The organism is Streptomyces sp. GS7 (genome assembly GCF_009834125.1).
Classification (GTDB): Bacteria; Actinomycetota; Actinomycetes; order Streptomycetales; family Streptomycetaceae; genus Streptomyces.
In genome coordinates this window covers 7,162,501-7,277,843 of sequence record NZ_CP047146.1, presented here as the reverse complement: position 1 = coordinate 7,277,843, position 115,343 = coordinate 7,162,501, and the positions used below count along the sequence as shown (strand labels likewise).

The window sequence follows — 115,343 nt, the reverse complement described above, 5'->3', positions numbered from 1 at the left end:
GCACGGGGGGTGGCGTGATGGGATTCGCCCGCACCTGCTCCGTCGCCCTGGTCGGCGTCGAAGGAGTCGTCGTCGAGGTCCAGGCCGACCTGGAGCCCGGCGTCGCCGCCTTCACCCTCGTCGGACTCCCCGACAAGAGCCTGGTCGAATCCCGCGACCGGGTGCGCGCCGCCGTCGTGAACTCCGGCGCCGAGTGGCCGCAGAAGAAGCTCACCGTCGGCCTCAGCCCCGCCTCCGTGCCCAAAAGCGGCAGCGGATTCGACCTCGCCGTGGCCTGCGCGGTCCTCGGCGCCGCCGAGCGCCTGGACCCCCGTGAACTCACCGACCTGATGATGATCGGCGAACTGGGCCTCGACGGCCGCGTCCGGCCCGTACGCGGCGTGCTGCCCGCCGTCCTCGCCGCCGCCGACGCCGGATTCCGCCAGGTCGTCGTACCGGAACAGACCGTCGCCGAGGCATCCCTCGTCCCCGGCGTCTCCGTCCTCGGCATCCGCAGCCTGCGCCAGCTCATCGCCGTCCTCGCCGACGAACCCGTGCCGGACGAGGAGAACCCCCTCGAAGAAGGCCGGCCCGACCCCCTCCTCGCCGGGCTCACCACGCCCGGCACCGGCGTCGGCGCGGGCCTGCCACCCGGCGACCACACCCCCGACCTCGCGGACGTCGCAGGCCAGCACGGCGCCCGCCGCGCCCTGGAGGTAGCCGCCGCCGGCCGCCACCACATCTTCTTCAAAGGCCCGCCGGGCGCCGGCAAAACCATGCTCGCCGAACGCCTCCCCGGACTCCTGCCGGCCCTGACACCCAAGGAATCCCTGGAGGTCACCGCCGTCCACTCGGTCGCTGGCACCCTCCCACCAGGACAGCCACTGGTCCACCGCCCGCCCTACTGCGCCCCGCACCACTCCGCGACCATGGCATCCCTCGTCGGGGGCGGCGCCGGCCTGCCCAGACCGGGGGCCGTATCGCTCGCCCACCACGGCGTGCTCTTCGTGGACGAGGCCGCCGAATGCAGCCCACGCGTCCTGGACGCATTACGCCAGCCACTGGAATCCGGACACGTCGTCGTCGCCCGGGCCGCGGGGATGATGCGCATGCCCGCCCGTTTCCTCCTCGCCCTCGCGGCAAACCCCTGCCCCTGCGGCCGGCACGGCACCACCGGCGGCGGCTGCGAATGCCGGCCCTCCTCGATCCGCCGCTACCGAGCCCGGCTCTCCGGGCCGCTGATGGACCGCGTGGACCTGCGGATCGCCGTGGAACCGGTCGCCCGCTCAGAACTCCTCGCACTCGGCCGCGGCGCCGAATCCACCGCCGACGTCGCCGAACGCGTCCGCGCCGCGCGCGAACGCGCCGCGGCCCGCTACGCCGGCACCCCCTGGCACACCAACAGCGAGGTACCGGGCCACGAACTGCGAACCCGCTGGCAGGTACACCCCGGCGCGCTGGCCCACGCCGAACGCGACCTGGAATGCGGCCTCCTGACCGCCCGCGGCCTCGACCGCGTCCTCCGCGTCGCCTGGACCGCCGCCGACCTCGCAGGCCGCGACCGCCCCACACGGAAGGACGTCGACTGGGCCCTGGAACTCCGCACCGGCGTACGCCGCGGCACCGTGACGACCGCAGCAGGCGCGCAGACGCCGACCGCACGCACGAAGGGGCGGACCGGCGGACGAGCGGAGGTGAGCGATGCCCGCAACGGATGAATGGGGCTTCGCCACCAGCGGGGCCACGGCAAACCCCCCGAGCACCCCCGCTCCCGGCATGCCCTCCGCACCGGACCGCGCCACCAGCGCGCCCACCAGGCCGACTCACGAAGCGAACGGAGCAAGGACGGCAGCCGGCAGCGGCACAGCCCGGCGCGAAACCTGCGAACCGCAGCGGACCGCCCGCGCGGCCCTCACCCGCATCCTCGAACCAGGCGACGAAACAGCCGGCCGCTGGCTGCGCGAGATGGGCCCGGTGGCCCTCTGGCACGCACTGTCGGAGGACGACACGAGCCTTCCTCCGGGCGTGAGCCCCACCAAGGTCGCGGGCCTCAGACTGCGCGCCGCGCGCGCCCGCCCCGCCGCGGACCTCGCGGCCGTCGCCGCGCTCGGCGGCCGCTTCATCTGCCCCGGCGACGAGGAATGGCCACGCCAACTCGACGACCTCGGCGACGGCCGCCCCATCGGCCTCTGGGTACGTGGTGCGGGCGGCCTGCGACTGTGGGCGCTGCGCTCGGTCGCCGTGGTCGGCGCGCGGTCCTGCACCGAATACGGCGCCCACCTCGCCACCACCCTCGGCGCCGGACTCGCCGAGCGCGGCTGGACGGTCGTCTCCGGGGCGGCGTACGGCGTCGACGGCGCCGCGCACCGCGGCGCACTGGCCGCGGACGGCCCGACCGTCGCCGTCCTCGCCTCCGGCGTCGACTACGCCTATCCGCGCGGCCACACCGAGTTGCTCGGCCGGATCGCCGAACAGGGCCTGATCGTGGCCGAGTTGCCACCATGCGACCACCCCACCCGCAGTCGCTTCGTGCTGCGCAACCGCGTGATCGCCGCGCTCACCCGGGGCACCGTTGTCGTGGAAGCCGAACTCCGCAGCGGCTCACTGGTCACCGCCCGGCGCGCGCTGTCCCTCGGGAGGTTCACGATGGGTGTGCCGGGGCCGGTCACCAGCGGCCTGTCCGCCGGTGTGCATCAACTCCTGCGCGGCGAAGCCACGGTGGTCACCGACGCCGACGAGGTCATCGAACTCGTCGGCAGCATCGGCGACCTCGCACCCGAGCGGCGCGGTCCGATCCTCGCACGCGACCTTCTGGACCCGGTCGCCGCCCGCGTACTGGAAGCACTGCCGGCCCGCGGCCCCGCGGACACCGCTCAACTGGCACGGGAGTCGGGTACACCCCACGACACCACTCAGGGAAAGCTCTTCGAGCTGCAATCCCTGGGATTCGTTCAAAGGTGCGGTGAGCGCTGGGAGTTGGTGCGACGCGCCAACTCCGCCGACGGTTCCCGGCGAGGCGGTACTTGACCTTGCGCGAACGGGTGAAAGGGTGAGGGGAATGACCGCAGAATCCAGGTTTGCCTCGCTTCGGTGCGCGAGGCCGACCCGTTGGGAGACGGTGATGTGGCGCAACGGACGCACGGGGTCCTGCCTGCCGCTTCACCGCGTCCGTCCGCACGGCCCTCCGGGAACGCGCCCCCGGCACCCCGTCCGGGTGTCGCCACGCCGTACGAGGTAACCCTGAGGTGCGGGCAGCGGAACGTATCTGCGCACACCCAACCCGCTTTCCTCGCACACCGCGATGCTGCGGTCACGCTACGCTCACAACAATTCAACCCTCATCCATCCACCTACCCGTGTCTCGGCAGAACGGCTCAAGGCGACGAATGCCCCAGCACACCTCCGGGTCTGACCGTGCGGCAGTGCCACCCGCCGCGCGCGGCAGCGTGCGCCCCAATCCGCCCACCTCGCTCGACGAGCTGTGGCGCTCCTACAAGGCGTCGGGCGACGGACGCTTGCGGGAACAGCTGATCCTGCACTACTCACCGCTGGTCAAGTACGTCGCCGGCCGCGTCAGCGTCGGACTGCCGCCCAACGTCGAGCAGGCCGACTTCGTCTCCTCGGGGGTCTTCGGACTGATCGACGCCATCGAGAAGTTCGAACCCGAACGCTCCATCAAGTTCGAGACGTACGCCATCACCCGCATCCGCGGCGCGATGATCGACGAACTGCGCGCCCTGGACTGGATCCCACGATCCGTACGGCAGAAGGCCCGAGCCGTGGAACGGGCGTATGCCACGCTCGAAGCGCAACTCCGCCGTACCCCCACCGAGGCGGAGGTCGCCGGCGAGATGGGTATCGCACTGGAAGAACTCCACGGTGTCTTCAGCCAGCTGTCGCTGGCGAACGTCGTGGCGCTGGAAGAACTCCTCCACGTCGGCGGCGAGGGCGGTGAACGCCTGAGCCTGATGGACACACTGGAGGACACCGCCGCCGAGAACCCCGTGGAAATCGCCGAGGACCGCGAACTGCGGCGGCTGCTCGCCCGGGCCATCAACACACTCCCCGAACGCGAGAAGACCGTGGTCACCCTCTACTACTACGAGGGCCTCACCCTCGCCGAGATCGGCAACGTCCTCGGCGTAACGGAGAGCCGGGTCAGCCAGATCCACACCAAATCCGTACTCCAGCTCCGGGCGAAACTGGCGGATGTCGGACGCTGAGCGGGCCGCGACGCTCCGGTCGATGTCGCCCTCTGCCGCCTCGTGTCGTAACGCGGAGTGCCACAACGCGGGGGCCATCCGTACAGTGGTGGCGTGCCCAGGATTCGAGCGGCCTCGGTGGCCGAGCACCGGACGATGCAGCGCGGCGCCCTCTTGGACGCCGCCCGCACCCTGCTGTCCGAAGGCGGAACGGAGGCGCTGACCTTCCCCGCCCTCGCCGAGCGCACGGGCCTCGCGCGCTCCTCCGTATACGAGTACTTCCGCTCCCGTGCGGCCGTCGTCGAGGAACTGTGCGCCGCCGACTTCCCCGTATGGGCGGCGGAGGTCGAGGCAGCGATGGAAGGCGCCGAAACGCCCGAGAGGAAGGTCGAGGCGTATGTGCGCCGGCAGCTGGCCCTGGTCGGCGACCGCCGCCACCGCGCCGTCGTCGCCATCTCGGCCGGCGAACTGGACGCCGGGGCGAGAGAGAAGATCCGCGCGGCGCACGGCGGCCTGATCGCCATGATCGTCGAGGCGCTCGCCGCCCTCGGCCATGAACACCCCCGCCTCGCCGCCATGCTCCTCCAGGGCGTCGTCGACGCCGCCGTCCGCCGCGTCGAACTCGGCGCCGCGGAAAACCCGGAAGAGATCACGGAGGCGGCAGTGGCCATGGTCTTGCGAGGGGTCGGCGGCTGACGCCGCCGGAGCTTCCTGAGGGGCTCCCCCCCCGGGCCCCGCCCCCACCCCTCCCGCCCCCCTCCATCACCACCTCCGCTCGTTGCAGCCCGCAGCCCGCAGCCCGCAGCCCGCAGCCCGCAGCCCGCAGCCCGCAGCCCGCAGCCCGCAGCCCGCAGCCCGCAGCCCGCAGCCCGCAGCCCGCAGCCCGCAGCCCGCAGCCCGCAGCCCGCAGCCCGCAGCCCGCAGCCCGCAGCCCGCAGCCGGCGTGCGCTCACCTGGTCACCGAGGCTGGCTGTGCCGTGTCGCAGGCGTGATCCTCGTTGCTCCTCTCGCGGCTTGCTCCGCGTCAGCGTCACCGCCCGCCCGTCACCTCATCCTTCGCCCCTCCGTACTTTCCTCCGTCTCTCCCTCCGCGCGGTCATTTCTTCGCGCCGTGGCCATTCCCCACCGGCAGTACGGCACTCGGAGTCGTCCCACCCCATTGGCCCCGCCTCGGCCGCCCGACGCATGGCGGCCCAGCGCCCACAGCGCGGCGGTCGCGAGCGCGATCGCTCCTACGAGGGCCGCGCTCGTCGGTGCGTCCGTCGTCTTGTGCGCCGTGGGGGCAGGCCGCCCCGGAACCGGCCGCTTCGATTCCGTTCGCCCAGGAGTGGCAGGGATCGTGGGTTCGGGGATGCCGAAGACGGGGAGCAGCCGGGACGGGCCGCCATGGAGCATGGCCGGTGGCAGCAGCGAGAGTGGGTCCAGGTAGGACTTCCCGCGGAGCAGGCCCCAGTGGAGACACGGGGCGCGGCAGTGGAACGGGCCGCGTTGCAGCTCGCCGACCGGCTGGCCTGCCGTGACGTGCTGCCCTGGGCGGGCGGTGGCGCGGACTGGTTCGTAGGTGGTGCGTAAGGGCGGGTGCCCCGAGTCGGACAGCTCGATGGTGAGCACCCCGCGGCCGGCGACGGTGCCGGCGAACGCGACCTGGCCGGGCGCGGCTGCCCGTACGACCGCGCCGGGGGACGCTGCGAGGTCGACGCCGCGGTGGCCCGCCGCCCAGGGCGAAGGGGGCGGCTCCCAGCCGCGTAGCACGGTGGGTCGCAGTCCTGCCGGGCCGTCCACCGGCCACGACCGGTCGGCAGCCGCCGAGGCTGCCCGGTCTTCCGGGCCGGTTCGCGTGGCGCGGACCGTGGCGCTTGCCGCTGCGAGGCCCAGGGGATCAGCCTTGAACGCATCCCACGCACCTGCTGCCATCGGCACGCACACTGCAGTTGCCACCGCCACCGTCCTCGGGAGCGAGAGGGGCTGCCGCTTGGTTGAGCTGGGGTGTCGTCTCATGCCCTGACCATGACGGAGTCCGGACGGGCATGGGGATCTTGGTCGAAAGCTGTGGACGGCGAGCCGATTGTGGACAACGGCGTCACTCGCCCGGGGCACGAAATGGTGCGTGTCGCCCGGTGCATCGCCAGTCCCGTACACTTCTGGTGGCGATCCGGGTCACCGGGTCGACTTCGCACGCCCCGCCATCAGTGCACCAGTCCCTTTCGGGCAGCACGACGGCCGCGCTCCTCGGTCCTCGGAAGGTTCCGCCCGGTTCCTCCCCTGGCAGGCGCGTCGGGGCGTCAGGCATCGCGGCCGACCGGCCGTGGTGGAACCGAGAGACAACAAGGAGTACGGCCATGGCCGTCGTCACGATGCGGGAGCTGCTGGAGAGCGGCGTCCACTTCGGGCACCAGACCCGCCGCTGGAACCCGAAGATGAAGCGCTTCATCTTCACCGAGCGCAACGGCATCTACATCATCGACCTGCTCCAGTCGCTGTCGTACATCGACCGCGCCTACGAGTTCGTCAAGGAGACCGTTGCCCACGGCGGCTCGGTCATGTTCGTCGGCACCAAGAAGCAGGCCCAGGAGGCCATTGCCGAGCAGGCGACCCGCGTGGGCATGCCCTACGTGAACCAGCGCTGGCTCGGCGGCATGCTGACCAACTTCTCCACGGTCTACAAGCGCCTGCAGCGTCTGAAGGAGCTTGAGCAGATCGACTTCGAGGATGTGGCCGCCTCCGGCCTCACCAAGAAGGAGCTCCTCGTCCTCTCCCGCGAGAAGGCCAAGCTGGAGAAGACCCTCGGTGGTATCCGCGAGATGCAGAAGGTGCCCAGCGCCGTCTGGATCGTGGACACCAAGAAGGAGCACATCGCCGTCGGTGAGGCGCGCAAGCTCAACATCCCGGTTGTCGCGATCCTCGACACCAACTGCGACCCCGACGAGGTCGACTACAAGATCCCGGGCAACGACGACGCGATCCGCTCCGTCACCCTGCTCACCCGCGTGATCGCCGACGCCGTCGCCGAGGGCCTCATCGCCCGTTCCGGTGCCGCCACCGGCGACCAGAAGCCCGGCGACAAGGCTGCCGCCGAGCCGCTGGCCGAGTGGGAGCGCGACCTGCTCGAAGGCGACAAGAAGTCCGACGACGAGGCCGCCAAGGCCGAGGCCCCGGCCGCCGAGGCCGAGAAGCCGGCCGAGCAGGGCTGACCTCAAGACCGGTTGATGACGGCGGGGGAGGGTGCCACAAGCGCCGCCCCCGCCGTCCACCCGTAGATCTTTCGACTTCCGCGATTCCGAGAAGAGATTCACAGACCATGGCGAACTACACCGCCGCTGACGTCAAGAAGCTCCGCGAGCTCACCGGCGCCGGCATGATGGACTGCAAGAAGGCCCTGGAAGAGGCCGAGGGCAACGTCGACAAGGCCGTCGAGGTGCTCCGCGTCAAGGGCCAGAAGGGCGTCGCCAAGCGCGAGGGCCGCTCCGCCGAGAACGGCGCTGTGGTCTCCGTGATCGCCGACGACAACGCCTCCGGCCTCATCCTCGAGCTGAAGTGCGAGACGGACTTCGTCGCCAAGGGCGAGAAGTTCCAGTCCGTCGCCAGCGCCCTGGCCGCGCACGTCGCCAAGACCAAGCCGGCCGACGTCGAGGCCCTGCTCGCCTCCGAGATCGAGGCCGGCAAGACCGTCCAGGCGTTCGTCGACGAGGCCAACGCGAACCTCGGCGAGAAGATCGTCCTGGACCGCTTCGCGCAGTTCTCCGACGGCTACGTGACGGCGTACATGCACCGCACCATGCCTGACCTGCCGCCGCAGATCGGTGTCCTCATCGAGCTCGACAAGGACAACGCCGAGGTCGCCAGGGGCATTGCGCAGCACATCGCCGCCTTCGCCCCGCAGTACCTCTCCAAGGAGGACGTCCCGGCCGAGGTCGTCGAGGCCGAGCGTCGCGTCGCCGAGGAGACCACCCGCGCCGAGGGCAAGCCCGAGGCCGCACTGCCGAAGATCGTCGAGGGTCGCCTCAACGGCTTCTTCAAGGAGGCGACGCTGCTCGGCCAGCCGTACGCCCTCGACAACAAGAAGTCCGTCGAGAAGGTCCTCCAGGAGGCCGGTGTCACCCTGAAGCGCTTCTCGCGCATCAAGGTCGGCATCTGAGCCTGCCGCGAAGGCAGCGAATGACTTACGACCCCGCTAGGGTCGTACGCAGTCGGCCGCTCAACGGCCGGCCGCAGATGTGACGAGGAGGCCATTGCCGCACAGGGATCTGGACCAGACCCACGGCAGTGGCCTTCTTCGTATGTGCACGAGGAGAGCTCAATGAATCACGGTGCCGACGGCGCGGACACACACAAAGCCGGCAACGGCGGCAGGCGGCGCTTCCTTCTGAAGCTGTCGGGCGAGGCGTTCGCCGGTGGCGGAGGACTGGGTGTCGACCCCGATGTCGTGCACGCCATCGCCCGGGAGATCGCCGCGGTGGTCCGCGACGGCTATGAGATCGCCATCGTGATCGGCGGCGGCAACTTCTTCCGCGGCGCCGAACTCCAGCAGCGCGGTATGGACCGGGCCCGATCCGACTACATGGGCATGCTCGGTACGGTCATGAACTGCCTGGCCCTCCAGGACTTCCTGGAGAAGGAGGGCATCGACTCCCGCGTCCAGACCGCGATCACGATGGGCCAGGTCGCGGAGCCGTACATTCCGCTGCGCGCGGTGCGCCACCTGGAGAAGGGCCGGGTCGTCATCTTCGGCGCCGGTATGGGCATGCCGTACTTCTCCACCGACACCACCGCCGCCCAGCGCGCTCTGGAGATCGACGCCGAGGCCATGCTGATGGGCAAGAACGGTGTGGACGGTGTCTACGACTCCGATCCGAAGCAGAACCCGGACGCGGTCAAGTTCGACGCCCTCGAATACGGCGAGGTGATCACCCGCGATCTGAAGGTCGCCGATGCCACCGCCATCACGCTGTGCCGGGACAACAAGCTCCCGATTCTCGTGTTCGAGCTGCTCGCCGAGGGCAACATCGCGCGTGCGGTGAAGGGTGAGAAGATCGGCACGCTCGTCAGCGATCAGAACACCCGGGCCTGACGGCCCCAACTGCCGTGATTCCGTACGGGCATCGGCCCGTACGGGCGGCAACTCCCGGCCGTGGGAAGACCTCGGTACGGGGATGGACAACCGCCTGCCGGTCGGACACCGTGCAGGAGAAGACGCGCGGCAGGGGCGAGGCTCTGCTTCTTACCGAAAAGACCAGGAGCAAGTGGTGATCGAAGAGATCCTCCTCGAAGCCGAGGAGAAGATGGAGAAGGCCGTCGTGGTCGCCAAGGAGGACTTCGCCGCGATCCGCACCGGGCGTGCGCACCCGGCGATGTTCAACAAGATCGTGGCGGACTACTACGGTGCCATGACGCCGATCAACCAGCTGGCGTCGTTCTCGGTGCCGGAGCCGCGGATGGCCGTGGTGACCCCGTTCGACAAGAGCGCGCTGCGCAACATCGAGCAGGCGATCCGCGACTCGGACCTCGGTGTCAACCCGAGCAACGACGGCAACATCATCCGTGTGACGTTCCCGGAGCTCACCGAGGAGCGCCGCCGCGAGTTCATCAAGGTCGCCAAGAACAAGGCCGAGGACTCGAAGATCTCGATCCGCAGCGTGCGTCGCAAGGCCAAGGAAGCGCTCGACAAGCTGGTCAAGGACAAGGAGTCGGGCGAGGACGAGGTCCGCCGCGCGGAGAAGGAGCTCGACGACGTCACCGCGAAGTACGTCGCGCAGGTGGACGAGCTCCTCAAGCACAAGGAATCCGAGCTCCTAGAGGTCTGATGAACGAGTCATCCTGGGGGACCCCGCCCGGCGCCGGTCGATGGGGACCGCCCGACCACGGACCGGCTGCCTCGCTGCGCGGGGTGGCGCCCCCCGTCCCGGCGGGTCCCGTGCACGACCGGGGCGACGCGGCGCAGACTCGGCCCATGCCCATCGTGCCCGAGCCGGGCGGACACCAGGACGACCATCGGGACATCCGGGACGACCGGGGGGCTGCTCGACTGAGCGGCCCCCTGTTCCGCGACGACAGGCCGCAGGAGCCCATGCCCACCTCTCTCCCCGGGGCCGGTAGCACGTCGGACCCAGAGAAACCGAAGAAGAAGAGCGCGGGGCGCAATCTTCGCGCCGCCATAGGGGTCGGTGTCGGCCTCGGCGCGGTCATCCTCGCCTCGCTCTTCGTCTACAAGCCGGTGTTCATCGGTGTGATAGCGATCGCTGTCGTCGTGGGGCTGTGGGAGCTGACCTCGCGGCTGGCGGAGCGCAAGGACATCCGGGTGCCGTTGGTGCCGCTTGCGGTCGGCGGCACCTCCATGGTGGTCGCCGGATACGTCCGCGGGGCCGAGGGGGCGTGGGTGGCGATGGCGCTCACCGCGCTGGCCGTCCTCGTGTGGCGGATGACCGAGGCGCCCGAGAACTATCTGCGGGATGTCACGGCGGGCGTCTTCGCGGCGTTCTACGTGCCGTTCCTGGCGACGTTCGTGGCCCTGATGCTCGCGGCCGGGGACGACGGGCCGCAGCGGGTGCTGACGTTCCTGCTGCTGACGGTCGTCAGCGACACCGGCGCGTACGCGGTCGGCTGGCGGTTCGGCAGGAAGAAGCTCGCGCCGCGGATCAGCCCCGGCAAGACCCGTGAAGGGCTCGTCGGCGCGGTGCTGTTCGCGATGGTGGCGGGCGCGCTGTGCATGGAGTTCCTGATCAAGGGCGGCACCTGGTGGCAGGGGCTGCTGCTCGGTCTCGCGGTTGCGGCCAGCGCGACCCTCGGTGACCTCGGCGAATCCATGATCAAGCGCGATCTCGGGATCAAGGACATGGGCACCCTGCTGCCCGGCCACGGCGGCATCATGGACCGCCTGGACTCCCTGCTGCCGACGGCGCCGGTGGTCTGGTTGCTGTTCGTGATCTTTGTGGGATCGGGCTGACCGGCGCCGGTTACCCTTGAAGGGCGCGTCGCTCGTGGGCGATGCGCCCTTTCCGCCCCGCGACCGCGGGGGGTGATCCGTGAGGTCTTCTGGCTCCGGCCCCGTCCGGCACCTGGCTCCGCGACAGCGGAGGACGCCCGGCCTCGTCGTACAGAGGAGTTTCCACTCATGGCACGCCCGGCCCCGGGAGAACTGACATTCGTCGCCCCCCGTGGGGCCAAGAAGCCTCCTCGGCACCTCGCTGACCTCAGCCCCGTCGAGCGCCGCGAAGCGGTGGCCGCGATCGGCGAGAAGCCGTTTCGCGCGAAGCAGCTGTCTCAGCATTACTTCGCCCGCTACGCGCACGACCCGGCCGAGTGGACCGACATCCCGGCGGCGGCGCGCGAGAAGCTGGCGGCGGAGCTGCTGCCGGATCTCATGAACGTGGTGCGGCACATCTCGTGCGACAACGACACCACCCGCAAGACCCTGTGGCGGCTGCACGACGGCACGCTCGTCGAGTCGGTGCTGATGCGCTACCCGGACCGGGTCACCATGTGCATCTCCTCGCAGGCCGGCTGCGGAATGAACTGCCCGTTCTGCGCCACCGGGCAGGCGGGGCTGGACCGCAACCTCTCCACCGCCGAGATCGTGCACCAGATCGTCGATGGGATGCGGGCGTTGCGTGACGGCGAGGTGCCGGGTGGCTCGGCGCGGCTCTCCAACATCGTCTTCATGGGGATGGGCGAGCCGCTCGCCAACTACAAGCGGGTGGTCGGCGCGATCCGGCGGCTGACCGACCCCGAGCCGGACGGGCTGGGGCTGTCCCAGCGCGGCATCACGGTCTCGACGGTCGGGCTGGTCCCGGCGATGCTGAGGTTCGCCGACGAGGGCTTCAAGTGCCGGCTCGCGGTGTCGTTGCACGCGCCCGACGACGAGCTGCGCGACACCCTTGTGCCCGTCAACACCCGCTGGAAGGTCCGCGAGGTGCTGGACGCGGCGTGGGAGTACGCCGAGAAGTCCGGCCGCCGCATCTCGATCGAGTACGCGCTGATCCGCGACATCAACGACCAGGCATGGCGCGGTGACCTGCTGGGACGACTGCTCAAGGGCAAGCGTGTCCATGTGAACCTCATTCCGCTCAATCCGACGCCGGGCTCGAAGTGGACCGCCTCGCGGCCCGAGGACGAGCTGGCGTTCGTCCGGGCCATCGAGGCGCATGGTGTGCCCGTGACCGTTCGGGACACCCGCGGCCAGGAGATCGACGGCGCCTGCGGGCAGCTCGCCGCCTCGGAGCGCTGAACGCCCGCTGGTACGGTGTGCTCGAACAAATGCACATTCCGACAGGGGAGCGCCACAGCGCTGAGAGTGCGGAAGCGTCGAAACCACACGGCGCCCGCAGACCCTTGAACCTCGCCCGGGTCATTCCGGGTAGGAAGTTCGGTCGTCACTCATGCTGTTGCGCCCTGCCCACGGTGCGTTGCCGCACGTCACGCGACGTCGCGAGCGGCGGGCACCGGGCGGGGCCGCGTCTCTTCCTGGCCAGCCAGGAGGAAATCAGTGAGCACCACCAGCAGGATCACCGCGGCAGCGCTCGCCGCCGCGGCCGGCATGACCGCCCTCTCCGCATGCGGCACCACGGGGGGCGGCGGCGGGAGCGCGGATGCCAAGACCGTCACGCTCGTCAGCCATGACTCGTTCAACGCCTCCAAGTCCGTACTGGCCGCTTTCGAGAAGGCGAGCGGCTACAAGGTCAAGGTGCTCAAGGGCGGGGATGCTGGCAAGGCCGTCAACCAGGCGATCCTGTCCAAGGACAACCCGCAGGGCGATGTCTTCTTCGGCATCGACAACACCCTGCTCTCGCGCGGGCTGAAGGCGGGCATCTTCAGCCCGTACCAGGCCAAGGGGCTGGACAGCGTCCCGGCCGACCTGCAGCTCGACAAGGACGCGCACCGCGTCACGCCTCTCGACTACGGCGACATCTGCGTCAACTACGACCGCGCCTACTTCACCCAGCACAAGATCGCGCCGCCGCAGACCTTCGACGATCTGCTCAAGCCCCAGTACAAGGGGCTGCTCGTCACGGAGAATTCCGCGGCCTCCTCTCCGGGGCTCGCCTTCCAGCTCGGAACGGTCGCGAAGTACGGCGATGCCGGCTGGCAGGACTACTGGAAGAAGCTCAAGGCCAATGGGGTCGAGGTCGTCGACAGCTGGGAACAGGCGTACAACGAGCGCTTCTCGGGCTCCGCGGCCGGCAAGGGCAAGGGCGACAAGCCGCTGGTCGTCTCCTACGCGTCCAGCCCGCCCGCCGAGGTGATGGGCAAGAACCCGGCACCCAAGGAGGCGCCCACTGGTGTCGCGACCGGCACCTGCTTCCGGCAGATCGAATTCGGCGGTCTGCTCAAGGGCGCGAAGAACGAGAAGGGCGGCAAGGAGCTGCTGGACTTCCTGCTGTCGAAGCAGTTCCAGGAGGACATGCCGCTCCAGATGTTCGTCAACCCCGCGCGCAAGGACGCCAAGGTGCCGGAGCTGTTTACCAAGTACGGCGCGACGATCGACAAGCCGACGACGCTGGCACCGGAGACGATCTCCAAGAACCTTGAACAGTGGATCAAGCAGTGGTCCTCGCTCGTTCTGAAGTAGCCCGCGCCCGCCTCGGGAGGCCCGCGCGGGGAACGGCGGTGCGGCTCGGCCTGATGGCTGTGCCGCTCGCCTTCTTCGCGCTGTTCTTCGCCTACCCCGTCGTCGCGATCGTCGGGCGGGGGCTGAAGGACGGCGGACGGTGGCAGCTCGGCCGGCTCGGCGCCGTACTGAGTGACCCGGACATCCTTCATGTGCTGTGGTTCACGCTCTGGCAGGCAGCTGCCTCGACCGGTCTGACCCTGCTGATCGCCCTGCCCGGCGCCTATGTCTTCGCGCGCTTCGACTTCCCCGGCAAACAGCTGCTCCGGGCGGTGGTGGCAGTGCCGTTCGTGCTGCCGACCGTGGTCGTCGGCTCGGCGTTCCTCGCTCTGGTCGGCAGGGGCGGACTGCTGGACGACCTGTGGGGCGTTCGGCTGGACACTTCGGTGTGGGCGATCCTGCTGGCGCACGTCTTCTTCAACTACGCGGTGGTCGTCCGCACCGTCGGCGGGCTCTGGAGCCAGCTCGATCCGCGGCAGGAAGAGGCGGCGCGGGTGCTCGGCGCCGGACGGTTCGCGGCCTGGCGGCGGGTGACACTGCCCGCGCTGGCGCCGGCCGTCGCGGCGGCTGCGCTGATGGTGTTCCTCTTCACCTTCACCTCCTTCGGCGTGGTGCAGATTCTGGGCGGGCCCACCTTCTCGACGCTGGAGGTGGAGATCTACCGGCAGACCGCAGAATTCCTGGATCTGCCGACAGCCGCCGTCCTGACGCTGATTCAGTTCGCCGCGGTGCTGGGACTGCTGGCGGTGCATGCCTGGACCGTGCGCCGGCGGGAATCCACGCTGCGTCTGGTGGACGCAACGCACACCGCACGCCGACCGCGCGGCGGCGTCCAGTGGGCTCTGCTGTGGGGCACGCTCGCAGTCATCGCGGTGCTGCTCGTCCTGCCGCTGGCCGTGCTCGTCGAGCGGTCCTTCGCCGGGCCGGACGGCTACGGGCTGGTCTTCTACAGGGCGCTTCGCTCCGCGGCGGCCGCCGACAGCACCTTCGCGGTCGCTCCGCTCGACGCCGTGTGGAACTCCCTTGCCTACGGCGCGGCGGCGACCGTGATCGCCGTGCTGGTGGGAGGGCTGGCGGCAGTGGCCCTCACACGTCCCCAGCTCCGCACCGGCCCGTCCCGGCGGACGTCGATGGCCGGCAGGTTCGTCAGCGGCTTCGACGCGCTGCTGATGCTGCCGCTGGGCGTCTCCGCCGTGACCGTCGGCTTCGGCTTTCTGATCACCCTCGACAAGCCTCCGCTGGATCTGCGCGGTTCCTGGTGGCTGGTGCCGCTCGCACAGGCTCTGGTCGGTGTGCCGTTCGTGGTCCGGACGATGCTGCCGGTACTGCGGGCGGTCGACGGGCGGCTGCGGGAGGCGGCGGCCGTTCTCGGAGCGTCGCCATGGCGGGTCTGGCGCGAGGTGGACCTGCCGATGGTGCGGCGGGCGCTGCTGATCGCGGCGGGCTTCGCCTTCGCCGTTTCGCTGGGGGAGTTCGGCGCGACCGTCTTCATCGCGCGGCCGGACCACCCCACGCTGCCGGTGGCCGTGGCACGGCTGCTGGGGCGTGCCGGGGAGCTCAACTACGGGCAGGCGATGGCTCTGTCGACCATCCTGATGGTGGTGTGCGCCGGTGCCCTGCTGGCTCTGGAGCGCATCCGCACCGACCACTCCGGGGAGTTCTAGATGACGGCGCAGGCCGGAAGCACGGCACGGGAACTGCTGCGGCTGGGCGGGGTGACCGTCCGCTTCGGCGCACCCGGCGGGCGCCCGGCGCTCGACGCGGTGGACCTGGATGTCGCCGCGCAGGAAATCGTGTGCGTCCTCGGGCCCAGCGGCAGCGGCAAGTCGACACTGCTGCGGGTGGTGGCCGGTCTGCAGCATGCCGATGCGGGCGAGGTGCTGCTGGAGGGGCGGGACCAGGCGGGCGTGCCGACGCACCGGCGCGGGGTCGGGCTGATGTTCCAGGACCACCAGCTCTTCCCGCAGCGCGATGTCGCGGGGAACGTCGCCTTCGGGCTGCGGATGCGGCGCTCCTCGCGCGCCGAGCAGGAGCGTACGGTCGCCGAACTGCTCGACCTCGTCGGGCTCCCCGGCGCCCAGCGGCGGGCCGTTGCCTCGCTGTCCGGTGGTGAACAGCAGCGGGTCGCACTGGCCCGTGCGCTTGCCCCACGCCCCCGGCTGCTGATGCTCGACGAGCCGCTCGGTCAGCTGGACCGCGGGCTGCGCGAACGCCTTGTCGTAGAACTGCGGCGGCTCTTCGGAGAGTTGGGTACCACCGTGCTCGCCGTCACCCACGACCAGGGCGAGGCTTTTGCACTCGCCGACCGGGTCGTGGTGATGCAGGACGGCAGGATCGCGCAGAGCGGCACCCCTCTGGAGGTCTGGCAGCGGCCGGCCACGGAATTCGTCGCCCGCTTCCTCGGCTTCGACAACGTGGTCGAGGCGACGGTGCAGGGCGAAGCCGCCGCCACGCCCTGGGGCAAGGTGCCGGTGCCGGAGGGTACTTCGGACGGCCCCTGCCGTCTGCTCGTACGGCCCGCCGGCGTTCGGCTGACCTCCCCGGCGGACGGATTGCCCTGCACGGTCGCCGCCCGGACGTTCCGTGGCACCCATGTCGCGCTGTTGCTTGAGCCGGCGGGCGGACCGCAACTGGAGGCAGCCTGCCCACTTCGCGATGCGCCGGAGGCGGGAGCGCGGGTGGGAGTTTCGTTCGCCGCAGAGGACGTGGTGGTGCTGGACGCCTCGACGGAATAACCGCGTGAAGTACCGCTGTTGTGCCATGGATTGCTCCTGAAGGACGGCTCGCTGCTAGGTGCGAGGGGGAGGGTGGGGACGCCGGCCCTGCGGGACGACCAGGCCCAGCTCATAGGCGAGAATCACCGCCTGGGCACGGTCACGCAGGCCCATCTTGGTGAAGAGCCGGTTGATATGGGTCTTGACGGTGTGATCGGTGATCGTCAGTCGCGTGGCGATCTCTCCGTTGGACAGTCCTTGGGCGATGTGCACGAGTACCTCCACCTCGCGGGCGGTCAGCTCCTCGACTGTGCGGACCGGCACCGGTGCCGACCGCTGCTTGACGAATTCCGCGATGAGCCGCTTGGTCAGCTCGGGTGCGAGCAGCGCATTGCCCTCGGCCACGACCCTGACGGCATGCAGGAGTTCGGGGAACGTGGTGTCCTTGAGGAGGAAACCGCTGGCCCCTGCCGCGAGCGCGTCGTAGACGTACTCGTCGAGGCCGAACGTCGTCAGCATCAGCGCCTTGGTCGTGCCTCCCGACGCCCGGGTGATCTCACGTGCGGCCTCGATGCCGTTCTTGTGCGGCATACGGATGTCCAGCAGCGCCAGGTCGGGGCGTTGCTCCGCGGCGAGACGGACCGCCTGCACACCGTCCTCCGCCTCGCCCACCACATCGATGTCGTCCTGTGTGCCCAGCAGATTGACGAAGCCGGTGCGGACGATCGCCTGGTCGTCGGCGACGATTGCTCTGATCACCACGGGAGCTCCGCTTCCACGAGAAAGCCGCCTTGCGGGCCGCGGCCGGCGGTGAGCTTTCCGCCGAGCAGTGCCGCCCGCTCCTGCATGCCGACCAAGCCGTGGCCGGAGTGGGTCACACCCGGAGGACCCGGCCCGTCGTCCGCGATCCGCACCGCCAGCCGGTCGGACGCGTAGTCGATCTCCACCACCGCATGGGCACCCGGGGCGTGCCTCCGTACGTTGGTTAGCCCCTCCTGCACGATGCGGTAGGCGGACAGCTCCCAGGACGTGGGCAACTCGACCCGATCTCCACTGACCCGCAGGTCGACCGCACCGCCGACCGAACGGTGCTGCGTGATGAGCTCGTCCAGCGCATCGAGGGTCGGCTGGGGAGCCGTACCGGCCTTGTCATCGGGCCCCGTGCGCAGCACGCCCAGCAGCCTGCGCAGCTCCGCCATCGACGACCTGGCCGAAGCGGCGATCTGCTGGAACCCTTCGCGGGCCTGCGGCGAGAGATCAAGGGTGGTGTAGGTGGCGCTCTCCGCCTGCACGGCGATCACCGAAACCGAGTGCGAGACGACATCGTGCAGCTCGCGCGCTATCGCCGCCCGTTCGGACTCGGCGGCCTGCCGGCGCTCCATCGCGATCACCCGCGCCTGCGCGTTTGCCCGCTCGCGCTGTGTCTCTTCGCGCGCGCGTACCGCGTCACCCATCGATACCGCGGCCAGGATCGCCACGGTCAGTACGAACCATTCGGAGAAGAGATCGATGCGGTACGCCTGCGGATGCCACGTCGCGATGTGCCACAGGTTCACCACGAGAGCGAGCGCAGAGCCGCCGCCGACAAGAATCGCCGGATGCGCCATGCGGTGGCGCCCGAGGGTGTAGCAGCCCATGAGACCGCTCACGGTCGCCGCGATATAGAGGTCTGTTCCGGCAGCGAAGCTCACGAGGGTCGCCGCAACGGAAAGGACCGCGGTGGCCGGATGCGCGCGACGCCACGGCAGCGCCGCTGCGGACACCAGCACGCCGAACGCGATCACCGGAGAATGCCGCGGTACCACCACCAGCTCCACGGCCGCGAACGCCGTGAGTGCTCCGCCGGAGACCCAGGGATAAGCGGACGACGCGACCCATGCGCGTAGCCACTGCCGGAGAGATTTGTTCATGCCTTTATCTTTCGGGATCTCCGCAGCTCATGCGTCGCCGCACGGGTTGATCCATTGCAGGGATGTCATGCCACGGGTTGACTCCGAAGTTCGGTTGCTCGTTTGACGCTTCACCGTTCCGCCGTCCATAGCCTCGTGATCAACGCGAGGACGGGAGTCTCATGAACGGGCAACTTACTTATGGATCCGGGGAGTTGAAGCGATGGCGTGGAGCGATGCGGGCAGTGCGGCGGCGGTGGCGCACATTCCGCAGGTCTGGAAACCACGAGGTCTTGGGGTGGAGCGCGTGCGCGCTCACCGCACTTGGACTGGGGATCGCCACCACGCTCGCCCCGCACCGGACATGGGCTCTCATCGCCACGGTCGGATACGGCTGTGCGGCGGCGGTCGCGGCGTTCCGCGCGCGGGGACGGAACAAGCCGCGTGCTCCGGCAGCCTCCGCTCATCTGCCCGCCGTGGTGGCCGTGACGGGCTCGGTGGTACTGCCCCTTGCCGTCCTCGCGCTGAGCGGCAGGGCGCAACTGGAGGTCTCGGTAGTCGAGCGCGCGGGCGGCCTGCTGCTGTCGTCGGGCAGCCCCTACGTTCCCACTCCGTCCGTAGTGCCGGACTACAACCCCTATCTGCCGGGCATGGCGGTCTTCGGTCTGCCCCATGCGCTCTTCGGGGCCCGGCCGTTGGCGGACGCCCGATGGTGGATGGCAGGAGCCTTCCTCCTCTCCATGACCGGCGCGGCGCTCACGCTGGTTCGCGGCGTGCCGGCGGGCCTCCGTGCCCCGCGGAGGAGCCGGGTCACCGCCCGCAGGAACAGCACTCTCGCACTGGCCTGGCTCGCTGCCTGCCCCATGGTGGCCCTGCCGCTGGCCGTTGGGGGCATAGACCTGCCGGTGATCGGCCTCATGTGCTGGGGACTGGCGGCGGCCGGCCGCGGAATGCCAGGGCGTACGGGGCTGTTGCTGGGCGCCGCGGCAGCGCTGAAGTGGACGGCCTGGCCGGCGATACCGGTGGCCATCGTCCTGTTGGTGATGCGTAACGGGTGGCGCCGTGGGTTGACATGCGGCGCCGTCACGGCGGTGACGGTATCGGCGACGGTGTTGCCCTTCGCCCTCACCACTCCACGCTCCTTCGCCGAGAACGTCGTGGCGTTCCCTCTGGGACTCGGCGCGACGGCATCACCCGCCGAGAGCCCCCTTCCCGGGCACCTCTTGGCCGCGTATGTGCCCGGCGGCAGGCTGACCGCCATGGCCCTCCTGGCGGTCGCAGCCCTCACTGTCGTCGCCTCCCTGCTGGTACGGCCACCGTGCACGGTCCGCACGGCGGCCGACCGCCTGGCGATCGGCCTCGCGCTGGCCATGGCACTGATGCCGGCCACCCGCTTCGGATACCTCGTCTATCCGCTGGTGCTGTGTGTATGGCCCCGCCTCTGCCGTCCCGCGGTGGAGACACGCACCGCGAGCCGACTCCGGATGCCAGAGCCACCCCCGCTGGAGAACACGCTGCCCGCCGACCCGGCGACGGAGCCGGAGCACCACATCGCCGAACCGCGAGAGAAGGCAGCCTGATGCCCCGCACCCTCAGCGTCACCAACGCCTTCCCACCCCGTCAGGGAGGGATCGAGACCTCCGTGCATGCCACGACGAACCGCTTCCCGCGCGACGCGATGGTCAGCTACACCTCGGCCGAGCCGGGGTCGGCCGGGCACGATGCCGCCCTGCCGTTCCCGGTGACGGCGGGTGATCCTTCGTGCGGCCCGGCTCGTGCCCTGGAAGTGCCAGGGCCCACGGAAGTGCCAGGGCCCACGGAAGTGCCAGGACACGCTGATCCGCGCGCCGCCGCTGATCCGCCGCCGGGTGCCCGATGCCGTGGTGCTGCTCGTGGGCGGCGGCCTCAACGAACGCAGTCTGTGCGGGCTCGTGACGGCCGAAGGCGTCGACGCTGCCGTGGTCTTCGCCGGTCCTCATCCGCACCGGGGTCCCTGCCGTCGCTCCACGCCGCGGTCGATGTCTTCGCCATGACCTGCCGCACGCGCCGGGGCGGACTGGAGATCGAGGGGCTGGGGATCATCTTCCTGGAGGCGGCCGCGGCCGGCCTTCCGTGTTGGTCGGTGACTCGGGTGGTGCGCCCGACGCGGTGCGTGGCGGCGCGACAGGTCATGTGGTGGACGGAGGCAGTCCGTTCGCCGTGGCGGAACGGTTGACACCGATGCTCGCGGACCCTGGCGCCGCCCGGGCGATGGGGGAGAAGGGGCGGTCCCGGGGCACCGCGGATTTGGGGTGGGACCCTTCCTACGGGCAACGGGCGCGCTTGCTTGCCGGTTGATGGGCCAGGGTGGGCGACCGGCTCGCCCTCGCCCTCACCCTGGCCGTCGACAGCGGCGTCAGGCAGCCGCTCGATGCGCGCTGTCCGCTGGAGTGGCGGCCGTTTCCGGGGCCGAGCCGTCAGCGTCGGTCGCACCGGGCTCCGGTTCCGGCTCGCCGAACCACGCGACCGCGACGGCTCCGGCCACGGCGACCAGAAAACCGAGGACGGCGACCCAGGCGAAGCCCGGACGGGAGGAGTCACCGAGCCACAGCACTCCGAGGATGCCGGGGACCACGGTCTCGCCCACCACCAGTGCCGCCGTGGCGCCGTTCACCGAACCGATCTGCAGCGCGACGGTGTGCAGGTACATCCCGCCGATGCCCGCGACGAGGATCGCGTACAGCGCGGGGTCGCCGAGGAGGGAGGGCAGATGGAACGGATCGATACCGTTCAGCACCCGCACGCCGACACCGAGGGCGCCGAAGCCCAGGCCGGAGAGCAGACCCGCGAGGATCGCTGCCCGCCCGCCGAGCAGTCGCACGATCAGGGTGCCGCCGCCGATGATCACGACGGACGCGACGAGCAGCCACCAGTGCGTCGTGATCGGGGTGTCGCCGCCGCCCTCCGGCCCTGCGGAGGTGGCCAGCAGCACCAGTGCCGAGCAGACCACGGCGATGGAGGTCCATTCGGGGCGGGTGAGCCGGATGTTGAGGAGTTTGATGCTCAGCACGGCCGTGATCACGAGATTCGCGCTGATCACGGTCTGCGAGAGGAACAGGGGCAGCAGTCGGGCGGCGAGCGCGCCGAGCCCGAAGCCTATGAAGTCCAGCACCGTGCCGACCATGAACTCCCAGGTCACGGCGGCCTTCGCGGTGGACGACAGGCTGGGGCCGCCGTGCTGGGTGACGCCGGTGGTGGACGCCTTGGCCGCTTCCCGGCGGGCGGACTTACGCGACCCCACCGCCTGCAGGACCGAACCCGTGCCGTAGCAGGCAGATGCCGCCACGGCCGTCAGAAGGCCGATGATCACCAAGAGCTCCGTTCGCGCACTGCATTACCTGTTCATTACCTGGCCTGCCAGACGCGCATTTCGGGACGGGAGTTGCCTCGGCGGGCAAACGGATCTCTCGATGGTCAAAGGATCAGGAACAGGTCCCGGTCAGGAGCCGGACTCTGAGCCGAGGCGTGCCAGCGCCTCCGGGACGTCGTCCACCGAGTCGACCAGGGCGACCCGGGCCGCCATGGGGCGGTCGGTTGCCAGCGCCTGGAGCAGCGGCCAGGTCGGCAGTTCCTCGGTCCAGTGCTCGCGGTTCACCAGCACCATCGGCGTCGGTTCGCCGCGCGACCGGTAGTAGTTCGGGGTCGCGTTGTCGAAGATCTCCTGAACGGTCCCCGCCGCACCGGGAAGGAACACCACGCCGGCGTCGGACCGGGCCAGCAGGCCGTCCTCACGCAGCGCATTGACGAAGTACTTCGCGATATGGGACGCGAAGGGGTTCGGGGGTTCGTGGCCGTAGAACCAGGTGGGGATGCCGACGGAAGGGCCGCCCCCGGGCCGGGTGCGGCGCACGTCGAAGGCGGCTCTCGCCCAGTCGGTGACGGAGGGCCTGAAATGCGGTGCCTTGGAGAGGATCTCCAGTGCCGAGTCGAGCATGCCGTCCTCGAACGGCGCGGCGTAGGCTCCGAGGTTCGCCGCCTCCATCGCGCCCGGTCCGCCGCCGGTCGCGACGGTCAGGCCCTCACGGGTGAGCCGGCGGCCGAGCCGGGCCGCGCCGGCATAGGAGGCGGAGCCGCGCTCCAGGGAGTGGCCGCCCATGATCCCGACCATGCGCGAACCGGCGAGATGCTCGTCCAGGGCGTCCGACACGGCATCGTCGTGGATGCTCCGCAGCATGGACGCGAACACATCCCCGCTCGCCCTGGTCTCCTGGTACCAGCGGTATGTGCGGGCGTCCGGGGTCGCGTCGTAACCGGCGTCGACCAGCCCCTCGAAGAGTTCGTCCGGGGCATACAGGCTGCCGCGATACGGATCGACCGGAAGGCCCGGTACCGGCGGGAAGACCAGCGCGCCGCCGGCGCGCACCTTCGCGGCGGCGTCCGGCTCCATGGCGCAGCCGAGGAAGACGGACTCCGCGGTATCCGTACTGAGCAACGCGAAGGTACGGTCCGTCAGATCGAGGCACTGGACGCGGTATCCGGCGAGGCTGCCCGATGCGGCGACCCGGTCGAACTCCGTGATGGAGCCGATCTCCTGGCCTCGCTCGCGGGGGCTGTGGGACACCGGGGGCTCTGAATTCGACTGCACGCCGGCCATGTTAGGTCCGCAGTGACTGCACCAGGGGTGCGAGCAGTCCGTCTTCGGCCGCGGCATCGAGTGCGGAGCGCAATGCGCTGTCGTACGTCGGGCGTGCTCTGTTCTGTACGTCCCGGCCCTCGTCAGTGATCACGCTGTAGACGCCGCGCCGGTCGTCGGGGCACAGGTCCCGGCGGGTCAGGCCGGTCGACTCCAGACGCGAAGCCAGCCGGCTGACCGAGCTCTGATTGAGGCCGATGAGATCGGCGAGCTCCTGCATGCGCAGCTCGCCCTCGTCGGCCTCCGCGAGCCGGGCCAGTGCGCGGTACTCGGAGAGCCCGAGGCTGTGGTGTTGCTGCAGGGCCTTCGCCAGCTCCTGCTCGACACGCGTGTGCAGTGCGCCGAACCGGTCCCAGTGCTCCGCGTCCATCGTCTTCCGCTTTCTTCCGTCCTCGGGCAGCTGTGCGTTCTTCCACCGAGCTCTTGACAGCAGCGTACATGCAGCAGAAAATTATGTATGTGCATGCAAGAGATTCGACATGGATCCAGGAAAGGGGGGCGTTATGTCGACGACCGGTGTCGCAGTGACCGGGAGTGCGCAGGAGATCGAGCGGATCGCCACCACGCCGGATTGGTATGAGCCGTACAAGATCTCCCAGGCCGTCAAGGCGGGCGGACTGATCCATGTCTCGGGGCAGGCGGGGATCGACGAGCAGGGGCGGACCGTCTCGGACGACTTCCTCACGCAGGGGCGGCAGGCGTTCGCGAACGTCGAGCGGGTTCTCGCGGCGGCCGGCGCCTCGTTCACCGATGTGGTGAAGGTGGGCATCTTCGTGACGGACATGGCCGCCTGCCTCGACCAAGTCATCGCCCTGCGCGAGGAGTTCCTGTCCGATCCCTATCCCGCGGACACGCTCCTGGAAGTGCCGTCGTTGGCCCGGCCGGACTGGCGAATAGAGGTCGAGGTCACCGCTCTCGCCCGCTGAGACCGGCGCTTCCCGCTGCGTCACCGCTCACCGGAGGCCATCCCGCACCGCACCGTCCTGCGACACACCATGCGGCGGCGCGCACCGCACCGATGTGCGTCCACCACCCCGACCAGGCCGCCGCGTCACCACCCGGACCGGATCACCACGCCACCATCCCAGCCGAATCGTCGCCCCGCCGGCCCGGGCGATCCGTCACCAACTCGGCCCGACCGCCCCCATACCTCCACCGTGCCCTCAATGCACCAGCGGAAGCGTGGCCATCTCGGCGACGGTCCATGTCAGAGGGCCCAGTACAAGAGTCAGCGCGACGGCGCGCAGTGCCGTGGCGCGCTGGAGGACGGAAGCGGGGGCGCCGAGGCGGCGCAGGGCGGCGGTGGTGCGGGCGCGGGCCGACCGGGACTCCAGAGCGGCGGCCAGGGCACTGGCGGTGACACAGGCGAAGATGACCGATGTTCCGATGGCGGTGAGCGGTCCGACAGAACGGGAGGGAGCGTTTCCGTACACGGTGACGGCGGCGTAGGCCCCGGAGGCCACCGCGCACAGGACGCCGAGCGGGCGGCCCAGGCGGTGCGACTCCTCTTGGAGTACGCGCCCGGACAGCAGCCGCTGTGCGCCGGGGCGCCCCGCGCACAGCAACTGACCGGACAGATACACCAGACCGGGGCCGGCCAGGACGAGCCCCAAGGCGGCGAGGGCCCAGCCGGCCAGGACGCCCGGGGCGCTGCCGATCAGCCGGCCCGGGAGCGGCAGCACTCCGCCGTGGGCATCGGTGACGGGGCTGGTGTACGCCTCGACGGCCAGACCCGCCGCCGTGAGGGCGACGCCCCATGGGAGGCCGGTGGGGGCGGTGATGGAGTGCGGCTCGGCGTCGCGGTAGCCCGGCTCGGTGCGGGGGCGCAGCGAGAGGGCGGTCGCCGCGGCGGCGGCGAGCGGGACGGCCGCCAGCAGCATGAGGGCGCCGGGCAGCGGCAAGGGGTGGCCGGCGCCCAGCAGGTCGGGGTCGGAGTCGACGACGGCGGGGCCGCCGAGGTCGCCGCGGAGACGGAGGAAGACGAGCAGGGAGAGGAGGACGCCGAGGACACAGGACAGCGCGGTGGAGGCCGCCGCGAGCAGGGTGAGACGCAACGGGCCCAGGCCAGCGGCCGTCATGCCGCGCTGGAGGCGGGCAGCCGGATCCGTGCGGGCGACCGAGACCGCGAGCTGCGTGGTGGCGGCGAGCGGGGCGGCGCACCACAGCAGGCGGGCCAGGGAATCGCCGGCGGCGGTGGGGTGGCCGGCGGCGTGGCCGAGAGCGGACAGCAGCAGGAAACCGGTGCCGGCGGAGGCGGCGGCGACGAAAAGACGGCGCAGCAGGACGAGGGGGTGAGAGCCGCGGGCTAGACGGAGAGCGAGCACGCTGCCCTGCTTTCCTCATCGGAGGAGTCGGGGGTGGCGGGCACGGCGCCCGAGAGGCGTCCGTCGAGGAGCGAGACGGTGCGGTCGGCGAGGGCGGCGACCTGGGGATCGTAGGTCGCCAGGATCACGGTGATCTGGTGCGAGCGGGCCGCGGTGGTCAGGGTGCGCAGCACCTGGGTGCCGTCGGCGCTGTGCAGCGGTGCGGTCGGCTCGTCGGCGAAGAGCACCTGGGGGGTGGTGGCGAGGGCGCGGGCGATGGCGACCCGTTGGCGCTGGGACTGGTCGAGCCGCGCGGGGCGGCGGCGGGCGCACATGCCGACGTCGAGGCGGTCCAGCCATTCGACGGCGGTGTTCTTGGCCGAGCGGTGGCCGGTGCCGCGCAGCAGGAGGGGGAGGGCGGCGTTCTCCCAGGCGGTGAGTTCGGGGACGAGGTGGGGTTCGGTGTCGATCCAGCCGAACCGGTCGAGACGCAGTCGTTCGCGGCTGGGGCCGGAGAGTGTGTGGACGGAGGCGCCGTTGAACCAGACTTCGCCCTCGGTGGGGACGATCTGCCCGGACAGGCAGTGCAGGAGGGTGGTCTTGCCGCTGCCGCGGGGGCCGGTGACGGCGATGATCTCTCCCTCGCGGACGCCGAGGGAGACTCCGGTGAGGGCGGCGGTGCCACCGTGCATGTGGTGCAGGTCGCGAGCCCAGAGCACGTCGTTGTCAGGCGGGGCCACCATCTGCGCACCTCTTGCTTGTTCGCTGGTCCTTCCCCCGACCGGGTGAACGACCACGGAGGGTATCGGTCACTAGCACGGTAAGGACTCGTGGCCCTCGGCATTCGGCGCTCGGCAGGCACAACGGCCCAGATTCACTCGTGTGGCTGGAAGTGAGTGAATCTGAGCCGCTGGATGTTCAGTTGTGTACCAGCGAACCAGGAGGTGACGCGTAGGTCAGAGCTTGGTCCACGCCTCGGTGAGGACGGAGCGCAGGATCTGCTCGATCTCGTCGAAGACGCTCTGGTCGGCGATCAGCGGCGGGGCCAGCTGGATGACCGGGTCGCCACGGTCGTCGGCGCGGCAGTAGAGGCCGTTGTCGTAGAGGGCCTTCGAGAGGAAGCCGTAGAGGACGCGCTCGGTCTCCTCGTCGTTGAAGGACTCCTTGGTGGCCTTGTCCTTGACGAGCTCGATGCCGTAGAAGAAGCCGTTGCCGCGGACGTCGCCGACGATCGGCAGGTCGTGCAGCTTCTGCAGCGTGCTGAGGAAGTTGCCCTCGTTGTCGAGGACGTGCTGGTTGAGGCCCTCGCGCTCGAAGATGTCGAGGTTGGCGACGCCGACGGCCGCGGAGACCGGGTGACCACCGAAGGTGTAGCCGTGCAGGAAGGTGTTGTCGCCCTTGTAGAACGGCTCGGCCAGGCGGTCGGAGACGATGCAGGCGCCGATCGGGGAGTAGCCCGAGGTCATGCCCTTGGCGCAGGTGATCATGTCCGGGACGTAGCCGAACTTGTCGCAGGCGAAGATCGTGCCGAGGCGGCCGAAGGCGCAGATGACCTCGTCGGAGACGAGCAGCACGTCGTACTGGTCGCAGATCTCGCGGACCCGCTGGAAGTAGCCGGGGGGCGGCGGGAAGCAGCCGCCGGCGTTCTGGACCGGCTCCAGGAAGACGGCGGCGACGGTGTCCGGGCCCTCGAAGAGGATCTGCTGCTCGATCTGGTCGGCGGCCCAGCGGCCGAACGCCTCGGGGTCGTCGCCGTGGATCGGGGCGCGGTAGATGTTGGTGTTCGGGACCTTGTGCGCGCCGGGGACCAGCGGCTCGAAGGGGGCCTTCAGGGCCGGGAGACCGGTGATCGACAGGGCGCCCTGCGGGGTGCCGTGGTAGGCCACCGCGCGGGATATGACCTTGTGCTTGGTGGGCTTGCCGACGAGCTTGAAGTACTGCTTGGCCAGCTTCCAGGCGGTCTCGACGGCCTCGCCGCCGCCGGTGGTGAAGAAGACCTTGTTCAGGTCGCCGGGGGCGTAGTGGGCCAGGCGCTCGGCCAGCTCCACGGCCTTGGGGTGCGCGTACGACCACACCGGGAAGAAGGCCAGCTCCTGGGCCTGCTTGTAGGCGGTCTCGGCGAGCTCGACCCGGCCGTGGCCGGCGTTGACAACGAAGAGGCCGGCGAGGCCGTCGATGTAGCGCTTGCCCTTGTCGTCGTAGATGTTGGTGCCCTCACCGCGCACGATCGTGGGCACGGGGGCGTTCTCGTACGACGACATGCGGGTGAAGTGCATCCACAGGTGGTCGTACGCCGTCTTGGAGAGGTCGGCGCTCATGCGCAAGCCTCGCTTCGCTCGGCGGGCTGGCATTCGCGCAGCGCGCACCTCTTCATGATTCGCTCGCTGTGCTCGCTCATGTGCTATCTCGTTCCCCAGGTGTAGGTCTGCTTCCGGAGCTTGAGGTAGACGAAGCTCTCGGTGGATCGAACGCCGGGAAGCGTGCGGATCCTCTTGTTGATCATTTCCAGCAGGTGATCGTCGTCCTCGCAGACGATCTCGATGATGAGGTCGAAGGAGCCCGCCGTCATGACGACGTACTCGACTTCCTCCATGGTCGTCAGGGCGTCGGCCACGGGGTCGAGGTCGCCCTCGACGTTGATGCCGACCATGGCCTGCCGGCGGAAACCGACCGTGAGGGGGTCGGTGACCGCGACGATCTGCATCACGCCCTGGTCGAGCAGTTTCTGTACGCGCTGGCGTACCGCCGCCTCGGACAGGCCCACGGCCTTGCCGATCGCGGCGTACGGACGGCGTCCGTCCTCCTGGAGCTGCTCGATGATCGCCAGGGAGACGGAGTCGATCGACGGAGTGCCGGTTCTGTCAGGACTGTTACGAGAAGGCGCCACGTCATTCACTGTGCACGAGGTTCGACGGTATGGCAACCCTGATTCGATGAAATCAGTTGTTGATCGAGGATGATTTCACTGATTTCGTTGTTCGAACGGTGTGGGTGTGTTGAAAACGTGGTCGCCGCGGCTAGTGTGGGATCTCAACCACCGGACATCTGACACTGAAGGGGGCGCACAGTGACCACCGCACTGCGTCGTCTGCGCAACTACATCGACGGGGAGTTCCGGGACGCCGCCGACGGCCGGACCACGGAGGTGGTCAACCCCGCGACGGGCGAGCCCTACGCCACCGCCCCGCTGTCGGGTGCCGCGGACGTGGACGCGGCCATGGCGGCCGCCGAAGCGGCCTTCCCCGCGTGGCGCGACCTGATCCCGGCCGAGCGCCAGAAGGTCCTCCTCAAGATCGCCGACCGCTTCGAGGAGCGCGCCGAGGAGCTGATCGCCGCCGAGTCCGAGAACTGCGGCAAGCCGATCGCCCTCGTGCGCTCCGAGGAGATCCCGCCGATGGTGGACCAGATCCGCTTCTTCGCGGGGGCCGCCCGGATGCTCGAAGGCCGCTCGGCCGGCGAGTACATGGACGGCTTCACCTCCATCATCCGGCGGGAGCCGGTCGGCGTCTGCGCCCAGGTCGCGCCGTGGAACTACCCGATGATGATGGCCGTGTGGAAGTTCGCCCCGGCGCTCGCCGCGGGCAACACCGTGGTCATCAAGCCCTCCGACACCACCCCCGCCTCGACGGTGCTGATCGCGGAGATCATCGGCGGCGTGCTGGACGAACTGGGCCACTCCCGCGGTGTGTTCAACGTGATCTGCGGCGACCGGGAGACCGGCCGCCTGATGGTCGAGCACAAGGTGCCGGCGATGGCCTCGATCACCGGCTCGGTGCGCGCCGGCATGCAGGTCGCCGAGTCCGCCTCCAAGGACCTCAAGCGGGTCCACCTGGAGCTGGGCGGCAAGGCGCCGGTCGTGGTCTTCGAGGACACCGACATCGCCAAGGCCGTCGAGGACATCGCCATCGCCGGCTACTTCAACGCCGGCCAGGACTGTACGGCCGCCACCCGGGTGCTCGTCCAGGAGTCCATCCACGACGAGTTCGTCGCCGCGCTGGCCAAGGCCGCCTCGGAGACCAGGACCGGCGCGGTCGACGACGAGGACGTGCTCTACGGCCCGCTGAACAACGCCAACCAGCTCGCGCAGGTCAAGGGCTTCATCCAGCGGCTGCCCGCGCACGCCAAGATCGAGGCCGGCGGCGAACAGGTCGGCGAGAAGGGCTACTTCTTCGCGCCCACCGTCGTCTCGGGCCTCAGGCAGGACGACGAGATCGTCCAGCACGAGGTCTTCGGGCCGGTCATCACCGTCCAGTCGTTCCGCGACGAGGCGCAGGCGCTGGAGTGGGCCAACGGCGTCGAGTACGCGCTGGCGTCCTCGGTGTGGACCAAGGACCACGCCCGGGCGATGCGGATGTCCAAGGGCCTCGACTTCGGCTGCGTGTGGATCAACACGCACATCCCGCTGGTCGCCGAGATGCCGCACGGCGGGTTCAAGAAGTCCGGCTACGGCAAGGACCTGTCCGCCTACGGCTTCGACGACTACACCCGGATCAAGCACGTGATGACCTCGCTGGACGGCTGAGCCGACCGGCCCCCAGGGGATCCCCACCGTCGAGCGGCACACAACGCCCGACACACCGTCGCGGGCGGAGGCCCGGCAATGGACGCTCTGTCACTTGCCGCCTCCGCCCGCGGCGCGTGAGAGTGCTCACCATGGCTGATCTTTCGCGGCGTTCGCTGCTCAGGGGTGTGGGCGGAATCGGTGTGACCGGGGCGCTGGCCGCCGTGACGGGGTGCGGGGTGCCGCCGGCGTACGTCGACGCGGCCGACCGCGAGAGTCCGGACCGCTCCGCGCGCGAGCACAAGCTGGTCTTCGCCAACTGGCCGCTCTACATCGACGTCGACGACCACGACAAGCAGCGCCGGCCCACCCTGGACGCGTTCCAGAGGCGCACCGGGATCGCCGTGACGTACACCGAGGAGATCAACGACAACGACGAGTTCTTCGGGAAGATCAGTCCGGCGCTGATGAACCACCAGCCCACCGGCCGCGATCTGATCGTCATCAGCGACTGGATGTGCGCCCGGTTCGTCCGGCTGGGATGGGTCGAGACGATGGACCGCACGGCCCAGCCGAACGTCGCGAAGTACCTCGATCCGCAGCTGCGCACCCCGCACTTCGACCCCGGCCGGATGCACTCGGTGCCGTGGCAGTCCGGCATCACGGGTATCGCCTACAACCGCAGGAGGCTCGGCCGGGAGATCAGGCACACCTCCGACCTGTGGAAGGACGATCTCCGCGGCCGGGTCACGCTGCTGTCCGGGCTCGACGAGGCGTTCGCGATGCTGCTCCAGGGCAACGGCGTCGACATCACCCGCTGGACCGCCGACGACTTCCACCGGATGATCGACCAGGTGCGCGGCCTGGTCCGCAGGGGCCAGATCCGGCGTTTCACCGGTAACGACTACATCAAGGACCTGGACTCCGGCGATGTGCTCGCCGCGCAGGCGTACTCCGGCGATGTGATCCAGTTGCAGGCGGACAACCCGGACATCGAGTTCGTGGTGCCGGAGGAGGGGGCCGAGCTGTGGGCGGAGAGCTTGATGATCCCCAACCTCGCGGCCCACAAGCGGAACGCGGAGCGGCTGATCGACTACTACTACCAGCCCGAGGTCGCGGCGGAGCTGGCCGCCTGGGTCAACTACGTGTGCCCGGTGCCGGCCGCACGGGAGGTGCTCGCCTCGTCCAAGGACAAGGACCGGGCCAAGCTCGCCGAGGACCCGCTGGTCTTCCCCGATGCGCGGATGCGCCGGCGGCTGGCCATCGCGCGGGACATCACGGCCGGGGAGCGGGCCGGGTTCGCCAAGGAGTGGAACGCGATCGTGGGGCTGTAGGGCCTGACCGGTCGGTCAGGGGCGGTGTCCGCGGTGGTCAACGGGCCTGCCACACTTGGCGGTTATGCCGATCTCCGTGGTGAAGTCGAAGGTCCCCGTACCGTCCGCGCCGCCCGTGCACGGGACGGCTGTGGGCGGGACACCGGTGGGCGGAGTACCCGTGGGCGGGGTGGCGCCCGCCGTCACGCTGGGGCTGTTCGCCGCGTGGGCGCTGCACGACGCGGAGGAGGTGGCGTTCGGGCCGCGCTGGGTCCGGGAGAACGTACCGGCCCTGCGCAAGCGCTTCCCCCGGGTGCCCGAGAAGGTCTGGCGGGCCCTGGAGGGCGTCACCGAGCGGGAGTTCGCGGCGGCGGTCGGCGTGATGGGGGCCATCGTGGCCGCCGCGGCCGTCAGCGGGCACCGTACGGGTGGTCGGTCCGCGTTCTTCCAGAGCACGCTGGACGGCTTCGGGCTGCACGGCCTGCTGCACCTCGCGCAGGCGGCGGCCACCCGCGGCTACACCCCGGGCTCCGCCACCTCGCCGGTGATCGTCATCCCCTTCACGCTCTGGGCGCGCGGCCGGCTGCGGCGCGCCGGCCGGCTGCGCCCGGCGACCGCCGGCAGCGCCGTCCGGGGCGTGGCCGTCGCAGGGGCGGCCACGGTCGTCTCGCACGCGGTGGCGCGGCGGCTGGTCCGGCGCTGACCGGCGCAGCGGCCCCCCACCCAACCGGTGCCGCGCATAGGGGGGTTGCCCCGCCCGCGCGGTACCGTCCGTGAGCTGTCGGACCGGCCCTAGGCCCTGTCGTCAAACTCCCGTCTGCCTGCCGACGCCCTGCACGCACTCTCGCCGCACCGGACGACGACCCCAGTACTCCAGTACAGGGGCCGTCGCCCGGCACACCGAGAGCACGCACCGGACGCCGCCCAGCCCGCCCTTCGGGCGGACGACGGGAGTTTGACGACAGGCCCTAGCCGCGCCAGCCGCTCGCGTAGGCGTCGATCTCGGCCGCCAGCCGGGACTTGGCCGCGTCGTCCATGAACGAGGCGGTCACGGCGTTCTTGGCGAGGGTGGCCAGGCCCGCGGTGTCCAGGCCCAGGAGGCGGGCGGCGACGGCGTATTCGGTGTTCAGGTCGGTGCCGAACATGGGCGGGTCGTCGCTGTTGACGGTGACCAGGACGCCGGCGTCGACCATCTCCCTGATGGGGTGCTCGTCGAGCGTGCGGACGGCGCGGGTGGCGATGTTGGACGTCGGGCAGACCTCCAACGGGATGCGGTGCTCGGCGAGATGGGCGAGCAGCTCCGGGTCCTGGGTGGCGCTGGTGCCGTGGCCGATGCGCTCGGCGCGCAGGTCGTGGAGGGCGTCCCAGATCGTGCCGGGGCCGGTGGTCTCGCCGGCGTGCGGGACGGAGTGGAGGCCGGCGGCGACGGCCCGGTCGAAGTAGGGCTTGAACTGGGGCCGCGGCACGCCGATTTCGGGTCCGCCGAGGCCGAACGAGACCAGTCCCTCGGGCTGGAGCTCGCAGGCGATGCGGGCGGTCTCCTCGGCGGCGTCCAGGCCGGCCTCGCCGGGGATGTCGAAGCACCAGCGCAGCACCACGCCCAGCTCGGCCTCGGCCGACTTCCGGGCGTCCTCGATGGCCTCGACGAAGGCGACGTCCGGGATGCCGCGGCGGACCGAGCTGAACGGGGTGATGGTCAGCTCGGCGTAGCGGATCTGCTGGCGGGCCATGTCGCGGGCGACCTCGTACGTCAGCAGGCGGACGTCCTCGGCGTCGCGGATCAGGTCCACGACGGAGAGGTAGACGTCGATGAAGTGCGCGAAGTCGCGGAAGGTGAAGTAGTCGGCGAGCGCCTCGGGGTCGCTGGGCACGGCGGAGTCGGGGTGCCGGGCGGCCAGCTCGGCGACGATGCGCGGCGAGGCCGAACCGACGTGGTGGACGTGCAGCTCCGCTTTGGGCAGGCCCGCGATGAAGGCGTCGAGGTCGGACAACGGTTCCTCCTGGGTGAGGGGCGGTGCGGATACGGCGGTCCGCTCATCGTATGGGGGTGGCGCATCCGCCTTCCGCCAGCCTCTGGCGCGCCTCCATCAGGGCGAAGCCGAGGAGGTTCAGCCCGCGCCAGCGGGCCGGGTCGTCGGCGCGCTCGTCGTCGGCGGCGAGGCCGATGCCCCAGACGCGGTCCAGGGGGCTGGCCTCCACCAGGACCCGGGAGCCGGTGCCCAGCAGGAACTCCCGCAGATCGGCGTCCTGGCCGAATTTGTGCAGGCTGCCTTCGAGGACGAGGGCGAAGCGGTGGCCGCGCCAGCGCTCCTCGTCGAAGCCGCGGACGCTCCGCCCGGCGTCCTTGGCCTCCTTGGGACGACCGGCGGCTATCGCGCGCCGCTCCGCCTCCGCGTCACCGAACAGGCGGGCTTTGCCGGCCATCATCCAGTGCTCGGCGGTCGCGTAGCGGACCCCGTCGACGGTGAAGGGGGAGGGCCACCACTGGCTGAGGCAGCTCGCCCCGATGCGGCCGTCGCGCAGCGGGCGATGGCCCCAGAAGTGGACGAACTCCACGCGCCCGCCGGTGGCGGTCAGCGCGCTGACGTCCTCGACCGAACGCGGTCCGTCCGCGGCGCGCCCGTCCATGATCCCCGTGGTGTCGTGCATCATGCCGGGATTCTGTCAGCGGGCACTGACAACGTGTCGGGGGTCCGGACCACCGAATTCGCAGAATTCGTCGCGTAACCAAAAGGCAACAACGGAATCACTTGTTGGTCGCCTTCAGCTCTGTCAAGATCGGCCATCGAATCCGGATATAGCTACGCCTGACAGTGCCGCTGAGCGGCCCCGGCGTCCGGCGGAGGAGAGCACCATGGACCAGCGATTCGATGTGACCGAACGATTCGCCGAGGGCGCGCAATTCATCGCCGGCGGTCTGTGCGCCGGCACGTCCGGCCGTACGCAGGACGTCGTGGACCCGGCCACCGGGGAGACCGTCCTGCGCTACGAACTCGCGGGCACGGACCAGGTGGACGCCGCCGTGGCGGCCGCCCGGGGGGCGTTTCCCGGATGGTCGCGGGCCACGCCCGGTGAGCGGTCCGACACCCTGCACCGCTTCGCCGCGGCGCTCGCCGAGGACGCCGAGGACCTCGCCTTCGCCGAATCGCTGAACTGCGGAAAGCCGATCAAGCTCAGCAGGGAGTTCGACGTCCCGGGTTCGATCGACAACGCCGCGTTCTTCGCCGGCGCCGCCCGCCACCTGGAAGGCAAGGCGGCCGGGGAATACAGCGGCGACCACACCTCGGTGATCCGCCGGGAGCCGGTCGGCGTCGTCGGCTCCATCGCGCCGTGGAACTACCCGCTCCAGATGGCCGCCTGGAAGGTGCTGCCGGCCATCGCGGCGGGCAACACCATCGTCCTCAAGCCCGCCGAGATCACCCCGCTGACCTCGCTGCTGTTCGCCCGGGCCGCACAGCGCGCGGGGCTCCCGGACGGGGTGCTCAACATCGTCTGCGGGGCGGGCCGGGACGCCGGTGAGCACCTGGTCGGCCACGCCGGCGTCGCCATGACCTCCTTCACCGGCTCGACCGGGGTCGGCAGGCGCGTCGCCGAGATCGCCACCGGCACGGTCAAGCGGATCCACCTGGAACTGGGCGGCAAGGCCCCGTTCGTCGTCTTCGACGACGCGGACCTGGAGGCCGCGGTCCACGGCGCGGTCGCCGGGGCGCTGATCAACACGGGCCAGGACTGCACCGCCGCCACCCGGGCCTATGTCCAACGCCCGCTGTACGACGCGTTCGTGAGCGGGGTCGCCGATCTGATGGCGACCGTACGGCTGGGCGACCCTTTCGACCCGTCCACCGACCTCGGGCCGCTGATCTCGCACGCCCAGCGCGACCGGGTGGCCGGCTTCGTCGAGCGCGCCCGGGGGTACGCCACCGTCGTCACGGGCGGCGAGGCTCCCCAGGGGGAGCTGGCCCGGGGCGCGTACTACCGACCGACGCTGATCGCCGGGGCCGCCCAGGACAGCGAGATCGTGCAGTCCGAGATCTTCGGGCCGGTGCTGGTCGTGCTGCCCTTCGACAGCGACGACGAGGGCATCGCGCTCGCCAACGACACCCCCTACGGGCTGGCCGCCTCCGCCTGGAGCCGCGACGTCTACCGCACCGGCCGGGCCACCCGCGAGATCAACGCCGGCTGCGTCTGGGTCAACGACCACATCCCGATCATCAGCGAGATGCCGCACGGCGGCGCCAAGGCGTCCGGCTTCGGCAAGGACATGTCGGCGTACTCCTTCGAGGAGTACACGCAGGTCAAGCACGTCATGTACGACAACACCGCGGTGGCCAGGAAGGACTGGCACCGCACGATCTTCGGGGACCGCGGGTAGCCCGCCTCGCGCGGGCGCCCTCCCGGGGCGTCCGCACCGCCCGCGGCCGGTGCCGCGCGGCACCGTCACCACCGGCCGAGCGCCGGGCACACCCCCTGAAAGGGCACCGCGCATGGACCACCACGAGCAGCCCGCGCCGCCGGCACCGCCCGCCCCGCCGTCCGCGGCCGAGCTGACCGCCGCGCGCCGCAGCCTCACCGGCGGCCGGCTCGCCATGACCCGCCGCTCGCTGCTGCGCGCGAGCGGCGCCCTGGCGGCCGTGGTGGGCGGCGGTGCCGCCCTGTCGGCCTGCGGGATCGCCCCCGCGGGCCGTACCGACGCGGCGCTGACCGTGGACCACTCCGCGGCGGAGAAACGGATCCACTTCTCCAGCTGGACGCAGTACATGGACGTCAGCGACGACGGGAAGCGCCATCCGACGCTGGACGCGTTCCGGCGGCGGACCGGGATCACCGTCGACTACACCGAGGACATCAACGACAACGACGAGTTCTTCGGCAAGATCCAGGCGCAGCTCGCCAACGGGCAGGACACCGGCCGCGACCTGATCGTGCTCACCGACTGGATGTGCGCCCGGATGATCTCCCTGGGCTGGATCCAGCCGCTCGACCGGTCGCACCTGCCGCACGCCGCGGCCAACCTGGCGGCGCAGTACCGCAATCCGGCCTGGGACCCGGGCCGCCGGCACTCCTACGTCTGGCAGGGCATCCCCGCGATCATCGCGTACAACAAGAAGGCCACCGGCGGGCGCACCGTCGACTCGGTCAGCCAGCTGCTGGAGGACCCGCGGCTCGCGGGCCGGGTCGGCTTCCTCTCCGAGATGCGCGACACCATAGGGCTGACCCTGCTGGACATGGGCAGGCGGCCCGAGGACGCCACCGCCGACGACTTCGACGCGGCCCTCGCCCGGCTCCAGAAGGGCGTCGACCGCAAGCAGATCCGCCGCTTCACCGGCAACGACTACACCAGCGACCTGGAAAAGGGCGACCTCGCCGCGTGCGTGGCCTGGGCCGGCGACGTGGTCCAGCTCCAGAGCGACAACCCGGCCATCGGCTACGCCATCCCCAAGGCCGGCTACATGACGTCGACCGACAACCTCATGGTGCCCAGCAGGGCGCGCCACAAGGAGAACGCCGAACGGCTCATCGACTACTTCTACGAGCCGGCGGTGGCGGCCCGGCTCGCGGCGTTCGTCAACTACGCCTGCCCGGTGGACGGCGTACGCGGCGAACTTGCCAAGATCGACAAGAAGCTGGCGGAGAACCCGCTGATCCTGCCGGACCCGGAGACGGTCGCCCGATCCCACTCCTTCCGCCCGCTGACCCCCCAGGAGAGCCGGGTGTTCAACCAGAAGTTCTCCGACCTCACCGGCGCCTGAGCCGCACGCCAGGCCCGGCCCGAGCCGTTCTGCCCTCCGACCCACGGGACGACCCACATGACCCACACCGAGACCCCCCGGAGCAGCGGCGGCGACGTCCGCCTCCGCGGGATCAGCAAGACCTACGGCTCCTTCACCGCCGTCCACCCGCTCGATCTCACCATCCCCGCCGGGTCCTTCTTCGCCCTCCTGGGCGCCTCGGGCTGCGGCAAGACCACCACCCTGCGCATGATCGCCGGGCTGGAGGAGCCCACCACCGGGACCGTCGAACTCTCCGGCCGGGACGTCACCGTCCTGCCCCCCTACAAGCGCCAGGTCAACACCGTCTTCCAGAACTACGCGCTCTTCCCGCACCTGGACATCTACGAGAACGTCGCCTTCGGACTGCGCCGCCGCGGCATCAAGTCCGTCAAGAAGCAGGTCGAGGAGATGCTCGACCTGGTCCAGCTCGGCCCCCTGGCGCGCCGCCGGCCGCAGCAGCTCTCCGGCGGCCAGCAGCAGCGGGTCGCGCTCGCGCGGGCGCTGATCAACCACCCCGACGTGCTGCTGCTGGACGAGCCGCTCGGCGCCCTCGACCTGAAGCTGCGCCGCCAGATGCAGCTGGAGCTCAAGCGCATCCAGACCGAGGTCGGCATCACCTTCGTCCATGTCACCCACGACCAGGAGGAGGCCATGACGATGGCCGACACCGTGGCCGTGATGAACGGCGGCCGGGTCGAACAGCTCGGCGCCCCCGCCGAGTTGTACGAGAACCCCGCCACCACCTTCGTCGCCAACTTCCTGGGCACCTCCAACCTCATCCAGGCCGAGGTCGTCGCGGCGGACGGCGAGGAACTGCTCCTCAAGGCCGGTGACGCCGAACTCCGGCTGCCCGCCCGGCGATGCAGCGCCCCGGCCCGCAGCGGCGGGTGGGTACTGGCCGGGGTCCGGCCCGAGAAGGTGGCCCTGGCACACGCCGACGACGCCGCGACGATCGCCGAGGGCCGCAACCGGCTGTCCGGCCGCATCAGGGACGCCGGCTTCATCGGCGTCTCTACCCACTACGTCGTCGACGTGCCGGGCCTGGGCGAACTCGCCGTCTACGAGCAGAACATCGAGCGCGACGGCCGGCTCGTGCCGGGCGCGGAGACCGTGCTGCACTGGAACCCGGCGCACACCTTCGGACTGGACGCGGAGCAGTCCCTGTCCGCGGGGACGACGGACGACGCCGGCGCGGACCTCGACGAGGAGGCCGCGTGACGACCACCCAGGCCCCCGCGCCTCCGGAGCGCCCGGCCGCCGATGCCCCGGAGGTCCGCCGGACCCCGGCCCGCAAGCGGCTGGTCCCCTACTGGCTGCTGCTGCCCGGCATCCTGTGGCTGCTCGTCTTCTTCGCCGCGCCGCTGGTCTACCAGGCGTCGACCTCCCTCCAGACCGGATCCCTCGAAGAGGGCTTCAAGGTCACCTGGCACCTCGCCACCTACTGGGACGCGCTCGCCGAATACTGGCCGCAGTTCGTCCGCTCGGTGGCGTACGCCGCCGTCGCCACCGTGCTCTGCCTGGCGCTCGGCTACCCGCTCGCGTATCTGATCGCCTTCAAGGCCGGGCGCTGGCGGAACCTGGTGATGATCCTGGTGATCGCCCCGTTCTTCACCAGCTTCCTGATCCGCACCCTGGCCTGGAAGACGATCCTGGCCGACGGCGGACCGGTCGTCGGGGCCCTCAACTCCTTCCATGTCCTGGACGTCACCAGCGCCCTGGGCATCACCGAAGGGCACCGGGTGCTGGCCACCCCGCTCGCGGTGGTCTGCGGACTGACCTACAACTTCCTGCCGTTCATGGTCCTGCCGCTCTACACCTCGCTGGAGCGCATCGACCCGCGGCTGCACGAGGCCGCCGGCGACCTCTACGCCCGCCCGGCGACCACGTTCCGCCGGGTCACCTTCCCGCTGTCCCTGCCCGGCGTCGTCGCCGGCACCCTGCTGACCTTCATCCCGGCCGCCGGCGACTACATCAACGCCGAACTGCTGGGCTCCACCGACCAGAAAATGATCGGCAACGTCATCCAGTCGCAGTTCCTGCGCGTCCTGGACTACCCGACCGCCGCCGCCCTCTCCTTCATCCTCATGGCGGCCATCCTCGCCATGGTCACGCTCTACATCCGCAAGTCGGGGACGGAGGACCTGGTCTGATGCCCGGCCACGAGACCACCTCGGCCACCGCGGTCCGCCCCCCGAACCGGGCCGTCCGCTGGCTGCGCCGCAACATCGTCACGATCGCGGGCCTGGGCACGCTGGGCTATCTGATCCTGCCCAACCTCGTCGTGATGGTCTTCTCCTTCAACAAGCCCAACGGCCGCTTCAACTACCAGTGGACGCGGTTCTCCACGGACGCCTGGACCGATCCGTGCGGCGTCGCCGACATGTGCGGCTCGCTCGGGCTCAGCCTGGAGATCGCCGTCTGGGCCACGGTCGGGGCGACCGTCCTCGGCACCATGATCGCGTTCGCGCTGGCCCGCTACCGCTTCCGCGCCCGCTCCGGCGTGAACACCCTGATCTTCCTGCCGATGGCCATGCCCGAGGTCGTCATGGCGGCCTCCCTGGCCACCCTGTTCCTCAACATGGGCATCCAGTTCGGCTTCTGGACCATCCTCATCGCGCACGTCATGTTCTGCCTGAGCTTCGTCGTCACCGCCGTCAAGGCCCGGGTGATGAGCATGGACCCCCGGCTGGAGCAGGCCGCCCAGGACCTCTACGCCACACCGGTGCAGACGTTCCTGCGGGTCACCCTGCCCATCGCGGCGCCCGGCATCGCGGCCGGCGCGCTGCTCTCCTTCGCGCTGTCCTTCGACGACTTCATCATCACGAACTTCAACGCCGGCTCCACCGTGACCTTCCCCATGTTCGTCTGGGGATCGGCACAACGGGGCACACCCGTTCAAATCAATGTCATCGGTACGGCGATGTTCCTGGTCGCCGTGCTCTGCGTCTTCGTCGGCCGGACGGCCGGCAAGAAACGCCGCCAGAGGAGCTGAGAACCATGGCACGAGCTGACGTGCCGTATCCGTCCGAAGCGTCCCCCGTCCATGCGCTGGCCGACGCCTCCCCCAAGCCGTTCTGGCTGGAGGACCCGGCCCGCCCCGACGTCCGGCCCGCCCTCGTCGGCGACGAGCGCTGCGACCTGCTGGTCGTCGGCGGCGGCTACAGCGGACTGTGGACCGCGCTGCTCGCCAAGGAGCGCGACCCGCGGCGCGATGTCGTCCTCATCGAGGGCCAGGAGGTCGGCTGGGCCGCCTCCGGGCGCAACGGCGGCTTCTGCGCCGCCTCGCTCACCCACGGCCTGGGCAACGGCCTGGCCCGCTGGCCCGGCGAACTCGCCGAGCTGGAGAGGCTGGGCGCCCGCAACCTCGACGGGATCGAGGACGCCCTCGCCCGCCACGGCATCGACTGCGACTTCGAGCGCACCGGCGAGATCGACGTCGCCACCGCCCCGCACCAGGTCGCCGAACTCCGCGAGATGGCCGAGGAGGCCGGGGAACTCGGCCTGGAGGGGCGGGAGTTCCTCGACCGGGAGGCGATCCGCGCCGAGGTCGACTCGCCCACCTTCCTCGCCGGCCTGTGGGACCGCACCGGCGTCGCGATGCTCCACCCGGCCAAGCTCGCCTGGGGCCTCAAGCGCGCCTGCCTCTCCCTGGGCGTCCGCATCTACGAGCACACACCGGGCACCCGGCTCTCCTCGCGCGGCGCGGGCATCGCCGTCCGCACCCCGTACGGCAGGGTCTTCGCCCGGCACGCGGCGCTGGGCACCAACGCCTTCCCGTCGCTGGTCAAGCGGGTGCGCCCGTACATCGCGCCGGTCTACGACCACGCCCTGATGACCGAGCCGCTCAGCGCCGAACAGCTCGCCGCCGTCGGCTGGAAGAACCGGCAGGGCCTCAGCGACAGCGCCAACCACTTCCACTACTTCCGCATCACCGCCGACCACCGCATCCTGTGGGGCGGCTACGACATCGTCTACCGCTACGGCGGCGGCGTACGGGCCGAGTACGACCACCACCCGGCCACCTACCGCAGGCTCGCCCACCACTTCTTCCGCTGCTTCCCGCAGCTCGAAGGGCTCCGCTTCAGCCACGCCTGGGGCGGCGCGATCGACACCTGCTCCCGCTTCTCGGCCTTCTTCGGCACCGCCCACGGCGGGCGGGTGGCCTACGCGCTGGGCTACACCGGGCTGGGCGTCGGCGCCACCCGCTTCGGCGCGGACGTGATGCTCGACCTGCTGGCGGGGGAGCACACCGCGTGCACGCGGCTGGAGATGGTGCGGAGCAAGCCGCTGCCCTTCCCGCCGGAGCCGGTGCGGTCGCTGGGCATCGGCCTCACCCAGTGGTCCATGACCCGCGCCGACGAGAACGGCGGCCGCCGCAACCTGTGGCTGAAGGCCATGGACAGGATGGGCCTGGGCTTCGACAGCTGACCCGCCCCTTCCTCGTACACCTCATGGGGCGGGCGGCCCGTCGCCGCCCGCCCCCTGCCGCCTCCTCCCGTGGGTGACGCGGCGGCCGGATGTTAGCGGCCCGTTAGCCGATCATCAGCGGCGGCGACCAGAGTGGTACCCGCGAACGACCACCGGACGCAGCCGACCACAAGGGGGACACCATGTCGCACACCACGCTCCGCCACGGCCGCAGGGCCGCCGCCGCGGGCCTGATCGCGGTCGCCGCGCTCGCCCTGACCGCCTGCAACGGCACCACGTCCGACGCCGCCGGCTCCCCTTCCGGCTCCGCCTCGGCCGCCGCCGCGGACTCCGGCGGTACCGGCGGCTCCGGCGACGGCAGCACCGCGGGCGGTTCGACGAGTGCCAAGTCCACGTCGGCCGGGCACCGTTCGCACGCCGGGAACGGTGCGCACGCCGGCGCCGGCTCCGCGGGCGGCCGGTGCACCACCGACGGACTCCGGGCCGGCTGGGGCTCCGAGGGCGGCGGCATCCCCGACATGAAGAGCGACTCCCAGCAGACCGCCGCGGTGTGGCTGAAGAACACCGGCAGGGCGAGCTGCACCCTGGACGGCTTCCCGGGCGTCCGGATCAAGGGCACCGACGGCACCACCTGGGACCTGCAGCGCTCCGGCGAGAAGCCGGCCCCGGTGACGCTGAAGCCGGGCGCGCACACCCAGTTCACCATCGAGCTGCTGCCCACCACCGGCAAGGACGACAAGAAGGTCGAGCCCGGCCTGGTGACCGTCACCCCGCCGAACGAGAAGAAGTCCTTCGCGCTCAAGTGGCCCTACGGCGGTGCCCTCCTCGACCAGTCGGGCGCCACCCACCCCGGCACCTTCGTCAACCCCGTCAACGGCTGACGGAACGGCAGTCGGCGGTACGTCCGTGGGCCCGGGCCGGACCGGCCCCAGCGGTCCACCAGCCCCTAGCGGTCCGGAGCGGACCGCCCGCCCCATCGGTCGCACACCGCACACCACAGGGGCAGCAGCACACCGGCCAGGCACCAGCTGCCGAGCACGTCGAGCGGCCAGTGGTACCCCTGCCGCACCAACCCCAGGCCGACGCCCGCATTGAGCAGCCCGGTCCCCGTCGCGAGCAGCACCGCGGCGGGGACCGCCGCGATCCGGCCGCGCCCGCGCTCCGCCGGCCGGGCGTCCTCCCGGCGCGCGGCCCCGCGGCGGTGTGCCCGCGCCAGCAGCAGCGCCGCCAGGCCGTAGGCGACGGCCGCGGTGGCCCCGTGCCCCGAGGGATAGAAGCCCTCGTGCGACCCCGCCATCGGGGGCGGCCCCGGCCGGTCGAGCCACACCTTGAACGGGACCACCAGCGCGGGCACCGCGGCCAGGCCGCCCAGCGCGGCGAGCGGGGGCAGCCAGGGCCGCGCCGGTCCCGTACCCGCCGCGCGTCGCAGCCGCCACAGCGCCCACCCCGCCGCCACCAGCAGCACCGGCAGTGCCACGGCCGTGTTGCCGAGATCGGCGAGGAACTGGGCGAGCGGCCCGGGGACGGCGCTCGCCTCCAGGCCGCGGCCGAGCCGTTCGTCGAGGGCGCGCACCGCGCCGTGCGCCGCCACCTGCCAGCTGGTCAGCCCGAAGAGCAGCGCGCTGACCAGCGCGACGATCCCGTGGCGGCGGCCGGGGCCGGGCACGCGGAAACCACGGAAAAGCGGCCGTCCCGGAACAGGGGGGGTTGTTCCGGAACGGCCGCGTCGACCGGTGTCCCGCGCGCCCCGGGGGGTCTGGGGCGGGCGGACATCCGATCGGTGAGGATTCCCGGAGCGAACGGCTCCGGTGTTGTGCGCGAGGGCACGGCCAGGTCGAAGCCGGGGAAGCGCCGACCGGGCGTCACCCGCAGTCCCCTGCGGGCGGGGTGTTTCTCTCATCTGCAGAAACCGTACGGCACCGGGAGTGCACCCGTAAGCCGCATCACCTGCCCGCCATTGCCCCCGCACATCTTCTTCACGCGGCACTTCAGACGGTATCTCCCGTTCCGCTTTCCGCCGGTGGCACGACGGGAACGGGGCGCGGCCCGGGACACGGCCTGCGCCGTCCCCCGGGCCGCGCCCGGATGCCGTTCTGCTGCCGTTCTGCTGCCGTTCTATGGGTCGGCCCGTTACGGACCCGGCCGCCGCTCAGAGCGTGCCGAACGCCGCCTCCAGGATGTCCAGGCCCTCGTTGAGCAGGTCCTCGCCGATGACCAGCGGCGGCAGGAAGCGCAGCACGTTGCCGAACGTGCCGGTCGTCAGGACCAGCAGGCCCTCCTGGTGGCACGCCTTGGCGAGCGCGCCGGTGACCTCCGGGTCGGGGTCCTTGGAGCCGGACTTGACCAGCTCGATCGCGATCATCGCGCCGCGTCCGCGGACCTCGCCGATGATGTCGTGCTTCTCCTGCATCGCGACGAGGCGGGCCTTCATGACCTCCTCGATGCGCCGGGCCCTGGCGTTCAGGTCCAGCTCGCGCATGGTCTCGATGGAGCCGAGCGCGGCGGCGCAGGCCACCGGGTTGCCGCCGTAGGTGCCGCCCAGGCCGCCCGCGTGCGCGGCGTCCATGATCTCCGCGCGGCCGGTGACGGCCGCCAGCGGCAGACCGCCCGCGATGCCCTTGGCGGTGGTGATGAGGTCCGGGACGACGCCCTCGTCCTCGCACGCGAACCACTGGCCCGTACGGCAGAAGCCGGACTGGATCTCGTCGGCGACGAAGACGATCCCGTTCTCCTTCGCGAAGTTCGCGATCGCCGGGAGGAAGCCCTTGGCCGGCTCGATGAAGCCGCCCTCGCCGAGCACCGGCTCGATGATGATCGCCGCGACGTTCTCCGCGCCGATCTGCTTGGTGATCTGCGTGATGGCCTGGTCGGCGGCCTCCCGCGCGCAGTTCTCCGGGCCGGTCAGCCAGCGGTAGGGGTAGGCCAGCGGAACGCGGTAGACCTCGGGGGCGAACGGGCCGAAGCCGTGCTTGTACGGCATGTTCTTCGCGGTCAGCGCCATCGTCAGGTTCGTCCGGCCGTGGTAGCCGTGGTCGAAGACGACGACCGCCTGGCGCTTGGTGTACGCACGGGCGATCTTGACCGCGTTCTCGACGGCCTCCGCACCGGAGTTGAACAGCGCCGACTTCTTCGCGTGGTCGCCCGGCGTCAGTTCGGCCAGCGCCTCGCAGACCTCGACGTACGGCTCGTACGGCGTGACCATCGCACAGGTGTGGGTGAAGTCGGCGAGCTGCGCGGTGGCCCGGCGGACCACGGCCTCCGCGCTGTTGCCGACGGAGGTGACCGCGATGCCGGAGCCGAAGTCGATCAGGGAGTTGCCGTCCACGTCCTCCAGGACGCCGCCGCCCGCGCGCTTGACGAACACGGGCAGCACGGCGCCGACACCGGCCGCCACGGTGGCCTGCTTACGGGCCCACAGCTCCTGGGACTTGGGGCCGGGGATCGCGGTGACGACGCGACGCTCCTGGGGGAGGGCGGGGCCTCCGGACAGTTCGGTCATGGCAGTCTCCTGGGGGTGGAACACGGACGTACAGAGGTCTTGTTCTCGCAGGTTAGGGGCGGTCAACCGGGTCTGGCATGTTCCGATCGGGAGAAGTGCGCGTGTTGCGTTGTCCGCACCGGACATAGCCACGGTGCGCGGCCAGTAGATTGAGCGGCGGCAGACCAGGGTTAGAGGGTCACGGTTCGAGGGGGACAAGGGCACCGGATGGACACCGACGGCACCCAGGACGCGCGCAACACCCGCTCCGACCGGATCCCGCGGCCGGCGGCACCGCCCGCCCCGCCGCCGCCCGCCGCCCCGCCCCGGCCGGCCGTCCCCGCTGCGCCCGCCGCGCCGCCCACAGCCCGGCCGGGCGGCGCCGAGCCGCCGCTCGTCGGGTGGCTGCGCACCCCGCGCCCGGCCGCCGCGCCCGGCATCTGGACGTACGGCCACCGCCCCCGCGCCAAGGAGGAGCCCGAGCGGGTCCCGCTGCGGCAGCTGATCAGCGGTGCGGTGATCTCGTTCCTGTGCGGCTGGCTGCTGTGGTCGCTGCTGTGGAACGGGTACCTCGGCAGCTACTGGCTCTGGCCGCTGGTGCTCCTGACGCCCGACTCCTGGCGCGACGGGACCGAACCGATGGCCTACGTCTGGGCCAGCTACCTCTATTACGGCCTCTTCCTCGCCCTCATGGCCGTCGTCTTCGGCCGCCTCGGCCGCTGGCCCGAACTGGCCCGCCGCGTCCTCGGCCCGGCCCTGCGCCGGCTGCGCGAGAGCGCCCCCGCCGCCGTGCCGCAGCCCGCCGCCGACCGCGCCCAGTGGCCCGAGCTGCGGTCCCACGGCGCCCCCGACGCCGCGGACCGGCTCGCCGAGGAGACGCGCGCCGGGCGGATGAACGATGTGGACGTGGCCCGGATCGAGCGCGCCTGGCGCTCGGTGCGCTCCGGGAAGAACTCCCTGTCCTCCTTCACCGACACCGTCCTGCGGCACGGCGCCGCGGCCTGTGCGCACCCCTCCGGGCAGCGCGACCTGGCGCACCGCACCGCCCGGCACGATCTGCTCGCCCACCAGGTCCGCATCGGCACCGCCGCCGACCACCCGCGCAACCCCTACCAGCACCGGGGCACCGGCTCCGCCCTGGAGCCGCGGGTGCTGGGCACCTCCCTGCTGGCCGTCGGGCCCGCGGGCAGCGGCAAGACGACCCGCGTCGTGCGGCCGGTCGTGGAGGCCATGTGCCTTCAGGCGCTCGCCGGGCAGTGCGCCGTCGTCGCCGTCGGCCCGGCGGGGGCGGACCTCGGGCCCGCCGACGCGTTCGACGTGGTCGTCGCGATCGGCCGCCCGGACCCGGACTGCGACCTCGACCTCTACGGCGGCACCACCGACCCGGACGAGGCGGCCGGGATCCTCGCCGAGGCGCTGGTCGGCGATCTCGCCGCGCAGCTGCCCGGCGGCGACAGCCGGCGCGCGGCGACCGCCCTGGCCCAGCTGCTGGGCCCCTTCCGGGCCGCCCGTGACCGCTTCCCGACCGTGCCCGAGCTGCGCGAACTGCTGGACGGCGCACCGCGGGCGGTGGCCGCGCTGCGCACCGCCCTGGAGGAGGCCGGCGACCAGACCCTGCTGCGCGAACTGGACGCCCGCGCCCGCCAGTCGGAGCGCCCCGGCGACGTCGGCCTGCTGCTCGCGGACCGCATCGCCCTCCTCGACCGCCCGGCGTTCGCCCCCTTCTTCGACCCGACGGGCGCCACCCGCCAGGTCTCGCTGCGCTCCCTCGACCACCCGCTCCGGGTCCGTATCGAACTCCCCGAACGGGGCCACGCCGAGGCGTCCCGGATCCTCGCCCGGCTGGTCCTCGCCCAGTTCACCGAGTGCGCGGTGGCCCGCGCCGACCGCTCGCTGTTCGCCTGCCTGGTGCTCGACGAGGCCGCGCACACCGTCACCGCCGAGGCGCTGCGCGGCCTCCAGCGGCTGCGGTCGGCCAACGCCGGCGCGGTGCTGACCCTGCGCTCCCTGGACGACGTCCCCGAGGGGCTGCGCAGCGCGCTGCTCGGCGCGGTCGGCTGCCGGATGGCGTTCGCCGGTGTGACGCCCTGGGACGGGGCGCCGTTCGCCGAGGTGTGGGGCAAGGAATGGGTGGAGACCCGTGATGTGACGGACCGTCAAATCATCGCGCACGGTGCCGGGATGAAGGCGTTCCATATCTTCCGCCACCTGGTCACCGGCAAGGCGGCCACCTCCAAGGCCGTCACCGTCCGCACCGTCGAGCGCGAACGCTGGTCCGCCTCCGACCTCGCCAACTCCCTCCCCGCCGGGCACGCGGTGCTGTCCGTGACCACGGTCGAGGGCGAGCACACCCCGCCCGTCCTGGTCGACCTGCGCTCCTGAGGGCGCGGGCCGGACTCGGGGCAACGGGGGCGGCGGGGCTGGCGGGGCCGGAGGCGGCGTGCGGTGACCGGCTCCGGGAGGTGTCCCCCAAACCCTCCGTTGAGGCAGAATCGGCACCAGCCGTTCATACGGGGCGGCGCAAACGATCCTGTGCCAGTCCTGGGGTGCCGACCGCTCCCGCCGCCCACCGCAGCCACCGAAGGTCCCATGCCGCACACCCTCGCCTCCCTGGTCAACCACACCGCGCTCAAGCTGACCGTGCTCGCGGGTGAGGACCGGCTCGACGTCCCGGTGCGCTGGGCGCATGCCAGTGAGCTGATCGACCCGGTGCCGTACATGGAGGGCGGTGAGCTGCTGCTGATCACCGCGCTCAAGCTGGACGCGGCGGACCCGGACACCGCGCGCCGGTACGTGCGGAGGGTCGCCGAGGCGGGGGTGGTCGGGCTGGGCTTCGCGGTCGGGGTGAACTACGAGGAGGTGCCGCAGGCGCTGGTCGACGCGGCCCGGGAGCGGCACCTGCCGCTGCTGGCGGTGCCCCGCCGCACGCCGTTCATCGCGATCAGCAAGGCGGTCTCGGCGGCCGTGGCGGCGGACCAGTACCGCGCGGTGACCGCCGGGTTCGAGGCGCAGCGGGAGCTGACCCGGGCGGCGCTCGGCGCCGAGGGACCGGCCGAACTGCTGGCCCGGCTGGCGGCGCACCTGGACGGCTGGGCGGCGCTGTACGACGCGTCGGGCGCGGTGGTGGCCGCGGCCCCCGACTGGGCGGCGCGGCGGGCGGCCCGGCTCGCGCAGGACGTGGCGCGGCTGCGGGAGCGCCCGGCGCCGGCCAGCGCCGTCGTCAGCGACACCGACGGCGACGACCGGGTGGAACTGCAGTCACTGGGCACCGGGCGGCGGGCGCGCGGCGTCCTCGCGGTCGGCACGGCGGCACCGCTGGGCACCGCCGAGCGCTACGCCGTGCACGCCGCCGTCGCGCTGCTGACCCTGACCACGGAGCGGTCCCGGGCCCTCCAGGACGCCGAGCAGCGGCTGGGCGCCGCGGTGCTCAAGATGCTGCTGGCCGGCGAGCCGGACCATGCGCGGGCGGTGGCCGGCCGGCTCTACGGCGGGCTGCTGGACGCCCCGTTCCGCGTCCTGGTGGCCGAGCCGGTGCCCGCCGACGACCAGCAGCCGTCCCCCAAGCTCTCCACTCCGTTCGAGCGGGGGGACCCCCCTGCGCAGGGCGGACCACCGTCTCCCCCCTGGGGAGCCGGGGCCCCGTCCGTCCTGGACGCGCTCGCCGACGCGCTGGACTCCGCCGCGGCGCGGAGCGGCGAGGCGGTCCTCGCCGTACCGGACGTCGGCCGACTGATCGTGCTGGTTGCGGATGGCGGCGCGGCGGCGGGCGCCTGCGCCGAGTTCGCCGCCGCGGCCGAGGCGCGTCTCGGGGCGCAGCCGCGGCCCCGCGGACGGTCGGCGCGCGAGGCGGCGGGCCGGGGCACCGAGGGGCTGGCCGCCGGCCTCTCCGCGCCGACCGGCCCGATGGCCGCCGCGACCGCCTACCGGCAGGCCGAGCAGGCGCTCGCCGTCGCCCGCCGCCGCGGCCGGGTCCTGGTGGAGCACGCGGACGTGGCGGCCGGCTCGGTCCTCCCGCTGCTCGCCGACGACGCGGTGCACGCCTTCGCCGACGGGCTGCTGCGCGCGCTGCGCGAGCACGACGCGACCGGCCGCGGCGACCTGGTGGCGTCGCTGCGCGCCTGGCTCGCCCGGCACGGCCAGTGGGACGCCGCCGCGGCCGACCTGGGCGTGCACCGCCACACCCTGCGCTACCGGATGCGGCGGGTGGAGGAGATCCTGGGCCGCTCGCTGGACGATCCGGACGTCCGCATGGAGCTGTGGCTGGCGCTGAAGGCGACGTCGGTGCCGCCGGGGGAGTAGCCCGGGGGAGCGGCGCACCGGCGCCCGCCACCGCGCTGACTCCACCGCGGAGGGACACGGCACCGGATTTCGCCGCTTCGGACAAGCGTCAGGACGGCGCCGCGCCCCTACGGTGGGCTCAGAGTCAACCGCCGAGCCGCTCCCCGAGCTGCGCGCACCACCCACCACCACTGAAGGGCCGGGATCCACTGTGCCGAACACTGCTGCAGCCCCCACCGCCTTCTGGCTCGCCGGCCGTCAGGCCACCGGCGACGCCACCTTCGATGTCACCTCCCCCTGGGACGGACGTCTCGTCGGCACGGTGAGCGTCCCCACCGAGGCCCAGGTCGAGGAGGCCGTTGCCGCCTCCGTCGCCGTCCAGGAGGAACTGGCCGCGACCCCCGCCCATGTGCGGGCCGCCGCCCTGGACCACGTGGTGCGCGGGCTCCAGGAGCGGGCCGAGGAGATCGCCCGGCTGATCTCCGCGGAGAACGGCAAGCCCATGAAGTGGGCCCGCGGCGAGGTCGGCCGCGCGGTGTCCGTCTTCCGGTTCGCCGCCGAGGAGGCCCGCCGCTTCAACGGCGGCGAGGCGCAGCGCCTGGACACCGACGCGGGCGGCGCCGGCCGGCTCGCGCTCACCCGCCGCTTCCCGCGCGGCACGGTCCTGGGCATCGCGCCGTTCAACTTCCCGCTGAACCTCTGCGCTCACAAGATCGCCCCGGCCATCGCCGCCGGCGCCCCGATCATCCTCAAGCCGGCCCCGGCCACCCCGCTGTCCGGCCTGATCATCGGCGAGCTGCTCGCCGGCACCGACCTGCCCGCCGGCTCCTGGTCGATCCTCCCGGTTCCCAACGACCGCATGCCGGCGCTGGTCCAGGACGAGCGGCTGCCGGTCATCTCCTTCACCGGCTCCGACAAGGTCGGCTACGCCATCCTCGACTCGGTGCCGCGCAAGCACTGCACCCTGGAACTGGGCGGCAACGGCGCGGCCGTGGTCCTGCCCGACTGGTCCTCCGAGGCGGACCTGGACTGGGCGGCGCAGCGCATCGCCACCTTCTCCAACTACCAGGGCGGCCAGTCCTGCATCTCCGTGCAGCGGGTCGTCGCGGACGCCTCCGTCTACGACCGGCTGGTACCCAAGGTCGTCGCGGCCGTCGGGGCCCAGGTCACCGGCGACCCGTCGGACGACGCGACCGAGGTCGGCCCGCTGGTGAGCGAGGACGCCGCCAAGCGCGTCGAGTCATGGGTGGACGACGCCGTGCAGCGCGGCGCCCGGCTGCTGGCGGGCGGCAAGCGCGACGGCGCCTCGTACGCGCCGACCGTGCTGGCGGACGTGCCGTCCGACGCGATCCTGGCCTGCGAGGAGGTCTTCGGCCCGGTGCTCACCCTCAAGAAGGTCGACGGGGTGGACGAGGCGTTCGCGGCCGTCAACGACTCCAAGTTCGGCCTCCAGGCCGGTGTGTTCACGCACGACGCCCGGACCGCCTTCCGCGCCCACCGCGCGCTGGAGGTCGGCGGTGTGGTGATCGGCGACGTGCCGTCCTACCGCGCCGACCAGATGCCGTACGGCGGCGTCAAGCAGTCCGGCGTCGGCCGCGAGGGCGTGCGCTTCGCGATGGACGACTACACCTACGAGCGGGTGCTGGTCCTCACCGGACTGGACCTGTAGGACCCGGCCGGTTCCCGGCCCGCCCGACGGCCTGGTCCGGTGGACAGCGACGGCCATCCCTGGGGCCGTACCGCCCAGCCAGGTCCCCGGCCGGCGCACCCCCCGGCGCCGGCCCCGACGCGGCGCGCTCCGCACCCTGTTCCGGAGCGCGCCGCGTCCCCCGTTCTCCCCCGGGGCCGTGCCGCAGGGGAGGAGCAGCGGCCCGCGTACCGCCGGCGCGGGATGCCGCCCGCCCCTGAGGACGGTGCCCGGCCCGCGCGCGGTGCCGGCTCTCACCGTGCCGTACGGACGCCGTGACCGCGGCGCGGCACCGTGCCGCGCGGCGCATGTCGCCGCGTGAATCACCCGTGGCGGGTACCCGCTCCCGGGGCGGGTGCCGTCCCGTGCCTCCACTGGTGCAACCCGTGCGGATCGGGTAACTCTCACAAGTAGCACTGTCCGGCGGCCGACCGGCTCGCCGGTGCAGAACTCCCGATCCGCGGCGAGGTGAGCTCCTGATGACCGCTCCGTCCATCCGCAACGTTTCCGAGCGCGAAGCGCGCCAGGTCGCCGAGGCGGCCCGCGAGCAGGACTGGCGCAAGCCAAGCTTCGCCAAGGAGCTGTTCCTGGGGCGCTTCCGGCTCGACCTCATCCATCCGCACCCCACCCCGGCGGCCGACGACGTGCGGCGTGGCGAGAAGTTCCTCGCCACGCTGCGGGAGTTCTGCGAGACCGAGGTCGACGGTGCCCGGATCGAGCGCGAGGGGCGCATCCCGGACGAGACCGTCAACGGGCTCAAGGAACTCGGCGCCCTCGGCATGAAGATCGACCCGAAGTACGGCGGCCTCGGGCTGACCCAGGTCTACTACAACCGCGCGCTCGCCCTGGCCGGCTCGGCCAGCCCGGCGATCGGCGCGCTGCTCTCCGCGCATCAGTCGATCGGCGTACCGCAGCCGCTGAAGCTCTTCGGCACCCAGGAGCAGAAGGAGACCTTCCTGCCGCGGCTGGCCAGGACGGACATCTCCGCGTTCCTGCTGACCGAGCCCGACGTCGGCTCGGACCCGGCCCGGCTCGCCACCTCGGCCGTCCGCGACGGCGACGACTACGTGCTCGACGGCGTGAAGCTGTGGACCACCAACGGCGTGGTCGCCGACCTGCTGGTGGTGATGGCCCGGGTGCCCGCCTCCGAGGCGACCGAGACGAGCAAGGCGAGCAAGGGCGGCATCACCGCCTTCGTCGTCGAGGCCGACTCGCCCGGCATCACCGTCGAGAACCGCAACGCCTTCATGGGCCTGCGCGGCCTGGAGAACGGCGTCACCCGCTTCCACCGGGTGCGGGTCCCGGCCGCCAACCGCATCGGCCCCGAGGGCGCCGGCCTGAAGATCGCGCTGACCACGCTCAACACCGGACGGCTCTCGCTGCCGGCGATGTGCGCCGGTACCGGCAAGTGGTGCCTGAAGATCGCCCGCGAGTGGTCCGGCGCCCGCGAGCAGTGGGGCCGCCCGATCGCCCGGCACGAGGCGGTCGGCGCCAAGATCTCGTTCATCGCGGCGACCACCTTCGCCCTGGAAGCCGTCGTCGACCTCGCCTCGCAGATGGCCGACGAGAACCGCAACGACATCCGCATCGAGGCCGCCCTCGCCAAGCTCTACGGCTCCGAGATGGGCTGGCGGATCGCCGACGAGCTGGTCCAGATCCGCGGCGGCCGCGGCTTCGAGACCGCCGACTCGCTCGCCGCCCGCGGCGAACGCGCCGTCCCCGCCGAGCAGGCGCTGCGGGACATGCGCATCAACCGGATCTTCGAGGGCTCCACGGAGATCATGCACCTGCTGATCGCCCGCGAGGCCGTCGACGCCCACCTGTCGGTCGCCGGCGACCTCATCGACCCGGACAAGTCCCTCGCCGACAAGGGCCGGGCCGCCGCCAAGGCCGGCGGCTTCTACGCCCGCTGGCTGCCCAGGCTCGTCGCGGGACCCGGCCAACTCCCGCGCACCTACCAGGAGTTCGGCGAGCTGGCGAGCCATCTGCGATATGTCGAGCGGACCTCCCGCAAGCTCGCCCGGTCCACCTTCTACGCGATGTCCCGCTGGCAGGCGAAGATGGAGACCAAGCAGGGCTTCCTCGGCCGGATCGTCGACATCGGCGCGGAGCTGTTCGCGATGAGCGCGGCCTGCGTACGGGCCGAGCACCTGAGGATGACCGGCGACCACGGCCGCGAGGCGCACCAACTCGCCGACGCCTTCTGCCGGCAGGCCCGGATCCGCGTCGAGGAGCTGTTCGGCCGGCTGTGGACCAACACCGACGAACTGGACCGCAAGGTCGTCGCCGGTGTCCTGGGCGGCAGTTACACCTGGCTGGAGGAGGGCGTCATCGACCCCAGCGGCGACGGCCCCTGGATCGCCGACGCCGCCCCCGGCCCGAGCCTGAAGGACAACGCCCGCCGCCCGATCACGTAGCGGCCCCGCGCCTCGTACGGACGGCCCGCGGGTCGCCCGTACGAGGCGCCGCGGCCCTCGGTGGCCGAGGTGCCCCGCCGACCGGCCACAATGGACCGCATGACGGACACCCTCGCCCATCCGCACCTGCGCTTCGAGCCGGCCCGTACCGACCCGGGAGGCCCCCGGGAGATCGTGATCCTCGGCTCGACCGGTTCGATCGGCACCCAGGCGATCGACATCGTGCTGCGCAACCCCGACCGCTTCCGGGTCACCGCGCTCGCCGCGGCCGGCGGCCGGGTCGAACTGCTCGCCGAGCAGGCGCACCGGCTGCGGGTCGCCACCGTCGCGGTCTCGCGCGAGGAGACGGTGCCCGCGCTCCGCGAGGCGCTGACCGCGCGCTACGGCGCCGGCGCGCCCGTGCCGGAGATCCTGGCCGGCCCCGACGCGGCCACCGAGCTCGCCGCCTTGCCCTGCCACACCGTCCTCAACGGCATCACCGGCTCCATCGGCCTCGCCCCCACACTCGCCGCCCTGAAGGCGGGCCGGGTGCTGGCCCTCGCCAACAAGGAGTCCCTGATCGTCGGCGGCCCGCTGGTCAAGGCCGCCGCCCGGCCCGGCCAGATCATCCCGGTCGACTCCGAGCACTCCGCGCTCTTCCAGGCGCTGTCCGGCGGCACCCGGGCCGAGGTCCGCAAGCTGGTCGTCACCGCCTCCGGCGGCCCGTTCCGTGGCCGTACCAAGCGTGAGCTGGCCGGTGTCACGCGCGAGCAGGCGCTGGCCCACCCCACCTGGTCCATGGGGCCGGTCGTCACCATCAACTCCGCGACCCTGGTCAACAAGGGCCTGGAGGTCATCGAGGCGCACCTGCTCTTCGACGTCCCCTTCGACCGCATCGAGGTCGTGGTCCATCCGCAGTCCTACATCCACTCGATGGTGGAGTTCACCGACGGCTCGACCCTCGCCCAGGCCAGCCCGCCCGACATGCGCATGCCGATCGCGCTGGGCATCGGCTGGCCGGACCGGGTCCCGGACGCCGCCCCCGGTGTCGACTGGACGACGGCGCAGACCTGGGAGTTCTTCCCGCTGGACGAGGACGCCTTCCCGTCCGTGCCGCTGGCCCGCCACGTCGGCGAGCTGGGCGGCACCGCCCCCGCGGTCTTCAACGCCGCGAACGAGGAGTGCGTCGCGGCCTTCCTCGGCGGCGGGCTGCCGTTCACAGGGATTGTCGATACGGTCGCGGCAGTGGTCGACGAAGGCCTGGCATCCGGAGTGGTGATGAACAGCAGCCAAGGCGGAGCACAGCGGAGCGGCACGCCCGCCGCGGGAACTTCCCTGACGGTCGCGGACGTCCTGGAAGCGGAGACCTGGGCGCGCGCCCGCGCCCGCGAACTGGCCGCCCGGGCGGCACACACCCCATCGGAGGCTCGCGCATGACGACCTGGATGACCATCCTCGGCATAGTCGTCTTCGTCGTCGGCCTGCTCTTCTCCATCGCCTGGCACGAGCTCGGCCACCTCTCCACGGCCAAGATGTTCGGCATCCGCGTGCCGCAGTACATGGTGGGCTTCGGGCCGACGATCTTCTCCCGCAAGAAGGGCGACACCGAGTACGGCATCAAGGCCGTCCCGCTCGGCGGCTACATCCGGATGATCGGCATGTTCCCGCCCGGCGACGACGGGAAGCTCCAGGCCCGCTCCACCTCGCCGTTCCGCGGCATGATCGAGGACGCCCGCTCGGCCGCCTTCGAGGAGCTGCAGCCCGGCGACGAGCACCGGCTGTTCTACACGCGCAAGCCCTGGAAGCGCGTGATCGTGATGTTCGCCGGGCCGTTCATGAACCTGGTCCTGGCCGTGGTGATCTTCATGAGCGTGCTGATGGGCTTCGGCATCAACACCCAGACCACCCAGGTCAGCTCGGTCTCGGACTGCGTCATCGCGGCCTCCGCCAAGTCCGACAAGTGCCCGGCCGGCGCCAAGGACTCCCCGGCCAAGGCCGCGGGCCTGCGGGCCGGCGACCGGATCGTCTCCTTCAACGGCCACGCCGTCCCCGACTGGGGAACCCTCCAGGACCAGATCCGCCGGACCACCGGCCCGGCGACCATCGTCGTCGAGCGGCACGGCGCCCGGCAGACGCTGCACGCCGACCTCATCGAGAACAAGGTCGCCAAGACCGACGGCCACGGCGGCTACGTCCCCGGCCAGTACGTCAGCGCCGGATTCCTCGGCTTCACCCCGGCCAGCGGCATCGTCAAGCAGTCCTTCGGCCAGTCCGTCGACCGCATGGGCACCATGGTCCAGCAGGGCACCGAGTCGCTGATAAGCCTCCCCGGCAAGATCCCGGACCTGTGGAACGCGGCCTTCAACGGCGCCGAGCGCAAGCAGGACTCCCCGATGGGCGTGGTCGGCGCGGCCCGGGTCGGCGGCGAGGTCTTCTCGCTCCACATCCCGCCGGAGCAGCGGGTGGCCACCATGCTCTTCCTGGTCGCCGGCTTCAACCTCTCGCTGTTCCTGTTCAACATGCTGCCGCTGCTGCCGCTGGACGGCGGCCATATCGCCGGCGCCCTGTGGGAGTCGGTGCGGCGGGCCTTCGCCCGGGTCGTCCGGCGCCCGGACCCCGGCCCCTTCGACGTCGCCAAGCTGATGCCCGTCGCGTACGTCGTCGCCGGCATCTTCGTCTGCTTCACCCTGCTCGTGCTGGTCGCGGACGTGGTGAACCCGGTGAAGCTGACCTAGGCCCGTCCGATCGGCCACGGCCGGGCACCCTGCGACCGAGCGGGCGTGCCCGGCCGCCCCTTTCGAGGGGGCAAAAGGGTTCGATGTGCCTCTGGCAACCTCCGTGCCGTAATCTCGATGACCCGGAGCCCACCGAATCCGGGCCGAGATCCACACCTTGGGGTTGCTCACCAGATGACTGCCATTGCACTGGGAATGCCGGACGTACCGGCGAAGCTCGCCGACCGCCGGGTCAGCCGCAAGATCCAGGTCGGTTCGGTCGCCGTGGGCGGCGACGCACCGGTGTCGGTGCAGTCGATGACCACCACCCGTACCTCCGACATCGGCGCCACGCTCCAGCAGATCGCCGAGCTGACGGCCTCCGGCTGCCAGATCGTCCGGGTCGCCTGCCCGACCCAGGACGACGCCGACGCGCTGCCGGTCATCGCCAAGAAGTCCCAGATTCCGGTCATCGCGGACATCCACTTCCAGCCGAAGTACGTCTTCGCCGCGATCGACGCCGGCTGCGCCGCGGTCCGGGTCAACCCCGGCAACATCAAGCAGTTCGACGACAAGGTCAAGGAGATCGCCAAGGCGGCCTCCGACGCCGGCACCCCGATCCGCATCGGCGTCAACGCCGGCTCCCTGGACCGGCGGCTGCTCCAGAAGTACGGCAAGGCCACCCCCGAGGCCCTGGTGGAGTCCGCCCTCTGGGAGGCGTCGCTCTTCGAGGAGCACGGCTTCCGCGACATCAAGATCTCGGTCAAGCACAACGACCCGGTCGTGATGGTCAACGCCTACCGCCAGCTCGCCGCCGCCTGCGACTACCCCCTCCACCTCGGCGTCACCGAGGCCGGCCCCGCCTTCCAGGGCACCATCAAGTCCGCGGTCGCCTTCGGCGCGCTGCTCAGCGAGGGCATCGGCGACACCATCCGGGTCTCGCTCTCCGCCCCGCCCGTCGAGGAGGTCAAGGTCGGCATCCAGATCCTGGAGTCCCTCAACCTCCGGCCGCGCCGCCTGGAGATCGTCTCCTGCCCGTCCTGCGGCCGCGCCCAGGTCGACGTCTACAAGCTCGCCGACGAGGTCACCGCGGGCCTGGAGGGCATGGAGGTCCCGCTGCGCGTCGCCGTCATGGGCTGCGTCGTCAACGGCCCCGGCGAGGCCCGCGAGGCCGACCTCGGCGTCGCCTCCGGCAACGGCAAGGGCCAGATCTTCGTCAAGGGCGAGGTCATCAAGACCGTCCCCGAGTCGAAGATCGTCGAGACCCTCATCGAAGAGGCCATGAAGATCGCCGCGCAGATGGAGGCCGACGGCGTCGCCTCCGGCGAGCCGGTCGTCACCACCGCGGGCTGACCCCCTCCCTTCGCGAGCCCCGCCGCCCCCCCGGGCCGCGGGGCTCGTGCGCGCCCGCGCGCACTCCCGCACGCCCCCGCGAAAGCCCGTACACAGCAGGCCAGGTGCTTTTGCGCAGGTGGAGGTACAGTGCCAGGACCTGCTCCCGCCTGGCCTCCCAGGCCCGTACCGGTGAGGCTTTCCGACACGTGCTGACGACCACCGCCATCAAGGTTCTGGAGCCCGGGGAGCTCGATTCGGCCCTCGCCGTCCTGGACCGCGAACCGGTCGCCAACGCTTTCGTCGCAGCCCGTGTCCAGGTCGCCGGCCTCGACCCCTGGCGGCTCGGCGGCGAGATGTGGGGCTGGTACGTCGGCGGCCGGCTGGAATCCCTCTGCTACGCCGGCGCCAACCTCGTCCCCGTCTGCGCCACCCCCGAAGCCGTCCGCGGCTTCGCCGAGCGCGCCCGCCGCCAGGGCCGCCGCTGCTCCTCCATCGTCGGCCCGGCCGGCCCCACCGCCGAACTGTGGTCCCTGCTGGAGCCCCACTGGGGACCCGCCCGCGAGATCCGCGCCCACCAGCCCCTGATGGTCACCCGCAGCCCGTCCGCCGAGATCGCCCCCGACCCGTACGTCCGGCGGATCGGCAAGAACGAGCTGGACCTGATCATGCCGGCGTGCGTGGCCATGTTCACCGAAGAGGTCGGCATCTCCCCGATGGCCGGCGACGGCGGCCTGCTCTACCAGGCCCGGGTCGCCGAACTCGTCGGAGCCGGCCGGTCGTTCGCCCGCATCGAGGACGGCAAGGTCGTCTTCAAGGCCGAGATCGGCGCCGCCACCCCGCTCGCCTGCCAGATCCAGGGCGTCTGGGTCGCCCCCGAGCACCGCGGCAAGGGCCTGTCCGAAACCGGTATGGCCGCCGTCCTGCGCTACGCCCTCAGCGACGTCGCCCCGGTCGTCAGCCTCTATGTGAACGACTTCAACACCGCCGCCCGCGCCGCCTACCGCCGGGTGGGCTTCGAGGAAGTCGGCGCATTCATGAGCGTACTGTTCTGAGCCGCCGCCTTGTACGCTCCGACCATGGATGACGTCGCGGTCGGCCCCCTCGATCTCGCTGCCCGCGTGGACGACGCGCTGGCCGTACAGGCCCTCGCCTTCGGCCTCGGTGACGACGAGATCGCCGTCCGCCGGCACATCGTGCTGCGCCACCTCGGCTGCACCGGCGCCCGCGCCCTCGGCGCCACCACCCCCGCCGGCCGGCTCATCGGCTTCGTCTACGGCATGCCCAACGACCGCAACCACTGGTGGTCCACCGTCGTCGAGCCCTATCTGCGCAGCCAGGGCCTGGACCACTGGCTCGACGACTCCTTCGTCATCACCGAACTCCACGTCCATCCCGCCTACCAGCACCGGGGCATCGGCCGCGCGCTGATCACCCGCATCACCGACGAGGCCGCCGAACCCCGCAGCATCCTCTCGGCCATCGACATCGAGAGCCCGGCCCGCGGCCTGTACCGCTCCCTCGGCTACGAGGACATCGCCCGCCGCGTGCTCTTCCCGAGCGCCCCCATGCCCTACGCGGTGATGGGCGCCCCCCTCCCCCTCAAGCGCCCCTGACCAGCCCCGCACCGGACCACCGACGTACACCCCCGCCCTCCGTTTCCCACCCACGGGAGGGGACGGGCCGGAGGGGCGGGGTGTCCGGACGTAAAGCGAAGCAGTCCGGACACCCCGCCCCGGAGGACCGTCACCGCACCCCGAAAGCCCCGCGCAGCGGACAAAAACCACCACGGCGGGGCACCCGACAACGTGGGAGGCGGGCCCCGCGCAGCGGCTCCGCGCCGCAGGCGCAACAACACAAACCCCCACGGCGGGAAAGCCGACAACGTGGGCAGCTGGCGAAGCGCAGCGGAACGACGGGAAAGCCGACAACGTGGGCAGCCGGCAAAGCGCAGCGGATACGCATTTCCGTGCGCCACTCCCGTGCAGCTAACCTCCAGGGAGTCACCTTTCTTACGCAGGAGAAACTCCCATGGCCAACGCCGCACAGGTCCAGCGCATGTCCCGCTTGATGATCAAGACACTGCGCGACGACCCGGCCGACGCCGAGGTGCTCAGCCACAAGCTCCTGGTGCGCGCCGGTTTCGTGCGCCGCACCGCCGCCGGTGTCTGGTCCTGGCTGCCGCTCGGCAAGAAGGTCCTCGCCAACGTCGAGCGGATCGTGCGCGAGGAGATGGACGCCATCGGCGGCCAGGAGGTCCTGCTGCCCGCCCTGCTGCCGAGGGAGCCGTACGACGCGACCGGCCGCTGGGACGAGTACGGCGCCGAGCTGTTCCGCCTCAAGGACCGCAAGGGCGGCGACTACCTCCTCGGTCCCACCCACGAGGAGATCTTCACCCAGCTGGTGAAGGACCAGTGCACGTCCTACAAGGACCTGCCGGTGATCCTCTACCAGATCCAGACCAAGTACCGCGACGAGGCCCGCCCGCGCGCCGGCATCCTGCGCGGCCGTGAGTTCCAGATGAAGGACTCGTACTCCTTCGACACCGCCGACGAGGGTCTCGCCGAGTCCTACGCGCTGCACCGCGCCGCCTACCAGCGGATCTTCGAGCGCCTCGGCCTCGAATACCGCATCTGCGCCGCCACCGCCGGCGCCATGGGCGGCTCCAAGTCGGAGGAGTTCCTGGCCCCGGCCGCCGCCGGCGAGGACACCTTCGCCGACTGCCCGAACTGCGACTACGCGGCCAACACCGAGGCGATCACCTACGCCCTGAAGCCGGTGGACGCGGCCGGTGTGCCCGCGGCGGAGGAGATCCCCACCCCGGACACCCCGACCATCGAGACGCTCGCCGCGCACCTCGGCGTACCGGCCTCCGCCACCCTCAAGAACCTCCTGGTGAAGGTCACTGAGACATCAGCGGCCGGCGCCGCGCACGAGATCGTGGCCGTGGGTGTGCCCGGCGACCGCGAGGTCGACATGGACAAGGTCGAGGCGCACTTCGCCCCGGCCGCCGTCGAGCTGGTGACCGCCGAGGACTTCGTGGACCGCGACGACCTGGTCCGCGGTTACGTGGGCCCGCAGGGCCTGGAGAAGGTCAGGTACCTCGCCGACCCGCGCATCGCCCCCGGCACCGCGTGGATCACCGGCGCCAACAAGGAAGGCGTGCACGCCAGGAACGTCGTCGCCGGGCGCGACTTCGAGGTCGACGAGTACGTCGACGTCGTCGTGGTGCAGGAGGGCGACCCCTGCCCGGCCTGCGGCACCGGCCTCAAGCTGGACCGCGCCATCGAGATCGGCCACATCTTCCAGCTGGGCCGCAAGTACGCCGACGCCTTCCAGCTCGACGTGCTCGGCCAGAACGGCAAGCCGGTCCGGGTGACCATGGGCTCGTACGGCATCGGCGTCTCCCGCGCCGTCGCCGCGCTGGCCGAGCAGCACGCCGACGACAAGGGCCTGTGCTGGCCGCGCGAGGTGGCGCCGGCCGACGTCCACGTCGTCGCCGCCGGCAAGGCCAAGCAGACCGAACTCGCCCTGGAGATCAGCGACCGGCTCGGCGACGCCGGCCTGCGGGTCCTGGTCGACGACCGCCCCGGCGTCTCGCCCGGCGTCAAGTTCACCGACGCGGAACTGCTCGGCGTGCCGACCATCGTCGTCGCCGGCCGCCGCGCCGGCGAGGGCGTCGTCGAGGTCAAGGACCGCCGCACCGGCGAGCGCGAGGAGCTGACGGTCGAGGAGGCCGTCGCCCGCCTCGGCGCGTAACGGCACGGCGAACGGGCCGGCCGGGGCACCCCCGGCCGGCCCGTTCACTATGCCCTTACGCGTCCGCTACAGGTACGCGGCGAACTCCAGCAGCAGTTCCCCCCGCTGCCGGTCGCCCACCGCCGACTCGCGCAGCCCCGCGCGCACCGCGCGGTACAGCGTCCAGCCGCGCAGCCGCTCCCGGTCCACCTCCAGCGAGTCCGCGAGCCTGGCCACCCGCCGCCGGGCCGCCGCGGGCGCCCCCGACCCGGCCACCAGGTCCTCGAACCGGTCCAGCACCAGCCGCGCCAGGTCGTACGCCCGCTCACCGACCAGCGGCGCCGGGCCCACCGCCAGCCAGGGCACCCGCTCGCCGGCCAGCACCTTCCCCTGCCGGAACGCCCCGTGCAGCAGGACCTCCTCCGGCGCCCCGTCCGGCAGCGCCCGCCCCAGCTCCAGCGCCTCCTCGACCAGCGGCGCCGCGGCCCCGGCGAACTCCCCGGCCGCACCCAGGGCCTTGGCGTCCTCGGTCACCCGCTCCGCGACCGTCGCGAACGGATGCCCCTCGCCCGGCGGCACCCACAGGCGCCGCACCGTGCCCGCCGCCTCCAGCAGCGCCTTGGACTCCGGCAGCGACCGCAGCGACACCGAGCCCTGCAACCGCTCCAGCAGCAGCGCACCACCGGCCTCGTCGGCCCGCAGCAGCCGCACCGCGCCCCAGCCGTCCCACGCCCGCAGCGCCGCGGCCTCCTGCGCCGCGGCCCGCCCCGGCACCGGGAACTTCAGCGCCGCGGGCGCCCCGTCCTGCTGCCGGACGAGCGCGACGAGACTGCTCAGGCCACCCGGGGCATGCACCCGCTCCAGCGTCAGCTCCCAGGCGTCCAGCCGCTGTTGAACCAGCGCCGGCAGCGCCTCCAGCCAGGCCCGTACGGGACCCTCCTGATCGCCGCCGAGCGCGCCCAGCAATCGTTGCGGCGGTTCGATGGGTGCCGTTGCCATGCCAGAGCTGTCCTTGTTCGTCGGGAGGTCGCGGTGCGGGGAGGTGGCCGCCGGGCGGCCGGTCGTTCAGAGCGCGCCGGAGGAGGCGCCCGCGGAGCCGGACGGAGCGGGCGCCGCGGCCCGCTCGACGAGCCCAGGGAAGGCTACGCCGCCGCCCCGCCAGCGCACCGACCGCACCGCGGCCTCGCGCAGCGCGCCCGCCGCCTCCTTGCGCCGGGCGCCGGCACAGGCCCGTACGAGATCCGCGTAGACGGCGGCCAGCCGGTCCTCCAGCTCGGCGGCCAGGTGCGCCGCGGCGGTCGCGTCCGGCACCGGGAACGGCAGTTCGTACCCGGCCGCCGCGGCCCGCGGCTTCCCGCCGAGGTCCCGCACGGTGCGGGACAGCGCGTCCCGCCGCGCCCGGTGCGCGTCGTAGGCGCTCTGCGCCTCCGCGCGGCGCCCGGCCCCGATCCGCCCGCCCACCACGCCGTACCCGTACACCGCCGCATGCTCGGCGGCGAGCGCGGCCTGCACCGCGGCCAGCTCGCCGCCGTCCGTCGTTCCGGTCGTCATCTCCGTGCTCTTCTCTGGTCGTTGGCCGGCCGTCGCGCCCGGCCGTCGTACGGTGCGGGGCGCGGCGCCCCGCCCACCGGGCCGCGGCTCACGCCCCCGGCCCCGTCAGCAGATAGGCGTGCGCCGCCCCGGCCGCCGCGACCGACGCGAGGAGCCGGGCCAGTTCCGGGGGCGCGTCGGCCAGTGCCGCCGTGCGGGTGTCGGCGAGCGCCCGTTCCGCGTCGGCGAGCGCGGTCCGCGCCGCTCGCTCGTCGGCCGGCACCGCGGGCGCCGCCGCACGCCGCGCAGGCCCCGTGGCGGCGCCGCGGGACGGCGTGGGCGTGGCCCGGTCGGACCTGAACGCCTCGGCGTGCAGGGCGACTTCGGCGCGCAGCGGACGCAGGTGGGACGCCAGCGCCGGATGCGCGGCCAGCGTCGCGTCGTAGCGGGCGAGCAGCGCCGTGCTGTCCCGCGCGGACCGCTGCCGCAGCCGCTCCGCGGCGGCGGAGTGTTCGGCGTCCTCCTCTTCGGGGCGGGGACCGCCGGCGCATCCGGAGAGCAGCGCCACGCCCCCGAGGGCGGCACCGGCCAGCAGGGTCCTTCGGCGTGTGAGCGCCACTTTCGGCACGTTGCACTTCCCGGGGTCTTCCGTAGTGATCACCGCAGGCGAGAGTATCCGTGCCCACCCGCCGAATCGTCAGTACCCCGCCGGAACCGATAGGCTTTGACCCGACACGCGACCCACCCACAACAGCACACGCGGCCGAGGAGTCACCCGGATGAGCACCACCCAGAGCGAGAGGCTGCGCGGACTGCTTGAACCGCTCGTCGCCGCGCGAGACCTGGATCTGGAAGAGATCGAGGTGACCCCGGCAGGCAGGAGCCGGGTGCTGAGGATCGTGGTCGATTCCGATGAGGGCGTCCAGCTGGACGAGTGCGCCGACCTGAGCCGCGAGGCGTCGCAGGTCCTGGACGACTCCGACGTGATGGGCGGCGCCCCGTACACCCTTGAGGTCACCTCTCCCGGCGCCGACCGGCCGCTGACCGAGCCGCGGCACTACCGCCGCGCCGTCGACCGCCTCATCAAGGCCCGGCTGCACGAGGGCGGCGAGGTGGTGGCGCGGATCGTCGCCATGGACGACACCGGTCTCGACCTGGAGGTGCCGGGCGTCAAGGGCCGCAAGCCGACCGCCCGCCGGATCGCGTTCGACGAGATCGCCAAGGCGCGGGTCGAGCTGGAGTTCAGCCGCAAGTCCGCCAAGCAGGACGCGACGCGCGGCGAGACCATCGACGAGAACGACGAGAGCCGTGCGAACGGCGAGAACGACGAGAACAAGGAGGAGGCGTAGCCGTGGACATCGACATGAGTGCCCTGCGGGGTCTGGTGCGGGAGAAGGAGATCTCGTTCGACCTGCTGGTCGAGGCGATCGAGTCGGCCCTCCTCATCGCCTACCACCGCACCGAGGGCAGCCGCCGCCGGGCGCGCGTGGAGCTGGACCGCAGCACCGGGCATGTGACGGTGTGGGCGAAGGAGGACCCGGCGGATCTCGAGGAGGGCGAGGAGCCCCGCGAGTTCGACGACACCCCGTCCGGCTTCGGGCGGATCGCGGCGACCACCGCCAAGCAGGTCATCCTGCAGCGGCTGCGGGACGCCGAGGAGGAGATCACGTTCGGCGAGTACGCCGGACGGGAGGGCGATGTCGTCACCGGCGTGGTCCAGCAGGGCAAGGACCCCAAGAACGTGCTGGTCGACATCGGCAAGCTGGAGGCCATCCTGCCGGTGCAGGAGCAGGTCCCGGGCGAGGACTACGCGCACGGCACGCGGCTGCGGTCGTACGTCGTCCGGGTCGTCAAGGGCGTCCGCGGCCCGTCGGTCACCCTCTCGCGTACCCACCCCAATCTGGTGAAGAAGCTCTTCGCCATGGAGGTGCCGGAGATCGCGGACGGGTCGGTGGAGATCGCCGCCATCGCGCGCGAGGCCGGACACCGGACGAAGATCGCGGTGCGCTCGACGCGCTCGGGGCTGAACGCCAAGGGCGCCTGCATCGGCCCCATGGGCGGGCGGGTGCGGGCCGTCATGGCCGAGCTGCACGGCGAGAAGATCGACATCGTTGACTGGTCGGACGACCCGGCCGACCTGGTGGCGCACGCGCTGTCGCCGGCCCGGGTCAGCAAGGTCGAGATCGTGGACCTGGCGGCGCGCTCCGCGCGGGTCACGGTGCCCGACTACCAGCTGTCGCTGGCGATCGGCAAGGAAGGGCAGAACGCCCGGCTCGCGGCCCGGCTCACCGGCTGGCGGATCGACATCCGCCCGGACACCGAGCACCCGGCGCCGCAGGGCTAGGGCCTGTCCGGTGGGTCAGGGTCGGACAGGCCCTGAGCCCACCCGGAGCGCGGGGCCGCGGCGGACGAAAAAAAGTGGTGCCGCGGCCTCCCGCAGGGAATTCTGAGTAGTGGATCAGGCTTTACCCCATCGGGGTGGAGCCGCCGTGGGGAGGTAGACTTAAGCAGTGTCTGGCCGGACGCATGCCCGCGCATGCCCTGAGCGCACGTGTCTGGGTTGCCGGGAGCGAGCGGCCAAGGGCGATTTGCTGCGCATCGTGGCGATCGAGGACGAGTGTGTCCCCGATCCTCGCGGTACGCTGCCCGGCCGGGGTGCTTATGTGCACCGGACACTGGTCTGCCTCGACCTGGCGGTTCGCCGCCGGGCGTTCCCCCGGGCCTACCGGGGCCGCGGCCCGTTCGACACGGCGGAGTTGCGCCGGTTCATCGAAGGGGGCGCGCGTTGAGCAGCCGCCATGGCAATAACGCACAGCAAGAAACGCACAGCGCACGGAAAACCGTGCGGTCAGGTACCTCGCGAGTCGGAAGTAGGTCGAGATTGCGATGAGCACTCGATGAGTACGCGATGAGTACGCCCATGAAGTAGCGACGGTCCGGTGGACACCCGGACCTAGAAGGAGCGAAGTGGCTAAGGTCCGGGTATACGAACTCGCCAAGGAGTTCGGCGTTGAGAGCAAGGTCGTCATGGCCAAGCTCCAAGAACTTGGCGAATTCGTCCGTTCGGCGTCCTCGACGATCGAGGCGCCGGTTGTTCGCAAGTTGACCGACGCTTTCCAGGCAGGCAGCGGCAGCGGCCGCGCCGCCGGTAAGCCCGCGGCGCCGCGCAAGTCGGCCCCCGCGAAGCCGTCCGCGCCCACTCCGGCGCAGGCGGCGCGTCCGGCTGCCCCGAAGCCGGGCGCCCCCAAGCCGGGTCCCGCGGCCCCGGCCGCCCCCGAGGTGCCGCAGGTCCCCGCGGCCCCCAAGACTCCCGCCGCCGGCCCCACCCCGGGCCCGCGGCCGACCCCGGCGCGTCCCGCGCCGAAGCCCGCTCCGGCCGCGCCCGCGCAGCCCGAGTTCACGGCCCCGCCGTCCGCGCCGGCTCCCGCCGCCGCGCAGCAGGGGCCCCGTCCCGGTGCCACCCCCGGCCCGCGCCCGGCCCGTCCGGCGCCCGGTCAGGGCCAGCCGCGCGGCGGCGCCCCGCGTCCCGGCGGTGAGCGTCAGGGCGGCCGTCCCGGCGGCCCCCGCCCGAGCGGTCCGCGTCCGGGCAACAACCCCTTCACGTCCGGCGGCTCCACGGGCATGGCCCGTCCGCAGGCCCCCCGTCCCGGTGGCGCCCCGCGTCCCGGTGGCCAGGGTGGCCCCGGCGGCCCGCGTCCGCAGGGCGGCGGCCAGGGTGGCCCCCGTCCGCAGGGCCAGGGCGGCGCGCGCCCGACCCCCGGCGGCATGCCCCGTCCGCAGGGTGCGGCTCCCGGCGGTGCCGGTCCGCGTCCCGGCGGCGGTAACCGCCCGAACCCGGGCATGATGCCGCAGCGTCCGGCTGCCGGCCCGCGTCCGGGCCCCGGTGGCGGCGGTCGCGGTCCCGGCGGTGCCGGTCGTCCCGGTGGCGGTGGCGGCGGTCGTCCCGGTGGCGGCGGCGGTTTCGCCGGTCGTCCCGGTGGCGGTGGCGGCGGTCGTCCGGGTGGCGGCGGCGGTTTCGCCGGTCGTCCCGGTGGCGGCGGTCCCGGTGGTGCCGGTGGTGGCGGCGGCTTCGGCGGTCGTCCCGGCTTCGGCGGTCGTCCCGGTGGTCCCGGTGGCCGCGGTGGCACGCAGGGTGCGTTCGGCCGTCCCGGCGGCCCGGCGCGTCGCGGTCGCAAGTCGAAGCGGCAGCGCCGTCAGGAGTACGAGGCCATGCAGGCCCCGTCGGTCGGCGGCATCATGCTGCCGCGCGGCAACGGCGCGACGGTTCGCCTGTCGCGCGGTGCCTCGCTGACGGACTTCGCGGAGAAGATCAACGCCAACCCGGCGTCGCTGGTCCAGGTCATGCTCAACCTGGGCGAGATGGTCACCGCGACCCAGTCGGTCTCCGACGAGACGCTGCAGCTGCTCGCCGACGAGATGAACTACGTCGTCGAGATCGTCAGCCCGGAGGAGGAGGACCGCGAGCTGCTCGAGTCCTTCGACATCGAGTTCGGCGAGAACGAGGGCGGCGAGGAGATGCTGGTCTCCCGTCCGCCGGTGGTGACCGTCATGGGTCACGTCGACCACGGTAAGACCCGCCTGCTGGACGCGATCCGCAAGACCAACGTGGTCGCGGGCGAGGCCGGCGGCATCACCCAGCACATCGGTGCCTACCAGGTCGCGACCGAGGTCAACGAGGAAGAGCGCCGCATCACCTTCATCGACACCCCGGGTCACGAGGCGTTCACCGCCATGCGTGCCCGCGGTGCCAAGTCGACCGACATCGCGATCCTCGTGGTGGCGGCCAACGACGGTGTCATGCCGCAGACGATCGAGGCGCTGAACCACGCCAAGGCGGCCGACGTGCCGATCGTGGTCGCGGTCAACAAGATCGACGTCGAGGGCGCCGACCCGACCAAGGTGCGCGGTCAGCTGACCGAGTACGGCCTGGTGGCCGAGGAGTACGGCGGCGACACCATGTTCGTCGACATCTCCGCCAAGCAGGGTCTGAACATCGACTCCCTGCTGGAGGCCGTGGTCCTCACCGCGGACGCCGCGCTCGACCTGCGGGCCAACGACGCGCAGGACGCGCAGGGTATTGCGATCGAGGCCCACCTCGACCGCGGCCGTGGTGCCGTGGCCACCGTCCTCGTCCAGCGCGGCACGCTGCGCGTCGGCGACACGATGGTCGCCGGCGACGCGTACGGCAGGGTCCGTGCGATGTTCGACGACAAGGGCAACAACGTCGAGGAAGCGGGTCCGTCGACCCCCGTCCTGGTCCTGGGTCTGACCAACGTCCCGGGCGCCGGCGACAACTTCCTGGTCGTCGACGAGGACCGCACGGCGCGTCAGATCGCCGAGAAGCGCGCGGCCCGCGAGCGCAACGCCGCGTTCGCCAAGCGCACCCGCCGGGTGTCCCTGGAGGACCTCGACAAGGTGCTCAAGGCGGGCGAGGTCCAGCAGCTCAACCTCATCATCAAGGGCGACGCGTCCGGTTCGGTCGAGGCCCTGGAGTCCTCGCTGCTCCAGCTGGACGTCGGCGAAGAGGTCGACATCCGGGTGCTGCACCGCGGCGTCGGTGCGGTCACCGAGACCGACATCGACCTGGCGACCGGCTCCGACGCGATCGTCATCGGCTTCAACGTCCGCGCCGAGGGCCGCGCCACGCAGCGGGCCGAGCGCGAGGGCGTCGACGTCCGGTACTACTCGGTCATCTACCAGGCGATCGAGGAGATCGAGGCGGCCCTCAAGGGCATGCTCAAGCCGGAGTACGAGGAGGTCGAGCTCGGTACGGCGGAGATCCGCGAGGTCTTCAAGTCGTCCAAGCTGGGCAACATCGCGGGTGTGCTCATCCGCTCCGGCGAGGTCAAGCGCAACACCAAGGCGCGCCTCATCCGCGACGGCAAGGTCGTCGCGGAGAACCTCAACATCGACGGTCTGCGTCGCTTCAAGGACGACGTCACCGAGATCCGCGAAGGCTTCGAGGGCGGTATCAACCTCGGGAACTTCAACGACATCAAGGTCGACGACGTCATCGCGACCTACGAGATGCGGGAGAAGCCGCGCGGCTGATCGCGTAGCGCCTGACCGGGGCCGGTCGGCGGAGCGGAAACTCCGTCGATCGGCCCCGGCCGTTGCGTGTACGGTTCGAGTGACTCGTACACCTAAGGCCCCACGGGTGGCTTTACCCGTCTTGCATGTACGTAGGGACGCTGTCCTTCGACCTGCTTCTCGGCGACGTACGGTCGCTGAAGGAGAAGCGCTCGGTCGTCCGCCCGCTCGTCGCCGAGCTGCACCGCAAGTTCGCGGTGAGCGTCGCGGAGGTGGGGGACCAGGATCTGTACCGCAGGGCCACGATCGGCCTGGCGGTGGTGTCCGGGGACACCGGGCATCTGACCGACGTCATGGACCGCTGCGAGCGACTGGTCGCCGCACGGCCCGAAGTGGAGCTGCTGTCGGTACGCCGGCGGCTGCACGGTGACGACGACTGACCCGCAGGGGCACGTCGTCGCCGGTGGAAGCACAATTGTGGAAGAAAGAAGGAGACAGACCAGTGGCCGACAATGCGCGGGCGAAGAAGCTGGCGGACCTCATCCGGGAGGTGGTCGCCCAGAAGCTGCAGCGCGGTATCAAGGACCCGCGGCTCGGTTCGCACGTGACCATCACGGACACCCGGGTCACCGGCGACCTGCGGGAGGCGACGGTCTTCTACACGGTCTACGGGGACGACGAGGACCGTGCCAGCGCCGCCGCCGGCCTGGAGAGCGCCAAGGGCATCCTGCGTTCCGCGGTCGGCGCGGCGGCCGGAACGAAGTTCACGCCGACCCTGGCGTTCGTCGCGGACGCCCTGCCGGAGAACGCCAAGACGATCGAGGACCTGCTCGACAAGGCGCGGGCCTCGGACGCCAAGGTGCGCGAGGTGTCCTCGGGCGCCCAGTACGCCGGTGAGGCCGATCCGTACCGCAAGCCGGGCGACGACGAGGACGACGAGGGCGCAGCGGCAGAATGAAGCGGCAGAGCAACAAGCCGGGCGGACTTGTCATCGTCGACAAGCCGTCCGGCTTCACTTCGCACGACGTCGTGGCGAAGATGCGCGGTATGGCCCGGACCCGCCGGGTCGGGCACGCCGGCACCCTGGACCCGATGGCGACCGGCGTCCTGGTCCTCGGTCTGGAGCGGGCCACCAAGCTTCTCGGCCATCTCGCGCTGACCGAGAAGGAGTACGTCGGCACCATCCGGCTCGGCCAGTCGACGATCACCGATGACGCCGAGGGCGAGATCACCGCGTCGAAGGCGGCGCACGGCCTCGCCCGCGCGGACATCGACGCCGGGGTCGCCCGGCTGTCCGGCGCGATCATGCAGGTCCCGTCGAAGGTCAGCGCAATCAAGATCGACGGCAAGCGGTCGTACTCACGGGTCCGCGACGGCGAGGAAGTGGAGATCCCGGCCCGGCCGGTCACCGTCTCCTCGTTCGCGGTGCACTCGGCGCACGAGACCGAGGCCGAGGACGGTACGCCGGTGACCGATCTGCTGGTCTCCGTCGTCTGCTCGTCCGGCACGTACATCCGCGCGCTGGCCCGCGACCTCGGTGCCGGGCTCGGTGTCGGCGGGCATCTGACGGCGCTGCGGCGGACCCGGGTCGGCCCGTACAAGCTCGACCGGGCGCGCACGCTGGAGCAGCTGCAGGCCGCGGTGGACGACGCCGAGGGCGGCGGGCTGCCGGTCATGCCGATCGCGGAGGCCGCCGACGCGGCGTTCACCCGCTGGGACGTCACCGAGCAGCAGTCGCGGCTGCTGCTCAACGGCGTGCGGATCCCGATGCCGCGCTTCGAGGGCGACGGTCCGGTGGCGGCCTTCGGGCCGGACGGGACGTTCCTGGCGCTGGTGGAGAACCAGGGCGGGAAGGCCAAGAGCCTGGCCGTCTTCGCCTGACGGCCACCGGGCCTGTCCGATGGGTCAGGGCCGGAAGGGCCCCTGAGGCCGGAAGGTGCCGCGAGGAGAGGTGGTGGAACGCGGGCCGCGCGGCCGGGCGTGAGCGTTCGGTCCGCGCTCCACCATCCCCCTCCTCCTGACTCTGTCCAGGGCACCGCGGTGATTCACTCCTGCGGGCAGGCGCTCGGAGTGAATCACGGCGCGGAGGGGGGCGCGTTCGAGGAGCACCCTGTCGCGAAGATCACCGCCTGCCTACCGTCGTCGCTGTTGTGGACGGGCGGGATGGGCGGGGAGGTCCAAAGATGGCGTTGCTGGATGCCGGGGTTGCGGACGCGGACGCGGCTGCCGAGGCGGATCCGGTGCGGGGGGCGGGAGCTGCCCGCGGGGGTGCCCGCAGGGCGGCGTACGGGGACCGGGGGGCCGGTCAACTCGTTGCGGAACTGGGGCAGTTGGTGTGGCCGGCGACCGAGCCCGGGGCGGACCGCGGGGGGCGGGCCGCGCGCCTTCTGACGCACGAGCTGCTGCGGGTGGCCGACGCGGCGCCGTACGCCGGTGTGCTGCGGCTGCTCGCCGACCGGATCACCGAGCGGTCCCTCCATGCGGGCGGGTTCGGGTACACGGGGCTGGACGAGTTCGGGCCGCCGTTCTGGCGGTGCCTGGCGCTGGGCGACGCGGCGCGGCTGGATCTGCTGCGCCGGCTGCTGCCGGCCGACGGGCCGGAGGTCGCACCGCCCCCCGGCGGCCCGTCGCGGCCCTTCGCACGACCGCCGCGGGTGCGGGTCCATCCAGCCGACGCCGACACCGCCGACACCGCCGCCGCTGCCGGGGAGGACGGCGGCAGCTGGGTCGACGCCTGCGCCGGGGCACCGTCCGCCGCGTCCGCAGAAGCGTTCCGCCGGGCCGGCGGCGCGGCCCGCTCCGTCCGCCTGCCCCGTTTCCCCCGCTTCCTCGACGACGTGGCGGAGCTGCTGAAGGCCGACCCCGAGCGGATCCAGCCCCTGCTGTGCGGCTGGTTCGACGACACCCGCCGCCTCCAGGTCGCGCCCGCCGTCCCCCGGGAGATCACCGTCGCGGGCGCCGCGCAGGCGCTGCTGCACACCTACCGGGCGCGGGCGCTGGACCCGCTCGTCGAGGTGCTGGCCGACATCGCGCACCCCCGGGCCGCCGAACTGCTGGACGCGCTCGCCGAGGACGAACCGGCGGCGCTCTGCCGGGCGGTGGAGATCCGCGCCTGCGAGGAGCGCCCCGGGGGGCGGAGCGCGGGCACCGCGGCGCTGCTGCGGGCGCTGGCCGCCGTCACCCGGCCCGATCTCGCCGCCCGCGCCGCCGGGCTGGTCCGGGACTACGCCGGGCGCTGCCCGGACCGCGCCGCGCGGCCGGTGGCGGACTTCGTCGCGCGCCGGCTCGATCAGGGACCGGCCGCCCGCGAGGCGCTGGGACCGCTGGCCGTGGAGCTGCTGACCGGCTCCCCGGCCCCGGTCCGGCGCGCGCTCGCCCCCGTACTGGCCGGCGCGGGCCCGTACGCGGCGGACCCGTTGCGGCGGGCGCTGCTCGATGTGCTGCTGGCGCGCGAGGCGTCCGACGCGCCCCCGGCGGGCGGCCGGGGCCACGGGTACGACACCAGCGTGCTGGAGGCCCTGCTGGGGGCGGCGGCGGAGGGCATGGCGCGGCGGCCGGAGGAGCGCACCCGGGAGCTGGTGCACCGTGCCGGCACGCTGCTGGTGCGGACACCGGAGGGGGCGGCCTGCTTCGACCGGCGGCTGGTGGAGCTGGGGCGGCGGGTGCCCGGGTTCGCCCGGCGGGTGGGGGAGTGGCTGGCAGCCGAGCCGGGGGAGTGGACCGCGGTGGTGGGGCCGGGCGCCTGCGCCACGCTCGCGGGATGCCGGGGCTGACGCGGTCCGCCGCGGGATGCCGGGGCCGACACCGTCCGCGGTCCCGGAGCCCGGCGGTCCGCCGCCGGGGTGTCCGATGCAACAGTGGCCGAACCACCCTTCGCGCGTAGCGCGGCGTGCGGCATGGCAGTCTTAGACCTGCGTCATGCCGAATTGGCGCAATGGACGGACACGAGTTCGGGCGAGGAGCGGGCACAGTGCAGCGCTGGCGTGGCTTGGAGGACATCCCCGAGGGCTGGGGACGCAGCGTCGTCACCATCGGCTCCTACGACGGAGTGCACCGCGGCCACCAATTGATCATCGGCAAGGCGGTGGCCCGCGCCCGTGAGCTCGGCGTCCCCGCCGTGGTCGTCACCTTCGACCCGCACCCGAGCGAGGTCGTCCGCCCCGGCACCCACCCGCCGCTGCTCGCCCCGCACCACCGGCGGGCGGAGCTGATGGCCGGGCTGGGCGTGGACGCGGTGCTGATCCTGCCGTTCACCAAGGAGTTCTCTCAGCTGTCGCCGGCCGACTTCGTGGTCAAGGTGCTGGTCGACAAGCTGCACGCGCGGGTCGTCGTGGAGGGCCCCAACTTCCGCTTCGGGCACCGGGCGCAGGGCACCGTCGACACGCTCGCCGAACTCGGCCGGACGTACGACTACGCGGTCGAGGTCATCGACCTCTTCGAGCGCGGCACGGCGGGCGGCGGCGAGCCGTTCTCCTCCACCCTCGTCCGCCGGCTGGTCGCGGACGGCGACGTGGCGGGTGCGAGGGAGGTGCTGGGCCGGCCGCACCGCGTCGAGGGCGTGGTCGTCCGGGGCGCGCAGCGCGGACGGGAGATGGGCTTCCCCACGGCCAACGTGGAGACCCTGCCGCACACCGCCATCCCGGCCGACGGGGTGTACGCGGGGCTGCTGCACGTCGAGGGCGAGGCGATGCCGGCGGCCATCTCGGTCGGCACGAACCCGCAGTTCGACGGCAAGGTGCGGACGGTGGAGGCGTACGCCATCGACCGCGTGGGGCTGGATCTGTACGGGCTGCACGTCGCGGTGGAGTTCCTGGCGTACATCCGCGGGCAGGAGAAGTTCGACACGCTGGACGCCCTGCTGGAGCGGATGGCGATAGACGTGAAGCAGGCCCGCGGGCTGATCGCCGACGCGGGCTGACCCGCCGGCGGGGCGCACCGCGCCCGGCGCCACGGGACACCGCGCACAGGCGCAACAGGACACAACGAAGGGGCGGGGCCCGGCACTTGACTGCCGGGCCCCGCCCCTTCGTGGCCCTCTATGGCGCCGCTGCGCTGCTACGCCCCGCTCACTGCGGCGGGGGCTGCTGCTGCGTCCAGCCGCCCTGTTCCGGCAACGGCGCGTCCGGAGCGGGCTGTTGCTGCCAGCCGGCCGGCGGCTGGCCCTGCTGCGGCTGCTGGGTCCAGCCGCCCTGCTGCGGCGGGTAGCCGGCCGGCGGCTGGCCCTGCTGGGGCTGCTGCTGGCCCTGTTGCTGGGCGTACTGCTGCTGCGCGTACTGCTGTTGCTGCTGGGCGTAGGGGTCGCCCTGCTGGGCGTACGGGTCGCCGCCCATCTGCTGCTGGCCCATCTGCTGTTGTGCGTACATGCCCTGCGCCTGCTGCTGGCGGGCGAAGTCCTCGGCCACCAGGGCGGAGAGGTGGAAGTACGCCTCGCGGGTCTTGGGCCGCATCATGTCGAGGTCGACCTCGGCGCCGGCGGCGAGGTGCTCGTCGAAGGGGACGACGACCACACCGCGGCAGCGGGTCTCGAAGTGCGACACGATGTCGTCGATCTTGATCATCTTGCCGGTCTCGCGGACACCCGAGATGACCGTGATGCCGCGCTGCACCAGGTCGGCGTAGCCGTGCGCGGACAGCCAGTCCAGGGTGGTGCTGGCGCTGCTGGCGCCGTCCACGGACGGGGTGGAGATGATGATCAACTGGTCGGCGAGGTCGAGGACTCCGCGCATCGCGCTGTAGAGGAGACCGGTGCCCGAGTCGGTGAGGATGATCGGGTACTGCTTGCCGAGGATGTCGATCGCCCGCCGGTAGTCCTCGTCGTTGAAGGTCGTCGAGACGGCCGGGTCGACGTCGTTGGCGAGGATCTCCAGGCCCGAGGGGGACTGCGAGGTGAACCGGCGGATGTCCATGTAGCTGTGCAGGTGCGGGATCGCCTGCACGAGGTCACGGATGGTCGCGCCGGTCTCGCGGCGCACCCGGCGGCCGAGCGTGCCCGCGTCCGGGTTGGCGTCGATCGCGAGGATCTTGTCCTGCCGCTCGGACGCGAGGGTGGAGCCCAGCGCGGTGGTGGTCGTCGTCTTGCCGACGCCGCCCTTGAGGCTGATGACCGCGATCCGGTAGCAGGACAGCACCGGAGTGCGGATCAGCTCCAGCTTCCGCTGCCGCTCCTCCTGCTCCTTCTTCGCGCCCAGCTTGAACTTGGACGGCTGCGCGTTGGCGCCCGGCTTGCGCTTCTTGGGCTGGTTGCGCAGCAGCCGGTCCGAGGTCAGCTCGACGGCGGCGCTGTAGCCGAGCGGCGCACCGGGGGTGGCCCGCTGCGGCTGCTGCTGGCCCGGCTGGGAGTACTGGGCGTAGTTCGCCGCGGCGTTGGGGTCGGCGGCCTGCTGACCGGGCAGCGGCTGGTGCTGCGCGGGCTGGGCCTGCTGCGGCTGCTGCTGGGCCTGCTGCGGGTAACCGGGCTGCTGGCCCTGCTGCGGGTAGCCCTGGGGGCCAGGCTGCGGGTAGCCGTAAGCGGGCTGCTGCGCCGGCGCGTTGGGCTGCTGGCCCTGCGGCTGCGGCTGGCCCTGCCGCTGGCCCTGCTGGGGGTAGCCGTACGCGGGCTGCGGGTAGCCGTACGCCGGCTGCTGCTGCGCGGGGGCGCCCTGCTGTTGCGGGTAGCCGCCCTGCTGGGGCTGCGGCTGGCCCTGCTGCGGGTAGCCCTGCTGCGGCACCTGCGGGTGCTGCGCCTGCTGGGGCTGCTGCGGCTGGGCCGGCGCCTGCTGCGGGTGCTGGGCCTGCGGCGGCTGCTGCCCGGCCTGGGCCTGCGCCTGAGCCATCCGCGGGTCGGCGGGCTGGAACTCCGGCGGCAGCGGCGGCAACGTGCCCTGCCCCGGGGCGCCCTGAGCGGGCACACCCTGCTGCTGGCCGTCCGCGCCGGCCCAGGGGGCGCCTTGCGGGGGAACGCCCTGCTGCGGAACTCCCTGCGGCGGCATGCCCTGCTGGGGAGCGCCCTGCTGGGGCACACCCTGAGCGGGCATCCCCTGCTGCGGCTGGGGCTGGCCCTGCGCGGGCGGCGCGACGGGCTGCGCGACCGGTGCGGGCTGCTCGGGTCCGGGCGCCGCCACCGGCGCCTCGGCGGCCGTCGGGGCGGTCTTCACGGGCGAGTTGGGCGCGGCCGCGGCGTCCGGCTGCGGCGCCGCGGGGGCGGCCTGCGGCTCGGGTGCCGCCGCCGGCTCCGGGTCATCGTCGTCGTCCCAGAGGGAGGCCGAGGGGTCGACGCCCTGGCCCGAGCGGACGTTGCCGCCGGACGGCTCGCCGCCGGCGGCCGGAGCCGACGGGGCGTCCGTTGCGGCGGCCGGTGCGGTGCCGCCTGCACCGCCCGCGCCGTCCGCGGCCGGCGGGGTAAGCGTCGGGAATCCGGGCGGCGCGGTCGGGCCGGGCGCACCCTGCTGCGGAACCCCGGGGGCGGGTGCGTTCTGCGCGGGAGCCAGGGGGGCGCCGGCGCCGCCGCTGGTGTCGTTGCTGCCGTACCAGGCCGGAGCCGCAAAATCGATCTTGAATTCGCCGGTCAGGTCGAACTCGGCCTGGTCGTCGTCAGGATCGTTCCCGTCCGGACGGAAAGCCTCCTGGTCTTTCACTGTGCCTCCTGGTCTACTGCAACGCACCTGAACGGCAGGACCGGATACAGGCGGATCGAACGGATGTCACGGAAGTCGGAACACGCCACCCGGGGTTGCGCCACCACTGCTTGTCTCCATCCCCGTATCGACTGCCGTCGTGCACTGCCGACGTGATGTGCTCCTGCGGCTCTCCCCACAGCCTAATCAAGAGTCGGCCCATAACGGCAGTCGATGTCATGTCGTCTTCAAGCCCGGTGGGCACACCTGCGGGCGCACCCTCGGGTGCGCCCGCAGATCGTGCCCTGGGGCCGGGTACGCGCCGCACACCGTGCCGCGCGGTCAACCGGCCCGCCATGGTGGTCAGTCCATACGGCGCGGCCCGCCGAGCAGGTTGGTCTCCGCCTCCGTGGGCTGGGTCATGACGAACTGGTGGTCGCCGTCGCGCCGGCACCACAGCATGGCGTTGTCGCTCAGCGTCGGCAGTACCGCGCCGACCTGCTCGGGCAGCCGCATGATGCGCGTCACCACCTCCGCCTCCTCGGGCGAGAGCCGCTGGAGGCCGACCAGGTCGACCCGGCCGAGCATCTGCGGCGACCGCGGCCCGAGGAAGGGCAGCACGGTCAGCACGCTCTGCCAGGGGCTCGGCGCGAGCTGGTTGCGCGGCGGCCGGGCACCCATGTCCCGGATGACCAGAACGGGGCTGGAAACCGACGGTCCCTGCGGCCCGATCTGGCGCACCTCATGGACCGACACGCACTGCTGGCCGCCGCCGGCGGCCTGCGCCATCTGCGCCCAGGCCGGCGGCCGGGCGGTCTCCACCGCGACCCGGGCACCGGTGGCGACCGTGCGCAGCGCCAGCACCTGCGCCATCCACATGCTGCCGACCAGCGCGATCTCCATCGGCGCGGGCCGCAGCATGCTCAGCACGGCGGGCTGGTTCTGCGGGTCTATGCCGATGATGACGCCGTCGTCGCCGACCGGCAGGGTCAGCGCGGCCAGCGACTCGGCCGTCAGGACGTGCGGGTTGCGGCGCGGGCCGCGCAGACCGAAACCGGGGCGCGGCTTGGGGCCGGTCGGCTCCGACTGCTGCTCCTCCGGGCGCATCTGGTGCGAGAGCCGGCGGCCGCCGGAGACGGCCCCCGTCGGGGGGTTGCGCCAGCCGTCGCTGCTGACGTTGACACGGGGCTGATACGTGGGAGTGCCCATCAGCGGGTACCTCCGAGGGGAAGCGTGGCCAGCAGGCCGGGCAGCTGCTCGCGGTCGAGCCGTACGAGTCCGACCTTCGCGGAACCGGAACGGCGCTCCAACTCGTTCTGCGCGGCGGAGAGTTCGTTGTCGCTGCGGGTCGACAGGCGGATGTAGCCGGTGATCGCCGGCATCCGGCCGCCGCCGTGCGTGGCGGTCAGCGAGAAGGTGCTCGCCATCGCCCGGGTGCTGGTCAGCAGCTGGGTGACGGCCGCCAACGGGGCGCCGCCCTGGCCCAGTTGGGGCCACCGGCCGATCCAGTAGGTGGTGTGCCAGCGGTCGTCGCAGCGCATCGCGCGGGTGGTCTCCTGGGTGCGCCGGGCCGCCCGCCCGTCCCGCCCCATCGCGCCGTTGGCGGCCCGCGGGCTCACGCACACCGCGGTGCCGATCGCGGCCACCACCTCGCGCTCGTCGAGCACCCTGGCGCGCACGCCGTGCGCGGTGAGCCGGCTGACCAGCTGGTCGGCGGCGCGCAGCAGCGACCGCTGGGCGCCCTCCATCCCGCCGCCGCGCGCCTCGATCGCCTCCGCGCACAGCTCCGGGTCGAGCTTCAGCGCGATCCACGTCAGCTGCACCGCGGGCGTCTGGGACTGCGCCTGCAGCGGCGCGTACGAGCGGGCCGCGACGGCCTGTTCGGGCAGGTGCGGCGCCGGTGCGGGCTGGGTGTACTGGACGAACTGCGTCGACTCCAGGTGGATGTCCTCGATGTCGAGCGCGGTGTGCAGCAGTTCCAGCGGCAGCATGTGGCTGCCGCGGTGCGGCCGGAGCGGTTCGTCGCGGGAGTCCACCTGGACGATGGCGGTGAGGAAGGTGCCGTCGCCGACGAAGCCGATGGCGCGCTGGTCGGCCTCGGTCGTGTACTCGTAGGTGCGCAGCGCGGGATCGCACTCCACGACCGGGGCGATGGCAGGGTCGACGCCCTGGGTGGCCGCGAGCGCCTCGCCGCTGTTCTTGCCTCGGCGCTTCATCGCGCGCACGGTGGTGATCCACTCCGGCAGCGGGATCTTCCGCCGCCGGCCGATCGCGAACACGACCAGAAGGGCCGCCACCACGATGGCCGCGGTCAGCGCGGCCGGGTGGATCGTCCAGCCCACCAGCACCAGCGCCGCGGCGAGTTCGATGATGGCCAGCTGCTGGACGCGGATGCCGCCGATGGTGCCGGCCTGCTGGCGGAGCCGCGGCGACACCGGACCGACCGCGCCCCGGCCGCCGTTTCCTCTGTTGCCCGGCGCTGTGCCGTTCTGGCCCGCGTTTCCCGCGTACTGCGGTGCAGCGGAAGGCTGTTGCTGCTGTTGCCGCCCATTGCGGCGTCGAGCCCTGGTGGCGCTGGACATCCCCCGGCCTGCTCCTCTACTGGTGATGGTGCCTCTGGGCGGATCGGCCGCCGCTGAGACGGTTGCGTGGACTGGTGCGTTGGAAGGTGGCACCCGTACCGTACGGCTCGATCGATACACGGCATAGTAGAGGGCGCTACGGCGTGAGTGCCGGGGGCGGTCGATGTGGATCCAACACGCGGGGAGAGAAAGCAACAATGGCATCACGTCGGGACGAGCTGAATGCGTATTCGTTCGCACGGAAGCGCACGAATGCGGCATTTCTGAAGCCGCTGCCGAACGGCTCGATCGAAAGCGCGCCCAAGCCGCTGAAAGCGGTGGTGCCCAGCGTGGTGATGGGGGCCCTGGTGTGCGTGGGGTTCGGGGCCTACGGCATTTTCAAGCCGGTCGCCCCGCAGGGGTGGGACACCGTGGGGGTGAATGTCCTGGTCGGGGATAAATCCACCACCCGTTATGTCGTTCTGCAGACCAAGGACGCCAACGGCAAAACGGAGAAGCTCCTCCACCCTGTCCTGAACCTGGCGTCGGCCCGGCTCCTTCTCGACCCGACGAAGTTCCAGGTCGTCAAGGTCAAGGAATCCGAGCTGGACGGAAAGATGACGCACGGCGCGGCGGTCGGCATCCCGTACGCGCCGGACCGGCTGCCCGACGCGTCCGGGGTCGACAAGCCGAAGACCTGGGCGGTGTGCGACCGCCCCGGCAGCGGCGAGAACAGCAAGAGCCAGCAGGCCGTCTTCGTCCTCGACGGCAAGGACAAGCAGGTCATCGACGACACCCGCAAGGGCAAGCTCGACTTCCACCAGGCGCTCTACGTCGAGGACCCCGACGGCGTGAAGTGGCTGGTCGACCACAACGGCTTCGCGTTCCAGATGATCGCGGACGGCGGCCTGGCGGCGGACCAGAAGGCCGGCGTCAAGCACACCGACACCGAGGCCGACCGGTCGCTGCGCCGCATCATCTTCGGCTCGCAGGCCGAGCCGCAGCAGGTGACCGCGGAGTTCATGAACACCCTGGTCAAGAGCCCGTACCCGATCAGCATGCCCAAGGTCCCCAACGCAGGCCAGACGACCACCGACTCCAGCGTCCCGGCGGAGGCCCGGAAGGTCGGCTCGATCCTCCAGACCAGCGACGGCGTGAAGTACGTCGTGGTGCAGGACGGCGTGGAGCAGGTCTCGAACTTCATCTCCAACCTGCTGGAGCAGGGGACGAACGCGGCCGCCGTGAACGGCGGCAGCAGCGCCGCGCTGAAGCCCGTCCAGGTCGCGACCGGCAGCGTCCACCCGAAGCCGGACGCGACCAACCACCCGGCCACCTTCATGGGCACGATCATGGGCATCACCAACCCCTGGCCCACCGAGACCGTCACCGCCGCGAACGACTTCGCGCACGGCTCGCAGACCGGCGGGCTGACCAGCCCCACCAAGGACGGCGTCTCCTGCAGCGTCTACAAGGGCACCGCCACCAAGTACCCGGGTGCCGAGCAGCTCGGCTTCGCCAACGGCGTGCCGGACATGACCACTTGGGTCGGCAAGGACTATCCGGCCAAGATCGCCGCCGGCTCCACCTCGTACGTCACCCCGGGCAGCGGCCTGCTCTACCAGCAGGTGGACACCAACTCCCAGAAGTCCGGCAGCCTCTTCCTGGTCACCGACACCGGCCTGCGCTACTCGGTCCCGGTGAACAACGATTCCGCCACCAGCTCCGGCAGTGACAAGCAGGAGATCGGCCAGGCGCAGCTGCGCCTCGGCTACAAGGACGCGCACCCGCCGCTGCTCCTGTCGGCGTGGTCCAAGCTGCTCTCCGCGGGCCCCTCGTTGGACGTCCACACCGCCAGCCAGCCGCAGGCTTCCTGAGGCGCTCTGGCGGCCTGTGCGGGTTCCGCGGCGGATCCGGGCGCTCCGATGCGATGTCCGGATCCGGTCGCGGCCCCGCCGCGCACTCCGTGGTTTCCCGCTGCCAATTCATGACCGAAACCACCACATCTGTCCGTTTCTTGTGAACTGCGCTCCGCAGAGGCGCAGTTGACATTGTTGTGATCCCGTCACAAGTCCCTCCCCCCTGTTGGGAACAACCGTGTGGAGTGGGTAATGTGGCAGGAGGCGTCAGCAACAGACGCCCACCGCGCACCGCCTTGGCCGGCACCGCGCGGACGACGTACGAGTCTCATGGGGGACGTTGGGTATGGCTGGTCAGTTCACAATGACCGGGGAGGAGATGCATGCCTTCTCCGGAAAGATCGAATCGGTCAATCACGCAATTCAGGGTGAGCTTCAGCGCCTGAACCAGGTCGTTGACACCATCACCTCGGGCTGGAAGGGCCAGGCGGCCTCTTCGTACCACCAGCTCCAGTCGCAGGTGAACGAGGACGGCAACCGGATCAACCAGTTGCTGGCCGAGATCAAGGAAGCCATCGACGAGACCAACAAGAACTACGTCGCTTCCGAAGAGGACCAGGCGCAGTCGATGTCGCACGTTACCGCGCAGGCCGGTGGCGGCTCCCCGTTCGGATGATGAGGCCGCGTCGCTGACCGCGGCGCAACGGCCCAGCCGCCGCAGAACGGGCCGGCCGGCCAACTCGGCCCGGCCCGCGGCGGCATGCGAACTGACCAGACATCATCACCCCCTGAGGAGACATCATGGGTGGCCAGATCCTCGTTAATTTTGCGACGATCCAGCAGGCAAGCCAGGACGTACGTCAGACGGCGGGCAACATCCGCCAGCAGCTCGACGACCTTGAGTCCGGCGTCAAGAAGGTCGCCGCGAGCTGGGAAGGTGCGGCGCAGGAGGGCTACCAGGCCCGCCAGCGCGAGTGGGACCAGCGCGCCGCCCACCTCCAGCAGACGCTGGAGGCCATCGCCAAGGCGCTGGACACCGCGGCTCAGAACTACCAGAGCACCGAGCACAAGAACGCTGGTATCTGGGGGGCCTGACCTCGCTTGACGCGAGCAAGGACGGCAACCGGCTGAGCAGCCCTCGACGGCTCGCACAGTGGTCAATGAGGGCGGGCGCGCGGCATGTGCGCTCGCCCTTCTGCCGTCCGTACCGGTGGTCCGGCGCAACCGCACCAGACCTCCCCCCTCTCCACCAATTCCTCACCCAGCACCGTTCAAACCCCTCGCCCCGGCCCACCCGCCACATCCGCCACATATGGAGAGCAGACAACCCGTGGGATCTCGCGCCATTGGTCAACGAACCGGGCACCGCCGCCAAACGACGGGCGCACTGGTCACGGCGGCCTGCATCGTCGGCCTGTCAAGTGCCGCCGCCGCGCCGGCGGTCGCGGACGAGAACACCCCGCTGCAGAGCGGTGAGTGCAAGTTCGGCACCGACGACATCAAAGAGACCCCCTGGTCCCTCCAGCGCCTGCTGACCAACCAGATGTGGGCCAGCGGCAAGGGAGAGGGCATCCGCGTCGGCGTCATCGACACCGGCATCGACGCGGGCAACAAGCAGCTCCAGGACGCCATCGAGGGCCCCGGCAGGACCTACGTCAAGGATGGCAAGGCGACCCAGGACAAGGTCGGCCACGGCTCCAAGGTCGCCGGCATCATCGCCGCCCGCCAGCAGCCCACTTCGGGTTTCTACGGCCTCGCGCCGAAGGCCAAGGTCATCCCGTACCAGCAGACCAGCGACGAGCAGGCCGGCACCGCCGACACCCTGGCCACGGCCATCAACGCCGCGGTGGCCGACAACGTCAACATCATCAACATCTCGCAGGGCACCGCGGCGAGCGAGAAGCTGCTGCCCTCGCTGGAGGCCGCGGTCAAGAACGCCAGGGACAAGGGCGTCCTGATCGTCGCCTCGGCCGGCAACAGCGGTGCCAGCGGCGCGGAGAAGAACATCTACCCCGCCGCCTTCAGCGAGAAGTACGACAACGTCCTGGCCGTCGCCGCCTCCGACCGGAACAACGAGCGCGCGTCCTTCTCCCAGCCCGGCCCCTTCGTCGGCATCGCCGCCCCCGGCGTCGACATGGTCTCCACCGTCCCCATGGGCGGCAACTGCGTGGACCAGGGCACCAGCTTCGCCGCGCCCTACGCCACCGGTGCCGCCGCCCTCCTTGTCGCCAAGCACCTGGGCGACAAGGACAAGTGGAGCCCGGCGCAGATCATCTCGCACCTGGAACAGACCGCCGACCGCGTCCGCAAGGGCCGCGACGACAACATCGGCTGGGGCGTCGTGAACCCGGTGGCCGCGCTCAACGACAACACCCGGCCCACCGGCCCGCCCACGCCGGACAAGTCGAACAACGCCGCCGGCGCCTCCAACATCCTGCCGGCCGCCGTTTCCTTCGGCGAAACCGACCAGGAACGACGCACCCGCATCGGCATCTACATCGTCGGCGGCGGACTCCTGGCGGTGGGTGCGGTAGTAGGCTGCGCTGTCGCCCTCCGGGACTGGCGGCGGAAGACAGGTTTCACCACACACGGGGAGTCCATCCATGGCTGATGAATATCGGGTAGATCTGAGCGCTCTCGAAGACACCGTCAGGAAGCTCAACAGCATCCTGAAGGACCTCGGAAACGCCCACTCCGACAGCCGGTACAAGACGTCGCTGTCGCAGAATGCCCTGGGGGCCGACGCTGCGGGCGCCACCTTCCTGGAGGCGCGCAAGCTGACCAACGCCCATGCGGACATGAAGGGCGCCATCGAGTCGATCGTTGGGCATCTCCATGACGTCATGAACACGTTCGGCACCAAGACGAAGAAGGTGCACGGCCACTACCAGAACCAGGAAGCCGAGACCGCCGCGAACATGTCCGGCAGCTGACATGGAACCCGGTACGGGAGAGGCTGAGGTCAGCATGGAAAGCAGTAGAGGGGGAACAAGATCATGAGCGATGAGTCGGGCTACGACGACTACGAGTACATGCCGGCGACGATGTGCGTTGCAGCCAAGCATGAGACGAACTTCGCCGAGATGGACATGGACACCATGAAGGACATGGTGAAGGCGTCCAATCCGACCGAGGTCCACAACGTGGCGCGGGGCTGGGAGGACGTCCACACCCAGCTGGTCGGCGGCAGTGGCGGAGGCATCAAGGGCGCCTTTGACGCTGCGGTGAACGAGGTGCTCCAGAGCTGGCACGGCGCCGCTGCGGAGAAGTTCAAGGCCCAAGCAGAGGTAATCAGCAAGAAGATCGCCGACGGTGCGACGTACGCCGACTACACCTCCAGGGCGATGAAGAGCGCCGCGACCTTTCTCGAACAGATGAAGCCCGACATCGAGTCGATGGAGAAGCCCAGCGGCGCCAACAGCTTCGTCAAGTACATGGAGGATGGCGGTAGCCGCGACGACTCAGGTCTGAAGCGTGATCTGGCCGACCCCAACGTGTCTACGCAGCAAGCGCTGGACAACAACCAGGACAACTTGTCCGCGGGTAAAGCCCAGCAGCTGCGTTGTGCTGTGAAGATGGAGAACCTTGGGGCGGCTTATGTGTCGCAGGCTAAGGCCATGGGGACGTGGAAAAAGAACCTCGGCCACGTTGACGACCACAAGGACTACCCCGGATCTCCCGCAGGCGACCCGCCACCCGAAATTCCGATGCCTATGCCCGTTGGCTCGTCGGGAACCCACAGGGTGGGTAGCCCGTCGATCTCAGGGATGGGTCAGGGGCCCGGTTCCTCCCCCGGAGGAATCAAGGCACCTCAAATTCCGGACGCTCGTACGCCTGGTATCAGTGGCGGAATGGGTTCGGTGAAGCCCAACGTGCCTGATGTGAACACCGGTCTGGACGGCCTCCATGGTGGTGGCTCCGGCGGTCCCGGGGTTAAGGTTCCCGGCGGTGGTGGAGGCGGCGGCCTCGGCGGTCCCGGCGTTCACGTGCCTGGCGGTGGCGGCGGTGGCGGAGGCGGTGGCCTCACGGGTATCCCGCCTCTCGGGGGAAACGGCGGTGGTATGCCTAGTCGTGGCGGCACCCCAGGTCTGAAGACCGGGCCTGGCGGCCCGGGAGGCGCGAAGACCGGGCCCGGCGGCACGGGTGCTAAACCTGGCACGGGCCGCGCCGGTATGCCGGGAATGGGCGGTGCCCATGGCGCTGGCGCAGGGAAGGGAGCGGGCGCTAAGGGGGGCGGCGGAGCCGGTGGTGCGCAAGCACGGCAGAAGGGCGGCATCATCGGGAAGTCCGGTGGTAAAACCGGGGGCGGAGCCCAGGGTGGCTCCGGTCTGCACCGCAGCCGTGGTGGCGCGCAGGCCGGTTCCGGCACTGGAGGCCGTCGTCCTGCTGGTATGGCGGGAGCGCATGGCGCGCACGGTGCCAAGGGTAAGGACAGCAAGGGCCAGAATGGTGAGCGCCCTGACTACCTGGTGGAGGACGAGGAGACCTGGACGCCGGAGCGGAACATTGCTCCGAAGGTCATCGAGTAGCAATCTGTCGTTGGCAATTCGGCAGTAACAAGACGGGGCCCGATGCGTAGCTGAGGGCCCCATCCTGTTGAGAGAGGTGTACAGCATGAGCTTCACGCGGACGCTGCGTGCGGTCGGCGGCGCGGTTGTGGCGGGAGCGTTGCTCTTCGGCACCGCGCCGTTTGCATCGGCAGACCAGATCAGAGACGGACAATGGCCCCTGAAGGCATTCAAGGCCGATGAGATCTGGAAGGTATCTACGGGGAAGGGAGTGACTGTCGCAGTCATCGACAACGGGGTTCAGTCCCTGCACCCGGACCTGAAGGGCAACGTCCTCCCAGGCAAGAGCTTTGATGACGGAGGCTCTGGGGAGACGCCGCCGGGCGGTGACACTCACGGAACGCAGATGGCTTCGGAGATTGCTGGCCATGGGCACGGACCGGACGGTTCAGCAGGCGTAAAGGGTCTGGCTCCGGACGCCAAGATCTTGCCACTGCGTGATAGTGGCAAGAGGGCAGATGGCCTTTCCTCATCCATCCGCTATGCAGTCGATCATGGTGCCTCGATTATCAACATCTCGATGACTGGCGGAGCCAGTGATGGAGAGACTGAAGCCATCTCCTATGCCTTGAAGCACGATGTGCTGATTTTTGCGGGAGCTGGCAATAAGGGTGAGGGTGGTCCCGATGCCATCCAATACCCTGCTCGCTACCCCGGGGTCGTGGCCGTCGGCGGAGTTCAAAATACCGGTGAAATTTGGTCCGGATCCAACTACGGCCCGCAGGTGATGTTGACAGCACCTGCTGTTGACGTCGTAGCTGCTGGTGACAGTGGTACTTCCATGTATCAAAAGGACACTGGAACATCGGACTCCACCGCCTACGCGTCTGCTACTGCGGCGCTTCTTCGAGCGAAGTTCCCCCACCTGTCCGCTGGCCAGATTCTCAACCGCATGGTCAAGTCCGCTGGTCTGCCCGACTCGGTCAAGGGGACCTCTCTTCCTGACCAGAAGTACGGCTACGGCTACATCCAGCCGCTCGCGGCGCTGACGCGTGACATCCCCGCAGGCTCGAAGAACGGGCCGTTGAAGATGCCCACGGACCAGGCGTCGTCGTCCGGAGGGAATCAGGCATCCTCCGCGGCAACCAACGGAAGCGACAGTGCATCGCAGACCGAAAAGAAGCCGGGCATGAGCCCGCTCTTCATTGCGATCGTCGTTGGATTTGCAGTTGCCGTCGTCGCTGTCATCGTCGTCATTGTGATGCTGGTGCGACGGAAGAGCCGGCGTAATGGCCCGCCGCCTGGTGGTCCCGGTGGCTTCGGCGGCCCGGGGGCTCCGGGGGGCTTTGCACCCTACCCGCAGGCGCCGCCCACGCAGCCGCCTGGTCGGTGAGGCTCTGAGTTAGCGAAGAGCGGACGCAAGCGTAATTGGGGTCTGCGGCCTATGGGCTGCGGACCCCAATACGTTTGAGGCGGAAAGGCGTTCGGCCAGTGCTCTGCCCCTCGTGGCTCGGAGGACAGAGCACCGCTGCGACCGTCAGGCTGCCTGGGCTATGGCGAAGCCGACGAAGGTGGCCCAGGCGGCGAGGGACGCTGTCAGGGCGGACCGAGTGGTGTCCTTAGAGTCGCGGATGTGCACACGGGTGGCGCAGGGCGCGACCTCGACGCATTCACCGCCTTCCTCGCTGCTGTAGCTGCTCTTCACCCACACCAGCTGGTACGGGTCCTGCTTCGCGGAATCAACGGTCATGACTTCCCCAACACCTTCTCGACGTAGGCCAGTGACTCCTTGGGGGCAAGGGCCTGGGCACGAAGGGTCCCGTACTTGTGCTCAAGTGCCCGGACACCATCCCGGCTTGTGTGAAGGCGGCTCATGTTCTGAACCTCCACGTACGCGATCCTGTGCCCTTCCTTGGTCCCAAGCAAGGTGAAGGGGCCCGCCAGCCCTGCGTTCTCCACTTGCCCGAGTGGCATGACTTGGATCTCGACGGCCTTCTTCTGGCCGATGAGAAGAATCTGCTCCAACTGCCCTTGCAGCACGGTGCGTCCGCCGATGGGCCGCAGCAGCACCGACTCGTCGATCACAAAGCTCAACAACGGCGCCGGCCGACGTACGAAGATTTCCTGCCGTGCAAGGCGTGCTGCTACGCGTTGCTCGATGACGTCCTCATCCAGCGGCGGCTTCATCATCCCGAACACCGCCCGCGCATACTCCTCCGTCTGCATCAGCCCCGGCACCGCCTGGGTCGCGTAGACATGCAACTCGACCGCCTTGGCCTCCAACCGCGCCGCGTCCCGGAAGAACGCCGGATACTGGGCCCGCGCCACCTCCTCCTTCATCTCCTTGAGGACGCCGTGCGCCCCCAGCACCTCGTCCGCCTTGTCGATGAACGCGGGTGGCGGGATGCGCCGTCCCTGTTCGAACGAGGCGATGGTCGCGGGGGAGTAGCCCGTCTTCGCGCCGAATTCGGGGCGTTCCATCCTCGCCCATTCCCGTAAGCGCTTGAGCTGGCGGCCGAACACCACCAAGATCCCCGATCCGGGCTCGTACTCCGCCTGCTGACCGTCGTCGTCCAAGTCGGCCATGGTCGCCATGTCCGCCGCCTTCCGCGCCTTTCGGGGGCGTGCCACCCGCTGCGTACCCGCGCTTCCCCTGTACGTACAACGCACCGTGGTCAGCGCATCACTCCTCGTCAAAGGTACGTCCGTGACGGGAGGGTGGGAGCCATGAACAGCACAGTCCGCTCTTCCGGGGCATTTTCCGAAATCGGCGAAACCCCCGCCGGAATCGGCGAGTTCGCGATGCGTTACACCTCCACACCGCGCGGCGCCCGACTGGCCCGCCGGCTGACGTCGCACCGTCTCGACGAGTGGGGGCATCCCTACGACGGCGAAATCAATGTGTCGGTCACCGCCATCGCCGGGGAACTCGCCGCCAACGCCGTACGGCACGGCCATGTCCCCGGGCGGGACTTCGCGCTCCGCCTGACGGTTTCCGCGGCGGCGGGCGAAACCGGAGCCCTCCGCTTCCGTGTCGAGGTGTCCGATACGCGGAGCGAGAGACTGCCCACGGTCACCTCGGGCGGTGGAGCCGGTGCGGGGGCGGACGGGTGCGGTGGGCTCGCGGAGAGAGGACGCGGGCTGCTGATCGTGGGGTGTCTCGCAGCCGGGTGGGGCGTTGTGCCGCAGCCGGGTGGCCCGGGGAAGACCGTGTGGGCGGAGTACGTCGCGGCGGCCGTGCCGGTGCGCTGAGAGTGCTGAGGGGGGCGGGAGGGCGAGGGCGCCGGCTGTGGGGGATCGGCGTAAGTCGGAAGGAGCGGGCAGAAGTCGGCAGGAGAAGCGACGGCGACGGGTGCCGCCGTGTCCCGGCCGAGACCGAGCCGGTTCGCATCCCGGCCTGACGGCGTAGGCAGGCAATCGTTCGTTGTGTACCGAGTGTTGGGGAGCCCGTGGGCGGCTCATGCGAGAAGTTGTTCCCAAGTAAGGAATCTGGCATCGCAGTTGATACCTATGCGTGCATTCGTGTCCCACTTCCCCACAAAGTGCCCATGGGTACCCCCTGAAGATCCCATGCGAGATCCAACGCCGTAGTCTGAGCTGAAGTCCCATGTCGCTGTCGTCAGCCTGGGCAAGACCAAGGCAGCCGGGTTTCCGGTCCGTAAGAGGGGGAGAATGTCCTACCAGCCCGCCGAGCCGCCGAACGTGCCGCAACAGCCGTATCCCGGTGGCTTTCCGCAGCAGTACCCGCAGCAGGGGCCGCCGCCGGGCGGATATGCGCCACCTCAAGGCCCGCCCCAAGGGCCGCCTCCCGGGGGATTCGCTCCCCCGCCATACGTGTCCCCGGCCTCGCCCCAGCCGCCGCAGCGCAAAAAGGGAAAGATCGTCGGGTTTGTCATTCTGGGGATATGTGTCGTCCTGGCGCTGGGTGTCGGCTCACTGTTCCTGATAGGCCCTAACAAGGTCCCCGTCAGGGGTGCGGGCATGGGGACTCTTCCGGTATACGCAAAGCTGAACCAGGCCCTCAAGAACAAGGACGAGAACGCGTATCTGGCACCCTTCCAGGGGGACGCGCTCAAGGCGGACCAGCGGAAGCTGTTCCGCAACCTGATGAAGATGCCGTTCAAAGTCGCCCGCTACGAGAAGTCGGCCACGCAGGCCGGCGCCGCCGACACGGTGCAGGGCGTCAGCTTTGTCCACCAGATCGAGAACATTGACGTGGCTCCGGTATACGAGGAGTACCAGTTCACGTTCGGGCCGGACTCGACGGGGCACGCGGTGATCACCGGCGTCGAGGGGGCGTCCCATCCCTTCCCGGAGACCGCTTCCACGTTCTACCCCGCACCGTGGGACGTCTACGACGACATGACGGTGTGGAAGGGAGGGCGGGTGCTGGTGATCTCCGACAAGTCGCACGCTGCGGACACCCAGCGCTTCGCCCCGTACATCTCCAAGGCGGCCGATGACGATGTGGCGGCCTGGGACCGCAGCGGCGCGGACAAATCCACGCTGTCCACAGGTGCCCTGGTGGTGCTGGAGCCAAAGCGTGAGGTGTACTCGCAGTTCTACCGCAAGGGCGAGAAGAGCGACTCCTTGGAGGCTGGCGTCAATCTCCCCCTGTCCAGGTTCGGTGCCCAGGACGAGGAGAACACACTCCAGTTCGGCGGTTCGCGCATCGTCATGGACTCGTCCCTGAGTCGATTCACCGAGCCTGACTGGAAGAGCGGGGTCAGGCAGATCGGCCGTCATGAGATCGCCCATGCCATGGTGGCTCCTTACAACAGCGCACGCGGTGAACTACCCATCAACGTCGACAGCTGGATCTCCGAGGGATTCGCCGGATATATGGAGTCGCGCGACAACCCTGCGGTGGCGAGCGCCGACAACGAACAGACGCTGAAGGGTTCCAAGCTCGGCTTTGGTGATTCGCCGGAATCGGAGGCTGAATCCTTCTACGCGAAGGACGCCAACGAGCGGCACCGGAACTACGTGCTGGCACGCCTCGCGATCAGGTACATGGCCGAGAAGTACGGCGAGAAGAAGACATTCGAGTTCGTCACTTCGATGTACCGGAAGCCGGGCTACGGCACGGAGCGCGGGTACTACGCGCAGAAGATGAACACCGACCGGCGCACCTTCATGGAAGACTGGCGCGCCTACGTCCGCAAGACCGTCCCTGGCGTCAGCGGGGACGGCTGACGGCAGGACTGACGCCGTCCTGTCACGTGCCCCTCCGGCCGGATCCATCGGCCGGAGGGGCCAAGCGTGAGTTGAGCCTCGCCGTCCCGCTCAGCCGAAGACGTCCTCGACGCTGCCCTTCACCGTGTCCTTGACCTTGCCCTTGACGGTGTCCGTGGCGCCCTGGTGGTTGGTCGCGGCGTTGCCCGTGTGCGCGTCGACGTGTTTCTGGGTCTCGTCCAGGCCGCGCGTGGTGAGGTCGTCGGCGGCGTGGGTGATGTACGTCTTTGGCTTGGTGAGGTCTTCGGCGCCCTGCTTGACTCCGTCGACGTATTCTTCGGCTTTCTTCTTGCCGATGTCGGCGGTCTCGCCGAGGTCGATGCCGTCGCGTTCGCCGAAGTGGGCTTCGATGCCCTGCTGGGCGACGTTCTGCGCCATCTCCATTCCGGCGTCCTTGGCCTTTTCCTTGGCGGCGTCGACGACCTTTTCCTTGACGGTTTCCTTGATCGTGTCCTTGACCGTCTTCTTGGCGTAGTCCGCGACGAGTTTGCGGGATTCCTTGGAGACGGCCTTCTTCGCCATCTTCTTGACGGCGTCCATGGTGGCGTGCTCCATGGCCTTGGTCGCCGCGTGCATGACCTCGCGCTTGATCTTCTCCAGGATCTCGCGAACGATCAGGCGGGTCGCCTGGGTGGCGCCGGCCGCGGCGAGTTCGGAGGTGCCGAAGGTGAAGGGCGCGGCGGCCTGGGCCGCGATGATCTCGGCGGCCAGCATCACGAGTTGGACGATGACCGCGATCTTCCCGGCGAGTACGGCGATGGCCGCCGCGTCGAAGGCCACCGCGATGACCTCGGCCGCCGCGGCGGCGTCGCGGAAGTAGTGGTCCCCGCTGCCGCCGCTGCCGTCGTACGCGCCCCATTCCTTCCGGAAGCCCTCGACCGCTTCACCGGAGTTGGCGGAGGCGACCGCATTGGCCGCCGAAGTGCCTTGCCCGTTCGCCTGGTTCACCGATTCGGCGAAGGTGCGCCAGACCTGGGCGCACTCGTGGAGTTTGTCCTCGTCGGCGTCCGGCCAGTGGTAACCGAGGAGGTCCAGGACCCAGGTGACTTCGCTTGGCAGGGTTAATGACACGGTGATCGTCCCTCGTGCGGTGGCGGCCTGTCGGCGGTGGAGAGGGTGAGGGTGGGGGAGGGTGGCGTGCGGGGCGGGCGTCAGGCGGTCGGGCGGTCGATCGCGTTGATGTACTGGAGGCCCTGGTCGTCGGAGGCGGTGTACTCGCGCGCCATGTTCTGGAGCTTGTCGCCGATGCCCTGGAGATGTTCGCCGAGGGAATCCATCGACGTGAACATTCCGTCCCGGACGGGCGTGTAGATCGTCTCGAAGATGTCGCCGAAGTCGCACTTCTTCCACGGGTCGCCGATGTTCTTCAGGTCGTCCTGGAGTTTCTTCGACGCGCTGGAGAAATCGCTGCCGATGTGCACGAATGCGGTTCCCTGCGTCCGCAGGACTTCGGGATCTACGTCAAATGCCTGGCCGGCCACCATCGCCCCCGTTTTTCACGGCGCATTCCGCACCTTGACGTCGCCTTTACGGTCCCAGGTTGGTGGCGTGCGCGTGAGGGTGTCAAGGCGGGCGGTGCGGCCGGTTGACGCTGTGTGGAGATGGGGCAACACCCCTGAAATGGGGCGGAATTGGCTGCTCTGGGGTTCCGGGTCGGGCCCCTACGACGTCCCGTAGGATTTCTGCTCATGGACGCAGCCGACAACGGTCAGGGGAACGAACAGGCCGACGAGCGGACTGGTCGGTCCGATCAGCCCCTTTCCGAACCCGAAGCCCCCGAACCGGGCGCTCAGAGCGAGGGCGAGGGCGAGGGTGACGGCGAGGCCGGGGCGCGGGTTGGGCTGACGCCGCGTCAGGCGCGGCGGGTGCGGGTCGTGCTGGCCTCGGTGATGATGGCGCTGATGGCGGCGCTGCTCGTGGTGCGGCTGGCTTCCCGTACGTCGGTGCTGGTGGTCGGGGTGTACGGGGCCGCTCTCATACTCTGCGGGGTCGTCATCGAGCTGAGCCGGCACGGGCGTACCCGGCTCGGTACCTGGCTGCTGGGCGTGGGGCTGGCGGCGGCCATCGCCGCCGACTGGGTGCTGCTGCCCTGAGAGGTCGGCGCAACCGGCCCGGGGCGAGGAGGAGTTCGCGGGTGCGCGAAGGGGGCACCGTGGATGTCACGGTGCCCCCTCAGCCGTTGACCGCCGGGCGGCGATCAGCGGTACGCGTCCGAACGGCCCTTAGCCGAAGGGCGAATTGAGCTTGGCCGGGTCGACGCGGTAGGGCTCCGGGTCGTGGGCGAGGCCCGCGTCGTGCAGGAGCTCTTCCTTGACGGCTTCCTTGTTGGTGTCGCTCGTCAGGCCCTCCTTCGCCGCCGACCAGGCCGACTGGCCCGCCGCCTTGCCGAGGCCCTTGGCGCTCAGGTCGTCGCTCCGCTGCACGGGGTCCTGGTCATCGATCCCCAGGCCGGACTTGAGTCCCTCTTCGAACTTGCCCGTGGCGTACGAGTCGACCTTCTTGACTCCCTGGCGCAGGGCGTAGTCGCCGAGCTTTCCGCCGACGCCTTCGAGCGACTTGTTCCCCAGGGCGTCCTTGCCTATCTTGCCCAGGCTCTCGCCGCCCTTCCCGAACTCGCGGATCCCGTCGACGGCCTTCTCGACCTTCTTGATCCCGCCGAGAGCGTTCTTGGCGGTCTTGAGGTTCTTGACCGCCTTGACGGCCTGGCCCAGTTCCTTGAGGGCCTTGAGCAGCTCCTCCAGCTTCGTGGCCAGCTCCTCGGACACCTTGGCGACGCGGGCGACGAAGGCCGCGATCTCCGCCGCGTCGATCAGCGCGTCCGCGATCAGGCCGATACCCGCCGTCAGGACGGCGATCACGGCCTCGGCGGCGAGGGAGGCGATCAGCGCCTCGATCGCCTCGCTGATGATCTCGATGACCATGCCCTCGGCCTGCGCGCACTCCTGCGCGGCCGAGTTGATGATCTTCGCGGTCTGGTGCATCTCCTCGGCGGTGCCGTCGAGGGCCTCGACGATGGTGCCCATGTGGCCGCCGAAGGCGTTGGACGCGGGCCCCTCCCACTGCCGCGACAGCGGGGAGCCGTTCGTCCGCAGCTCCTCGGCCACCAGCTGGACGGCCTTGGCCTGGGCCTGCCACGAGTCGGCGGCGGCGTTCAGCGCGGCGAGGTCTCCGGTGACCTTCTCCAGCACCTTCAGCATGCCGGACTTCTCCAGGGCGAACTCGACGGCTTCGTCGAGCATGCCGCCCAGCCCGCCCCGGGAGGGGTGGGTCGCCTCGGGGAGCGGGGCCATGGGCGCCGGGTTGGGCGCCTTGACCCAGCCGTAGGCGTCGCCGGCCGGCGTGAGACCCGTCGTCGGCGAACCCGGGTACGGGCCCGCGCCGTTGGACCCGGGGACGCCGCCGGGCGGGGCCGGGTACGGCATGGTCGTCGTGCCGGGCATGCCGCCGGGCGCGGGCTGGCCGTAGCCCTGGCCGCTGCCTTCGCTGCCCGCGGCACCGGGGCCGCCGTAGCCCTGGCCGCCGCCTTCACCGCCTACGGCACCCGGGCCGCCGTAGCCTCCACCGCCGGGGGCGGGTGCGCCGCCGCCCTGGCCGCCCGGTGCCTGGCCGCCTTCGCCGCCGGCTCCCTGGCCGCCGCCCTCGCCGCCGGCGCCCTTGTCGCCCTTGTTGCCGCCGAAGAGCTTGTCCGTGGCCCAGTCGGTGCCCTTGTCCACGAACTTCTGGCCCGCGCCGTGGAGGGTGTCCTTCCACCCGCTGGCAGCCCCGCCGCCACCGTCACCGCCGTTGTCGGGCGGGGTCGGTGCGGGGTCGGGGTGCGGGGTCGGGTTCGGGTGCGGTGCGGGGTCGGGGTGCGGCGTCGGGTTGGGGTGCGGTGTGGGGTCGGGCTGGGGGGTGGGGTTCGGGTGCGGAGTGGGGCTGGGGTTCGGGTGCGGCGCCGGGCCCGGGTCGGGCTGCGGGTTCGGGTGGGGCTGTGGGTTGGGCTGCGGCGCAGGCTGGGGGTTGGGGTGCGGCTGCGGCGCAGGCTGCGGGCTCGGGTGCGGCTGAGGTGCCGGCTGCGGATGCGGCGTCGGCGTATGAGGCGTCGACGTGTGGGGGGTCGACGTGTGCGGCGTCGAGTGGGAGGAGCGGCTCGGACTCACCGGGCACCCCCGAAGGACGCACTGACCGCCTGGTCGTGCTCGGCGTAGTTCTGAGTCGTGTACGTGAGTCCTTCTGACGTACCCGTCAAGGCGTTGAGCAGGTCGGTGAGGTTCTGCCGACTCGCGTCGGCGTGCGCGTTGTAAGTCTCCGCCAGGTTCTGGGCGTTCGGCAGGTGGCCGAAGGCGCTGGACGAGAGGCGGATGGCAGACACCGCGGACTGGATCTGCCCGAGCTGTTCCACCTGGTCGCGGACCGTTGACGAATAGCTTCCGATTGCTTCGGGATCAACCCGAAACCCGGAGTCCCCCATGTCAGGTACCCTTCATAAGCGATTGTGAGCCTCACATCGTACTGACGCTTGGTCGCGTCAAGACCACCAGGGTGCGATGCCCGCCACACGCGTCGCGTGCGTCGCATCAGGCGGTGCCGATGAGTCACGGCCCGTGAGGCGTGAGCCGTAACCACCGGAAGAATCCTGCCAGTTGGCCGGGAAGAATGCTGCCGTTCGGGCCGCCCGCCCGGGGCGGCCCGTGGCCGGTCGGATCAGACGGATCGGACGGATCAGAACAGTCCGTGCCACATCTGCTCGACGATCAGGGACCACCAGTTGCCGGCGTCGTCCAGTGCCCAGGCGTCGATGGCCGTCAGCTGCTCCTGGAACGCCGCGATGGCGGCGCCCGCCGCGTACGGGTCCGTGCCCCGCATCTGCCGCCTGGTGGAGGCCAGAAGGGCGAGGGAGCGCGCGTAGGCGGCGACGGAGCGGTTGACGAAGCGGGCGCCGCCGGAGGACGGCTGGACGGCCCAGACGGTGCCCTGCTGGCTCGGGTCGTCCTCGGGGGCGGTGCACTGCACGGCGATGGCGTACAGGCCGTCGCTGCCGATGCGGACATAGCCGGCGAGGATGTCCAGGACCTGCGGCGGGGCGTCGGTGCCGATCGCCCGGAGATGGCCGGCGACATCCGTGAACAGGCCGCCGGCCGGCGGGTTTCCGGGCTGGTCGGCGGTGAAGAAGTACGGGACCTGGAGGGGCAGTCCGGCCACCGCCAGAGTCGTTCCGGTGTCGTCGGGCAGTGCGGTGCCGGTGAGGGCGTCCGGGGCCGCGCGCAGCACGCCCTCCGGGCCGAAGACCTCGGCGAGTTGGCCGCCCAGCTCCTCCGCGCTCATCGGCGGCGCGGGCGCGACGGACTGCGGTACGGCCACGCGGTGCGGCTGCGGCGGGGCCTGCTTGCCCGCCATCCGGTACATCGCCGCGACGTTCTGGAGCAGCCCGGCGATGCCCTCGGCGCGCTCCTCGGGGCGCATGCCGTAGCCCGCGGTGCAGGAGAAGGCGGCGTTGGGGAAGGCCCGCAGGACGAAGTCGCCCGTATAGCCGCCGGGGAGCAGCGCCGGCTGGAGGTCGGTGTGCACCGCGCGGACGTCGGCGCCGTCGACGCCCAACCGCTGGAGTTCCGCGAGGAGTTGGTACTCGGCGGGCGGCAGGCCGGGCGCCGAGACGCGGGCCAGGCTGGTGTCCTGGCCGGTGGACGGGTCGCGGTAGGTCGCCACGGCGGTGTTGCCGGGGCCGGTGACCGGCGGCTCGCCCGCGGGCGCGGCCGCCTGGGCCTGGGTGTTCACGAGTGGTCTCCTTCGACGCCCTGCGGGCGGTCCTGGGAAGCGGCGTCGGCGGCGGGGGCGGTGCCGGTGGCCTGGGCGGGGATGGTGGGCACGACCTCGGGGCCGGCCTCCGGGGAGGGTGCCGGGAGGGGGGCCTGCCTCCGCTCCGGGGCGGGCTCCGGAACCGGGGCCGGGGCCGGCACGGTGATCTGACGGGCCGTCACGCCGCGTTCGGTGGCGACGAGCAGGACGCCCTGCGGCGAGAGGTCGGCGTCGCGGAACGGGGTGTCGGAGAGCAGCGCGGTCACCACCTCGCCGCTCTCCCGGGCCCAGACGCGCAGGTAGTCGGCGCCGCGGCTCAATCCGTAGGGGGACGCCGCCTGTTCGTCCTCCGAGGGGCGCCGCATCCGCGTGGCGTCGGCATCGAGGTGCCCCGGGCGGAAGAGGTCGTGGAGGAGGAGGGCGGTGTCCGAGTCGGGCAGCGGGCGGGCACCGGGAGTCCCGGCAGGGACCACCAGCGCGGCGACGGGACGGGAGCCGCCGGTGGCCTCGCCACCTCCCTCGCCTCCTTCTCCCTCGCCCTGCGGCAGGAGGAAGGCGGGCGCCACCGAGACCACCCCCGCCAGCGGCAGGCTCCACAGCGTGCGCCACGGCAGGTCGAAGCCGAGGCCGTGCAGCGCGTCCGCGTACGGCTGGAGGCCGTCCTCGACGAACGCGGTCTCCAGCAGCGCCGCCCGCATCTCGGCCGGGGCCCCGGAGCGGGTGAGCAGGGGAGCGGTGCGCAGATACGTGTGGGCCGGGGCGCCCAGCTGGTCGAGCGGTACCGCCTCGACGGCGGCGCGCAGCGTGACCGGGTCGGCGTGGGCGAACAGGCCCGGGTCGGTGAGGAGTTGGGGCAGCAGCCCGGCGTCGAGGGTGTGCGCCGCGAGGTAGTCGCGGACGTACGGATCGGCCAGCGACCAGTTCTGCTGCGGTACCGCCTGCAGGAGCGCCATGGCGATCCTGGTCTGGGCGTCGCGCGCGTCCGCGAGGCCGGACCGGACCTCCGCGGCGAGAACGGGGTGCGCCAGCCGCAGCAGCGTACGGCCGCCGGAGCCGTTGCCCGAGCCGTCCCCGGTCGCTCCGTCCGTGTCCGCCGTCTCCGCCGTCTCCGCCGGTTCCGCCTGCTCCACCGGTTCGATGAACGGTGCCGCGAGCAGCATCCCTTCGGCGATGGCCGGGCCCATGTCGTGCCCCGCGACGGCGCTCGCCAGCGGGTGCCACAGCTCGACCGGCAGCCCGTCGCCCTCGGCGAACGCCAGCGGGGCGAGCATCTGCCGCAGCGTCAGCGGTTCGGCGCCGAGGCGGCGGGCGTGCAGGTCCAGCACCTCGCCGACGGTGGCGGGGAGGTGCGACGCGTCCGCCGGGTCGACGTCGCCGGGCGCGGGCAGGGCGAACAGCGAGCGGACGGCCAGGTGGACGGTCAGCCGGCTGCCGCCCGCGCGCCGGGCCAGCGCCTCGGCGAGCGCCCGGCGGGCGTCCGGGTCGGTGGTGTACGGCAGGTCGGGGGCCCCGGCCTCCGGGGTGAGCGCGGTCTCGGCGTGCAGTACCAGGCCCTCGGGGTCGGCCCACTCGGGCTCGTCGAGGTCGATGACCTGCACCTGGCCGCCCGGCGCCGCCGCGGCCAGCTCGGCGGCGAGTTCGCGGGGGACGTCGGCGAGCAGCCGGACCGTCGTGGTCGCGGCGAGCGGCGTGAGGACGTCGCGTATCAGCCGCGCCGGCTCGTTCGCGGGACGCACCGGACCGGCCAGGTCCACATCCGGCACCACTACGGTCACCGGCTCTTCACGAGCGGCGAGTTCGGTGAAGATGTCCTCGGTGCGGGTCGCCGCCAGCCCCAGATGGTCGGCGAGCAGCCACAGCACCTGCGCGGACGTACGGCCCCTGGGGTCCGGGACCGCGGGCGCCGGGAGGTCCGGCGGGACCGTCGCCGGGTCCAGGTCGTCCAGCGGGAGCCGCTTGCGGTACTCGGGGTCGCACAGCATCAGGAAACCGGCCAGCAGGCGCGAACGCCCGCTCCCCGGGCTGCCGGTGACCACGACGACGCGCGGTGCGCCGGGCCACCGCATGCGCCACGCCGCGAGGGCGCGGAGCGCGGCGGTGCGCCCGCCGATGTACGGATGCGGCGCGTACTGCCCCGCCGGGCCGGTCGCTTCCGCCGCGCCGGCCGCTTGTGCCGCGCCGGCCGCTTGTGCCGCGCCGGCCGGTCGTCCTGCGTCGGCCGCGTCGGCTGAGGCGCTCATGACGCCCTCGTCCCCCATCAATCCCGCCCTCCACCTCGTGGATCCGTGCGTGTACCGGCTAGATCCTATGTTCCGGACCGGGTGGTACGGCACGGCCCCGGGTGGCTGTTCCCTGGAAATGTGTGGGGCGGGCGGTGCCGGAAAAGCACGGAACTATGCACTGGTGCGGCTGTGTGCCCGATAAGTGCCCGACAATTCGGCAATTCCGGCCGCCGGTCCGGCGGCCGGAATTCCGCGCGGTTCAGCTGTGTCCGCGACGGCTGCCCCGGCGCGGGCCGGTCACGATGTTGAGGCTCGGCGCGTCGCGCTCGGCGCGCTCGCGGTCCTCCTCCTCTTCCTGCTTCTGCTGCCACTCGGCGAACTTCGCGCGGGACTCCTCGCGCTCGGCCTGCGTCTGGTCCTCCGCCGCCCGCCGGATCTGGTTCATGCGGTCGCCCAGCGCGCCCATGTAACTGGGCGTCTCGATGGCGTCCTTCATGCTGATCCGGCCGGAGAGCACCTCCTTGGCCATCTCCTGGATCTTGCCGCCCACGTTGGGGTTCTCCGCGAGGACCTTCAGCGCCTTCCGCAGGCGCTGCGCCTGCTCCTGGTCATGGGCGACGTCCATCAGGTCCGCGTCCTCGATCTGCCGCTCATTGCTCATGTCTGCCCCCTGGGTACGTGGTGGAACGGCAACCGCGAGTGCTGCGCTGGCGTCAGAGTCTAATAACGGGTGTGAACGGGTCGTCAAGACGGGGTTGTCGGTATTGCCGCATATTGCTCCGTATCCCCTTCCCTGCTTCGTACACCGGCCCTTCCGCAGCGGGCGTCGGGCCTATTGCGTATGTGCTAGACCTGTGGCGATGTTCAGCAGGTCGCTGTCATTCAATTCGGGGAGAAATGATGTCCGACGAGGTCCGGCTCAGTACCGAGACGCTGCACAAACTCGGTACGTCCTTCGAGATACAGGCGGAAGAACTGAGCCGGCAGCTGGGCGCGTTCAGACGTCGCGCGGACGCCGGTGCGCTGCGCGACGGCTTCGGCAGCGAGGAGGCGGCCCGGCCGCACCTTGAGCTGTTCGAGGAGGCCGAGCGCGCCCTCGTCCAGCTCCAGGAGCGGCTCGCCGAGGTCGGCGGGAGCATCAAGGAGACCGCCGCGAACACGCAGGCGGCCGAGGACGAGCTGGTCGAGATGATGCGGAGCCTCAACAAGTGACCGAGCCACGGCGCAACCCCGAGGCGCTGCACGAAGCGGCGGCCGGCTGGCGGGAGATGGGCAAGCACCTGGACGGGCTGGTCCGCGACCTCGACGGGCATGTCGGCACCGCCGCCGCGGCCGACTGGCACGGTCCGGCGGGCGAGGCGTTCGCCGCGGAGTGGCACCGCCTCAAGCGCGGCGTCGACGACGCACTGCCGGCGTTCGAGCTGGCCGCGGCCGACCTGGACAGCGCCGCCACCGCGCACCACACCGACAGCGGCGGCACGGACCACGACGCACCGCCGGTGGACAACTCCGGCTCGCAGAACGGCTCCCAGGGCGGGCCGCAGATGACGTACGGCTTCATGGCGCTGGGCCAGCTCGCCAACTCCCTCGGCGGCGCCTTCGGCAAGCGCGGCAAGGGAGGGGGCGGCGGGCAGAGCCATGTGCCGGTCGTCACGCACCAGTGGGAGACCTCCACCGCCGCGCACGGCCCCGACCCGTTCGGGTCGGCCAAGGACGGCGAGGCCGCCACCCGCGGCGGCGAGGGCCTCGCCAAGGGCGTACGGACCGACCCGGCCGCGGCGCAGCGCGCGGCGGCCGAGCAGGAGGCCAGGGAGAAGGCCAGGGCGGAGGCGGAGAAGAAGGCCGCGGAGAAGCCGGACGGCAACCCGCACGGCGCCTTCGGCTGACCCGGCCGCACACCACCCCGCGCACGACGAACGGCGGTGGGGCGCCCCTCCGAAGAGGGACGCCCCACCGCCGTTTCGCGTGCTGCCTGCTACTGGCCGCTGTACGGCAGGAAGCCCGTCTGGACCAGCTGCGCACCGCGCTTGCGCGTGATGAACGTGGCCCGGCCCGGCGTCATCTGCTGGCCCTTGACGTTGCCCATCAGCGGACCCTCGGCCGGGTCGGCGGACAGGATCAGGCCCTGTGCGCCGAGCTCCTTGGTGCGCTGCATCACGGGCTCGAACGAGGACCGTCCGGCACCCGAGGAGCTGCGCGCGATGATCAGGCGCAGACCCAGGTCACGGGCGAACGGCAGGTACTCCAGCAGCGGTTGCAGCGGGTTGCCGGTGCTGGTCGCCACCAGGTCGTAGTCGTCCACGATCACGAACGCGTCCGGCAGGTCGTACCAGCTGCGGTTGCGCAGCTGCTCCGGCGTGACGTCCGGCCCCGGCATCCGTCGGCCCAGCGAACCCGCCAGACCGCTGATGACCTCCTGGAGCTGCGGCCCCGCGGCGCAGTACTTGTACACATGGCTCTCGGGGACCTCGCCCAGCAGGGCGCGGCGGTAGTCGGAGACCACCATGAGCGCCTTGTCCTGCGGGTACCGCTCGGCGAGCTGCTTGGTGATCAGACGCAGCAGCGACGACTTGCCCGACTCGCTCTCGCCGTAGATGACCAGCAGCGGGTCGGTCTCGAAGTCGATGAACGCCGGGGACAGCGTGGTCTCGTCGACACCGATCGCGATGCCGTGGTCCGGGTAGTCGCTGCCCTTGGGCAGCTCGTTGACGTGGAGCATGGTCGGCAGCATCCGCACCGCGGGGGCGGGCTCGCCCTGCCAGTGCTCGCTGACCGTCTGCACCAGGTTGGCGACGCCGTCGCTGAGGGTCTCCGGGTCGCTCATCCCGTCCAGGCGCGGCAGCGCCGCCAGGAAGTCGAGCTTCTCCGGGGACAGACCGCGGCCCGGCTTGCCCATCGGGACGTTCTCCGCGCGCTTGCGGTCGAACTCCGACTCCATCGGGTCGCCCAGGCGCAGCTCCACGCGGTTGAGGAGCTGGTCGCGCAGGGCGGGCCGCACCTCGGTGTAGCGGGAGCCGGCGATGATCAGGTGGATACCGAAACCGAGACCCCGGCCGGCGATGTCCAGGATCACCGGGTCCATCTGCTCGTAGTCGGTCTTGAACGTCGACCAGCCATCGATGATCAGGAAGACGTCGCCCCACTTCTGGTCGGGGAAGGCGCCCGCGGCCCGCCGCTGGCGGTAGGTCGCGATCGAGTCGATGTTGTTGGCGCGGAAGAACTCCTCGCGCTCGTTGAGGATGCCGACGACCTCGGAGACCGTACGCCGGACCTTCTCGGCGTCCAGACGCGAGGCGACCCCGCCGACGTGCGGCAGGCCCTCCAGCGACAGCATGCCGCCGCCGCCGAAGTCGAGGCAGTAGAACTGCACTTCGGCCGGGGTGTGGGTGAGCGCGAACGACGTGATGGCGGCCCGGATCAGCGTGGACTTGCCGGACTGCGGACCACCCACGACCAGGCCGTGACCGGCACCGGCGGAGAAGTCCAGGTACATCACGTCACGCCGCTGCTCGAACGGCTTGTCCACCAGCGCGACCGGCACCACGAGCTTGCCCAGCGCGGTGTACTCCGCCGCGTGCACACCCCTCTCGGGGGTGACCGTGAGCGCCGGGAGCAGCTGGTTGACCGTCGGCGCCTCCTCCAGCGGCGGCAGCCACACCTGGTGCGCCGGCGGGCCCTGGCCCTGCATCCGCTGGACCATGACGTCCAGCACGGTGTCGGCGAGCGCGTCGTCGATCTCGGGCTCGGCCGCCTCGACGACGACCGGCTCCTCGATGATCTGCTCGATGACCGGGGCCGCCGTGAACGGCACCGGCATCCGCATCGACCGGCCGCCGCTGCCACCGCGACCGCCGCCGCCCGGACCGCGGTACGTACCGGAGACGTAGGCCGCCTTGAACTGGACCATCGTCTCGGTGTCGTACTTCAGGATGCCGGAACCCGGGACGTTCGGCAGGTGGTAGGCGTCCGGGACGCCGATCGCGGTCCGCGACTCGGCCGCGGAGAAGGTGCGCAGACCCAGGCGGTAGGACAGGAAGGTGTCCAGGCCGCGCAGCTTGCCCTCTTCCAGACGCTGCGAGGCGAGCAGCATGTGCACACCCATCGACCGGCCGATACGGCCGATCTGGATGAACATCTCGATGAAGTCGGGCTTGGCGGCGAGGAGTTCGGAGAACTCGTCGATGATCATCACCAGCGAGGGCAGCGGGTCCAGCGGGGCACCCGCGGCACGCGCCTTCTCGTAGTCGGTGATGTTGGCGTAGTTGCCCGCCGAGCGCAGCAGCTCCTGGCGGCGCTGGAGTTCACCGGTGATCGAGTCGCGCATGCGGTCGATCAGGGTGACGTCCTCACCGAGGTTGGTGATGACGGCCGCGACGTGCGGCATCTCGGACATGCCGGTGAAGGTGGCGCCACCCTTGAAGTCCGCGAGGATGAAGTTCAGCGTCTCCGAGGAGTGCGTCACCGCGAGCGCGAGCACCAGGGTGCGCAGCACCTCGGACTTACCGGAACCGGTCGCACCGACACACAGGCCGTGCGGGCCCATGCCCTGCTGCGAGGCTTCCTTGATGTCCAGCATGACCGGCTGGCCGTCGCGGTCCACGCCGATCGGAACCCGCAGCCGCTCGGACAGCGTCCGCGGCCGCCAGGTGCGCGACACGTCCAGGGTGCCGGCGTCGCCGATGTTGAGCAGGTCGGTGAAGTCCATGGAGGACAGCAGCGGGTCCTCGCCGTCGGAACCCGCACCGGCCCGCAGCGGGGCCAGCTGGCGGGCCAGCGACTCCGCCTCGGCGATCGACAGGGTGTCGCAGACGCCGTGGTAGACCGCGCCGCTCGCGGACTCCAGAACCAGCTTGCCCGGCCAGACCTGTACGGCCAGACCGCCGCGGATCTCGTCCAGGTCGCCCGGCACGATCTCCAGGATGGTGACGCCCTGAAGGCCCTCGGCCCCGGCGATCACCGAGTCCATCGGCACGTCACCGCCGTCCAGCACGACGACGACGTGCGGGGTGTCGGTCACCGGCTGGCCCTGCGGGTTGAACCGCCCGCGGCCGTCGAGGTCCTCGGCCAGCAGCTCCTCGACCTCACCGAGGTCGCCGACGACCAGCCGCCGGGTGCCCGCGCCGTCCGTGGTCGTGTCCTGGACCTGCGGCAGCCACTTCATCCACTCCCACTCGGCCTGCGCACCCGGCGCGGCGACGACCGCCACCACCAGGTCCTCGGGCGAGTGCAGGGTGCACAGCTGGGCGATGATGGCGCGCGAGGCGCCGTAGACGGTGTCCGGGTCACCGGAGACCGTCAGGTGGTAGAACGCGCGCAGCGACACCGCCAGCGGGAGGTCGTCCAGGTGGCCGTGCTTGTCGAGGAACTCCTTCATCGCGTGCGCGGTGAGCGGCTCCAGCTCGTCGACCGGAGCGGTCTCCGGAGCCCGCAGGGGAGTGGACAGCTGCTGGGGTCCGAGCCCCAGGCGCACCTGGCCGAAGTCCGGGTCGGTGGCCCGGCGTTCCCACACCCGCTTGCCCTCGGCGACTATCGACCACAGCTGACTGGGGTCGGGGTGGGTGAACAGCTGCGCGTCCCGCTGCCGGCGCGCGGTGCGCCGCACCTCTTTCCGCTTCTGCGCCAGGTACTTGAGGTAGTCCTGGCGCTCCTGGACCATCTGCCCGGAAGGCCCCTGGCGGGCCTTGACGATCTGCATGATCGCCATCGCCAGGGTCGAAGCCACCATGAAGCCGCCCATGATCTTCATGAACGGCTGGTTCCCCATGAAGAGGAAGCCCGCCGACGACGCCATGCCCATCATGGGCATGAACGTCATGAACAGGTTTTCCGGCTCACCCTCGCGGGGCAGCTCCGGAGGCGCCTCAAGTACCACCTCCTCCGAGGGGACTTCATGTGGCAGCGCGCGTGGCGGGCGCTTGACGATGACAACGCTCACCGAGGCATCAGTCCTTCATGCATCTCGCAGTCTCGGACCGCCCCCGTTGGTTCGACGGTCCCCCGAGCCAAGTCCTTGGCCCGACGCAGGCGTTGATCCTACTGTTAAACGTCAAGCCAAGGGGTGGGTGGGGCAGTACCCCGATCGGACGGTACGCTGACGCCCCGCGAGCGCGCCACAACGCTGTCAGAGACGGCTTTATATATAGGGCGCGTGACGCGACAAAACGCCCAACGGATAGGGGGAACCGCCAGGTGAGCACGAGCACTGGCACCGGCTTCTGCCGGGTCACAGTCGCCGCGCCGGACGCACGGATCGACGTGGCACTGCCGGAGGACGTGGCACTCGTCGACATTTATCCGGAGATCCTGCGGCTCTCCGGGCAGTCCCAGGCCGAGGGCGCCCCGACCGGATACCACCTCGTACGCCGCGACGGCACGGTACTTGACGCCGGGCAGTCGCTGGCCCAGCAGCAGATCCTCGACGGCGACCTGCTGCTTCTCAAGCCGTTCGCCGAGTCGCTGCCGCTGCCGGTCTTCGACGACGTCTCGGACGCGGTCGCGTCCGCCGTCAAGCGCAACCGCAGCCGCTGGACCGACGACCTGATGCACCTCGTCGGCCTCACCGCCGGCGTGCTGCTGCTCGTCATGATGGCGTTCGCGCTGTGGTTCTCGAACCCGATCGACCGCGACATGCACCGGCTCCCCGGCATCATCGCCGGTGTCGTCGGCGTCGTCCTGGTTGCCCTGGCCGGCGTCCGCGCCCGGGTCTACGACGACCACGGCTCCTCCATCGCGCTGGGCCTCGCGTCGCTGCCGCACCTGCTGATCGCCGGCTCCGGCATCTTCCCCGTCGACCAGGGCTCCGGCCCCGGCCGGCTCCAGCTGCTCGTCGGCTGCGTGACCGTACTGATCGCCTCCGTGCTCCTGGTGGTCCTGCTGCCGCGCGGTGACGCGCCCTTCGTGGCCGCCGCCTTCCTGTCCGCGATCGGCACCCTCGCGGTCTTCGCCGCGATCCTCACCGACGCCGCCCCGCGCGAGGTCGGCGCGGTCACCGCCGTCGTCTCCATCGCGATGGTCGCCTGGCTGCCCGGCCTCTCCGCCCGCTTCGCCCGCCTGCCCATCGGCTACAAGTCGCCCGACCAGATCGCGAAGGGCGCCCTCGACAACGGCGGCGAGACCGAGTCCGTCGACTTCGTCAAGATCGGCAACCAGGCCAAGCGCGGCCACGAACTGCTGCTCGGCCTGGTCGCCGGCTGCTCCGCCCTGGTCGTCGGCTCCGCCGGTGTCGTCCTCGGCTTCTCCGACAACGTCTGGGCCCAGGTGCTGGCGCTCGCCGCGGGCATCACGATCATGCTGCGCGCCCGGCTCTTCGACTACACCGCGCAGGTCGCCTGCCTGACCATCGCGGGCATCCTCACCATCGTGCTGCTCGTCCTGGGCATCGCGCTGCACCCGCCGGTCGACATCTTCGTCACCCTGCAGCGCTTCCAGGACTCCGGCCCGCTGAACGTCCGCACCGTCTGGTTCTCCAGCAGCATCGCGGTGGGCGCCGCCGTCCTCGTCGGCGTCGGCCTGATCGTTCCGAAGAAGGGCGTCACCCCCTTCTGGGGCCGGATCTTCGACATCTTCGACGGCCTGGTCCTGCTGTCCCTGGTGCCGCTGTGCCTGGCGGTGCTCGACATCTACAGCACCGTGCGCGGCCTCACCGGCAACAGCTAGCGGCGGCCCACGGCACCGTCCGCGTCACGGCCCCCCGACCACCCGGTCGGGGGGCCGTTTCCAGCTGGTAGTCTGTCCGACGGTCCATCCGAGTCATCCAAGATTCCCTGTGACGCAAACCAGGGACGCTCACGGACCGGAATCCAGAGGAGTACGCGTGTCGCTCGACGCCGCCACGAAGAAGCAGATCATGGCCGATTTCGGCACCAAGGAGGGTGACACCGGCTCCCCCGAGGTCCAGGTCGCGCTGCTGTCCCGCCGCATCTCGGACCTGACCGAGCACCTCAAGACCCACAAGCACGACCACCACTCCCGCCGTGGTCTGCTGCTGCTCGTCGGCCAGCGCCGCCGCCTGCTGCAGTACCTGGCGAAGAAGGACATCACGCGCTTCCGCGCGCTGGTCGAGCGCCTGGGCATCCGCCGCGGTGCGGCGGGCGCCAAGTAATCCATAAAAGTGCCGCATAGGGAGCGGGTCCCACCGGGGACCGCTCCCTTTGCCGTACGCACCGGACAGCCGTCCCGCCGCGCGGTGGACGGAAGCTTTGTAGTCTGGTGCCATATCGCAAAAGCGAACGCGGTAGGAGCGCCTCCTGGCCGCCGGTCCTCGGTAGTGGCCCCCGGGCCGTCCATGGCAGACCATGCGACATCACTCCGGGTGCTTCGATCGAAGACCGGCCCGCACCGGCGCTCCACCGAAGACGGTCCCTGCCACACGGGCAGCGGACGCAGACGAGGAGATATTCCTGGTGGAGAACGAGACCCACTACGCCGAAGCCGTGATCGACAACGGCTCCTTCGGCACCCGCACCATCCGCTTCGAGACGGGCCGCCTGGCCAAGCAGGCCGCCGGCTCCGCCGTGGCCTACCTGGACGACGACACCATGGTGCTGTCGGCCACCACCGCTTCCAAGAACCCGAAGGACCAGCTGGACTTCTTCCCGCTGACCGTCGACGTCGAGGAGCGGATGTACTCGGCCGGGAAGATCCCCGGCTCCTTCTTCCGCCGTGAGGGCCGCCCCAGCGAGGACGCGATCCTCACCTGCCGCCTCATCGACCGGCCGCTGCGCCCCTCCTTCAAGAAGGGCCTGCGCAACGAGATCCAGATCGTCGAGACGGTCATGGCGCTCAACCCCGACCACCTCTACGACGTGGTCGCCATCAACGCCGCCTCCTGCTCCACGCAGCTGGCCGGCCTGCCCTTCTCCGGCCCGATCGGCGCCACCCGCGTCGCCCTGATCAACGGCCAGTGGGTGGCGTTCCCGACCCACACCGAGCTGGAGGACGCGGTCTTCGACATGGTCGTGGCCGGCCGGGTGCTGCCCGACGGCGACGTCGCGATCATGATGGTCGAGGCCGAGGCCACCGAGAAGACCGTCGAGCTGGTCAAGGGCGGCGCCGAGGCCCCGACCGAGGAGGTCGTCGCCGCAGGTCTGGAGGCCGCCAAGCCCTTCATCAAGGTCCTGTGCAAGGCCCAGTCGGACCTGGCCGCCAAGGCCGCCAAGCCGACCGGCGAGTTCCCGGTCTTCCTCGACTACCAGGACGACGTCCTGGAGGCGCTGACCAAGGCCGTCAAGGACGAGCTCTCCCAGGCGCTGACCATCGCCGGCAAGCAGGAGCGCGAGGCCGAGCTGGACCGCGTCAAGGCGCTGGCCGCCGAGAAGCTCCTCCCGGAGTTCGAGGGCCGCGAGAAGGAGATCTCCGCCGCGTACCGCTCGCTGACCAAGACCCTGGTCCGCGAGCGCGTCATCAAGGAGAAGAAGCGCATCGACGGCCGCGGCGTCACGGACATCCGTACGCTCGCCGCCGAGGTCGAGGCGATCCCGCGGGTGCACGGTTCCGCGCTGTTCGAGCGTGGCGAGACCCAGATCCTGGGCGTCACCACCCTCAACATGCTCCGCATGGAGCAGCAGCTGGACACCCTCTCCCCGGTGACCCGCAAGCGCTACATGCACAACTACAACTTCCCGCCGTACTCCACCGGCGAGACCGGCCGCGTCGGCTCCCCCAAGCGCCGCGAGATCGGCCACGGCGCGCTGGCCGAGCGGGCGCTCGTCCCGGTCCTGCCGACCCGCGAGGAGTTCCCCTACGCGATCCGCCAGGTCTCCGAGGCGCTGGGCTCCAACGGCTCGACGTCCATGGGCTCGGTCTGCGCCTCCACGATGTCGCTGATGAACGCCGGTGTGCCGCTCAAGGCCCCGGTCGCCGGCATCGCGATGGGCCTGATCTCCCAGGAGATCGACGGCGAGACGCACTACGTCACCCTCACCGACATCCTCGGTGCGGAGGACGCCTTCGGCGACATGGACTTCAAGGTCGCCGGCACCAAGCAGTTCGTCACCGCGCTCCAGCTCGACACCAAGCTCGACGGCATCCCCGCCTCGGTCCTGGCCGCCGCGCTGAAGCAGGCCCGCGACGCCCGCCTGCACATCCTCGACGTGATGAACGAGGCCATCGACGTCCCCGACGAGATGTCCCCGAACGCCCCGCGGATCATCACCGTCAAGATCCCGGTGGACAAGATCGGCGAGGTCATCGGCCCCAAGGGCAAGATGATCAACCAGATCCAGGAGGACACCGGCGCCGACATCACGATCGAGGACGACGGCACGATCTACATCGGTGCCGCCGACGGCCCGGCCGCCGAGGCCGCCCGCGCCACGATCAACGGCATCGCCAACCCGACCATGCCGGAGGTCGGCGAGCGCTACCTGGGCACCGTCGTCAAGACGACCACCTTCGGTGCGTTCGTGTCCCTGCTCCCGGGCAAGGACGGCCTGCTGCACATCTCGCAGATCCGCAAGCTGGCCGGCGGCAAGCGCGTCGAGAACGTCGAGGACGTGCTCGCCGTGGGCGCCAAGGTCCAGGTCGAGATCGCCGAGATCGACCAGCGCGGCAAGCTCTCCCTGATCCCCGTGATCGAGGACGACGACGCGGCCGCCGACACGAAGGACGACGCCGCCAAGTGACGTCCCGTACGTACACGACGACGGCCCGCACCTCTTCGGAGGGGCGGGCCGTCGCCCGTACCCAAACGCTTCTCAAGGGCACCGCGGGCGCCGGCACGGTCCGCAAGACGACCCTCCCCGGCGGCCTGCGCGTCGTCACCGAGACGCTGCCGTCCGTCCGCTCCGTCACCTTCGGGATCTGGGCGCACGTCGGCTCCCGCGACGAGACGCCGTCGCTCAACGGCGCCACCCACTACCTGGAGCACCTGCTCTTCAAGGGCACCGGCCAGCGCACCGCCCTGGACATCTCCGCCGCGATCGACGAGGTCGGCGGCGAGATGAACGCCTTCACCGCGAAGGAATACACCTGCTACTACGCGCGGGTGCTGGACACCGACCTCCCGCTGGCCATCGACGTGGTGTGCGACATGCTCACCGGCTCGCTGATCGAGACCGAGGACGTGGACGCCGAGCGCGGCGTCATCCTCGAAGAGATCGCGATGACCGAGGACGACCCGGGCGACTGCGTGCACGACCTGTTCGCGCACACCATGCTCGGCGACACCCCGCTCGGCCGGCCCGTACTGGGCAGCGTCGACACCGTCAACGCCCTCACCGCCGACCGCATCCGCCGCTTCTACAAGAAGCACTACGACCCCACGCACCTGGTCGTCACCGCCGCCGGCAACGTCGACCACGCCAAGGTCGTCCGCATGGTCCGCCGCGCCTTCGAGCGGGCCGGCGCGCTGGGCCGCCAGGACGCGGCTCCGATGGCCCCGCGCAGCGGCTCCCGCGCCATCCGCACGGCCGGACGCGTGGAACTCCTGGGCCGCAAGACCGAGCAGGCGCATGTGGTCCTCGGCGTACCGGGCATGGCTCGCACGGACGAGCGGCGCTGGGCGATGGGCGTACTGAACACGGCCCTGGGCGGCGGGATGTCCTCCCGCCTCTTCCAGGAGGTCCGCGAGAAGCGCGGCCTGGCCTACAGCGTCTACTCCTTCACCTCGGGGTTCGCCGACTGCGGGCTGTTCGGCGTCTACGCCGGCTGCCGCCCCAACCAGGTGCACGACGTCCTCGGGATCTGTCGCGACGAACTCGACAAGGTGGCGGCCGAGGGCCTCACCGACGACGAGATCCGGCGCGCGATCGGCCAGTTGCGAGGCTCGACGGTCCTCGGCCTGGAGGACACCGGGGCCCTGATGCACCGGCTCGGCAAGAGCGAGCTGTGCTGGGGCGAGCACATGTCGGTCGACGAGATGCTCGCCCGGATATCGGCCGTCACCCCGGACGAGGTCCGGGAGCTGGCCCGTGATGTCCTGGGCGCGCGGCCCTCGCTGTCCGTCATCGGCCCACTGAAGGACCGGCAGGCGGCCCGTCTGGACGACGCCGTCGCCTAGGCGACGGCGTCGGCACCGTCCGCGGGTCACCGAACCACCAAGAGAGAGCGGAAAACGATGAGCAAGCTGCGCGTGGCCGTCCTCGGAGCCAAGGGGCGCATCGGCTCCGAGGCCGTACGGGCCGTCGAGGCCGCCGACGACATGGAACTGGTCGCGGCCCTCGGCCGGGGCGACAAGCTGGAGACACTGGTCGAGGCCGGCGCCGAGGTCGTGGTCGAGCTGACCAACCCCGGCGCGGTGATGGGCAACCTCGACTTCTGCCTGCGGCACGGGATCCACGCCGTGGTCGGCACCACCGGCTGGACCGACGAGCGCCTCGCGCAGCTGCGCACCTCGCTCGCCGCCTCGCCGGAGGCGGGCGTGCTGATCGCGCCGAACTTCTCCATCGGCGCGGTGCTGACCATGCAGTTCGCCCAGCAGGCGGCTCGCTTCTTCGAGTCCGTCGAGGTCATCGAGCTGCACCACCCCAACAAGGCGGATGCCCCGTCCGGCACCGCCGCCCGCACCGCCCAGCTCATCGCCAAGGCCCGCGAGGAGGCCGGCTGCGCGCCCCAGCCGGACGCCACCAGCACCGCGCTGGACGGCGCCCGCGGCGCGGACGTGGACGGCGTCCCGGTGCACTCCGTACGGCTGCGCGGCCTGCTGGCCCACCAGGAGGTGCTGTTCGGCGGCGTGGGGGAGACCCTCACCATCCGCCATGACTCCCTCCACCACAGCAGCTTCATGCCGGGCATCCTGCTCGGCGTGCGCCGCGTGGTGAACACCCCGGGCCTGACGGTGGGCCTGGAGAACTTCCTCGACCTGGGCTGACGGTCATGGGCGGAAAGATCACGTACATCTTCCTCGCCACCGTGCTGGTGCTGGTCTTCGGCGTGGTGGCGATGGAGGGCGTCCTCCTCCTGCTGACGGGGGAGCCGGCGGCCATGGGCATGGGCGCGGTGGCCTTCGTCCTGCCGTGCATCGGCGGCTGGTTCCTGTGGGCCAACACCCGCTTCGCGCGCAGCGCCAACCGGCTGGCCCGCACTCTGGAGGCCGAGGGCGGCCTGCCGGTCGACGACCTCCTGCGGACCCCCGGCGGCCGCGTCGACCGGGACGCGGCCGACGCGGTCTTCGCCCGGCGGCAGGCCGAGACCGAGGAGGCGCCGGGCGACTGGCGCACGTGGTTCCGGCTCGCCGTCGCCTACCACGACGCCCGGGACACCCCGCGCGCCCGCAAGGCCATGCAGCGCGCCATCACCCTGCACGACGAGAAGCCGGACGACCGGAATCCGGACGACGAGAAGTCGGACGGCGAGAAGTCGGCACACCCTGACAACGGGCCCGTCGGCAACGGGCCCGTGCGGACCGTCTGAAGTCCCCGCGGGCCCGCGAGCCGCCCCTGACGAGTAGGTCCGGACCAGGGCCGGGCTCAGGGGCGGTACTCCGCCGCCCACGCCTCCAGTACGTCCGCGGCCCGCTCGAACGCCTCCGGACGGGACAGGAAGTCCCCGTTGCGGTCGGTGACCAGGGTCCGCAGCGGCCCGCCCCGGTCCCGCTCGACGATCAGCGCCTGCCCCTGCACGGTCCGCGGCAGCCCCAGCCAGCGGACCGGCTGCTGGGCCGTGCGGACCTCCCCGACGGCGCTCCACGGCAGGGTCGTGGTCCGCAGCAGATTCACCTGCCGCAGCCCGCGCGCGCTCACCCACACCCCGACGCGGACCAGCCGCAGCGCCAGGGCGATCATCAGGACCGCCACCACCGCACAGACCACCGCCCCGGGCAGCGATCCGGCGAGCGCGATGATCAGCGCGGAGAGCAGGACGAACGACGCGAGCAGCAGAAACACCGCCGCCGTCCCCACGCGCCACGGTCCGGGGCGGTAGGGACGGCGCCAGTGGTCGGGCTCGTCGTGCGGCAGGGCGATCGACTCCGCCGCGCGGCCGTCGGCCTTGAAGTCGCGGTCGGCCGTCAGGAAGGGCAGGGGCACGGCTGATCCTCACTCCGGCTGGTCAGCACGGAACGGCATGCTGACGAAAGCTGTGACCGGTGAGGCTATCGGGACTGACGGGGCGGAACCACCTGACGGCCCGCCCCGCCGGGCCCGTTCAGCGGTGCGCGGCCTCGGACTGGTGCACCCCGGTGGGGCCGGAGGTGTCCTGCTGAAGGGCGGGCAGACCGAAGAGCAGCGCACCTGCCAGGCCGCCCACCACGGTCAGCGTGATCAGCGACTGCCCGAAGATCTGCGCGCGCGAGGCGCGCTGGCGCGGCGGGGGAGTGACATTGCTGCGGAACCGGTCTGCCTCGGCAACGAAGGCGAACGGGACGGGCTCTCGCCGGCGGAACATGAGCGGGCTCTCCTAGGAACCTCGAAGTGGGCACTGTCACAGGGAAAGACGACTGGGGCGCCCGATTGGTGCCCGTTTTCCGTGAGTTCTGTGAAAAATATCAACCGCCTGGCGGACGGCTGCCGTCGGGGGTCCGTTTTGTCGCTAACGCCGCATCAGCTCGCATTTCCCGCGCTGTCAGTGGCGGGCCGTAGGCTGGACGCGCACGAGGATCGAACGGAAGGAACCGCCGGTGTCCCACACCCCCGAGAGCGCCGAGAGCGCACCCGTCAGCTTCCGCAGCGAGGTGACGGTCGAGCTGGTCAAGCACAGCGCCGCGGACAGCGACGTGCTGTGGGCGGCCCGGGTCTCCACGGCCGGCGAGCAGTCCCTGGAGGAGCTGCAGAAGGACCCGGAGCGCTCCAAGGGCCTGATCAACTACCTCATGCGGGACCGGCACGGCAGCCCGTTCGAGCACAACTCCATGACCTTCTTCATCAGCGCGCCGATCTTCGTCTTCCGCGAGTTCATGCGGCACCGCGTCGGCTGGTCGTACAACGAGGAGTCCGGCCGCTACCGCCAGCTGGAGCCGGTCTTCTACGTCCCCGGCGAGTCCCGCAAGCTCGTCCAGCAGGGCCGCCCCGGGAAGTACGAGTTCGTCGAGGGCACCCAGGCCCAGCATGCGCTCACCTCCCGCGCCATGGAGGACAGCTACCGCCAGGCGTACGCGGCGTATCAGGAGATGCTCGCCGCCGGCGTCGCCCGCGAGGTCGCCCGCGCGGTGCTCCCCGTCGGCCTCTTCTCCTCCATGTACGCCACCTGCAACGCGCGCTCCCTGATGCACTTCCTCGGCCTGCGGACGCAGCACGAGCTGGCGAAGGTCCCCTCCTTCCCGCAGCGCGAGATCGAGATGGTCGGCGAGCAGATGGAGGCCCACTGGGCCAAGCTCATGCCGCTCACGTACGGCGCATTCAATGCGAACGGCCGGATCGCTCCGTAAAGCTCCGTAAAGCGCAGGCAACGGCCCGGGCGGCCGAGCGCGCGGTACAGACGTGCGAGGTGTCCGGATTGCGGCATTTTGAGAAGTTCATCTACGCTGAACAGACGGACCCGGCACTGCTTGAACCCCCGAGCAGGCAGTGCCGGAGTCCACATCCCTGCTCCCCAGAGGCACACCCAGAGGTGCCCTACGAGTAGCGTGGGACCCATGGCTCCGACTTCCACACCGCAGACCCCCTTCGGGCGGGTGCTGACCGCCATGGTCACGCCGTTCACGGCGGATGGCGCCCTCGACCTTGACGGCGCGCAGCGGCTCGCCGCACACCTGGTGGACGCCGGCAACGACGGCATCGTCGTCAACGGCACCACCGGAGAGTCCCCGACCACCAGCGATGCGGAGAAAGCACAGCTGGTCCGCGCAGTGGTCGACGCGGTGGGCGACCGCGCCTTCGTCGTCGCCGGAGCCGGCACCAACGACACCCACCACAGCCTGGAGCTGGCCCGCGCCGCCCAGGACGCCGGCGCGCACGGCCTGCTCGCCGTCACGCCGTACTACAGCAAGCCCCCGCAGGAGGGGCTGCTGCGCCACTTCACCGCCATCGCGGACGCCACCGACCTGCCCGTGATGCTGTACGACATCCCCGGCCGCAGCGGTGTCCCGATCAACACCGAGACCATGGTCCGGCTCGCCGAGCACCCGCGGATCGTCGCCAACAAGGACGCCAAGGGCGACCTGGGCCGTGCCAGCTGGGCCATCGCCCGCTCCGGCCTCGCCTGGTACAGCGGCGACGACATGCTCAACCTCCCGCTGCTCTCGGTCGGCGCCGTCGGCTTCGTCTCCGTCGTGGCCCACGTCGTCACCCCCGAGCTGCGCGCCCTCCTGGACGCCCACCTCAACGGCGACGTCACCAAGGCCACGGAGATCCACCAGAAGCTGCTGCCCGTCTTCACCGGCATGTTCCGCACCCAGGGCGTGATCACCACCAAGGCCGCCCTCGGCCTGCAGGGCCTGCCCGCGGGCCCGCTGCGGCTGCCCCTGGTCGAGCTCTCCCCCGAGGAGACCGAGCAGCTCAAGCGCGATCTCGCCGCCGGCGGGGTACAGCTCTGAACACAGACTTCACAACTGAATACGGACCAACAACCGCCACATAGCAAGTGCACGAATGTCATGCGCGCCACGTGCCTCGACGGCAGCGTGGCGCGTGTGGTGAGGAGAGTCTTTTGAGTCATCCGCATCCCGAGCTCGGCGCCCCGCCGAAGCTGCCCAAGGGTGGCCTGCGCGTCACCCCCCTCGGCGGCCTCGGCGAGATCGGCCGCAACATGACGGTCTTCGAATACGGCGGCCGCCTGCTGATCGTCGACTGCGGAGTGCTCTTCCCCGAGGAGGAGCAGCCCGGAATCGACCTGATCCTGCCGGACTTCACATCCATCCGGGACCGCCTCGACGACATCGACGGCATCGTCCTGACCCACGGCCATGAAGACCACATCGGCGGCGTCCCCTACCTCCTCCGCGAGAAGCCGGACATCCCGCTGATCGGCTCCAAGCTGACCCTGGCCCTCATCGAGGCCAAGCTCCAGGAGCACCGCATCCGCCCGTACACGCTGGAGGTCGCCGAGGGCGACCGCGAGCGCCTGGGCCCCTTCGAGTGCCAGTTCGTCGCGGTCAACCACTCCATCCCGGACGCCCTCGCGGTGGCCATCCGCACCCCCGCGGGCATGGTCGTGCACACCGGCG

At 71.1% G+C, this 115,343-nt stretch carries 98 protein-coding genes (2 of these 98 only partly in view); 66 read left to right on the top strand and 32 right to left on the bottom strand.

Annotated features, from left to right (window positions below; all coding sequences use genetic code 11):
- The 5 genes from GR130_RS41110 to GR130_RS31495 form a co-directional block, all read left to right on the top strand.
- Positions 1-18, top strand: the final stretch of a protein-coding gene (locus GR130_RS41110; RefSeq protein WP_236574043.1) for a YraN family protein. 324 nt of this gene lie to the left of the window's left edge; 18 of the gene's 342 nt are visible here — the last part of the coding sequence; its start codon lies off the left edge, out of view; its stop codon occupies positions 16-18.
- Positions 18-1,697: a YifB family Mg chelatase-like AAA ATPase gene (locus GR130_RS31510; protein ID WP_236573716.1), complete on the top strand. Its 1,680-nt coding sequence runs from the start codon at positions 18-20 to the stop codon at positions 1,695-1,697. Before GR130_RS41110 ends, GR130_RS31510 begins: the two co-directional genes overlap by 1 nt.
- Positions 1,681-3,006 carry a DNA-processing protein DprA gene (gene dprA / locus GR130_RS31505; protein ID WP_236573714.1) on the top strand — a complete coding sequence of 442 codons (1,326 nt, stop codon included), beginning with the start codon at positions 1,681-1,683 and terminating at the stop codon, positions 3,004-3,006. Before GR130_RS31510 ends, dprA begins: the two co-directional genes overlap by 17 nt.
- A gap of 359 nt (positions 3,007-3,365) precedes the next feature.
- Positions 3,366-4,202, top strand: coding sequence for an RNA polymerase sigma factor WhiG (whiG, locus tag GR130_RS31500; protein WP_043266318.1), 837 nt, complete (start codon positions 3,366-3,368; stop codon positions 4,200-4,202).
- A gap of 135 nt (positions 4,203-4,337) precedes the next feature.
- The gene (locus tag GR130_RS31495; protein WP_159510334.1) at positions 4,338-4,877 is read left to right on the top strand and encodes a TetR/AcrR family transcriptional regulator; all 540 of its coding nucleotides are present in this window, start codon (positions 4,338-4,340) and stop codon (positions 4,875-4,877) included.
- A gap of 348 nt (positions 4,878-5,225) precedes the next feature.
- On the opposite strand, the gene GR130_RS31490 is transcribed toward GR130_RS31495, so the two are convergent.
- The gene (locus tag GR130_RS31490) at positions 5,226-6,095 is read right to left on the bottom strand and encodes a murein hydrolase activator EnvC family protein (RefSeq protein ID WP_159510333.1); all 870 of its coding nucleotides are present in this window, start codon (positions 6,093-6,095) and stop codon (positions 5,226-5,228) included.
- A 425-nt stretch (positions 6,096-6,520) separates the two neighbouring features.
- Between GR130_RS31490 and rpsB the strand changes: the two genes are divergently transcribed.
- The 9 genes from rpsB (at position 6,521) to GR130_RS31445 (ending at position 16,517) form a co-directional block, all read left to right on the top strand.
- Positions 6,521-7,372 (top strand): 30S ribosomal protein S2, encoded by an 852-nt coding sequence (rpsB, locus tag GR130_RS31485; protein WP_159507850.1) that lies wholly within the window; start codon positions 6,521-6,523, stop codon positions 7,370-7,372.
- A 107-nt stretch (positions 7,373-7,479) separates the two neighbouring features.
- A complete protein-coding gene (gene tsf, locus GR130_RS31480; RefSeq protein ID WP_159507849.1) occupies positions 7,480-8,316 on the top strand; it encodes a translation elongation factor Ts in 837 nt (278 codons plus the stop codon).
- Positions 8,317-8,478: 162 nt separating this feature from the next.
- A complete protein-coding gene (gene pyrH, locus GR130_RS31475) occupies positions 8,479-9,249 on the top strand; it encodes a UMP kinase (RefSeq protein WP_039632372.1) in 771 nt (256 codons plus the stop codon).
- Positions 9,250-9,424: 175 nt separating this feature from the next.
- Positions 9,425-9,982, top strand: coding sequence for a ribosome recycling factor (frr, locus tag GR130_RS31470; RefSeq protein ID WP_159507848.1), 558 nt, complete (start codon positions 9,425-9,427; stop codon positions 9,980-9,982).
- Entirely contained in the window at positions 9,982-11,121 is a 1,140-nt protein-coding gene (locus GR130_RS31465) for a phosphatidate cytidylyltransferase (protein ID WP_159507847.1), read from the top strand. The genes frr and GR130_RS31465 overlap by 1 nt, the downstream gene beginning before the upstream one ends.
- Positions 11,122-11,289: 168 nt before the next feature.
- Positions 11,290-12,402 (top strand): 23S rRNA (adenine(2503)-C(2))-methyltransferase RlmN, encoded by a 1,113-nt coding sequence (gene rlmN / locus GR130_RS31460; RefSeq protein WP_159507846.1) that lies wholly within the window; start codon positions 11,290-11,292, stop codon positions 12,400-12,402.
- Between the two features lie 258 nt (positions 12,403-12,660).
- Complete coding sequence (locus tag GR130_RS31455; RefSeq protein WP_159507845.1) at positions 12,661-13,743, top strand: thiamine ABC transporter substrate-binding protein; 1,083 nt, start codon at positions 12,661-12,663, stop codon at positions 13,741-13,743.
- Complete coding sequence (locus GR130_RS31450) at positions 13,719-15,446, top strand: ABC transporter permease (protein WP_201305236.1); 1,728 nt, start codon at positions 13,719-13,721, stop codon at positions 15,444-15,446. Before GR130_RS31455 ends, GR130_RS31450 begins: the two co-directional genes overlap by 25 nt.
- On the top strand, positions 15,447-16,517 hold the full coding sequence (locus tag GR130_RS31445) for an ABC transporter ATP-binding protein (RefSeq protein WP_159507843.1): 1,071 nt from the start codon (positions 15,447-15,449) through the stop codon (positions 16,515-16,517).
- A gap of 54 nt (positions 16,518-16,571) precedes the next feature.
- On the opposite strand, the gene GR130_RS31440 is transcribed toward GR130_RS31445, so the two are convergent.
- On the bottom strand, positions 16,572-17,258 hold the full coding sequence (locus GR130_RS31440; RefSeq protein WP_159507842.1) for a response regulator: 687 nt from the start codon (positions 17,256-17,258) through the stop codon (positions 16,572-16,574).
- Positions 17,252-18,406, bottom strand: coding sequence for a sensor histidine kinase (locus tag GR130_RS31435; RefSeq protein ID WP_159507841.1), 1,155 nt, complete (start codon positions 18,404-18,406; stop codon positions 17,252-17,254). Before GR130_RS31435 ends, GR130_RS31440 begins: the two co-directional genes overlap by 7 nt.
- 272 nt (positions 18,407-18,678) lie before the next feature.
- On the opposite strand from GR130_RS31435, the gene GR130_RS31430 reads away from it, so the two are divergent.
- Complete coding sequence (locus tag GR130_RS31430) at positions 18,679-19,965, top strand: glycosyltransferase 87 family protein (protein WP_236573710.1); 1,287 nt, start codon at positions 18,679-18,681, stop codon at positions 19,963-19,965.
- Positions 19,966-20,780: 815 nt separating this feature from the next.
- On the opposite strand, the gene GR130_RS31425 is transcribed toward GR130_RS31430, so the two are convergent.
- From GR130_RS31425 to GR130_RS31415, 3 genes are all read right to left on the bottom strand, one after another.
- Complete coding sequence (locus GR130_RS31425; protein WP_159507839.1) at positions 20,781-21,734, bottom strand: hypothetical protein; 954 nt, start codon at positions 21,732-21,734, stop codon at positions 20,781-20,783.
- Between the two features lie 129 nt (positions 21,735-21,863).
- A complete protein-coding gene (locus tag GR130_RS31420) occupies positions 21,864-23,018 on the bottom strand; it encodes an LOG family protein (RefSeq protein WP_159507838.1) in 1,155 nt (384 codons plus the stop codon).
- 1 nt (position 23,019) lies between these two features.
- Positions 23,020-23,427, bottom strand: a complete 408-nt coding sequence (locus tag GR130_RS31415; RefSeq protein WP_159507837.1) for a MarR family winged helix-turn-helix transcriptional regulator — start codon at positions 23,425-23,427, stop codon at positions 23,020-23,022.
- A gap of 133 nt (positions 23,428-23,560) precedes the next feature.
- On the opposite strand from GR130_RS31415, the gene GR130_RS31410 reads away from it, so the two are divergent.
- Positions 23,561-23,983: a RidA family protein gene (locus tag GR130_RS31410; protein WP_159507836.1), complete on the top strand. Its 423-nt coding sequence runs from the start codon at positions 23,561-23,563 to the stop codon at positions 23,981-23,983.
- Between the two features lie 237 nt (positions 23,984-24,220).
- On the opposite strand, the gene GR130_RS31405 is transcribed toward GR130_RS31410, so the two are convergent.
- From GR130_RS31405 to GR130_RS31390, 4 genes are all read right to left on the bottom strand, one after another.
- Entirely contained in the window at positions 24,221-25,381 is a 1,161-nt protein-coding gene (locus tag GR130_RS31405; protein WP_159507835.1) for a hypothetical protein, read from the bottom strand.
- The gene (locus tag GR130_RS31400; protein WP_159507834.1) at positions 25,363-26,103 is read right to left on the bottom strand and encodes an ABC transporter ATP-binding protein; all 741 of its coding nucleotides are present in this window, start codon (positions 26,101-26,103) and stop codon (positions 25,363-25,365) included. The genes GR130_RS31405 and GR130_RS31400 overlap by 19 nt, the downstream gene beginning before the upstream one ends.
- 213 nt (positions 26,104-26,316) lie before the next feature.
- The gene (locus GR130_RS31395; RefSeq protein ID WP_159507833.1) at positions 26,317-27,678 is read right to left on the bottom strand and encodes an aspartate aminotransferase family protein; all 1,362 of its coding nucleotides are present in this window, start codon (positions 27,676-27,678) and stop codon (positions 26,317-26,319) included.
- Between the two features lie 83 nt (positions 27,679-27,761).
- Positions 27,762-28,247, bottom strand: coding sequence for an Lrp/AsnC family transcriptional regulator (locus tag GR130_RS31390; protein WP_043266334.1), 486 nt, complete (start codon positions 28,245-28,247; stop codon positions 27,762-27,764).
- Positions 28,248-28,427: 180 nt separating this feature from the next.
- Between GR130_RS31390 and GR130_RS31385 the strand changes: the two genes are divergently transcribed.
- From GR130_RS31385 to GR130_RS31375, 3 genes are all read left to right on the top strand, one after another.
- Positions 28,428-29,882, top strand: a complete 1,455-nt coding sequence (locus GR130_RS31385; RefSeq protein WP_159507832.1) for a gamma-aminobutyraldehyde dehydrogenase — start codon at positions 28,428-28,430, stop codon at positions 29,880-29,882.
- 131 nt (positions 29,883-30,013) lie between these two features.
- Positions 30,014-31,195 (top strand): polyamine ABC transporter substrate-binding protein, encoded by a 1,182-nt coding sequence (locus GR130_RS31380; protein WP_159507831.1) that lies wholly within the window; start codon positions 30,014-30,016, stop codon positions 31,193-31,195.
- 64 nt (positions 31,196-31,259) lie between these two features.
- A complete protein-coding gene (locus tag GR130_RS31375; RefSeq protein ID WP_159507830.1) occupies positions 31,260-31,877 on the top strand; it encodes an HXXEE domain-containing protein in 618 nt (205 codons plus the stop codon).
- Positions 31,878-32,142: 265 nt separating this feature from the next.
- Here the strand turns inward: GR130_RS31375 and GR130_RS31370 are convergent, their stop codons facing one another.
- Both GR130_RS31370 and GR130_RS31365 read right to left on the bottom strand, forming a co-directional pair.
- On the bottom strand, positions 32,143-33,165 hold the full coding sequence (locus tag GR130_RS31370; RefSeq protein ID WP_159507829.1) for an adenosine deaminase: 1,023 nt from the start codon (positions 33,163-33,165) through the stop codon (positions 32,143-32,145).
- A gap of 43 nt (positions 33,166-33,208) precedes the next feature.
- On the bottom strand, positions 33,209-33,826 hold the full coding sequence (locus tag GR130_RS31365) for an NADAR family protein (protein ID WP_159507828.1): 618 nt from the start codon (positions 33,824-33,826) through the stop codon (positions 33,209-33,211).
- A 202-nt stretch (positions 33,827-34,028) separates the two neighbouring features.
- Between GR130_RS31365 and GR130_RS31360 the strand changes: the two genes are divergently transcribed.
- The 7 genes from GR130_RS31360 to GR130_RS31330 all read left to right on the top strand — a co-directional run bounded on the left by GR130_RS31360 (position 34,029) and on the right by GR130_RS31330 (position 42,254).
- Positions 34,029-35,546, top strand: a complete 1,518-nt coding sequence (locus tag GR130_RS31360; protein ID WP_159507827.1) for a gamma-aminobutyraldehyde dehydrogenase — start codon at positions 34,029-34,031, stop codon at positions 35,544-35,546.
- A gap of 112 nt (positions 35,547-35,658) precedes the next feature.
- Positions 35,659-36,924 carry a polyamine ABC transporter substrate-binding protein gene (locus tag GR130_RS31355; RefSeq protein ID WP_159507826.1) on the top strand — a complete coding sequence of 422 codons (1,266 nt, stop codon included), beginning with the start codon at positions 35,659-35,661 and terminating at the stop codon, positions 36,922-36,924.
- Between the two features lie 57 nt (positions 36,925-36,981).
- A complete protein-coding gene (locus tag GR130_RS31350; protein WP_159507825.1) occupies positions 36,982-38,163 on the top strand; it encodes an ABC transporter ATP-binding protein in 1,182 nt (393 codons plus the stop codon).
- Positions 38,160-39,095 carry an ABC transporter permease gene (locus GR130_RS31345; RefSeq protein WP_159507824.1) on the top strand — a complete coding sequence of 312 codons (936 nt, stop codon included), beginning with the start codon at positions 38,160-38,162 and terminating at the stop codon, positions 39,093-39,095. Before GR130_RS31350 ends, GR130_RS31345 begins: the two co-directional genes overlap by 4 nt.
- Positions 39,095-39,937: an ABC transporter permease gene (locus GR130_RS31340; protein WP_159507823.1), complete on the top strand. Its 843-nt coding sequence runs from the start codon at positions 39,095-39,097 to the stop codon at positions 39,935-39,937. Before GR130_RS31345 ends, GR130_RS31340 begins: the two co-directional genes overlap by 1 nt.
- Positions 39,938-39,942: 5 nt before the next feature.
- Positions 39,943-41,373 carry an NAD(P)/FAD-dependent oxidoreductase gene (locus GR130_RS31335; protein WP_159507822.1) on the top strand — a complete coding sequence of 477 codons (1,431 nt, stop codon included), beginning with the start codon at positions 39,943-39,945 and terminating at the stop codon, positions 41,371-41,373.
- A gap of 182 nt (positions 41,374-41,555) precedes the next feature.
- A complete protein-coding gene (locus GR130_RS31330; RefSeq protein ID WP_159507821.1) occupies positions 41,556-42,254 on the top strand; it encodes a DUF4232 domain-containing protein in 699 nt (232 codons plus the stop codon).
- 65 nt (positions 42,255-42,319) lie between these two features.
- On the opposite strand, the gene GR130_RS31325 is transcribed toward GR130_RS31330, so the two are convergent.
- Entirely contained in the window at positions 42,320-43,039 is a 720-nt protein-coding gene (locus GR130_RS31325) for a phosphatase PAP2 family protein (RefSeq protein WP_328707575.1), read from the bottom strand.
- 483 nt (positions 43,040-43,522) lie between these two features.
- Positions 43,523-44,872 carry a 4-aminobutyrate--2-oxoglutarate transaminase gene (gabT, locus tag GR130_RS31320; RefSeq protein WP_159507819.1) on the bottom strand — a complete coding sequence of 450 codons (1,350 nt, stop codon included), beginning with the start codon at positions 44,870-44,872 and terminating at the stop codon, positions 43,523-43,525.
- 207 nt (positions 44,873-45,079) lie between these two features.
- Between gabT and GR130_RS31315 the strand changes: the two genes are divergently transcribed.
- The 10 genes from GR130_RS31315 (at position 45,080) to GR130_RS31270 (ending at position 61,017) form a co-directional block, all read left to right on the top strand.
- Positions 45,080-47,233, top strand: a complete 2,154-nt coding sequence (locus GR130_RS31315) for an ATP-binding protein (protein WP_159507818.1) — start codon at positions 45,080-45,082, stop codon at positions 47,231-47,233.
- Positions 47,234-47,440: 207 nt separating this feature from the next.
- Positions 47,441-49,150 carry a PucR family transcriptional regulator gene (locus GR130_RS31310; protein WP_159507817.1) on the top strand — a complete coding sequence of 570 codons (1,710 nt, stop codon included), beginning with the start codon at positions 47,441-47,443 and terminating at the stop codon, positions 49,148-49,150.
- Between the two features lie 190 nt (positions 49,151-49,340).
- A complete protein-coding gene (locus tag GR130_RS31305) occupies positions 49,341-50,798 on the top strand; it encodes an aldehyde dehydrogenase family protein (protein ID WP_159507816.1) in 1,458 nt (485 codons plus the stop codon).
- A 497-nt stretch (positions 50,799-51,295) separates the two neighbouring features.
- The gene (locus GR130_RS31300) at positions 51,296-53,233 is read left to right on the top strand and encodes an acyl-CoA dehydrogenase family protein (RefSeq protein ID WP_159507815.1); all 1,938 of its coding nucleotides are present in this window, start codon (positions 51,296-51,298) and stop codon (positions 53,231-53,233) included.
- 99 nt (positions 53,234-53,332) lie between these two features.
- On the top strand, positions 53,333-54,649 hold the full coding sequence (dxr, locus tag GR130_RS31295) for a 1-deoxy-D-xylulose-5-phosphate reductoisomerase (RefSeq protein ID WP_159507814.1): 1,317 nt from the start codon (positions 53,333-53,335) through the stop codon (positions 54,647-54,649).
- A complete protein-coding gene (locus tag GR130_RS31290) occupies positions 54,646-55,947 on the top strand; it encodes a M50 family metallopeptidase (RefSeq protein WP_159507813.1) in 1,302 nt (433 codons plus the stop codon). Before dxr ends, GR130_RS31290 begins: the two co-directional genes overlap by 4 nt.
- Positions 55,948-56,121: 174 nt before the next feature.
- Positions 56,122-57,279 carry a flavodoxin-dependent (E)-4-hydroxy-3-methylbut-2-enyl-diphosphate synthase gene (gene ispG, locus GR130_RS31285; RefSeq protein ID WP_159507812.1) on the top strand — a complete coding sequence of 386 codons (1,158 nt, stop codon included), beginning with the start codon at positions 56,122-56,124 and terminating at the stop codon, positions 57,277-57,279.
- Positions 57,280-57,467: 188 nt separating this feature from the next.
- A complete protein-coding gene (locus tag GR130_RS31280) occupies positions 57,468-58,313 on the top strand; it encodes a GNAT family N-acetyltransferase (RefSeq protein WP_159507811.1) in 846 nt (281 codons plus the stop codon).
- 24 nt (positions 58,314-58,337) lie between these two features.
- Positions 58,338-58,874, top strand: coding sequence for a GNAT family N-acetyltransferase (locus GR130_RS31275; RefSeq protein WP_159507810.1), 537 nt, complete (start codon positions 58,338-58,340; stop codon positions 58,872-58,874).
- Between the two features lie 415 nt (positions 58,875-59,289).
- Positions 59,290-61,017 (top strand): proline--tRNA ligase, encoded by a 1,728-nt coding sequence (locus tag GR130_RS31270; protein WP_159507809.1) that lies wholly within the window; start codon positions 59,290-59,292, stop codon positions 61,015-61,017.
- 66 nt (positions 61,018-61,083) lie between these two features.
- Here the strand turns inward: GR130_RS31270 and GR130_RS31265 are convergent, their stop codons facing one another.
- From GR130_RS31265 to GR130_RS31255, 3 genes are all read right to left on the bottom strand, one after another.
- Positions 61,084-61,995 carry an aminoglycoside phosphotransferase family protein gene (locus tag GR130_RS31265; RefSeq protein ID WP_159507808.1) on the bottom strand — a complete coding sequence of 304 codons (912 nt, stop codon included), beginning with the start codon at positions 61,993-61,995 and terminating at the stop codon, positions 61,084-61,086.
- A 66-nt stretch (positions 61,996-62,061) separates the two neighbouring features.
- On the bottom strand, positions 62,062-62,547 hold the full coding sequence (locus GR130_RS31260; RefSeq protein ID WP_159507807.1) for a ferritin-like domain-containing protein: 486 nt from the start codon (positions 62,545-62,547) through the stop codon (positions 62,062-62,064).
- Between the two features lie 88 nt (positions 62,548-62,635).
- A complete protein-coding gene (locus tag GR130_RS31255) occupies positions 62,636-63,145 on the bottom strand; it encodes a hypothetical protein (protein WP_159507806.1) in 510 nt (169 codons plus the stop codon).
- A gap of 160 nt (positions 63,146-63,305) precedes the next feature.
- Here GR130_RS31255 and rimP point away from each other — a divergent pair, with 160 nt between their 5' ends.
- From rimP to GR130_RS31210, 9 genes are all read left to right on the top strand, one after another.
- A complete protein-coding gene (gene rimP / locus GR130_RS31250) occupies positions 63,306-63,875 on the top strand; it encodes a ribosome maturation factor RimP (protein WP_159507805.1) in 570 nt (189 codons plus the stop codon).
- Positions 63,876-63,877: 2 nt separating this feature from the next.
- A complete protein-coding gene (gene nusA / locus GR130_RS31245; protein WP_159507804.1) occupies positions 63,878-64,870 on the top strand; it encodes a transcription termination factor NusA in 993 nt (330 codons plus the stop codon).
- 166 nt (positions 64,871-65,036) lie between these two features.
- Positions 65,037-65,315, top strand: a complete 279-nt coding sequence (locus GR130_RS31240; protein WP_159507803.1) for a YlxR family protein — start codon at positions 65,037-65,039, stop codon at positions 65,313-65,315.
- A 178-nt stretch (positions 65,316-65,493) separates the two neighbouring features.
- Positions 65,494-68,577, top strand: a complete 3,084-nt coding sequence (gene infB / locus GR130_RS31235; RefSeq protein ID WP_159507802.1) for a translation initiation factor IF-2 — start codon at positions 65,494-65,496, stop codon at positions 68,575-68,577.
- A 125-nt stretch (positions 68,578-68,702) separates the two neighbouring features.
- On the top strand, positions 68,703-68,996 hold the full coding sequence (locus GR130_RS31230; RefSeq protein ID WP_159507801.1) for a DUF503 domain-containing protein: 294 nt from the start codon (positions 68,703-68,705) through the stop codon (positions 68,994-68,996).
- Between the two features lie 62 nt (positions 68,997-69,058).
- Positions 69,059-69,514, top strand: a complete 456-nt coding sequence (gene rbfA / locus GR130_RS31225) for a 30S ribosome-binding factor RbfA (RefSeq protein ID WP_159507800.1) — start codon at positions 69,059-69,061, stop codon at positions 69,512-69,514.
- On the top strand, positions 69,511-70,437 hold the full coding sequence (gene truB / locus GR130_RS31220) for a tRNA pseudouridine(55) synthase TruB (RefSeq protein WP_159507799.1): 927 nt from the start codon (positions 69,511-69,513) through the stop codon (positions 70,435-70,437). Before rbfA ends, truB begins: the two co-directional genes overlap by 4 nt.
- A gap of 302 nt (positions 70,438-70,739) precedes the next feature.
- Positions 70,740-72,329: a hypothetical protein gene (locus GR130_RS41440; RefSeq protein ID WP_201305055.1), complete on the top strand. Its 1,590-nt coding sequence runs from the start codon at positions 70,740-70,742 to the stop codon at positions 72,327-72,329.
- A gap of 197 nt (positions 72,330-72,526) precedes the next feature.
- Positions 72,527-73,474 carry a bifunctional riboflavin kinase/FAD synthetase gene (locus GR130_RS31210; RefSeq protein ID WP_159507798.1) on the top strand — a complete coding sequence of 316 codons (948 nt, stop codon included), beginning with the start codon at positions 72,527-72,529 and terminating at the stop codon, positions 73,472-73,474.
- A 148-nt stretch (positions 73,475-73,622) separates the two neighbouring features.
- On the opposite strand, the gene GR130_RS31205 is transcribed toward GR130_RS31210, so the two are convergent.
- The 3 genes from GR130_RS31205 to eccE form a co-directional block, all read right to left on the bottom strand.
- A complete protein-coding gene (locus GR130_RS31205; RefSeq protein WP_159507797.1) occupies positions 73,623-76,169 on the bottom strand; it encodes an SCO5717 family growth-regulating ATPase in 2,547 nt (848 codons plus the stop codon).
- A gap of 342 nt (positions 76,170-76,511) precedes the next feature.
- Positions 76,512-77,357, bottom strand: a complete 846-nt coding sequence (locus GR130_RS31200; RefSeq protein ID WP_159507796.1) for a hypothetical protein — start codon at positions 77,355-77,357, stop codon at positions 76,512-76,514.
- Positions 77,357-78,583, bottom strand: coding sequence for a type VII secretion protein EccE (gene eccE, locus GR130_RS31195; protein WP_159507795.1), 1,227 nt, complete (start codon positions 78,581-78,583; stop codon positions 77,357-77,359). Before eccE ends, GR130_RS31200 begins: the two co-directional genes overlap by 1 nt.
- Positions 78,584-78,927: 344 nt before the next feature.
- Here eccE and GR130_RS31190 point away from each other — a divergent pair, with 344 nt between their 5' ends.
- The 7 genes from GR130_RS31190 to GR130_RS31160 all read left to right on the top strand — a co-directional run bounded on the left by GR130_RS31190 (position 78,928) and on the right by GR130_RS31160 (position 86,466).
- Positions 78,928-80,583, top strand: a complete 1,656-nt coding sequence (locus GR130_RS31190) for a type VII secretion protein EccB (protein ID WP_159507794.1) — start codon at positions 78,928-78,930, stop codon at positions 80,581-80,583.
- Between the two features lie 328 nt (positions 80,584-80,911).
- On the top strand, positions 80,912-81,241 hold the full coding sequence (locus GR130_RS31185; RefSeq protein ID WP_159507793.1) for a WXG100 family type VII secretion target: 330 nt from the start codon (positions 80,912-80,914) through the stop codon (positions 81,239-81,241).
- A gap of 125 nt (positions 81,242-81,366) precedes the next feature.
- On the top strand, positions 81,367-81,660 hold the full coding sequence (locus tag GR130_RS31180; RefSeq protein WP_159507792.1) for a WXG100 family type VII secretion target: 294 nt from the start codon (positions 81,367-81,369) through the stop codon (positions 81,658-81,660).
- A 235-nt stretch (positions 81,661-81,895) separates the two neighbouring features.
- Complete coding sequence (gene mycP / locus GR130_RS31175) at positions 81,896-83,176, top strand: type VII secretion-associated serine protease mycosin (protein ID WP_236573708.1); 1,281 nt, start codon at positions 81,896-81,898, stop codon at positions 83,174-83,176.
- The gene (locus tag GR130_RS31170) at positions 83,169-83,498 is read left to right on the top strand and encodes a hypothetical protein (protein WP_159507790.1); all 330 of its coding nucleotides are present in this window, start codon (positions 83,169-83,171) and stop codon (positions 83,496-83,498) included. Before mycP ends, GR130_RS31170 begins: the two co-directional genes overlap by 8 nt.
- 63 nt (positions 83,499-83,561) lie before the next feature.
- Positions 83,562-85,094 (top strand): hypothetical protein, encoded by a 1,533-nt coding sequence (locus tag GR130_RS31165; protein WP_159507789.1) that lies wholly within the window; start codon positions 83,562-83,564, stop codon positions 85,092-85,094.
- Between the two features lie 85 nt (positions 85,095-85,179).
- Positions 85,180-86,466 (top strand): S8 family serine peptidase, encoded by a 1,287-nt coding sequence (locus tag GR130_RS31160; RefSeq protein WP_159507788.1) that lies wholly within the window; start codon positions 85,180-85,182, stop codon positions 86,464-86,466.
- A gap of 144 nt (positions 86,467-86,610) precedes the next feature.
- Here the strand turns inward: GR130_RS31160 and GR130_RS31155 are convergent, their stop codons facing one another.
- Together GR130_RS31155 and GR130_RS31150 are read right to left on the bottom strand one after the other, a co-directional pair.
- A complete protein-coding gene (locus tag GR130_RS31155; RefSeq protein ID WP_159507787.1) occupies positions 86,611-86,823 on the bottom strand; it encodes a DUF397 domain-containing protein in 213 nt (70 codons plus the stop codon).
- On the bottom strand, positions 86,820-87,668 hold the full coding sequence (locus GR130_RS31150) for a helix-turn-helix domain-containing protein (RefSeq protein ID WP_236573706.1): 849 nt from the start codon (positions 87,666-87,668) through the stop codon (positions 86,820-86,822). Before GR130_RS31150 ends, GR130_RS31155 begins: the two co-directional genes overlap by 4 nt.
- A 132-nt stretch (positions 87,669-87,800) precedes the next feature.
- Here GR130_RS31150 and GR130_RS31145 point away from each other — a divergent pair, with 132 nt between their 5' ends.
- Positions 87,801-88,325, top strand: coding sequence for an ATP-binding protein (locus GR130_RS31145; RefSeq protein WP_159507786.1), 525 nt, complete (start codon positions 87,801-87,803; stop codon positions 88,323-88,325).
- 420 nt (positions 88,326-88,745) lie between these two features.
- Positions 88,746-90,269 carry a hypothetical protein gene (locus tag GR130_RS31140; protein WP_159507785.1) on the top strand — a complete coding sequence of 508 codons (1,524 nt, stop codon included), beginning with the start codon at positions 88,746-88,748 and terminating at the stop codon, positions 90,267-90,269.
- Positions 90,270-90,359: 90 nt separating this feature from the next.
- On the opposite strand, the gene GR130_RS31135 is transcribed toward GR130_RS31140, so the two are convergent.
- Both GR130_RS31135 and GR130_RS31130 read right to left on the bottom strand, forming a co-directional pair.
- Entirely contained in the window at positions 90,360-91,379 is a 1,020-nt protein-coding gene (locus GR130_RS31135; protein ID WP_159507784.1) for a WXG100-like domain-containing protein, read from the bottom strand.
- Between the two features lie 80 nt (positions 91,380-91,459).
- Positions 91,460-91,729, bottom strand: a complete 270-nt coding sequence (locus tag GR130_RS31130) for a hypothetical protein (RefSeq protein ID WP_236573705.1) — start codon at positions 91,727-91,729, stop codon at positions 91,460-91,462.
- 267 nt (positions 91,730-91,996) lie between these two features.
- Between GR130_RS31130 and GR130_RS41095 the strand changes: the two genes are divergently transcribed.
- On the top strand, positions 91,997-92,401 hold the full coding sequence (locus GR130_RS41095) for a hypothetical protein (RefSeq protein WP_236573704.1): 405 nt from the start codon (positions 91,997-91,999) through the stop codon (positions 92,399-92,401).
- A 129-nt stretch (positions 92,402-92,530) separates the two neighbouring features.
- Here the strand turns inward: GR130_RS41095 and GR130_RS31120 are convergent, their stop codons facing one another.
- The 5 genes from GR130_RS31120 to GR130_RS31100 all read right to left on the bottom strand — a co-directional run bounded on the left by GR130_RS31120 (position 92,531) and on the right by GR130_RS31100 (position 98,966).
- On the bottom strand, positions 92,531-94,021 hold the full coding sequence (locus GR130_RS31120; RefSeq protein ID WP_159507782.1) for a WXG100-like domain-containing protein: 1,491 nt from the start codon (positions 94,019-94,021) through the stop codon (positions 92,531-92,533).
- A gap of 422 nt (positions 94,022-94,443) precedes the next feature.
- On the bottom strand, positions 94,444-94,758 hold the full coding sequence (locus GR130_RS31115) for a type VII secretion target (protein WP_159507781.1): 315 nt from the start codon (positions 94,756-94,758) through the stop codon (positions 94,444-94,446).
- A gap of 251 nt (positions 94,759-95,009) precedes the next feature.
- Positions 95,010-96,062 carry an SUKH-4 family immunity protein gene (locus tag GR130_RS31110; RefSeq protein ID WP_159507780.1) on the bottom strand — a complete coding sequence of 351 codons (1,053 nt, stop codon included), beginning with the start codon at positions 96,060-96,062 and terminating at the stop codon, positions 95,010-95,012.
- Positions 96,059-98,323 (bottom strand): ATP-binding protein, encoded by a 2,265-nt coding sequence (locus GR130_RS31105; protein WP_236573702.1) that lies wholly within the window; start codon positions 98,321-98,323, stop codon positions 96,059-96,061. The genes GR130_RS31110 and GR130_RS31105 overlap by 4 nt, the downstream gene beginning before the upstream one ends.
- Positions 98,324-98,564: 241 nt before the next feature.
- Positions 98,565-98,966, bottom strand: coding sequence for a hypothetical protein (locus tag GR130_RS31100; protein ID WP_159507778.1), 402 nt, complete (start codon positions 98,964-98,966; stop codon positions 98,565-98,567).
- 239 nt (positions 98,967-99,205) lie between these two features.
- Between GR130_RS31100 and GR130_RS31095 the strand changes: the two genes are divergently transcribed.
- Together GR130_RS31095 and GR130_RS31090 are read left to right on the top strand one after the other, a co-directional pair.
- Complete coding sequence (locus GR130_RS31095; protein WP_159507777.1) at positions 99,206-99,517, top strand: hypothetical protein; 312 nt, start codon at positions 99,206-99,208, stop codon at positions 99,515-99,517.
- A complete protein-coding gene (locus tag GR130_RS31090; protein WP_159507776.1) occupies positions 99,514-100,191 on the top strand; it encodes a WXG100 family type VII secretion target in 678 nt (225 codons plus the stop codon). The genes GR130_RS31095 and GR130_RS31090 overlap by 4 nt, the downstream gene beginning before the upstream one ends.
- Positions 100,192-100,280: 89 nt before the next feature.
- Here GR130_RS31090 and eccCa read toward each other — a convergent pair whose 3' ends face one another.
- Positions 100,281-104,240: a type VII secretion protein EccCa gene (eccCa, locus tag GR130_RS31085; protein WP_159507775.1), complete on the bottom strand. Its 3,960-nt coding sequence runs from the start codon at positions 104,238-104,240 to the stop codon at positions 100,281-100,283.
- A 254-nt stretch (positions 104,241-104,494) separates the two neighbouring features.
- Here eccCa and eccD point away from each other — a divergent pair, with 254 nt between their 5' ends.
- The 6 genes from eccD to GR130_RS31055 all read left to right on the top strand — a co-directional run bounded on the left by eccD (position 104,495) and on the right by GR130_RS31055 (position 111,655).
- Complete coding sequence (eccD, locus tag GR130_RS31080) at positions 104,495-105,961, top strand: type VII secretion integral membrane protein EccD (RefSeq protein ID WP_159507774.1); 1,467 nt, start codon at positions 104,495-104,497, stop codon at positions 105,959-105,961.
- Between the two features lie 157 nt (positions 105,962-106,118).
- Entirely contained in the window at positions 106,119-106,406 is a 288-nt protein-coding gene (gene rpsO / locus GR130_RS31075; RefSeq protein ID WP_159507773.1) for a 30S ribosomal protein S15, read from the top strand.
- Between the two features lie 301 nt (positions 106,407-106,707).
- The gene (locus GR130_RS31070; RefSeq protein ID WP_159507772.1) at positions 106,708-108,927 is read left to right on the top strand and encodes a polyribonucleotide nucleotidyltransferase; all 2,220 of its coding nucleotides are present in this window, start codon (positions 106,708-106,710) and stop codon (positions 108,925-108,927) included.
- Entirely contained in the window at positions 108,924-110,303 is a 1,380-nt protein-coding gene (locus GR130_RS31065) for a M16 family metallopeptidase (protein ID WP_159507771.1), read from the top strand. Before GR130_RS31070 ends, GR130_RS31065 begins: the two co-directional genes overlap by 4 nt.
- 57 nt (positions 110,304-110,360) lie before the next feature.
- Positions 110,361-111,113, top strand: a complete 753-nt coding sequence (gene dapB, locus GR130_RS31060) for a 4-hydroxy-tetrahydrodipicolinate reductase (RefSeq protein ID WP_159507770.1) — start codon at positions 110,361-110,363, stop codon at positions 111,111-111,113.
- Between the two features lie 5 nt (positions 111,114-111,118).
- Positions 111,119-111,655, top strand: coding sequence for a hypothetical protein (locus tag GR130_RS31055; RefSeq protein ID WP_236573700.1), 537 nt, complete (start codon positions 111,119-111,121; stop codon positions 111,653-111,655).
- A 56-nt stretch (positions 111,656-111,711) separates the two neighbouring features.
- Here the strand turns inward: GR130_RS31055 and GR130_RS31050 are convergent, their stop codons facing one another.
- Both GR130_RS31050 and GR130_RS31045 read right to left on the bottom strand, forming a co-directional pair.
- The gene (locus GR130_RS31050; RefSeq protein ID WP_159507769.1) at positions 111,712-112,269 is read right to left on the bottom strand and encodes a PH domain-containing protein; all 558 of its coding nucleotides are present in this window, start codon (positions 112,267-112,269) and stop codon (positions 111,712-111,714) included.
- Between the two features lie 118 nt (positions 112,270-112,387).
- Entirely contained in the window at positions 112,388-112,627 is a 240-nt protein-coding gene (locus tag GR130_RS31045; protein ID WP_043266386.1) for a hypothetical protein, read from the bottom strand.
- Between the two features lie 232 nt (positions 112,628-112,859).
- Here GR130_RS31045 and thyX point away from each other — a divergent pair, with 232 nt between their 5' ends.
- The 3 genes from thyX to GR130_RS31030 form a co-directional block, all read left to right on the top strand.
- Positions 112,860-113,606, top strand: a complete 747-nt coding sequence (gene thyX / locus GR130_RS31040; protein ID WP_159507768.1) for an FAD-dependent thymidylate synthase — start codon at positions 112,860-112,862, stop codon at positions 113,604-113,606.
- Between the two features lie 207 nt (positions 113,607-113,813).
- Positions 113,814-114,713 (top strand): 4-hydroxy-tetrahydrodipicolinate synthase, encoded by a 900-nt coding sequence (dapA, locus tag GR130_RS31035; protein WP_159507767.1) that lies wholly within the window; start codon positions 113,814-113,816, stop codon positions 114,711-114,713.
- A gap of 113 nt (positions 114,714-114,826) precedes the next feature.
- On the top strand, positions 114,827-115,343 hold the start of the coding sequence (locus tag GR130_RS31030) for a ribonuclease J (protein ID WP_159507766.1). Its footprint extends 1,169 nt past the window's final position; the window shows 517 of its 1,686 coding nt (coding positions 1-517); the start codon lies at positions 114,827-114,829; its stop codon lies off the right edge, out of view.

What these genes read in the sequence shown, in the direction of transcription:
- GR130_RS31510 (WP_236573716.1), top strand. Translation starts at nt 18, where the DNA reads ATGGGATTCGCCCGCACCTGCTCCGTCGCCCTGGTCGGCGTCGAAGGA.
- dprA (WP_236573714.1), top strand. Translation starts at nt 1,681, where the DNA reads ATGCCCGCAACGGATGAATGGGGCTTCGCCACCAGCGGGGCCACGGCA.
- whiG (WP_043266318.1), top strand. Translation starts at nt 3,366, where the DNA reads ATGCCCCAGCACACCTCCGGGTCTGACCGTGCGGCAGTGCCACCCGCC.
- GR130_RS31495 (WP_159510334.1), top strand. Translation starts at nt 4,338, where the DNA reads ATGCAGCGCGGCGCCCTCTTGGACGCCGCCCGCACCCTGCTGTCCGAA.
- GR130_RS31490 (WP_159510333.1), bottom strand. Translation starts at nt 6,095, where the DNA reads ATGGCAGCAGGTGCGTGGGATGCGTTCAAGGCTGATCCCCTGGGCCTC.
- rpsB (WP_159507850.1), top strand. Translation starts at nt 6,521, where the DNA reads ATGGCCGTCGTCACGATGCGGGAGCTGCTGGAGAGCGGCGTCCACTTC.
- tsf (WP_159507849.1), top strand. Translation starts at nt 7,480, where the DNA reads ATGGCGAACTACACCGCCGCTGACGTCAAGAAGCTCCGCGAGCTCACC.
- pyrH (WP_039632372.1), top strand. Translation starts at nt 8,479, where the DNA reads ATGAATCACGGTGCCGACGGCGCGGACACACACAAAGCCGGCAACGGC.
- GR130_RS31465 (WP_159507847.1), top strand. Translation starts at nt 9,982, where the DNA reads ATGAACGAGTCATCCTGGGGGACCCCGCCCGGCGCCGGTCGATGGGGA.
- rlmN (WP_159507846.1), top strand. Translation starts at nt 11,290, where the DNA reads ATGGCACGCCCGGCCCCGGGAGAACTGACATTCGTCGCCCCCCGTGGG.
- GR130_RS31445 (WP_159507843.1), top strand. Translation starts at nt 15,447, where the DNA reads ATGACGGCGCAGGCCGGAAGCACGGCACGGGAACTGCTGCGGCTGGGC.
- GR130_RS31435 (WP_159507841.1), bottom strand. Translation starts at nt 18,406, where the DNA reads ATGAACAAATCTCTCCGGCAGTGGCTACGCGCATGGGTCGCGTCGTCC.
- GR130_RS31420 (WP_159507838.1), bottom strand. Translation starts at nt 23,018, where the DNA reads ATGGCCGGCGTGCAGTCGAATTCAGAGCCCCCGGTGTCCCACAGCCCC.
- GR130_RS31415 (WP_159507837.1), bottom strand. Translation starts at nt 23,427, where the DNA reads ATGGACGCGGAGCACTGGGACCGGTTCGGCGCACTGCACACGCGTGTC.
- GR130_RS31410 (WP_159507836.1), top strand. Translation starts at nt 23,561, where the DNA reads ATGTCGACGACCGGTGTCGCAGTGACCGGGAGTGCGCAGGAGATCGAG.
- GR130_RS31400 (WP_159507834.1), bottom strand. Translation starts at nt 26,103, where the DNA reads ATGGTGGCCCCGCCTGACAACGACGTGCTCTGGGCTCGCGACCTGCAC.
- GR130_RS31395 (WP_159507833.1), bottom strand. Translation starts at nt 27,678, where the DNA reads ATGAGCGCCGACCTCTCCAAGACGGCGTACGACCACCTGTGGATGCAC.
- GR130_RS31380 (WP_159507831.1), top strand. Translation starts at nt 30,014, where the DNA reads ATGGCTGATCTTTCGCGGCGTTCGCTGCTCAGGGGTGTGGGCGGAATC.
- GR130_RS31375 (WP_159507830.1), top strand. Translation starts at nt 31,260, where the DNA reads ATGCCGATCTCCGTGGTGAAGTCGAAGGTCCCCGTACCGTCCGCGCCG.
- GR130_RS31365 (WP_159507828.1), bottom strand. Translation starts at nt 33,826, where the DNA reads ATGATGCACGACACCACGGGGATCATGGACGGGCGCGCCGCGGACGGA.
- GR130_RS31360 (WP_159507827.1), top strand. Translation starts at nt 34,029, where the DNA reads ATGGACCAGCGATTCGATGTGACCGAACGATTCGCCGAGGGCGCGCAA.
- GR130_RS31355 (WP_159507826.1), top strand. Translation starts at nt 35,659, where the DNA reads ATGGACCACCACGAGCAGCCCGCGCCGCCGGCACCGCCCGCCCCGCCG.
- GR130_RS31350 (WP_159507825.1), top strand. Translation starts at nt 36,982, where the DNA reads ATGACCCACACCGAGACCCCCCGGAGCAGCGGCGGCGACGTCCGCCTC.
- GR130_RS31340 (WP_159507823.1), top strand. Translation starts at nt 39,095, where the DNA reads ATGCCCGGCCACGAGACCACCTCGGCCACCGCGGTCCGCCCCCCGAAC.
- GR130_RS31335 (WP_159507822.1), top strand. Translation starts at nt 39,943, where the DNA reads ATGGCACGAGCTGACGTGCCGTATCCGTCCGAAGCGTCCCCCGTCCAT.
- GR130_RS31330 (WP_159507821.1), top strand. Translation starts at nt 41,556, where the DNA reads ATGTCGCACACCACGCTCCGCCACGGCCGCAGGGCCGCCGCCGCGGGC.
- gabT (WP_159507819.1), bottom strand. Translation starts at nt 44,872, where the DNA reads ATGACCGAACTGTCCGGAGGCCCCGCCCTCCCCCAGGAGCGTCGCGTC.
- GR130_RS31315 (WP_159507818.1), top strand. Translation starts at nt 45,080, where the DNA reads ATGGACACCGACGGCACCCAGGACGCGCGCAACACCCGCTCCGACCGG.
- GR130_RS31310 (WP_159507817.1), top strand. Translation starts at nt 47,441, where the DNA reads ATGCCGCACACCCTCGCCTCCCTGGTCAACCACACCGCGCTCAAGCTG.
- GR130_RS31300 (WP_159507815.1), top strand. Translation starts at nt 51,296, where the DNA reads ATGACCGCTCCGTCCATCCGCAACGTTTCCGAGCGCGAAGCGCGCCAG.
- dxr (WP_159507814.1), top strand. Translation starts at nt 53,333, where the DNA reads ATGACGGACACCCTCGCCCATCCGCACCTGCGCTTCGAGCCGGCCCGT.
- GR130_RS31290 (WP_159507813.1), top strand. Translation starts at nt 54,646, where the DNA reads ATGACGACCTGGATGACCATCCTCGGCATAGTCGTCTTCGTCGTCGGC.
- ispG (WP_159507812.1), top strand. Translation starts at nt 56,122, where the DNA reads ATGACTGCCATTGCACTGGGAATGCCGGACGTACCGGCGAAGCTCGCC.
- GR130_RS31275 (WP_159507810.1), top strand. Translation starts at nt 58,338, where the DNA reads ATGGATGACGTCGCGGTCGGCCCCCTCGATCTCGCTGCCCGCGTGGAC.
- GR130_RS31270 (WP_159507809.1), top strand. Translation starts at nt 59,290, where the DNA reads ATGGCCAACGCCGCACAGGTCCAGCGCATGTCCCGCTTGATGATCAAG.
- GR130_RS31265 (WP_159507808.1), bottom strand. Translation starts at nt 61,995, where the DNA reads ATGGCAACGGCACCCATCGAACCGCCGCAACGATTGCTGGGCGCGCTC.
- GR130_RS31260 (WP_159507807.1), bottom strand. Translation starts at nt 62,547, where the DNA reads ATGACGACCGGAACGACGGACGGCGGCGAGCTGGCCGCGGTGCAGGCC.
- rimP (WP_159507805.1), top strand. Translation starts at nt 63,306, where the DNA reads ATGAGCACCACCCAGAGCGAGAGGCTGCGCGGACTGCTTGAACCGCTC.
- GR130_RS31230 (WP_159507801.1), top strand. Translation starts at nt 68,703, where the DNA reads ATGTACGTAGGGACGCTGTCCTTCGACCTGCTTCTCGGCGACGTACGG.
- truB (WP_159507799.1), top strand. Translation starts at nt 69,511, where the DNA reads ATGAAGCGGCAGAGCAACAAGCCGGGCGGACTTGTCATCGTCGACAAG.
- GR130_RS41440 (WP_201305055.1), top strand. Translation starts at nt 70,740, where the DNA reads ATGGCGTTGCTGGATGCCGGGGTTGCGGACGCGGACGCGGCTGCCGAG.
- GR130_RS31200 (WP_159507796.1), bottom strand. Translation starts at nt 77,357, where the DNA reads ATGGGCACTCCCACGTATCAGCCCCGTGTCAACGTCAGCAGCGACGGC.
- GR130_RS31190 (WP_159507794.1), top strand. Translation starts at nt 78,928, where the DNA reads ATGGCATCACGTCGGGACGAGCTGAATGCGTATTCGTTCGCACGGAAG.
- GR130_RS31185 (WP_159507793.1), top strand. Translation starts at nt 80,912, where the DNA reads ATGGCTGGTCAGTTCACAATGACCGGGGAGGAGATGCATGCCTTCTCC.
- GR130_RS31180 (WP_159507792.1), top strand. Translation starts at nt 81,367, where the DNA reads ATGGGTGGCCAGATCCTCGTTAATTTTGCGACGATCCAGCAGGCAAGC.
- GR130_RS31170 (WP_159507790.1), top strand. Translation starts at nt 83,169, where the DNA reads ATGGCTGATGAATATCGGGTAGATCTGAGCGCTCTCGAAGACACCGTC.
- GR130_RS31165 (WP_159507789.1), top strand. Translation starts at nt 83,562, where the DNA reads ATGAGCGATGAGTCGGGCTACGACGACTACGAGTACATGCCGGCGACG.
- GR130_RS31160 (WP_159507788.1), top strand. Translation starts at nt 85,180, where the DNA reads ATGAGCTTCACGCGGACGCTGCGTGCGGTCGGCGGCGCGGTTGTGGCG.
- GR130_RS31155 (WP_159507787.1), bottom strand. Translation starts at nt 86,823, where the DNA reads ATGACCGTTGATTCCGCGAAGCAGGACCCGTACCAGCTGGTGTGGGTG.
- GR130_RS31150 (WP_236573706.1), bottom strand. Translation starts at nt 87,668, where the DNA reads ATGGCGACCATGGCCGACTTGGACGACGACGGTCAGCAGGCGGAGTAC.
- GR130_RS31145 (WP_159507786.1), top strand. Translation starts at nt 87,801, where the DNA reads ATGAACAGCACAGTCCGCTCTTCCGGGGCATTTTCCGAAATCGGCGAA.
- GR130_RS31140 (WP_159507785.1), top strand. Translation starts at nt 88,746, where the DNA reads ATGTCCTACCAGCCCGCCGAGCCGCCGAACGTGCCGCAACAGCCGTAT.
- GR130_RS41095 (WP_236573704.1), top strand. Translation starts at nt 91,997, where the DNA reads ATGGACGCAGCCGACAACGGTCAGGGGAACGAACAGGCCGACGAGCGG.
- GR130_RS31115 (WP_159507781.1), bottom strand. Translation starts at nt 94,758, where the DNA reads ATGGGGGACTCCGGGTTTCGGGTTGATCCCGAAGCAATCGGAAGCTAT.
- GR130_RS31105 (WP_236573702.1), bottom strand. Translation starts at nt 98,323, where the DNA reads ATGAGCGCCTCAGCCGACGCGGCCGACGCAGGACGACCGGCCGGCGCG.
- GR130_RS31100 (WP_159507778.1), bottom strand. Translation starts at nt 98,966, where the DNA reads ATGAGCAATGAGCGGCAGATCGAGGACGCGGACCTGATGGACGTCGCC.
- GR130_RS31095 (WP_159507777.1), top strand. Translation starts at nt 99,206, where the DNA reads ATGTCCGACGAGGTCCGGCTCAGTACCGAGACGCTGCACAAACTCGGT.
- dapB (WP_159507770.1), top strand. Translation starts at nt 110,361, where the DNA reads ATGAGCAAGCTGCGCGTGGCCGTCCTCGGAGCCAAGGGGCGCATCGGC.
- GR130_RS31055 (WP_236573700.1), top strand. Translation starts at nt 111,119, where the DNA reads ATGGGCGGAAAGATCACGTACATCTTCCTCGCCACCGTGCTGGTGCTG.
- GR130_RS31045 (WP_043266386.1), bottom strand. Translation starts at nt 112,627, where the DNA reads ATGTTCCGCCGGCGAGAGCCCGTCCCGTTCGCCTTCGTTGCCGAGGCA.
- dapA (WP_159507767.1), top strand. Translation starts at nt 113,814, where the DNA reads ATGGCTCCGACTTCCACACCGCAGACCCCCTTCGGGCGGGTGCTGACC.